This window comes from Streptomyces sp. NPDC102279, assembly GCF_044766365.1.
In the GTDB taxonomy this organism is placed as follows: Bacteria; Actinomycetota; Actinomycetes; order Streptomycetales; family Streptomycetaceae; genus Streptomyces.
Window position 1 is genome coordinate 57,672 of sequence record NZ_JBIWLU010000020.1, and the last position, 84,900, is coordinate 142,571.

The following is an 84,900-nucleotide window of genomic DNA, read 5'->3' on the forward strand; positions in this document are numbered from 1 at the left end:
GTCGGTCAGGCCCATCTCGCGGAGCAAGCCGCGGGTGTCGGCCCCGGGGACGGGCGCGGGTCCGGGGAGGGTCAGCGGAGTTCCTCCGAAACGGGGCGCGGGCGCCGGCTGCAGCAGCCCGCCGTCCTCGATGAAGGTTCCTCTGGCATCGACGTGCGCGTGGTCCTTCACCTCGTGCGGAGCGATCGCCGGACTCACGCAGGCATCCGTGCCGGCGAAGACACCCGCCCATTCGTCGCGGGTCCGCTCGGCGATGCGTTCGGCGAACCGGGCCCGGACGCGAGGCCAGGCGGACCGATCATTCTGGGCGACTTCCCTGAACTCGCCGGCGAGACCCAGGCCGTGGAGCAGTTGGGCATAGAACTGGGGCTCGATCGCGCCGACGGCGAGCCAGCCGCCGTCTGCGGCCCGGTAAACGCCGTAGTACGGCGCGCCTCCGTCGAGCCGGTTCTCTCCGCGTGGCGCCTGCCAGTCACCTCCCGCGCGCATCCCGTGCAGCATGGAGGTCAGCAGCGCGGTGCCGTCGACGACGGCGGCGTCGACCACCTGCCCGGCACCCGTCTCGCGGGCGTGCAGCAGCGCGGCCAGGAGACCGCAGGCGAGCAGCATCCCGCCCCCGCCGAAGTCGCCGAGCATGTTGAGGGGCGGCTTGGGCGCGAGGTCGGGGCCGGCGAGCGGCTCGAGTGCCCCGGCGACGGCGATGTAGTTGATGTCGTGGCCGGCCGTCATGGCGAGTGGTCCGTCCTGTCCCCAGCCGGTCATCCGCCCGTAGACGAGTGCCGGATTGCGGGCGATAAGGACCTCGGGCCCCAAGCCGAGCCGTTCCATGACGCCCGGCCGGAAGCCTTCGATCAGGGCGTCGGCGGTCGAGAGCAGATCGGCCAGGAGGCCGCGCCCGCGCTCCTGCTTGAGGTCGAGGGTGATCGATCGGCGGCCGCGGAAGAGGATCCGGTGCGACCCGAGGTCCTTCCCTCTCGTGGGCCTGTCGACGCGGATGACCTCGGCGCCCAGGTCGGCCAGGAGCATGCCCGCGAAGGGGCCGGGACCGATACCACCGACCTCGATGACACGGATGCCCGTGAGCGGCCCGGTCATCGGGAAACCTGGTTCAGGCGTGTGCCGAGGACCGGCTCCCGCTCGACGCAGGGGCGAAGTTCCTTCCGCAACCGGCCACTTGGAGTCGCACCTGCATCGCGCGCGGTACGCGGCGCGCTGATGACGGGCAGGCGCACCGTCCGCACCGGTGCGGAGACCCTATGTGTCGCCGCAGGGCCGAGCTCCACCGGTTTCCGGTACTCCTCGCCGACGAGCGGCCGCCGAATCGTTTTCTCACACACGAGCATGGCTCCTCCACACGAGGGGTGCGCGCGACGCGTTGCCGCATAAAGGCCGCGTCAGTTCCCATGGGCCTCTTCGTCGAGGAGTTCCTGGCGCAGAGCGGCCCGGCTGAGCTTGCCGGTGGGGGTGCGTAGAAGGGCGCGAAACTCCAGGGAGCGGGGCCGCTTGAACCTGGCCAGCCGGTCCTCGGTGAACCCCATCAGTGCCTGTGCAAGGGAATCCGAGGCGACGGTTCCGTCAACCAGTTGCACCACAGCATGGACCCGGCTGCCGAAGTCGTCGTCCGGCAGGCCGACCACTCCCACGTCGGCGACGGCGGGGTGGGCCAGCAGCGCGGCCTCGATCTCAGCGGGATAGATGTTCACGCCACCGGAAATGATCAGATCGGAGCGCCTGTCAGCGAGGTACACCCAGCCGTCCTCGTCGACATGGCCCATGTCACCGGGTGTGAAGAAGTCGCCTCTGCGCGCGGCCTCGGTCTTCTCCGGGTCCTTGAAGTACTCGAAGCCGCCACCACTGCGCAGGTAGATCGACCCGATGACCCCGGGCGGCACCTCGTTCCCGGAATCGTCCAGGACCTTCACCTCCGCGCCCTCCCAGGCCCGTCCGACGGTTCCGGGGTGCTCCAGCCAGTCGGCCGGCGAAACCGAAGTGCCGCCACCCTCGGTCGAGGAGTAGTACTCCCAGATGATCGGACCCCACCAGCGCAGCATGGCTTGCTTCTCGTGGATGGGACACGGCGCGGCCGCGTGCACCACGTAGTCCAGCGAGGACACGTCGTAGGCGGCGCGGACGTCCTCGGGCAGCGCGAGCAGTCGGTGAAACATGGTCGGCACCATGTGGGTTGAGGTGATGCGGTACCGCTGGATCAGTCGCAGCGTCAGCTCGGGCTGCCACTTGTCCATCAGCACGACAGTGTTCCCGATGTGCAGCGCGTGCAGTGCGTGGCTGTCGGGGGCGGCATGGTAGAGGGGGGCGACGACGAGGTGGGTGCCGTCCCCGGGCGGCCAGCCGCTCTGCCGGGTCACCGTCGGGAGCTGATGGGCCAATACCTTTTCGGGGTTGGCGTCCGGGAGGGGTCTGCGGACCCCTTTGGGCTGCCCGGTGGTGCCCGAGGTGTAGAGCATGCGTCCCCCCGACCGGCGGTGCGCGAGAGCGGCCGGCGAGGCGCCGTCCAGGATGTCGGACAACTCCGTCAGATTCCGGAACCCGGATACGGCGCCCACCGCAAAGCGCCGGTCGGCCGGCAATCCGGCGACGTCGGCCGCCTCACCGGCGACCTCCGTGAACTCGGCACCCGCGATCAGCACCTTCGCATCGCTGTCGCCGAGGATGTAACCGATCTCGGGACTGGTGAGGTGCCGGTTGACCGGCGTGATGTACAGCCCCAGTTGGCTGGTGGCGAGCTGAATGGCGAGGAACTCCGATGTGTTGCCCATCACCAGGGCGACAGTGTCCCCCGTCGTGAGGCCGAGCGACCGCAGGCCGTGGGAGAGGGCATCGCTCCACCTGCGCAGCTCGCCGAAAGTCGTCTCGCGGCCTTCCTGGTCCACCAGGGCGACCCGATCCGGCCGGACCGAGGCGATCTGCCAGAATCCCAGCGCACCGTCGATCCGGAACGGCGCCGTCTCATCGGTCGGCGTCTTGGTCGCTTCCGTCATGGTCATGCCCCCATCGTCGGTAGTCCAGCAGGTCGGTCGGTTCCGTGCCGGCGCGGTTGGGACCACCGACCGGACGTGGGAGGCGGCTGTCCCGCCGGATCGCCTCCCGCGCTCTGTGTTTACGGGGCGGCTACCAGGACCCGGGCCACATCAGAGGTGACCGATCAGATGTCGGTGCGGCACCGACGGCACCCGGTGACCGCCCAGAACGGGCGAGCACCGGTCTCCGGCTGGGCACGGGCTGGACTCGACTCACCTCATGACACAGCAGGGGTGACCGGCACGAGAGCCGCTCCGGCGCCGAGTCACGTTTCCCGCCCGCCCATACCTGCCCTGTCCCCCGGACAGCAGGTCCGGTGTGAGCGTCAGGGCGGGAGAGCCGCGCCGTCAGGCATGGGAGGGGTGTCGATGTACGGACGAGGTGGATACGAGGAGGCTCGTGGGACAGCCGATCTGCCGTTCTCGGCACTCGAGTCGATAACGCGAGGTCCGGGTGACCGGCTGGGCCCACTCGCCGATGGAACCGCTGCCCGCAGCGGGTGTCATGACAGATCGCCTGTCGGGGCGGGCCACTTGGGCATCACGTCGTCGTAGTCGCCGATGCGGGCCACGAACTTCGGTGCCCTCTTCTCGAGGAACGCCGACACGCCCTCCGCGGCGTCTGGTCCTTGTCGCAACCGGAAAATCGCCTTGGAGTCGGCCCGGTGAGCCTCGTAGGGCGTCGACGCGCCCAGCATCGACCACATCATGTGCCTCGCTACGGCAACAGCCGCACCGGAGGCGTTGTCCACGATCTCCCTGGCGATCTTGCGTGCGGTCGGCAGCAGGTCCGCATCCGGCACCACGCGGGAAACGAGCCGTCCGGCCAGCGCCTCGTCCGCCTTGAACACCCGTCCCGTGGCGACCCACTCCATCGCCTGGGACATACCGACGAGACGAGGCAGGAACCAGCTCGACGCGGCCTCCGGCACCAGGCCGCGGCGCGCGAACACGAACCCTAACTTCGCCGACTCCGAGGCCAGCCTGATGTCAGCCGGCAGGGTCATCGTGACCCCGATGCCCACTGCCGGTCCGTTGATCGCGGCGATCACCGGCTTGAGCGACGCGGCGATTCTCAGCGAGGTGTAACCCCCGCTGTCCCGCGGCGCACCGTCGATCATCCCCAAGTCGTGCTGGCGCGTCAGTTCGGCGTTCTGCTCCGCGAAGGTGTCGGCGCTGCCGAGATCCGCGCCGGCGCAGAAGCCTCGTCCGGCCCCCGTCAGGATCACAACCCGCACGTTGTCGTCGGCATCCGCGGTGTCGAAGGCCGCATTGATCTCGCGCCCCATCGCCCGCGTGAACGCATTGAGCCGGTCCGGCCGGTCCAACGTGATCGTCGCGATGCCTTCGCTGACCTCGTATCGAATGTTCTCGTACTCAGACATTTCATTCCTATCGTGCATGGGCTCCGTCCGGGGGCGGACGTTCAGATTGCTACTTCGCGGTGAAGCCGGCGTCGACCACGAACTCCGAGCCTGTGGAGTAGCTGGACTCGTCCGAGGCCAGGTAGAGAACCATATTGGCGATCTCGGACGGCTCAGCGAGCCGACCCAGAGGGAGGTCCTTCACATGCTTCTGTATCGCCGATGCGCTCTGCTCGGTGACGTTGATCAGCGGGGTGTTGGTCGGTCCGGGATGAACGGAGTTGACCCGGATGCCATCACTGGCCAGGGCCAGCGCGGCCGCTTTCGCGAGACCGCGGTTACCGAACTTGGAAGAGGTGTACGCGACCGAGTTCGGACCACCGACGAGGCCCGCCGAGGAGGAGATGTTCACGATGGAACCGCGGCCGGCCCTGCGCATCGACGGGAGAACCGCCTTGATGCCCAGAAAGTTGCCGATGAGGTTGATCTCGATGACCTTACGGAAATCGTCCTCGGTCGTGTCGTCGAGCAAGCGGGAGGGGGCGATCCCCGCGTTGTTGACGAGTACCGCGATCGGGCCGAAGTCCTCCTCGGCCCGGGCGATGACAGCATCCCAGCCATCGGCCTGCGTCACGTCCTGCTGCACGAACCGCGCCGCGTCGCCCAGTTCGGCTGCAAACTTCTCCCCCTCCTCACGACGGATGTCGGTGATGACCACGCGAGCGCCCTCGGCTACGAACCGCCGAGCGCAGGCCGCTCCGATTCCGCTCGCTCCGCCCGTGATGACGGCAACCTTCCCGGAAAGCCTTGACATCAGCTCTAACCTGCCTTTCTAGGTGGGAATGACAAACAGTCGTGCCAACCGCCTCGACCTGATTCGAAACTCGTCCCTGGACACACCGCGCCTTGACGACGAATCCGTGAAACGACTCGGGTCCGGGTGGCGTTGGTGGGCTTGGCGACCTCGATCACAATCCGGCCTGCGTTCACACGTGGCAGCCACGAGGCGGGCTGGTCCGACCGGAAACACCAGCAGGGGCGTTTCGCCCGAACCAGCAACCAGGGATGACCGTTCCCAGACCCTCTGCGGCCGACCGGGACAACGTCACGCCGCACCCGCGGGAGATGGCGAACCGATGGTCGGAGGCCGGGACGTTCACACCAGCTCCGCGCGAAGTCGGACCCAGACACAGGGCTTGCTCGGCCCACCGTGAACAACCTTCGTCGGCGAAGTTCACGGACATGTGAGTCGCAGGTTCGCGAGTGTGTGCCGTTGCCTGTCACCGTACGCTCCAGATGATTCGACTCCGACGTCGGGATTAGCTACATGGGCGAAGAGTTACTTCGTGTGCGCGCTCGCGCGAACTCCCCAAGCCGCTTCACCGCTTGCTAACCCTCGGGCAGGAATCGAACGAACATGTGCCAGGTGTGGTTCATGTCCTCCCAAATCTCCAGGGTGGCGTCACCCTTGGCCTCCTATGCGCGTTCGGCCGGCATGACCGACTCGTCGCGGAGCGTCTCGCGGACGCCTGTCATCAGCAGAAGCGGCGGCAGCCCCGTCAAACCGCCGAAGACCGTGCTCCCGCTGGTCCGCCAGGATTCACTCCTCGCGGGCCAGTCGGCATAGGCCGAGATGGTGGCCGCCGCGGCGGGAAGACTGTTCACCTGCATCTCGCAGGGTGAGCGACAGCGCGGCCGTCAGAACACCGCCCGCCGAGGCACCCACGACGACGGTTCGGCGCGGGGCGACTCCCTGCTCGATCAGCCCGGAATGCCGCGACCACGTCCTTGAGCTGAGCGGGTAGGGGTTCTCAGCGGCCAGCCGGTGCTGACGCCGAACAGGTGCGCCTTCGCCGTCCTGCTGAGGTGGTGATAGAGGTCGCGGTGGGTGTCCGCCGAACGGACGCAGGCCCCCCACCATGGATGTAGTAGATGACCCAGCCGTCGTCGGCGCCCTGGAGGTGATCCATTCGCCGGTGAAATCGCCGAGATCGACGCACTCCCCCACCTCGATATCCGCGGCTCCGGATATGCCGATGAGAAGCCGGTCGATCGCGGCACGCCCCTTGTCGACGTCCGTGATCTCAGGAATAGATGCCCAGAACTGCCCGGCTCCGAGTACAGCATCGCTTGCCATGTCCACCTCCACCGAAGTCTCGATCTCGACAGGCCTCGAGGCCTGTCACGCCTCCGACTCCGACCTTCGATGCCCGTATCGAAACTGTGGTGAACGTAACTGCCGCCCGGTCCGAGGTCAAGGGGTCTGCAGCACTCACAGGAAACCCCACGGAAACGATTTCGCTGCCTGAACGACCTCCCCGCGGGCGCGACCTTCGAGAGGTCGGCATCACTCCGGCGTCACCAACCCGGGCGTGACGCGAGGCGTCGCGGCCGGCACCCCGGGCCATCGATGCCCGTCGCCCGGGTGCTGCTTAGGTCCCAGCGCCGGACCCGGCCGCCGTTCCGTGGCGCCCCGATGCCTCTTGCGATCCACCCGACATGGAGGCGGCGACGCCACAACCCGGGAGGATGGTCACCGACCTCAAGGTGACCGTGCCGAGTCGTCGCACCCATCTACGATCGGGCGCCGGCCGCGCGGAGGCCGGTCGAAGAACGCGCCCGGCGCAGACGATCCCACGGATGCGCGGACCGATCCGGCGAACCTGAGAATGGGGCGCGACGGCCGGGGCCACCCCTTCGCGTGACCCGCCCCCAGCCCCGCACGGTATGGGCCCGGCCGCCCCCTGACCTGGAGCACCCGCCTGAGGGATGCCCTTCAGGCAGCGCTTCCACCACGAGGCCGGACTCCCGGAACTCCCCCTTCCCACCCTGATCCTTCCCTCTTGCGGGAGGTACGGCCAGGGGATAATCTCAATCTCGGCTATTTCGATGTCGGTGTCGAATTACGCGGACCATCGCGGCCTCCGCAGGCGCATCGACACGTCCCCTTGCAGAGCGCCGACGTCATCACGCACCCCAGAATCAGCCCGAGGAAGAAGCGCTCATGGCAGACGCATACATCGTCGGAACAGCCCGTACGCCGGTGGGAACACGGAAGGGAGGACTGGCGGCTGTTCACCCGTCCGACCTCGCTGCACACGTTCTGCGCCAGCTGATCGACAGGACCGGTGTGGACCCGGCCGCCGTCGACGACGTGATCATGGGGTGTGTGGATCAGCTCGGCGGACAGTCCGGCAACATCGGCCGTAGCGGATGGCTGTCCGCCGGACTCCCCGAGAGTGTCCCGGCCGTGACGATCGACCGCCAGTGCGGATCCTCCCAACAATCGCTGCACTTCGCCGCCCAGGCCGTGATGTCGGGGACCCAAGACCTCGTGGTGGCCGCCGGCGTGGAGAACATGGCGATGGTGCCCATGAGCGCCAATGTGAAGGTCCTCGAAGACCTCGCCCACGGCCGCCATGGATCCGGCTGGGACGAACGCTACGGTCAGCACGAGGTCTCGCAACTCCGTGGTGCACAGCTGATCGCCGAGAAGTGGGGGCTGAGCCGACTCGACCTGGAGCGGTACTCCCTCGAGAGCCACCGTCGCGCGGCCCACGCGATCGACAGCGGCTACTTCACGGAGCAGATCGCTCCGCTCGCCGGCGTCGAACACGACGAGGGCGTCCGACGCGCGAGCACACTCGAATCCATGGCCGATCTCAAGCCGGTGCGCGAGGGCTGGGACATCACCGCCGCGGTCTCCAGCCAGATCTCGGTCGGTGCGGCGGCGCTCCTGGTGGCGTCCGAGCAGGCTGTGCGCACCCACGGGCTCACTCCCCTGGCCCGCGTGCACGCCCTGGCCGTCGTGGGCGACGATCCCGTCTACATGCTCACCGGCCCCATCCCCGCGACGCAGGCGGTCCTCAAGCGCAGCGGCCTGTCGATCGACGACATCGACACCTTCGAGGTCAACGAGGCCTTCGCCTCGGTCGTCCTGGCCTGGGCGAAGGAGTCGGGCGCTTCCCTGGACAAGACCAACGTGAACGGCGGCGCGATCGCGCACGGCCATCCGCTCGGTGCCACCGGCGCGATCCTCGCGATGAAGCTCGTCCACGAACTGCATCGCACCGGAGGCCGATACGGCCTCCAGACGATGTGCGAGGGCGGCGGTCAGGCCAACGCAACGATCATCGAGCGCGTCTGACGTTCTCGCACCCATGGGGCCACGTGCAACAGCCCGCACGTGGCCCCGCTTTGGCACGTCCAGTAACAGCCATCCTCAATGAGGAGGAATACTGTGCACACGGCCAAGATCTCTGACATCCAGGCGGACGTCTGAAGATCGCCCTTGCACCGGTTCTCACCTTCCTTGCCGTCGAATACGGCTGGCGTGCGGCGTTCATCGCCTTGTTCGTGCTGGGAATGATCTGGGTGGTGTGCTGGCTGCTGGCGTGGCAGGAAGGGCCTTTCACCAGTGTCGCGGTCAAGAACGATCCCCCGGCGGCAGCGCCGGAGGAGTTGTACACGGAACCAGCTGTTCCGTGGAGTCGCATTCTCTGTTCTCGCACCTACGTCACCAGCGCGATCCTGATCGCCGTCCTCAGTGCCCTGACCACCGTCGTACTGACCTGGCTGCCGTCCTACTTCGAGCAGGGCCTGGGCTACAGCAGGCTCGAAGCCGGATCCCTCCTTGCGGCCCCCGCCCTTTCTGCCCTGATCGTGATCATCACGCCGCGCTCTCCGCGGTCCTTGTCCTGGTCCTCGCCGATCCGGACCGCGATCGCAGGCTCATCCGCAGGCTGAGTGAGTCAGTGCCCGCGTGAGGTGGTGAACGGGCTCTTGCCGCCGCGCCCATCAGCGCACCCGGGGCGCCCGGATGGCCGCGGCGTCGAAGCCCGGCAGGTCCATGATGCTGACGGCCTTCACCACGACGCTGCCCGCCGGGGCGGCTGCCGACAGCTGCCCATCCCTGCCGCCGCCGGCCTGCCCCGTCGCGGGCGCTCGGGCCGTTGGCTCGAGCGCCCCCAACGGGGCGGCTCAGTCCTGAGGACGCGCCGTCGCCGGAAGATCTGCCTCCCCGTACATCTCGCGCAGCCGGAACTTCTGGATTTTGCCGCTCGCGTTACGCGGCATCGCCTCCGTGAAGACGACCGAGGTCGGCTTCTTGTAGGAAGCGATCCGGTCCCGGCAGTAGTCCACGATCTCCTGTTCGCTCGGCGGGCTCGCCGGGTCGACCGGGACGATCACTGCGCGCGGTGTCTGCACCCACTTCGGGTGTTCGACGCCGATTACCGCGACCATGGCCACGCCCGGGTGCGCGTCGATCGCGGCCTCGACCTCGGCACAGTAGATGTTCTCCCCACCCGAGACGATCATGTCCTTCTTGCGGTCAACTACATAGATGAAGCCTTCATCGTCCATCCGGCAGAGATCCCCGGAGTGGAACCAACCGCCGGAGAAGGCGTCCTCGGTCTCGGCCGGCTTGTTCCAGTAGCCCACCATGGTCGTGGGTCCGCGGTAGACGATCTCGCCGACCTCACCCACAGACACGTCCCGCATCTCGTCGTCGACGATCCGCACCTCGATGCCCGGGAGCGGCCTGCCGACGGACCCAAGCTTCCGTACGGCGTCCTTGCCGTGCAGGAGAGTGGTGGTCGCGCACATCTCGGTCTGCCCGAAGGCGGTGAACGCGGGCGTGTCCGGGAACGTCTCAAGCAGGGTGTTCAGCAGCGACGGTGTCGCCGGGGAGGCGCCCCAGGCGAGCCGCTTCAGCGCGAGCTTGCGCTCCTTGACATCGGGTACGGCGCAGACTTCCTGCCACTGGCTGGGCACAAGGTGACAGGTGGTGATCTGCTCCCGCTCCAGCAGGTCAAGGATCGCGACCGGGTCGAAGCCCTTGGAGTCGTCGATCACAACCCGTCCGCCGTCGGCCAGCGCGCGCAGTGTCGCCCCGAGGCCGGCGATGTGGAACATCGGCCCCCCGAGCAGTTGGACGTCCGCCTCTTCCGAGAGCCCGCCGAGCGAAAGGAACAGGAGGAAGGCGTTCATCATCAGGTTGAAATGGGTGAGGATGACACCCTTCGGCCGGCCGGTGGTGCCGGAGGTGTACATGAGGAACGCCGCGTCGTGCTCGGACACGTCGATCCCAGGGTCGTCCGGTGAGGCCGCCGTCACCGTCTCCTCGTACGGTTCCGCGTTCTGCATCGCAGTGGATGTTCCGTCTCCGGCGACCAGGACACAGCGCACGCCGTCGAGGTCCCGCACGGCGTCCGCGGCGGCACCGGCCAGCGCGGCGTCGACGATCAGCGCACAGGCCCCGCTGTCGGCGAGGATGTAGGCGATCTCGCCGGCCACCAGCCGGAAGTTGATCGGTACAGCGATCGCTCCGAGCCGCGCCACGGCGAGGTAGCTCTCGGCGACCTCGATCTTGTTGTGCATCAGCATCGCGACCCGGTCGCCATGCCCCACCCCACGCGCCGTCAGCGCGTTGGCCAGCCGCGAGACACGGAGGTCCAACTCCTGGAAGGTCGCTTTGTGGGAACCGTGCTGGTAGGCGACCCGCTCGGGGTACTTACGGGCGCTTCGGGCAAGTTGCGACCCGAATGACATCCGCCGGCCGGCGGCTACGACGTCGCCATCGGACAGGGGCATAATCCACTTCCTTCTTGTCGCTGATTGAGCAGCACCTTCGACGAGGAGACATCTCCTGTGGTGTTTCACCCGGGGCCGTGTCGGCCCCGGGGTCAGGAGAAGGAAAGGCCTTCGAACCGTCCCGTCGTACGCCATTCCCTGAGGAGCTCGAAGTAGGTCCGCGGCCCCGCCGGGTACCCCTCCATCATCAGGTCCTTCAGCGAGGGGCGCTGACCCTCGTTGTTGTAGTACCCGGGCGTGCACTCCAACCGCGCGCTCGTATCGATCCGGGCCGCCGCCTCGAGGAAGATGTCGACCCAGGCGGTCTGGGCTTCCTCGGTCACCTCGACGGCGTGGTGTCCCTGGGTCAGCGCGTGACCGACCACGGAAGCGATCGTCTGTGCGGCCTCCAGCCACCCGGTGGGGACGTTGAGACCGAACCGTCCGCCCTGGGCGAGCTGCACGATGAACATGTTCGGGAAGCCGTGCACGTGTATGCCGTGCATCGTGCGCATGCCCTCCTCCCACGTCTTCACCAGCGTCAGACCGTCCCTGCCTGTCACCTCGAAGTCGAGGAGCGCCACGGGATCCAGGGAGTAGTCGAAGCCGGAGGCATAGACGATGCAGTCCACCTCGTACTCGGTGCCGCCCACCACCACACCGCGCTCGGTGACCCGCTCCACGCCCTTGCCGTCGGTATCGACCAGGTGCACGTTGGGCCGGTTGTACGTCGGCAGGTACTCGTCGTGCCAGCTGGGACGCTTGCACATCTGGCGGTACCACGCCTTCAGCTTGTCGGCGGTCTCCCTGTCCTCGACCACGGCGTCGACCCGTGCCCGGATATCGTCCATCTTCGCGAAGTCGCTCTCTTCGAGAGCGGCGCGGATACGGTCGGCGGCGCCTCCCTGCGCCGCCGCCGACTTGATCACCGCAGCGGTGCGGTCGGCGATCTGGATGAATCCGTCGTTCAGCAGGTCCTCGACCTTGGCGTCGCTCGGCCTGCCCTGCAGGGAGTCCATCTTGGTGAGGAAGCTGTCGTGATAGCGCTGCTGCCAGTCCGGAGTGTCCGAGATCGACTGGAACCACTCCGGATCGATCGGGCCGTTGTTGCGCTGATCGACCGACGTCGGGGTGCGCTGGATCACGAACAGCTCTCCGGCGTCACGGCCCAGTTCCGGCACGCACTGGATACCGGTGGCCCCGGTGCCGATGACCGCCACCCGCTTGTCCTTGAGCTTGTCCATCGGCGCCCCCTCGGGGGAACCGCCGGTGTAGCCATAGTCCCAGCGGCTGGTGTGGAACGACCGGCCCGCGAACAACTCGACGCCCGGGATGTCGGGCAGCTTCGGCACGCTGAAGGTGCCCGCTCCGAATCCGAGGAAGGTCGTGGTGAAACGGTCACCGCGGTTGGTGCTCACCAGCCAGCGGGAGTTCTCCTCCTGCCAGGCGACCTCGCTCACCTTCGTGTGGAAGAGGGCGTTGTCGTAAAGGCTGAAGTGCCGGCCGATGCGCTGGAAGTGCTCGCGGATCTCCGGCCCGTGCACGTACCGCTCCGACGGCATGTGACCGGTCTCCTCCAGCAACGGCAGGTAGACCAGGGAGAGGCTGTCACACATGACACCCGGGTACCGGTTCCAATGCCAGACACCCCCGAAGTCACCGGCGTGGTCGACGATGCGCACATCGCCGACACCCTGTTCCTTGAGCCGCGCCCCCGCCAGCACGCCGGCCCATCCGCCACCGATGAAGGTGTAGGTCACGTGGTCGTGGACCGGCTCCCGCGGCGTCATCTCCACCCACGGGTCGTGGTCCACGTCATCCGCGAGCCGGACGTACTGGTCGGTCCCGTCAGAACGCAGACGCTTGGCGCGTTCCTCCGCGTACTTCTGGCGCAGGGCCTCTTTGTCGACGCTCGGTCGGGACGGGGAGCTCTCTTGGGTGGGCATGCGTCCTCCGGACGAAAGTCGTGGATTGCGGCTCGAGCGAGCGAGGTGCACCGGTGACGCCGCGGCGTGCACCGAACCGATCCCGCTGTGTCTGAAAGTCGTGGGTTGCCGATCGATGAGGCGGCATCGTCTACCGAACCGGCTGCGTCGTGCCGTGAGAGGACCGCGTTCCGGTAGCCGGCTGATCGATCAGTGCACGAAGCCGGGCGATGTGGCCGACTCTCGCTTCTGCGGTGGCGCCCTGAGGAATGACCGTCAGGTGAGTGACGCCGGCCGCACGGTAGGCGGCAAGCCGCAGCAGGATCTCTTCGCTTGTACCGATCAGGGAAGTGCTGCGCAGCAGTTCCTCCGGAACCGCCATGGCCGCCTCCTGACGACGGCCGTCGAGGTAGAGGTCCTGCAGGAGAGCAGCTTCCTCCGGGTATCCGTACGCACACAGCAGGTTGTTGTAGAAGTTGTGACCGCGCGCCCCCATACCTCCGAAGTAACGTGCGGCGTTGTGGCGTTGCTGGTCGAGCGCTTCCTCCGTGCCCTCTCCGATGGCCAGGGGGCCGGTGGCGACTGTCTGCAGGGGGCCGAGCTCGGGATCACGGCGTTTCAGGCCCCGGGCCAACGCGGGCCCGAACACCTCGGTGGCGCGTTCGGGCCAGTAGAAGATCGGCAGCCAACCCTCGGCGATCTCAGCCGTCAGGGCGACGTTCTTCTCGCCGAGCGCGGCAAGGAACACCGGGATCCGGTCGCGCACCGGTTGGTGGATCAGCTTCAGCGGCTTCCCCAAGCCCGTCCCCCGCTCGACGGGCAGCGGAAGCTGGTAATGGCGCCCCGCGTACTCGACTCGGTCCCGGCGCCAGACGGCCCGGCAGATCTCGACGACTTCACGGGTGCGGCCGATCGGCGCCGTGTACGGCACCCCATGCCACCCTTCGACGACCTGGGGGCCCGAGGCTCCAAGGCCGAGGATGGCCCGCCCGTCGGACAGCGCGTCCACACCCGCCATCGACATCGCGGTCGTGGTCGGGGTCCGGTTGTACAGGCCGAGGATGCCCGACCCTATGTGCACGCGTTCCGTGGCGTGGGCCAGGGCTCCCATGGTCGAGACGGCGTCGAAGCCGTAACCCTCGCCGACCCACACCGTGTCGGCCCCGGCAGCCTCGTAGGCGACGACCTCGTCGATGTAACTCGCGGCGTTCAACGCAATACTGAGACCTACTCCAAGGTTCATGCCTGCGCTCCTCTTTCACAGCCCACCTGCGTCACCGAACGCTTCTGGTGGCTGGTTCGCTCGGATGAGTCGGCCCACCGGTGAGCGCGGCGTGCAGCGGAAGCGGAACCGCACCGAACGCGGGACGCGCGGCGCCGAGACAGGAGTTGGCATGGCATGGGTGCCTCCGGGCGAGCCCAGGGGGGCATGACGACAGCCGGGAGGCCGGAGGCAATTCCGTGCTGTCCGATCGGAGCCTGGTACGGCTCGTGGACTGCGGGGCCGGCGTGAGGGAGAGGGGCCACCACCCGAGGTGCGTCTCCTCCCGGCCGGGCAGCACGGAATGTCCCGGAAATGGTCCCGCCCGCTCCCCCAGGCTGTCCCGGCGCCCCGAGGGTGGGGGGCGACGGGACAGCGGGGCGTCGGTGTGCCGCGTCGGGGCGCGACGTGCCATTCGTCGGCCCGGTCAAGCCGGGCAGTGGGTTGGTGGCGAACCACCAGAAACCCAGTGCTCCGTCACTCCGGGAGGGTGCAGTTTCGTCGCCCGACGCCATCGTCGCGCTCCTTACGGTCGTGCTCTTCGATCAGATGCCGAGCAGGTCCGCCAGGACGGCCTCGTGGTGCTCGGGGTCGCCGAGCAGGACGCGGGAAGCGTTCGCGCGCTTGAAGTACAGGTGCGCGTCGTGTTCCCACGTGTAACCGATACCGCCGTGCAGTTGGATCGTGTCCCGCGCCACCTGTGTGTAGGCGGTGCCGCAGTAGGCGAGTGCCGCTCGTGCGGCGACCGGGAACGCGTCCGGTTCGTTGTCGGCGGCCCTGCACGCGTCCAGAACGAGCGAGGTCGCCAGCTCACCGGTCGTGTACAGATCGGCGAGCTGGTGCTTGACGGCCTGGAACGACCCGATCTGGCGACCGAACTGCACGCGCAGCTTGGCGTACTCGATCGTCATCTCGATGCACCGCAGCAGTCCGCCGAGTGACTCGGCCGCCAGAACAAAGGCGGCGTGGTCGTTGACCCGGCTGTGCACCGTCGTCGGGTCGCTCGCGACCAGGCGACGGGACGGCACCGCCGTGAACTCCAGCCGGGCAACTGCGCGGGTGGGATCCGCGCTGATCAGCTCGGTACGTACGAGTCCGGGCGCGGTCCCGTCGACGACGTGGTACTCGGGCCGCCCGGCGGCTCCGGCCACTTCGACGACGATGTGGTCGGCGAGGGCACCGTCGATGACGAAAGGCGCGGTACCGGAGAGCCCGTCGGCCCCGGCGACCGGCGCCGCCGGCTCCGCGGAGCCCATGCTCGCCGGGGCGAACGCGGCCAGGATCCCACCGGACGCGATGCCCGGCAGCAGCTCGGCACAGGCGGTCTCGTCGTCGATGACGACCAGCGCGCCACCGGCCAAGGCCGTCGATGCGAGATATGGGGAAGGCGTGAGCGCGCGTCCCGTCTCCATGAGCACCACGGCGAGTTCCGTCAGCCCGGAACCGGTGCCGCCGTACTTGTCCGGCAGTCCGATGCCGGTCAGGTCGACGCGTTTGGACAGCCAGGTCCACAGTTCGTCACGGCCACCGACGTCGGCAGCGCCGTCGACGAACGCCCGGACGCGCTCGGCCGGGGAATAGTCGGCCAGCAGCTTCCTGATGGACGCCCGCAGGTCCAACTGCTCGTCGGTCAGGGTCAGCCCCATGTCATTCTCCTCGGGTGGATCACGTGGTCAGGCGCGCTGCGGGCCGGTCTTCAGCTCCCGGAACGGCACATTGGTGTCCGCTCGCGGTTCCTTGGGCAGTCCGAGGACTCGTTCGCTGATGATGTTGCGCTGGATCTCGTTGGTGCCGCCGGCGATGCCGGCCGAGGGAACCGTGTTCAGCGCCTCCGCGAGGCTCCGTGCCCGCTCGTCGGCGGGATCCCAGCCAAGGGCGGTGCCGACGGCGAGGCGGGAAGCGAGGTCGGCGGCGGCTCGGCTGAGCAGGGTCCCCGCCAGCTTGGCCACGGATCCGCGCGCGCCCACGTCCTTGCCGCGTGCGCCCTCTTCACTCAGCCTGGCCTGTAGCTTCTCGAAGGCACGCTCGGCGATGTACAGCCTGGACAGTTCACCGCGCACCACCGGGTCCTGGGCACGGCCGGAGCGTGCGGCGAGTTCCGCGACGCTCTTGGCCGACAGGGGGTTCACCCGGGGGCGGGGCCGCGTGCCGATCGAGACCCGCTCGTGCTTGAGCATGTTGATGGCGGCCGACCAGCCGTCGTTGACCGTGCCCACGACCGCGTCGGCGGGCAGCCGGACGTCGGTGAGGTAAACCTCGTTGAAGTGGGAGGCTCCGGTCATGTCGCGCAGCGGCCGGACCTCGACACCGGGAGCGTGCATGTCCACCACGAACATGGTGAGGCCACGGTGCTTGGGGAGGTCGGCATCGGTGCGAGCGATGAGTATGCCGCGGTCGGCGAAGTGGGCCCGGGAGGTCCACACCTTCTGACCGTTGACGACCCAGCCGTCGACGTCCCGCACCGCCCGGCTCTGCAATCCGGCGACGTCCGACCCTGCCTCAGGCTCGGAGTACAGCTGGCACCAGATCTCTTCACCACGGAGCAGCGGCCGGATGTACTGCCGGCACTGCTCGTCGGTGCCCAGGTCCATCAGGACCGGTCCCGCCATGCCCCAGCCGATGCCGAACGGTTCGTCGGGCAGCTGGTAGGCGCCCGCCTCGGCGTTGTAGGCACGCTGGTGCTCCGCGCTCAGTCCCTGCCCGCCCCACTTCGAAGGCCAGGTGATCCCCGCGAATCCGGCGTCGTAGAGCGCCGCTTGGAAGGCCCGGCTGGCGGGGATGTCGTCCCGGATGTTCGTGCTCGGAGCGTGTTCGGCCAGCCAGGACTTGGCCCGGTCCCGGTAGTGTTCGACGGATTCCATGTCAGGGCCTCCTGTTGGAGAGGATGAGCGTCGCCGCGGCCGTGAACATCCCGCCGACACCCTGAACCAGGCTGATCTCGGGAGTGCCGGCCTGGCGGAACGCCTCGCCTCGGAGCTGGCGTACTGCTTCCTGGATGGCGAACATGCCGTACATGCCGGTGTGGGTGTACCGCAGTCCGCCGCCGTTGGTGTTCATGGGCAGCCGGCCGCCGGGCGAGGTGTTGCCCTCGGCGATGAACGCCCCGACGTCCGCCCGGTCGACGAAGCCGAGGTCGGCGAGCATGTAGAGCGGGAGATGCGCGAACGCGTCGTACGCCATGAGGTGGTCGACGTCCTCGGTCGTGATCCCGGCTTCCGCGAACGCGGCGGCGCTGGACTGCCGGAAACCCTTGGACGACGTCAGGTCGTCCATGACCGAGATGAGCGACGTGTCCATCGACTCGCCGGACCCGAGCAGGTACACGGGAGCCTTCGGACCGTCCAGCGCCCGCTCCGCGGAGGTCACCACCAGCGCGCCGCCACCGTCGGTGAGCGGGCAGCACTGCTGCTTGCGGAAGGGATAGGCGATCATGTCGGAAGACATCACCTCGTCGACGGTCACCAGGTCCGGCCGGCTCGCCCGCGGGTTGCCCTCGCCCCACTTGCTCTGGGCCACCACGACCTCGGCGAGATGCTCCTGCGTGTTGCCGGTGTCCTTGAGGAAGCGCAGTACCGGCAGGGTGAACGAGTTGGGCGGCGCGTACAGCCCGTACGGCACCTCGAACTGCATGAACAGCGAGTCGGGCGGCTGGACCCGCGGCGGGCGACCCACCTGGGAGCGACCGGACTCACCATGCAGCACCAGTACTGTCTCGCAGTGGCCTGCCGCGATCGCGGCGGCCGCGTGACGCACGTGGATGAGGAAAGAGCAGCCGCCCACGGTGGTGCCGTCGTACCACGACGGGTTGATGCCCATGTAGTGCGCGACGTCGAGGGGCGACTGGGTCGCACTGGTGATGCCGTCCACGTCGGACACGTCAAGTCCCGCGTCGGCGAGCGCCAGAACGGCGGCCTCTGCCCGGAGTTCGACCTCCGACACCCCCGGAACCTTGCCGATGCGGCTCTCCGCGGCTCCCCGGATCGCGATTTCCCCGGGCTTCACAGCGCCTCTCCCTCTTCCGCCGGACGGAACACCGGCAGCGACATTTCGCCACGAGGTTCGAAGTCCACCCGCAACGGCATGTCCAGCACCAGCTGTTCGGGGACGGGGTCGACGCCGACGACGGTGCTGAGCATCCGCGGACCCTCCTCCAGCTTGACGATGGCGATCACGTGCGGGGCTTCGAATCCTGGCGCCGGACGGTGGTTGATCACGTACGAGTCGAGCGTGGCGAGACCGCTCACGCGGACCCACTCCAGCTCGTCGTGGATGCCGAACGGCGACACGGTCCGCGGGTAGAACACGTACGCGCCGGTGGTGACCGAACGCTGGATCCACAGCTCCCCGCGCGCAGCCGCGTCCCAGTAGGGGCGCGTCGAATCAGTGGGCCGCGGGACCGGCTTGGGGCGAGGGGCACCCGTGGTCGGCGTCATACGGCGTCACCCTCACGCAGAGTGGCCATGCCTCGGTCCAGCAGGACATTGCCTTCGGAGTCCGTGGTACGGAAGTAGTGCGTGTCGCCTTCGGACCAGATCGAGACGGTCAGCGTCTCCCCCGGCATGACCGGCCGGGTGAACCGTCCGGTGATCGACGCCAGCCTGTCCGGGGCGGCGCCCAGCGCGCGCAGGAGTACCCGGGCCGTGCTGCCGTACGTGCACAAGCCGTGCAGGATAGGACGATCGAATCCGCCACGGGCGGCGAACGCGGGATCCGAGTGCAGCGGGTTACGGTCCCCGGAAAGTCGGTAGAGCAGGGTCTGGTCCGGCCGGGTGGCCGTCTTGACGACGTGGTCGGGTTTCCGCGCGGGCGCGTTCCAGGACGAGGACGGACCCCGGTCACCGCCGAAGCCGCCTTCACCGCGGATGAACGCACTGCCACTCGCGGTGAACAGAAGGTCGCCCGACTTCTCGTCCACGCCTTCCGTGTCCGTCGTGACCAGGGCACCGGATCCCTTGTCGTGGATCCCGGTGATCCTCTGGGTCAGCAGGACCGAGCCCTCCACGGGCAGCGGCTGGTGCAGCGTCAGCGACTGCTGCGCGTGGACGATCTTCGATGTGTCGACGTCGCCGTAGCCCGCACGCAATCCGGCCTTCTGGCTGAGCACGATCGCGTAGGTCGGCAGGATCTGCTGCGCGAGGCTTTCGGTGTTCTCGGTCGTGAGTTCCAGCTCGGCAGCCGGGTCGTCCTGTCCCGCGCCCACTCCGAGGGCGTAAAGGATCGCGTCGGTGGCGTTCCAGGAGATCTGGGCCGGACCGGCGGTACGCCCGACCGCATCGACGTCTATGGTCATCGCGCGCCCTTCTCCGGGATGCTGCCGTCGGTGCCGGCGTTCTCCGCGGCCTCCGCCAGCAAATGGGGCAGGACATCGTCGAGCTCTTCGACCGTCCACCGCTTGTCGCTCTCGGCCGACGGACCCGCGTGCCAGCCCTCGGCGACAGTGACTCGACCGCCGTACACGCCGAACACACGGCCGGTGACGTCCTTGGCGTCCGGACCGGCGAGCCATGCAACCACCGGGGCAACGTTCTCAGGGTCGGTGGGGTCAAAGACATCGGCGGTCCCGGGCGCGAGGTTCGCGGCGGCGGCAAGGTCCTCGGTCATCCGGCTGAGAGCGCTCGGGTAAATGGCGTTCACCGTGATGCCATAGCGGGCGACCTCACGTGCAGTGATCACGCTGAAGGAGGCGATGCCCGCCTTGGCCGCACCGTAGTTCGCCTGGCCGGGGTTGCAGTAAAGGCCGGAGGAGGAGCTGGTGTTGATGACGCGGGCATCGACGGTCTCGCCCGCCTTGGCCAGGTTCCGCCAGTGCGCCACGGCGAAGTGCGTGGGACCGAAGGTGCCCCGCATGTGCACCCGGATCACCGCGTCCCACTCGGCGTACGTCATGTTGGCCACCGTGCGATCGCGCAGGATGCCTGCATTGTTGACCAGCACGTCCAGGCGGCCGAAGTGCTCGATGGCGGAGTCGATGAGATTCTTCGCCCCTTGCTCATCGGCGACGTCGTCCGTGTTCGCGATGGCTTCGCCACCGGCCGCAAGAATCTCCTCGACCACGGCGGCCGCCGGGCCGGCGTCGCTGCCCGTGCCGTCACGCGAGCCACCGAGATCGTTCACCACGACCTTGGCCCCTCGGCGAGCGAACTCAAGGGCGTGACCGCGGCCAATTCCTCGGCCCGCTCCAGTAATAACGGCCACCCGGCCGTCCAGAGTCCTGTTCATCGTTCCTCTTCCTTATCAGGGTGAGCGGCGGTGCGCGGCCCGGGTCGCGCACCGCCCGGCCAACGGCCGCTCACTCGCATCACGGCCGTGCCGCTTCGTCGTAAAAGGGGGGTGCGACGGAGCCCGGTACACCGTCGACGGTCAGAGAAGGGCTCCGTACAGGGTGGGAGAAGTACCGGTGCGGAGTGCCACACCTCGACAACGTCTCACATTCGATGTCAACATCGAAAATGACCCTAATCCACTGTCGCTCTACAGGCAAGAGCGAATCCGTTCCGGCCTTCCTGGACAGCGATGCGCCATCGCGATCATGGCGCTGACGTGCACAGACAGTGGTCGGCCGGGTGGTGGAGGACGACTGGTCGAGGACACCACGATCGGTTCCCCGACATGGTTGAGCCCTTCGACATGACGCCCAGCCACGTGCCGTTCACCTCGCGCCCGGATCTCCCCCAGGCGTCCATCACACCCGCTGTTCACCGGCCCTCGTGAGTCGCGTCATAGGCGGCCGCCGAAATTTCCGATGTCAACGTCGACCTGTCGTCCTGTCCACGGCTCCGTTGTGTCGCCTGGAGTGGAGACCTCGGGGGCCTCAGGGCGCTGTCGGCGGGCGCAGGGTAGGCAGACCGGCAGGTTCGGCGCAACCGTCGGCATTCGTCAAGAGAACACCAGGTCAAACCATGCGAGACGAGGATCGGACGCCTACGTCGAATACACCGGCCACCGACGCGGTGACCCGTTCTGATCCGCAGTCAACTGACGCCCGCCGGTTTGCCGTGCGGCTCCGTCGCAATACTTGACGGGACGCGAGAAACCGGCCGCCACACCGCACCGACCCAAGATCACCGCGCGTCCTGGCGCCGTTGACACCGTCCGGACAGCGGGAATATCGTCCCTCCACGGCCGGGTAGCTGAAGGCCCGTCGGACGGCTGCCGCAGGACTCACCCGACGCATCGCGTCGCTGCGACAGGTCCGTTGGACACACGCCCCGCAGGCCCGCGCCCGAAGCGGCCCATTGCAGATCACCCAGATCACTTGGCACCTCTTCACCGACGACGCCACCGGGCGCATCGTCCATCCGGCTCCCCCGCCCGATCAGCCATCCATTCGACCAAGAGCACACAACGCAGAGGTCATACCGGGGCCACACCCTCCACACATCATCGGGCGACCACTCCATCGAGACGTCACCCGTACCTCCGGAGGAACACCGCAAGGAAGTCAAGGCGTTCGGGCCAAGGAGCCCGTCAGGTCCACGACGCACCAGACGGTAGGGAGCCCTGGGGCCATGGGCCGTGTTCGCCGAACCGTGGACCGGATCGGCTCACGGCATCGCCTCAGACAGGAGACAAGCCCGATGTCCCACCAGGACCAGCATCCGGCCCCGAACAAACTCGACGTGGTCGTCGTCGGTGCGGGCTTCGCCGGCCTCTACCAGCTCCACCGCCTGCGTGGACAAGGATTCGACGTCCGTATCATCGAGGCGGGCGACGGGGTGGGGGGAACCTGGTACTGGAACCGCTACCCCGGCGCCCGGTGTGACGTCCGTAGCGTCGACTACTCCTACTCGTTCTCCCCCGAGCTCGAGGCGGAGTGGGAGTGGAGCGAGAAGTACGCCGCTCAGCCCGAGATCCTCCGATACCTCGAACACGTCGCGGACAGGTTCGATCTGCGCCGTGACATCGATCTCGGTATCCGCCTCACCGCGGCCACGTTCGACGAGACTTCGGGCCGTTGGATGATCGAGACCGACCAGGGCGGCCGTTACGACGCCCAGTTCTTGATCATGGCCACCGGCAACCTGTCGTCTTCCCGGATTCCCGACATCCCCGGGCTGGACGACTTTCACGGTGCGCGACTGCACACCGCGCAGTGGCCGAAGGAGGGCATCGATCTCACCGGGCGTCGTGTCGGCGTGATCGGCACCGGTTCCTCCGGAGTCCAGGTCATTCCGGAGCTGGCCGCGCAGGCGGACCATGTCACGGTGTTCCAGCGCACCCCCGCGTTCGCGCTCCCGGCGAACAACCGCCCGCTGACGGGGGAGGAGAAGCGGCAGGCACACGAACGTGCGGAGTGGCGGCGCAACGCGGCACGCAATTCCAGCTTCGGGATCGACCTCCCCGCTCCCCAGTACAAGGCCCTTGAGGTCGACGATGCCGAGCGACGGGCCACCTACGAGAGCTACTGGGACGACGGCGCCGCGACGGCCCTCATGCTGAGCTACCGCGACCTGTTGTACGACCGTGAGGCCAACGAGACGGTTGCGGAGTTCCTGCGCGACAAGATCAAGACGATCGTGGACGACCCGGAGACCGCCCGCGCGCTGACCCCTCACGGTTTCCCTTTCGGGGCCAAGCGCGCGTGCGTGGGCACCAATTACCCGGCAATCTACAACGAGCCCCACGTCGACCTGGTCGACGTGGGCGCGGATCCCATCGACCGGTTCACCGCAACCGGACTGCGTACCGAGAGCGGCACGGAACACCCCCTCGACGCGATCGTGTTCGCCACCGGCTTCGACGCGATGACCGGCGCATTGACGTCCGTGGACATCCGGGGACGGGAGGGCGTCCTGCTCCGCGACAAGTGGTCGGTCGGGCCCCACAACTTCCTGGGTGTGTCGACGAGCGGATTCCCGAACATGTTCATCGTCACCGGTCCGGGCAGCCCGTCGGTGCTGTCCAACGTGGTGGTCTCGATCGAGCAGCACGTGGACTGGATCACCCGGTGCCTGACGTTCCTCCGCGATCACCGGATCGCCACGATCGACGCTTCCGCGGGCTCCGAGGCGGACTGGGTCCGCCAGGTCAACGAGGCCGCGGCGAGGACTCTGTACCCGGAGGGCAACTCCTGGTACCTCGGCGCGAACGTCCCAGGCAAGCCACGGGTCTTCATGCCCTACGTCCGGGGGCTGAACCACTACAGCCGGATCTGTGACGAGATCGCCGAGCGCGGGTACGACGGCTTCGTCCTCGCCCCGCGCCCCGAAGGGGCGGCATCCACGAAGGCCTCGTCGAAGAAGCCCGCCTGAGCAGCGTCCACCTACGGACGTTCGGACACACGGTCGGGCCCGGTCCCTGACGTCCCTCGTCACAGACTGGCCGGCACCGCCGAGCTGTACGAACCACAAAGGAGTCAACCAGTGTCGTTGGATCACGAGCTTCTCTACATCGGCGGCAAATGGGTGAAGCCCTCGTCGTCTCAACGCCTGAAGGCTGTCAACGCGGCGACCGAGGAGTATCTGGGCAGCGTTCCCGAGGCCGTCGAGCGGGACGCGGACGTGGCCGTGGCCGCGGCGCGCGGCGCCCTGGACGCGGGATGGGCCACCTCGGATCCTCAGGAGCGGGCGGCTGCGCTCAACCGCCTCGCCGACTCCCTCGAGAAGCGGCTCGACGCGTTCACCCGAGTGGTGAGCCAGCAGGTCGGGATGCCGTACCCCATGAGCAAGCAGTTCGAGGGCCGCTTCTCGGTCTCCGTACTGCGCTATTACGCACAGCTCGCCGGGACCCTCGAGCCGGAGGAGCGGCGTCCGTCGCCCATGGGCTTCGACACGCTGGTCCGCCGCGAGGCGGTGGGGGTCGTGGCGGCCATCGTGCCGTGGAACTACCCGACCGTACTGGCGGTCTCGAAGATCGGGCCGGCGCTCGCGGCCGGCTGCACGATCGTGCTCAAGCCGTCCCCCGGTGCGGTGCTCGACTCCCACATCTTCGCCGAGGCTGTGGAGGAGGCCCAGCTTCCGCCGGGTGTCATCAACTACACGCCGGGTGGGCGTGACCTGGGCGCGTACCTGGTGTCGCACCCGGGCGTGGACAAGGTCGCCTTCACCGGGTCGACCGCCGCGGGCCGGCAGATCGCCGAGGTCTGCGGCCGTCTGTTGCGACCGGTCAGCCTGGAGCTCGGCGGCAAGTCGGCGGCGATCATTCTGGACGACGCCGACCTGGACACCGTCCTCAAGGGCCTGACCGGCGTCTCACTGGCCAACAACAGCCAGACCTGCGTCGCCTGCACGCGCATCCTGGCGCCGAGCAGCCGCTACGACGAGATCGTCGAGGCCATGGCCACATGGGCGTCCGAGCTCAAGGTGGGCGACCCGCTCGAACGGGGCACTCAGATCGGGCCGGTCTTCTCGGAGGCTCAGCGCGACCGCATCGAGGGCTACATCGCCAAGGGACGTCAGGAGGGCGCGCGGCTGGTGGCCGGCGGTGGCCGTCCGGCCGGCCTGGACCGCGGCTGGTTCGTGGAGCCGACCGTCTTCGCCGACGTCGACAACACCTCGGTCATCGCCCGGGAGGAGATCTTCGGCCCGGTGCTCGCGGTGACCCGCTACGACGACGACCAGGACGCTCTGCGGATTGCGAATGAATCCGAGTACGGCCTCGGCGGCACGGTGTGGTCGGCCGACCGGCAGCGGGCCACCGACGTCGCGCGCCGGGTCGTGGCGGGCACGGTCGGTGTCAACGGCTACGCCATCGACATCAACGCGCCCTTCGGCGGGGTGAAGGCGAGCGGAATGGGCCGCGAGTTCGGTCCCGAGGCCCTGGCCGGCTATCAGCAGCTGAAGTCCATCTTCCTGATCGGCTGACACGGGCGGCTCGTCACACTTGGACAAGGCTCGGAGCGGAAGCCCGGCGGGCTTCCGCTCCGAGCCTTGTCCAAATGTCGCGACGGTCGTCGTGCCGAGCCGATGACGAAGACAGACGTCCACAGCGTTCACATCAAGGGGGCAATTCCATGCACGAGATCGAGATCGTGACCACCTTCCTGCGGAAGATGGCCGAACACGACGTCGACGCCACCGTCGCCTTCCTGAGCGAAGACGTGTTCGTGCACAACATGCCCGTCGCTCCCACCTACTCGCGGGAGGAGTGGAAGCAGCGCATGCTCACCTACGACAACACCGCGGGCGGGATGAAGGTACAGGTCCTCAACATCGCCGGCGACGGCAGGGGAAATGTGCTGACGGAGCGTGCCGACAGCTTCCTGCGCAACGGCAGGTGGATCGAGATCCCGATCATGGGGGCCTTCACTGTCAAGAACGGGTTGATCGTCAGCTGGCGCGAGTACTTCGACATGGGTGCCACCAAGGGCCTCTCGGAAGTCGAACCGCACGGGTCCTGACCCTCGGTCGGCAGCGTCTCCGAGCCTTGCCGGCCAGTCACGTCCGATGCGCCGCGAGGCGACCGGCTCCCGGATGGCTTCTTGCTGTGTCCTGGTTCGCAGCGGGCGGCATACCGCAGCACCACGAGAACCTCACACCTCCACAAAATAGTTGCCCCAGGCATGCATGTGTAGGACTATTACCTTCAGGCAGTGCGACGGACCGACCATCCAGCGGGACTCGGTCCGGGACGACCGCCCACCTTCTGGCTCACCCCCACCGAGCACGGATGCCGTCGTCTCCACGCCGTACGGCGGACGGGCAGCCAGTTCGAGACGTGGGAGACGGAACGGGCCAAGGACCTGGCCGTCCTGCTCACACGCTTCAACACCAAACGTGAAACCTGATCGCATCGGCGGCCGCGTCGGGCGACCGGCCGTTCGTTCGCTGCCACAAAGCACTCGCAGCCCATCAACAGCACCTTTCGAAAGAAGTGACGCACCATGCAGGACCGGCTCACCAACAAGGTCGTACTCGTCACCGGCGGCGTCGGCGGGCTGGGCACGACCCACACCCGCCGCTTCATCGCCGAGGGCGCCTCGGTGATGATCACCGACGTGCTGGAGGAGGAGGGCCTGAAGCTCGCCGCCGAGTTGGGCGGGCGTGCCCGCTTCAGCACCCTCGACGTCACCGACGCCGCCCGGTGGAAGGAAGTCGTCGCCGAGACAGAACAGGCCTTCGGCCCCGTGGATGTCCTGCTGAACAACGCCGGCATCGCCGCACCAAGCCCTCTCGAGGACTTGCCGGAGGCCAGCTTTCGCAAGGTGGTCGACATCAACCAGGTCGGCGTCTTCCTCGGCATGCAGGCGGTGGTCCCGTCCATGCGCCGGGCCGGCGGCGGCTCCATCATCAACATCTCGTCCATGGGCGGCCTGATCGCCTCGCCCGGAGCAATCGCCTATGCCGCGACCAAGTGGGCCGTGCGCGGCATGACCAAGGCCGCGGCGCTGGACCTCGCTCAATACGGCATCCGCGTCAACTCGGTGCACCCGGGTGTGATCCGGACCCCCATGCTGGAGGCAAACCTGAGTGCAGCCGGTATCGACGCGCTCCGGCAGGTCACGCCAGTGGGCCGGCTCGGCGAGCCCGAAGAGGTCAGCCACCTGGTGATGTATCTCGCCTCGGACGACTCGAGCTACTCCACCGGTTCCGAGTTCGTCGTCGACGGTGGTTTCACCGCTCAGTGACTCTTTGGCGGCCCGCCTGCTGCGGGTACTGGGCCGCCAAGTCGGCAAGCACCCGTGGCAGACGGTCCCCACGGGTATGCCCGGCCCGGGATGACGTGGCGCGCCCCATCTCGGCCAACCCCTCGGAACAGCGCGGCGGCGTGCTCTTGCCCACCTCCGAAACACGCGGTGACGATGCGAGTTCGAGGTCCCGGAGTACCAGCGCCAGGTCCTTGCCGCCCCGCAGGCGCCGACCGGGTGGCCGAGTGCGGCGAGCACCTCATTCAGCTCGAAGAACCTGGTAGACAAAGAAGCCAGTGCCGACAGAGGCGACTCGTCACTCCCCTGCGCGGACCCCGGCGTCTCACCACGCCACCTCGGCCCAGGGGTCCACAGGCACGACACCCCTTGCGCACCCCTGTTCATCGAGCAAGCGACCCACGTGCTTGATAGTGCGCAGCGTCACGGCGCGATCCTCGATGCAGGCCGCCGGTGAGCGCTGGGTCATCTCGATCTCGAACTGCGGGATGTCGCTCGTGTCCCGCAGCCAGGCGATGACAATCAAGTTCTGTGGCCCGGTCACGCCCACGGAAACCCGCACCTGGGGAAGCTCCGAGATCGCCCTTGCCGCCCCGTCCAGCTCCCGCGGCGGCACACTCAGCCAGAACGTGGCGGCAGTCGTGCTCCCTGAGACTCCCTTCGCCAGATCACATCGCACCTTCAACAGCCCTGCCCCCTCCATGTGCGCCAGCCGACGGCGCACCGTGTTGAGGCTTGCCGACGTGCGCTCGGCCAACTCACTCACTGGCAGCCGTCCGTCCGCACTCAGTTCCACGGCCAGCCGACGGGCGAGCGGGTCGAGGTCCACCGAGGAGGAGTACCCAGGCGCGGTCCGGGTCCGCAAGGCCAACTGCTGCCCGGGCTCCAGCGCGTCCAGGCGCCAGGTGGACGCCTCGGTGACGACGGTTGTGACCACATGGCTACGCACGGAACGGACCCCGACGGCCTGTTGTACCCCGCGAAGACAGTCCGACAGCGCGGAGATTGACGACGTCGACACGTTCAGTAGCAGATCTCGTGCACCCGAAGTCTCCTCGACGGTCGCGATCCTCGGGTCTCGCGCGAGCGTCTCCGCGGCACTGTGCGCGGTATTCGCGTCACAGTCCACCTCCACCAGCGCCCCGCCCGAACCGGTCGGACTCAGATAGGCGGAGATCCAGGCATCCCCATGCGCCCCGAGCCGTTCCCACCGCCGCGCCAGGGTCGTCGGGTTCAACCCGAGCGTCTGACCGAGACTCGTCCAGGAAGCGCGCGGGGCGATCTGCAGCGCGTTCAGCAGCATCAGGTCCGTCTCATCGACGCGCTTCGAATCCGGCATCAGCGTCCCCACAGTGGAAAGATCCGGCAATTTCGAGCGCTCACTTCAACCGACCCTAGGCTCCGACGCATCGTATTCGACCACATCAGACCCGTGTATGGACCGGGTCCCGCGTTCGCCTTTCCACTCTCTCTCGAAGGGAACGCCCCACATGAGTTCTGTCCAATCTCCGCCCGGCTCTTCCGCCGCGGCCGTCGTGGGTTTGCTGGTCGGCGTCGAGTTCGTGAGCGGCTACATCCAGGGCGTCGTGCCCACCGTGACGCCAGCACTCGGCACCGCGCTCGGTGTGGACTCCGCCTCACTCAACTGGATCAACAGCGTGTTCTTGCTGTCGTCCGCGCTCTGGGTACCCGTGCTCAGCAAGCTCGGCGATCTCTACGGGCACCGCAGACTGCTGCGCCTGTCTGTCGTGTTGCTCATCGTGGGGTCGGTCCTGGTCGCCCTCGCTCCGACCCTCGCCCTGGCCCTGGCCGGCCGAGTGCTACAAGGCGCTCTGCTGTGCTTCCTGCCCCTCGAAATGGCTCTCGTACGCGATCGGTTGGACACCGAAAGGGCGCGCGCGGGCATCGCGATTCTCATCGGGGCGCTCACCCTGGGCGTCTCGGCGGGCAGCGTCGCCGGCGGTGCCCTGCTTGATCTTCTGGGCTCCGTACACATGGTGCTGTGGGTGTCCGCGGCCGCTGCGGGGGTCTGCGCCACCATTCCGTTCTTCTTCGTGCCCGAATCCCGCACGAGAGCTCAAGAAGGTGCCCACGTCGACTGGGCAGGCGCCGCACTATTGGCTCTGGGACTGGGTTTGTTCATGCTGGCGTTGGCCTTCGGGCCGCAGCGTGGTTGGGCCGACCCGGGAACGCTCACCTCGTTGCTTGTCGGAGCCACCGTGTTGGTCGCGTGGTGCCGCTTCGAACTCCATCAGGCCCACCCCTTGGTCGCGATACGGCATCTGGCTCAGCCCCGGCTGCTCGCTCTGTACTGCGCCGCGGCACTCGCCGGCATGGCACTGCTCGGCTCCCCGACCGTGGTGGCGACATTCGCGGCAACGCCGCACGCGGCCGGATACGGCTTCGGCCTGAGCGGCACAGGGCTCGGCTTCTTCCTCCAGACCACGGCAGTCAGTGCCTTCGTCGCTTCTCTGCTCGCCCCTCGCCTGGTTGCAGTAATCGGCCAAAGCGTCATCGTCACCGGAGGGTTCGTCCTGATCGCGGTCGCCTTCGCCGCGACGATGCCGCTGAGCGCGTCGTTGCCGGGCATGGTCGTCGCCCTGGGCATTCTCGGTCTCGGTGGCGGCACGGTGGCCGCCGTACTGCCCGCGATGATCCTGGAACAACTACCACGTACCGAGGGTGGTATCTCGGCCGGCGTCTACAACATGGTCCGCACCCTCGGCGGCAGCGTGATGGCCGGTGTCTTCGCCGCGGTGCTGGCGAGTGCCACGTCCGGAACGACTCAGCGCATCACCTCCGGCGGCTACACGGCGGTGTGGGCGGTGTGCGCGGCCGTGGCACTGCTGGGTGCAACTCTCGCGCTGGCGGCCCGGGGCCGCGCCACGGCGGAGAGCCCCGCCGCCGAGCGCGTGACAGCGACGAGCTCCGCCTCTGGTTAAGGGACCGCTGAAAGGTTCCGCCCTCCCCGATCCCCTCCCCAGCCCCTCCTCATCACCACAACAGCAGAAAGCGACACCATGATCCTTACCGACGACATCGCAGCCTATGTCGACCAGCACGCGAAGACGTTCACCGAACTGAGCGACGCCATCTGGGACAACCCTCAGCTGCGCTGGACCGAGACTGACGCGGTCGAACGGCAGATCGCGATGGCCGAGAAGCACGGATTCCGGATCACCCGTGACGTGGCCGGCCTCCCGACCGCCTTCAGTGCCGAGTACGGGGAGGGCGGCGCGGTGATCGCCTTCCTCGGCGAGTACGACTCGCTGGCCGGTCTCAGCCAGGCCGCCGGAGTACCCGTACAGACGCGCGACCCCGCCAACACGACTGGGAACGGCCAAGGATGCGGGCACCATCTGCTCGGTGCCGGGTCTCTGCTCGCGGCCGTGGCCGTGGCGGAATACCTCCGTGCCAAGGGCCTGCCGGGCCGGGTCCGCTACTACGGCTGCCCCGCCGAAGAAGCAGCGGCCGGCAAGACCTACATGGTCAAGGGCGGCGCCTACGACGACGTCGACGCCGCCGTCACCTGGCACCCGATGTCCGGCACTATGACCAGGCAGGCCCTGAGCCTTGCCTACTATCAGGCGTACTTCCACTACAGCGGCGTCGCCGCGCACGCGGGCGCCTCGCCGCACCTGGGCCGCAGTGCGCTGGACGCGGTCGAACTCTGCAACGTCGGTACGAACTTTCTGCGGGAGCACATGCCCGACAGTGCTCGCATCCACTACGCGATCACCGACTCCGGCGGCGTCTCACCGAATGTCGTGCAGGCACAGGCCAGCGTCTACTACATCGTGCGTGCCACGACGGCAGCCGAAGCGAAGGCGCTTTACCACCGTGTGCTGAAGGTCGCAGAAGGCGCGGCGCTGATGACCGAGACCGAGCTGACCGTCGAGTTCGACGGAGCCTGTGCGGAGATCTTGCCGAACGACGTCCTGGAGGGTGTGCTGCATCGGAACACCTTCCACCTCGGCGGAGTGCCGTTCGACGAGGCCGACCAGGAGACGGGGCGCGCGTTCCTGGCCGCACTCGAACCGGCGACCGTCGCGGCGGGCCGGGTGTTCTCCGGCCTGGACGCCGACGACGACAAGGCCCTGCACGACGCGGTGCTCCCGCTGAACACGTCGGTGCCCCGGTGGCAGGCTTCCGCCTCCAGTGACGTCGGAGACGTCAGCTGGGTCACCCCGACCGTGCAGATAAGCGCGGCCTGCGTACCGTTCGGCACGCCGTTCCACTCGTGGCAGCTGGTGGCGCAGGGCAAGCTGCCCGCCGCTCACAAGGGAATGATCCACGCCGCGAAGGCCATCGGTGCCACTGCCGCCGAACTCCTGACGGACACAGCGGTGTTGGAGGAGGCGAAGGCGGAGTTCCGCCGGGTCACGAAGCGCACTCCGTATCACTGCCCGATTCCGGACGACGTCGTCGCCCCACCGCTCCGTGCGGACGCTTCGTAGCCGGGGGCACACGAGCATCTCCGCGACGACCGACGAGAGCCCAGAGGCGCTTCGTACCCCTTGCATGAGACGCGGTCGCTGCCATGGCCGACGGGTTGTCGATTTCGGAGGCACCAGGGCGACGGGTTCAGGTGGGGTTGGACGTGGCCGCCTGGATCTCGAAGCCCATCAGGCCTCCTTCACCCCAGAAGTGTGCGAGGTCGTCACTGTCTCCGAGGATCTGTTCGCAGACCGACGCCCATCCTTCCGGGCTGTGTTCCGCGGGGCGCACGTTGGGCAGCGCCGCGCAAAAGCTCCTTGCGCCGGTGTCCGCCTACTTGCCGGCCCGCTGGCACCCCTCCCGCGCGGGCGGCCCGGGAGGGCTTCCGAGGCGGGAGGGTGTCGTCACGTCGAACGTCCCTCGCGGGGGGACTCGCCGCTCCCGGACCGCCGAGGCGCAGTGCTGCTGCAGAGCGTCTCCGTGACGCTCTGCCGGTCAGTACTGCTCGGACTGTCCGCCGTCGATCGAGATCACTGTCGCGTTGATGTAGGAAGCCTGGTCCGACAGCAGGAAGGCAACCAGGTGCGCGACCTCCTCAGGACGGCCGAGCCGCTTCATCGGGTTGCTGCTGCTGAACTGGCGCCCCACCTCTTCCCAGTTCACCGGGTCGACCTGCTTCAGCGAGGCCTCGACCATCGGCGTCATGATGCCTCCGGGGGCGATGGCCTTGATGGTGATGCCGAACTGACCGTATTCCACACCGGAGTTGCGGGTCAGCCCGACGACGCCGTGCTTGGCCGCCGCGTAGCCGGACTGGTTCCCGACGCCGCGGATGCCGCCCACTGATGCGCTGTTGACCACGGTGCCGCTGCCCTGCTCGCGCATGACCTTCAGGACATGCTTCAGTCCGAGGAAGACGCCTTGCAGGTTGATGGCGACGACGCGCTGGAACTCTTCACTGGTGAAGTCCTCGGTGAGGTTCTGCCGGCCCTCGATGCCGGCGTTGTTGAAGAAACCGTCGATGCGCCCGAACGCCTTCTTGGTCTCGGCGACGTAGCGCTCCACGTCCGTCTCGAGGCTCACATCGGCGGTGATCTGCCGGACCTCGGTGCCGGGTGCGGCCTTCTCGATCTCGGCCGCAGTGCGCGCGAGGCCGTCGGCGCTGACGTCGACCAGGGCGAGCTTGGCGCCCTCGGTGGCGAGCTGGACGGCTGTGGCCTGACCGAGACCCGAGCCGCCGCCGGTGATGAGCACGACCTTGCCGTCGAACCTGGTGTTCATGTCCTGACCTCCTGGAATTGATGCTGGTGGCAGGTGATCTCCGAGGATGTCCAGGTCGGTCGCCGCCGCGGGCCGCCGCCGATCGGCGACCCGGTCTATATATTAGACAGTACGTACTGTCTCGTTATTCCATCGGATGCCGGGAGGCCCCCGTGTCGCAGCCCACAGGCCCACGTCGCAAGCGTGGCCGCCAGCGCGATCCGGTTGCCCACGAAGCCGTCCTGCGCGCCGCGCGCGAGCTGGTCTCCGAGGTCGGCTACCAGAAGGTCACGATGGAGCAGATCGCCGAGCGGGCCGGCGTGGCGCGCATGACCCTGTACCGCTGGTGGTCCAACAAGGCCGCCGTGGTGACCGAGGCCGTCGCCGACCGGCTGGCTCCCGGCCCGCTGCCCGACACCGGCTCCACCCGTGACGACGCGGTCCGCTACCTCGGCGACCTGGTGAGCGCCCTGACCCTGCTGGGCGACCCGAGCGTCATCGCGGGCGCACTCGTCGAACGCGGCGAGGCGGGCCGCGCGGACCTGCGGGACATCCTGACCGCCCGACTGTCCCCCGGCACCCTGCTGCTGAGCCGCGGCGTGGAGCGGGGCGAACTGCCCCGCGGCCTGGACCTCCACACGGTCGTCGACAGCTGGGTCGGCTTCGTGCTGTACCGAATCGTCTTCCTCGAACAGACGCCCAGCCCGAGAGACCTCACGGCACTGGTGGACCTGCTGCCGCTCACCGGTCCCGGTCCGGGCACCGAAGCCGGTCCTCGGACCTCCGAAGGTCAGGGCTGAGCCGCCTCGCCGCCGTGCGCGTACGGCATCGCGCTCGTAATGTCCTACTCCAGCAGCCGAATCGCGGCCGCGGGACACACGGTCGCGGATTCCCGCACCGCGTCATGCTGCTCAGTCGGCGGGTTCTCCTCCAGCAGGATGACCATGCCGTCCTCGTCCTGCTGGTCGAAGACATCGGGAGCGAGCAGCGTGCACTGGCCCGAGGCCACGCATTTGGGGATGTCAACTTCTACGCGCATGATGATTTTTTCCGCCCTGTTTCATGGGTGTCAGCGGCGGCAGTTCCCGGCCGACGGCGGTGGTGGTTCGCCGACATGAGGGCACCGGAGCGCATCTCTCCGCGCACACAGCCACCCTCGGCGGCTCTTCCTCAGGTCCTTGCCTACCAGGTGACCGGCAGCTCGCGGAGTCCGTAGACCTGGCCTTCGTACCGGAACGGCAGCTCGTCCAACGGCACGGCGAGCCTGAGGTCCGGGATGCGCGCGAACAGGCTGGTGAGCACGGTGCGCAGTTCGATACGTGCAAGGGTCTGGCCGAGGCACTGGTGCGGGCCGTAGCCGAACGTGAGGTGGTGCCGCGCCTCGCGTTCGAGGTCGAACTTCTCGGGATTCTCGAACGCCGCCGGATCGTGATTGCCCGTGTTGGACAGGGCGACCACAGCTTCGCCGGCTCGGACACACACGCCGTCGATCTCGACGTCCTCCTTGGCCAGCCGAACGTTCCCGGCCTCCGCGACCGCGAAGTAGCGGAGCGCCTCCTCGACCGCCCCCGGAATCTTGCTCGGGTCCTTCTTGACCGCAGCCAGCTGCTCCGGGTGCTCCAGCAGCATGACGGTGGCGAGCCCGATCGCGTTCGCGGTGGTCTCATGCCCCGCGACCAGCAGCATCAGGGCCATGCTGACCATGGCCGCGTGGTCGTACGTGCCCAGCTCACGCTGCTTGGCAATCTGCCGACCGAGCAGATCGTCAGCGGGCTCGGCTTCCTTGCCCGCGACCAGCTCGTCCAGATATCCCCGCAGGTCGGCGCCGGCCTGCTGCCGCTCTTCGACCGGGATGGCCGGAGCGAGAATCTTGTTGGAGAGCTGCTGGAAGGAATCGTGGTCGCTGTACGGGACGCCGAGCAGCTCGCAGATGACGAGCGACGGGACCGGCAGCGCGAGGGCCTGGACCAGGTCGGCCGGGCGGGGACCGGCGAGCATCGCGTCGATGCGCTCGTCCACGAACCGCTGGATCTGCGGCTCGAGGGCCGACATCCGTTTGACCGTGAACTCCCCGGCCAGAAGCCGCCGGGCAGCAGTGTGCTCGGGCGGGTCCATCGCCACCAGCATCTTGGCGCCACCGGTCATCTGCTTTGTGGTGATCGTCCGTCCGGGGAACCGGGGATCGAGGCGATCGGAGCTGAACCGTGTATCACCCAGCGCCTTGCGGATCGTCTCGTGCCGCGTCAAAGCCCAGACCTGGTCTCCGGTGGGCAGGGTGACCTGTGCGATCGGCGCCTCTTCCTGCAGCCGCACCTGCTCATCGATGGGGGCGAACGGGCAGGTGCGCTGCATAGGCAGGACCGGCGGATTGCTCATGAACTCTCCAATTTTCGATACCAACATCGAATTTTTTCAGCGTAGTGCCCGATCCGGACGCTGACAACAATCGCGACCGGTCCGACATAGCCACTCGGCGACCATCGCAAGAATGGGATGGGCGCGAAATTCGCACGGAACAGCGCAAAGCAGAAATTTTCGACGCTCAGATCGATCGCCACTGCCTGCTCCAGCAAGCCCCTGAGCCGACATCGAAGGGCGTTCAGAGTGGCTGTAGGCATGGCATCCGCCTCTCGCTGCCCGGGTAGTCGTGCGTACCAGTGCACGTGCACGACGTTGACAACGTTGACAGCCACGTCGGAAAGGGAGCCACCAGATCGCGTTGTCCTGCCTATCCACGTAGGGGTGTGGTGGCCCGGCCTGGACAGGAACCCACCAGAGCGCGGCAGGGCACGGCAGCGTTCGCCGTGCCCTGCCACCCCTCGCGCAGCACTCGCCGCGCTCGAGCCCTGATTCCTGCGTCGTCTTCGGCGAGGCGCGGCAACCAGCCTCGGCCTCCTGTAACTCCCGGGAATCCGCACGTTGATCGGCGGTCAGACGCACATATGTGTGGACGTCGTGACGGTGGCGATCGTGCATGGCTTGCCGGCCTCGTTCACGGCCGTCACCCTCACTACGGCGAAGCTGCGCCCCGAGTGCACCACCGACGCGTCGAATCGTGCCCTGGTCCCCAGGGGCAGGGGGCGCACGTAGGCGATGTGGACGGATGCTGTGTCGGACAGCGTGCCGACGGCCTCCAGCGCGGCGTGCGCGGCGATGTCCGAGGCACACAGCCCGATGCCCCCGTGCAAGTTGTTCAGCGGGTTGACCAGCTCCTCCGTGACGTCGAGGTACAACTCCGCACCGTCGGAGGTGGCCTTGGCTCTCGCGCCGATCAGTTCCAGAAGGTTCTCCGCGTTCGGCCGTGCGTCCGGGGGCACCGCGCCAGTGCCCGACGGTGCCCCAGCGGGCGCTTCCCCCACCCAGCGGCCGTGCTGACTGCACACGGCAACGAGCCTGCCGGTGTCGTCGACCACGGAGCCGTTGGCGAACGCTCCCTGTGCATCGGATCGCAGCACACGCGCGTCGGCGGAGAGCAGGGATCCGTCGGACGGAATCGGCCCGCAGACATCGATGGATATCTCCGAGCTCACGGACACGTGACCGGCGGGGCTGCGGAGCATGATGGCCCGCCCCAGAACATGGTCGACGAACACCCCGATCCCACCGCAGGCCGCTCGGCCCGCCGGGCCGTTCAGCCATGGACCGGTGCGCATGGAGTTGGAGACCATCCCGGTCTCGGACGGCGCCGACTCGGCCTTGGAGAGGGAACCGGGTCCGCGGGCCAGCAGGGCCACTGTCTTGTATCGCCGGGTGTGCTCAATGGTCGTCACTGCTCTGATTCGTCCGTATCTCGTAGGCGCCGACGTCCGCTCGCCGCGTCGGTGGGTCGTCCGGGCACTGATGGGAGCCTCCTCCGGGCAGGGGGCCGTTCAGGTTGCGGCTGGAGCCCACAGAACAGGTCCGGCAATGATCGAGTGGCTGGTGAGCTTGCGGCCGAGCACGGTCTGCGCCTCACGAGCGGCCTCGATGACCTTCTCCAGATCGAGGCCGGTCTCGACGCCCATCTCATGGAACATGCTCACCAGGTCCTCGGTTGCGATGTTGCCGGTGGAGCCTGCCGGCACCGGGCAGCCCCCCAGCTCGCCGAAGCTCGACTCGAAACTCCTGCAGCCGGCCTCGAAGGCCGCGTAGGCGTTGGCAAGGCCCTGGCCGCGGGTGTTGTGGAAGTGCGCCGTCAACTCGACCTGCGGCAGTCGCTCCCGGGCCGCGGTGAAGAACCGCGACACATACGCCGGGTTCGCCATACCGGTGGTGTCACCGAATCCGATCTCGGTCGCACCCGCCTCCGCGAACTGCTCGGCCAGATCGAGCACACGCTCCATGGGCACCTTGCCCTCGTAGGGGCATCCGAACGATGTCGCGACCACCGCGCAGAGCTTCAGGCCCTCAGAGACGATCCGCTTGCCCATCACCTTGACGTCGGCCATGGTCTCTTCGACGGCCCGGTTGATGTTCTTCTTGTTGTGGGTCTGGGACGCGCTGACGAACAAGGTGGTGTCCTCGAAGAGGTGGCGCACCTTCAGGGCGTTGTCGAGTCCCTTGCTGTTGGGGATCAGCACCATCCGTTCGACGCCGGTGGGCAGGTCTATGCCCGTGAGCACCTCTCCTCCGTCGCTGAGCTGCGGAATGACGTCGGGCCGGACGAAACTGGCCACCTCGATGCGCGTGAACCCGGCTCGCCCCAGTGCGTTGATCAGCTGGATCTTGTCGGGGGTCGGGATCGTCTCCGGCTCGTTCTGGAACCCGTCGCGGGGACCGACCTCACGGATGCGTACACGACGGGTCTCACCCTGGGTGCGGTTGTCCTGTGTCATCGCGCCACCTTCTGTTCCATGAGGCCGTTCGCCAGCCCCTCTCTGTACCGGGGCGCGGCCACCTCGATCAGGCGGCGTGCCCGCTCGGCCACGGTGCAGCCGGTGAGCATGGCGACGCCGTGCTCGGTGACGACCGCGTCGACGTCGACGCGCCCGGTCGTGACGACGCCTTCCAGCGTCGGTTTGATCGTCGACTCCCCGCCCGACTCGGAACGAAGGGCGATGATCGACCGGGCTCCGGTCAGGGAGGCCGCCCGGCTGAAGTCGACCTGTCCGCCCACCGCGCCGATGTGCACGCCCCGGCGCAGCTCCGCACCGACCTGGCCGAGCAGGTCGACCTCGATGGCGGAGTTGACGGACACCAGCGACCTCAGGCGGGACAACACCCCCGGATCATGTGTGTAGCCGGCCGATCGGAACACGACGGGGAACTCGTGCAGCCGGTCGTACATCGAGGCGCTGCCCAGTGCCGCGCCCGTGACGACCAGGCCTGGGTCGATCTCTTTACGGGCGCCGGTCACCACCCCCTTTTCGATGAGGGCCAGCACACCGTCGCTGATCATTCCGGTGTGGACGCCGAGGTCGGCGTGACCGGAGAGTGCGTCGAGCACCGCGTTGGGCAGGGAGCCGACGCCCGTCTGCAGGGTGTCGCCGTCCTCCACCAGGCCCGCGACATGCCGGGCGACGGCGCGCTCCACCTCGTCCGGAGGGTGGGAGGGCGCCTCGCGCAGCGGCCGGTCTGTTTCCACCGTCGCGGCGAAGGCGCTCAGCGGCAGCCGGCGGGTGCCGGTGGTCCGCGGCATCCGGTGGTTGATCTCGGCGATGAGTGTCCGCGTGTGGGGCAGTGCGTCGGCGACGTACTCGACGCCTATGCCCAGCGAGACCATGCCTTCTGCGTCCGGCGGGGAGACCTGGAGCAGGCCTACGTCGCAGGGAAGCCTGCCCCGGGCGAACATGCGCGGCAGCGCCGAGTAGTGACAGGGCACCACCTGGAGCTGTCCATGCTTGCTGAGCCCGCGCAGGCGGCCGAGGCCGCCGTAGGACAGCACAGTGAGATTCTCCGGCAGGTTGCCGGAGAGCCGTTCGTTCCAGGTGAGACCGGAGAAGGCGCGTACCGGGCCGATCGTGTCGGCCTGGTCGAGCAGAGCGTTTACCAGGGGTTCCGGTTCCGCGCCGCCCTGCCCCCACCAGACGCCGTCACCGGCATGTATGTGCGGAGTCAGGTCCAGCATCAGACGCGCTGCACCAGAGTCGCGGTCCCGAGGCCGCCGCCGCAGCACATCGTGACCAGGCCGATCTCGACGTCCCGGCGTTCCATCTCGGCGAGGAGCGTGCCGAACAGCCGCGAGCCACTGGCTCCTACCGGGTGGCCCAGGGCGATCGCGCCGCCGTTGACGTTGACCCTGTCCATGTCCGGGCTCAGTTCCTTCTCCCAGGCGAGGACGACGGAGCTGAACGCTTCGTTGATCTCGATCAGGTCGATGTCACCGATCGACATGCCGTTGCGCTCAAGCAGCTTCCGGGTGGCAGGGATCGGTCCTGTGAGCATGATGACCGGGTCGACGCCGACGGTGGTCTGGTCGAGGATCCGGGCGCGGGGGCGGAGGCCGTGGCGGTCGGCACCCTCGGGAGAGGCCAGCAGGACACCGGCCGCGCCGTCGGAGATGGGTGAAGAGCTGCCGGCCGTGATCCGGCCGTTCTCCCGGAAGACGGTCTTCAGCTTCGCCAGTCCCTCCATCGAGGTGTCCGGTCGGATGGGCTGGTCGCTGACCCGCTTCTCGCCGGCCAGCTCCATCGGGATCATCTCCCGGTCGAAACGCCCGGCGGCGACCGCTTCGGCAGCCAGGCGGTGCGAGCGGACTGCGAACTGGTCCAGTTCCTCGCGGAAGAGCTTCCACCGGTCGGCGATCAGCTCGGCGCTCTCCCCCTGCGACACGAAGTCGTAGCGGGACCGGAGTTCGGCGGTGATGGGGTCACCGTAGATTTCGGAGATCTTGACAGGAGAGTTGATCGGCACATGCTGCATGTGCTCCACACCTCCGGCGATCACGACGTCATGGGTGCCGGACGACACCAGAGCGGCTGCCATCTCGACCGCGGTCTGGGCAGATCCGCAGCGACGGTCCAGCACCGTCGCCGGGACCTCGTGCGGGTAGCCGGCCTGGAGCCAGGCATTGCGGGCGATGTTGCGGGACTGCTCGCCGAACGGTGCCGTACAGCCGACGACCAGGTCCTCGACGGCATCGGGTGCCAGACCGGTGCTCTCCAGCAGGGCCGTGTAGACGGAGCCGAGCATCTCGTTGGGGTGGGTGTCCCGGAACCAGCCGCGCTCGGGGTGCGACTTGCCCATGGGTGTGCGCAGCGCCTCGACGATCAGTGCGTCGCGGCCGTTGCTGGTGAAAGGATTAGTGCGCATCAGATAACCATCCCGCCGTCGACCGGCAGTACTTGACCGGTGATGTAAGCCGCCGCATCGGACGCGAAGAACACGAACGTGCCGGCGATTTCCTCTGGTTCGGCCCAGCGACCCAGGGGGACGCGGGCCAGGGTCATGGCCGCGAGCTTGTCGTTCTCGCGGATGTTCTCGGTCATCGAGGTGGCCGCCAACGGGGCCACGGCGTTGACCTTGATCTGCTTCCTCGCCAGTTCCTTGGCCAGGGACTTCGTGAGCCCCACGATGCCTGCCTTGGCCGCGCTGTAGTTCACCTGGCCGATCGTGCCGACGAGGCCGGCGGCCGAAGTGACGTTGATGATGCGGCCGGTGCCGTCGGTGGCGAGGAGGGGCAGCGCCGCTTGGCTGACTGTGTACGTGCCACCGACGTGGACGCCGAGGACCAGGTTGAACTGGTCTGCGGTCATCTTGTGGAACATCGCGGGCGCGATGGCACCGGCGTTGTTGACCAGGATGTGGAGCACACCACCGGTCAGAGCGGCCGCTTGCTCGGCCGCCCGGGCTGCCTCCGCCGCGTCGCGGACGTCGACCCTGGCCGATTCCGCTCGGCCGCCCGCCGCCACGATCTTCTGGGCGACCGCTTCCGCCGCGTCCTCGTCGAGGTCTGAGACGACAACGGCCGCTCCCGCCTCGGCGAAGGCCTTGGCGATGGCGGCGCCGATGCCGTTGCCCGCTCCGGTGACCAGGGCGCTGCGCCCTTGCAGAGAAAACATCAGTAGCTCCGGGGGAGGCCGAGGACGTGCTCGCCGAGGAAGTTGAGGACCATCTCCTGGCTGAGCGGGGCGATCTTGGTCAGGCGGGCCTCGCGGAAGTACCGCGAGACGTGGTACTCCTCGGAGTAGCCCATGCCGCCGTGGGTCTGCAGCGCGCGGTCGGCGGCCTGGAAACCGGCGTCCGCGCAGAGGTACTTGGCGGTGTTCGCTTCCCGCGCGCACGACCTGCCCCGGTCGTACAGCCACGTCGCCTTGCGCAGCGCGAGTTCCGCGGCGTCGAGCCGGGCCAGTGAGTCGGCGAGCGGGAACTGGAGTCCCTGGTTCATGCCGATGGGCCGGCCGAAGACCTCGCGCTCGTTGCCGTACTGGACGGCCTTGCGCAGGGCGACGCGGCCGATTCCGAGGGCCTCGGAGGCCACCAGCATCCGTTCCGGGTTGAGCCCGTCGAGGATGTACTTGAAGCCCTTGCCCTCCTCGCCGACCCGGTGTTCGGCGGGGATACGCAAGTCGTCGATGAACAGTTCGTTGGAGGTGACGGCATTGCGGCCCATTTTGCGGATCGGCCGAATGTCGACGTGGGCACGGTCGAGGTCGGTGAGGAAGAGGGTCAGACCGTCGGTCTTCTTCGGCGAGTCCTCGAACTTCGCGGTGCGGGTCAGCAGCAGGATCTTCTCCGACTCCATCGCCTTGGAAATCCACACCTTGCGACCGTTGACCACGTAGTCGGAGCCGTCGCGCCTGGCGAAGGTAGTGATGCGCGTGGTGTCGAGGCCGGCGCCCGGTTCGGTGACGCCGAAGCACACATGGAGGTCGCCGTTGACGATGCGGGGCAGGTTCTCCTTCTTCATTTCCTCCGAGCCGTGCACGATCACCGGGTGCATGCCGAAGATCGACAGGTGCATCGAGGAGGCGCCGTTCATGCCGGCGCCGGAAGCCGCGACTTCTTCGAGCAGCAGCGACGCTTCGGTGATGCCGAAGCCGTGGCCGCCGTACTGCTCGGGAGTGGTGACGCCCAGCCAGCCGCCCTCGGCGAAAGCCCGGTAGAACTCCGTCGGGAACTCGTGCGCGGCGTCCTTCTCCATCCAGTACTGGTCATCGAACCTCGCCGCCAGTCCACGGACCGCCTTTCGGATGGTCTCCTGGTCTTCTGTGAGCTCGAAATCCATGGCGCTCACGTCCTTTCCGGACTTTGGTTTGTTGAGGACTGCGGGAAACGGCGGGTACTCAGACGAGGGCCAGGCCGTCCGCGATGCGCTCGTTCCAGACCGCTGCGGTGCCGCAGAGTTTCTCGTCGAGCTTGGCCCGCTTGTAGAAGAGGTGCAGGTCGTGCTCCCAGGTGTAGCCGATCGCGCCGTGCAGGGTGAGGGCGCTGTCGGCTGCGTGAGCGCCCTCGGCGGTGACCTGTGCCTTGACGGCGGCGGCGTGCAGTGCCGCCTGCGGGGCACCGGACTCCACCGAGGCGGCGGCGAAGTAGACCGCTGAGCGGGCCGCTTCGACACCGACCAGAATGGTCGCGGCGGCGTGCTTGACCGCCTGGAACGAACCGATGGGGACGCCGAACTGGTGGCGCTGCTTGCTGTACTCCACGGCAAGGCCGAGCATCCGCTCGGTGGCGCCCAGTGAGTCGGCGGCGAGCAGCACGGCCGCCTGCTGCGAGGCCCGGTCCAGCACGACAGTCGCGTCCACGTTCAACGGCACCGACGCCGCCTGCTCGATGATCACGTCGGCGACCGACCGGGAGCGATCCAGCAGCGGACGCGGCAGGATGCCGACGCCCTGGGCGTCCGCTTCCACCAAACGCAGTTCCCGGAGTCCATCTCGGGTGACGGGGACGACGAACCGGGTGGCACGGTCACCGGCCAGGACCCGGGACACCGTGCCGCTGATCGTGCCGTCGGCGGCCACGGTGAGCGGGGCGGCGGTGTCCGGCACCGTCTCGGCCGGGACCAGCAGGGCCACCGTCTCCCCGGCCAGTGACGCCTCGGCCAAGCCGGGGCGGCCCGCCAGTGCGGGCAGGGCGAGGACTGTCGCCAGCCACGCGCTCGACGGGACCGCGGCGCGGGCAAGTTCCTCCGCCGTCAACGCCAACTCGACCAGACCGCCCCCCTGGCCGCCGAGATCCTCCGGGATTCCGACCCCGGCCCAGCCGTCGGCGACAAAGCGCGCGGTGAAAGCCGAGTGGTCGGCGGCGTCCAGCCACTGCCGCACCTTCTCAGAAGGCGCCACGTCGGCCAGCCAGTCCCGGACCGTCTGCTGGTACGCGTCCTGCTCCTCCGAGAGCTTCCACTGCATGACTTGTCCTCTCACGGCCCCGGCGAACCAGCCGGGGCGCCAGCATGTGCACGATCAGATGTGAACCGGGTTCACCGAAGGCCCTTGACCAGCAGCCGGATGGCGTCGACCGCCTCCGGGCTCTCGGCACCGGACAGATCACCCGGGTCCGTGCCGAGTACGGCGGCCTTGATCGCGCGCCGAAGGATTTTCGCCGAACGGGTCTTCGGGAGCTGGTCGACCCGCACGACCTGGGCGGGTGCGAACGGCTTGCCCACCTCGTCGGCGACGAGCCGTCGCAGGCGCGGCGAGACCGTGGCGTCGTCATCGGTATCGGCACGCGGGACGTAGAAGGCCCATACGGCCTCGCCCTTCTTGGCATCCGGGACGCCGACGACGGCGCACTCCGCGACGGCCGGGTCGGCTGCGAGGACCGACTCGATCTCGGCGGGCGCCACGCGCTTGCCGGCCACGTTCATCACGTCGTCCGACCGACCCAGGATGAACCAGCCGCCGCTCGCGTCGACCAGGGCGTGATCGCCGTGGCGCCACAGTCCGGGGAAGGTGGACCAGTAGGCCTCCAGGTACCGCTCGTCGTCGTTCCAGACGCCCCGGGTCATCGCGGGCCAGGGCTGGCGGCACACCAGCTCACCGACGCTGCCGCGCAGGGGCCGGGCGTTGTCGTCCACGACGTCAACGTCCATGCCGAGCGCGGGCCCGCCGAGCGAGCAACTGGCGATGTCCTCCACCGGGTAGGGGCTCAGGAAGGAGCCGCCGACCTCGGTGCCACCGGAGAAGTTGATGACCGGGACCCGGCTGTGGAACACGTCGCGCGCGAGCCATTCGTACGACTCCGGGTCCCATGGCTCACCGGTCGATCCGAGCACACGCACCGAGGACAAGTCAGCCGCCGGTGCGTCCTCGGAGACCGCGCGCAGCATGCGGATCAGGCTCGGGGACACGCCCAGCATCGACACCTGGTGCCGTTCGACGAGCCCCCAGAGCCGGCCGGTGTCGGGGACGTCGGGCGAGCCCTCGTACATGGCGAGGGTGCCGCCGTTGGCGTGGGTGCCCAACACCGACAGCGGGCCCATGATCCAGCCCATGTCCGTGATCCAGCAGAAGGTGCGGCCGGGCGAGATGTCGAAGCCGTAGGCCACCTCACTGGCGGTCTTCAGCAGGAACCCGGCGTGGGTGTGCACCGCTCCCTTTGGCTTGCCGGTGGTGCCTGAGGTGTAGGCGAGCAGCAGTACGTCGGAGGCCGAGACGTCCGCCACCTCCGGGTCCGGCTCCGTGCCGAGCAGATCCTGCCAGGAGACCTCGCGGTCGCCGGTCAAGGCCAGTGGCTCGGACAGGTTGTGGACGACCGCGACGACTTCCACGCTCGGGCAGGTCTTCAGCGCCTCCCGCAACTGCGGGAGCATCAGGGCGGTCTTGTGGCGGCGGACAGTGCCGTCGGCGGTGATGACCGCCTTGGCATCGGCGTCCTGGATGCGCGAGGCGATCGCGGTGGGCGCGAACCCTGAGAACAGTGGCACCGCCATCGCACCGATGCTTGCGACGGCGTAGATCGCCACCACGGCTTCGGGCGTCATGGGCAGGTAGAGGGCGACCGCGTCACCCCTGCCGATGCCCCGGGCACGCAGGCCTGCCCGGACCCTGGCCACCTGGTCCTCAAGCTCGGCGAAGGTCAGACGGCGCACTTCGCCGTCCTCTGCCTCGTGCGCGACGGCGAGGGTGTCAGGCGTGGTTCGGGCCCAGCGGGTCAGTGCCGCGTCGACGATGTTGATGCGTCCGCCGGTGAACCAGTCGGCGTACTCGATGCCACGCTCGAGGTTGACCACGTCCGTGTAGGGCGTGCGGAACGTGATGCCGAGGTCCTTGACCACCGCGTCCCAGAAGGCGCTGATGTCGGCCACCGACCGGGCGCGCAGCTCGTCCGCGGTGGACACATCCAGGGTCCGCATGAGACGGGCTGCGTTGGAATGGTCCAGATACTCTTGCGACGGGTGCCATGTGTAGGCCACGTCAGCTCCTCGGCATGCCGAGGATCCGCTCGGCGACGATGTTGCGCTGAATGAAGGTCGAGCCACCGGCGATCGCGGTGCCTCGGGACTGGTTGGCGAGTCGCAGCCACCACTGCGCCTCGGCGTACTGGTCGTCCAGAGCGAACTGGCTGCCCAGGGGTTCGAGAGAGAGACGGAAGTCCGCCAAGTCCTCGACGAGAGGGCAGAAGTAGAGCTTGCCGATCGAGGTGACCGGGCCGGGCGGTCTGTCCGACACCGTGCCGGAGATCACCCGCTGGCTGATCGTGCGGTGCACCAGCGCGCGCGCCCACAGATCGGCGACCTTCTGCCGTACGTGAGGATCGGCGCCCAGGGGCTCACCGTCGGCCGTCTTCTTGGAACGGACGTCGGCGATGATGTCCTCGATCGCCTTGGTGGTGTTGACGCGGCCGGTGGCGATGGCGACCCGTTCGAAGGCGAGTGTCGCCATGGCGACCTTCCAGCCGCCGTCGACCTCGCCCACCATGTTCTCGTCGGGTATGAAGACGTCGTCGAGGAAGACCTCGTTGAACTCTTCCTCCCCCAGCATGTGCGCGAGCGGCCGCACGGTGACGCCCTCGCTGTCCATGGGCAGCAGGAAGTACGTGATCCCCTTGTGGCGCTCGCCTCCGCCGGTGCGCGCCAAGAGGATCGCGTGGGCGGCCAGTTGTGCGCGACTGGTCCAGATCTTCTGTCCCTGGATCCGCCAGCCGCCGTCCACCTTGGTCGCTTTGGTGCGCAGCGATGCCAGGTCCGAACCGGAGTCCGGCTCCGAGAACAACTGGCACCAGATGTCCTGACCGTTCAGGATCGATCGCAGATACCGCGTCTTCTGCGCGTCGGTCCCGAAGGCCGCGACGGTCGGGCCGGCGAAGTCCTCACCGATGATGTTGAGCCGCTCGGGCGCACCGGCGTAGTCGCACTCTTCGGTGAAGATCGCGCGCATCCGCTCGTCCAGCCCCTGGCCGCCGTACTCCGCCGGCCAGGTGAGGCCCGCATAGCCGGCGTCGAAGAGCATGCGCTGCCACTGGCGCCAGAAGGGCGCCTTGTCCACCATGTCGCTGGGCTCGGGCCAGGGAAGCTCGGGGAGGCTGCTCTGGAGCCAGGTCCGGACACCTTGCCGGAACTCGGCCTCGTCGAGAGCGTCGGACAGGTCCATAGTCACCACCTAGTAGGTCGATTCCAAAACAATATCTTAGGTCAGACCAAAAAACCGCACTGCTGAGTGTTCCACTCGTCACCGTCACGAGGGCCGGGCTCGCAGAACGGCGAAGTGCGGGGACGGCAGCGCTCATGGCATGACAAGTCGTCTCGCGGCACGGACTTCGCCGGGGCCTCTCACGGTCGGGCCCTGTCTCACGAGCCGGAAGAGAGCGTCCGGCGGTTGGTGTCGGCGGCTCAGCGGTCGACCACGGTCACAGCGTCCCGGACGTCCGCGCGCGTCGTACGGAACCGATTGACCGGATGGGTGGTGTCGGCATAGCCGAAGGAGACCACGCAGACGACGAGTCGGTCCGGCGGGATGCGGAGATACTCACGGACGTGGTCGGAGTACATCGCGACCGCCGCCTGGGCAAGCGACGCGACACCCAGTGACGAGGCGGCGTTGACGAGATTCGCCACGTACGCGCCGCAGTCGACCGCACCGTACACGCCCTGATCACGGTCGGTCGTGATCACGGCGACGTGCGGGGCACCGAAGAAGTCGAGGTTCTTCAACTGCTGCTTCTCACGAGCCTCCCGGTCCTCCCGGCCGATGCCCAGACTCGCGTAGAGTGCGAGCCCCGCCCCGCGTCGCCGCTCCTGGTAAACACCGCGGTACTCCCCCGGCACCGTCAGGTCGGGCACCGGCTGATGAGTCCTCGCGTGCTCGGCCAGACTCACGGCGAACCCCCTCGTCGCCTCACCCTTCGTCAGGTAGACCTGCCACGGTTGGGTGTTGCACCAGGACGCGGTTCGCTGGGCGGTCGCGAACATCTCTGCGATCACGTCATCGGGAACCTGGTCAGGGAGGTACGCACGACAACTCCACCGCTCGAGGAGCAGCCGCCTGAACCCGACAGACGGCCCTGCCTCCTGAGGACGGCCGAGAGGGAGTGCGTCCGCGAGACGCTCCTGACTCCTGGAGGTGTCCGGCATGCTCACAGATTTCCCTTCGACAGCCGCGCAGAAGGACGACGGACACGGCCGGCCTTGCCGGCTCGGAGAAGCGAACTCGACGGCGGGCCTGGCGGGCGCGGTCATCAGCACTGCGCCGGCGGTCAGTGCCCAACTCGCCCCGTCGATGCCGTACTCGGAGGCGAGCCTGGCGCGCCCACCAGGCTCGCCACGCCCCGTGCGTCCTGGGCTCAGCTCGACGGCAGACGCCGCGCGAGGAACGTCCCGATACGCTCGACCGAGGCCCGGGCAGTCCCGGAGACCGGGAAGAAGAACTGGTACACGTGCACCATCTCCGGTGCTATCTCCAGGGTGACATCGACGTTGTCGTGGCCCGCCTTCCGGGCAAGGCGGACGGAGTCGTCCAGGAGTGTTTCCGACGCTCCGACCTGGATGAGCAGAGGCGGCAGACCACTGAGGTCAGCGCCCAGGATGTCGACTTCCGGGTCATCGGGCGACCGGTCGGCCAGATACCGCAGACCCGAACCGGCGGTCGCCCGCTGAGTGATGATCGGATCTGCCTCGGCCTTGGTGCGCATCGACTCTCCTTCGGCGCGGAAGTCCACAAGCGGCGAGATGAGCGCCGCGGCGGACGGCTTTGGCAGGCCCTGACGCTTGATGGCCAACAGCAGTGCCATCACGAGGTTTCCGCCGGCGCTGTCACCCACGAGGGCGATTTCCGCCGCCGAGCCGTGTGTGCCGAGGAGGTACTGGTAGGCCGCGAGCGCGTCCTCCAACTGCGTGGGGAACACGTGGTCGGGCATGAGCCGGTAGTCGAGGACGAGGGCGTCCGCGCCCGCCAGGACCGCGATCTCGGCGGCCAGGTGCCCATGGCTCCTGGCCGAACCGGCCGCGTAGCCACCGCCATGCAGGTAGAGGACCACTCCCGGGCCGGAGCCTTCGTTCGTGAGCAGGTCGGCCGAGACGTTTCCTACGGTCACCTGCTTGCGGGACACCTTGGGGTTGAGGCCGTACTTCAGGCCCGCCTGTTCATACTTCTCGCGCATTCCGATCAGATCCTTGGCCGTCCTGATCTCCGCGTATGCCGCCCGCGCGGCGTCGGACTCACTGGTCACAGCACTCTCCTGTCCTCGAACCACTCCGGGTGCCGAGAAGTCGCCACTTGCGTGGATCTCGGGGATGTCATCGCTGCCTCCGGCGTCACTGATGCCGAAGATGAACCGCGCTGCTCCCGCCATGACCCGGGCCGATGCCGCCCGAGTGCGGGACGAAGGACTCAGTTCGACCGTGCCGCGTAGTACGCGGAGAAGTAGGCCGCACTGTTCTCGGAACCGATGACCCCGCTCTGCAGGCGGTTCATCATGTACGCCATCGTGACGCCGCGATCAAGATCGTTGACCACGAGCGATCCGCCCAGACCGCCCCAGAAGCAGAGCCGGCCTTCGGGCACGTACGGCAGGAGACTGGGCAGGGGAAGCGCGTACCCCACTCCGAAACGGACGGGCACGCCGAGGACGTGGTCCCGGCCGTTCGTCTGCTCATCGAAGATCAGGTCGATCGTCGATTGCGACAACAGCTTGGCGCCGTGTGCCTCACCGCCGTGCGAGATGACGGACTGAATCGTGGCGACCGACCGGGCGTTGCCGTGACCGTTCGCGGCCCCGATGTCCGCCCGCCGCCACTCCTCGGTGTTGGAGACCTGCGCGCCAACGGCCGGGCCGCGCATGTTGCGTTCCTGGACGCTCCCGGGGAGGGGCACGAAGCTGGAAGGGCGCGGAGGAGGAGGGATGATCTCCGCCACCCGGTGGTGATGCTCGGTAGGCAGGCCGATGAAGAAGTCCGCTTCCAGCGGCCCGGCGACCTCCTCCGCGAAGAAGGCCTTCAGGCGCCGGCCGGTGACACGGCGCACGACTTCCCCGACGAGGTGCCCCAAGTTGAGGGCGTGGTAACCCGACGCGGTGCCCGGTTCCCACCACGGGGCCTGGGCGGCCAACATCGCCGTCGACTTCTCCCAGTCGTACACGTCCTCGACCGTCACCGGCTGTTCCCAGGCCGATACACCGGACGAGTGGGAGAGTAGGTGTCTGACCTTGATGTCCTGCTTGCCGTTGGCCCCGAACTCCGGCCAGTAATGGGCGACCGGCCGATCGAGATCCAGTTCACCCCGGTCGACCAGCATCAGGGCGACCAGTGCGGTCATGGTCTTCGTGGTCGACCACACGGGGGTCAGGGTGTCGCGCTCCCAGGGGCGCGTTCGGGCGGCGTCGGCATGGCCGCCCCACAAGTCCACGACCAGTTCGCCCCTTTCGATCACAGCGATCGACGCCCCGCACTCGGCGCCGCTGTCCAGGCGCCTCTGCAGTTCGTCACGCAAAGCGCTGTAACGATCAGCGGCCGTTCCCTCGACGGATGTCACAGCCGGCCCTCGGTCGTCGGGTGGACAGCGGAAGCGGTGCTCCCCGGATGGTCGAACAGGCCGAGTGGCATTGGGTAGGCCTTCCTTGAGAGGACGTACGGGGCAACCAGCTGACGCGGGCCCCTCCATGAGATGTGGAACTGGTGGAGCGGTGGCGGCAGAGAAGCACCGCGGCTCGGCCTCGACGGCTACGGCATCTGAACCGACGCGCCCTGTTTTTCTCGCAAAGCCCGTCGGTCGCTCACGCCGCCGAAACCCCTCCGTCGATCACGAGCGTCTGGCCGGTCATGTAGTCGGAGGCGGACGACGACAGCATCAGCAGCGCCCCGGCGATGTCCTCCGGCATGGCGACCCTGCCCATGGGGATGTTCCTGGAGAGCCGGGCCACGACCTTGGGGTGCTTGAGGAGCCCGCCTTGGGCTTCAGTCTGGACGAATCCCGGGCACAGGGCGTTGACCTGGATGTTCGACGCCGCGTACTCCAGCCCTACCTCGCGGGTCATGTTCACGACGGCGCCCTTGGTGGTGGCGTAGGCCGGGACGGCAGACATCAGCGAGCCGTGCAGTCCGTACATGGAGGCGATGTTCACGATCTTTCCCGAACCCTGGGCGGTCATCACCCGCAGGGCGGCCCGACTGCACAGGAAGACACTGTCCAGATTCACCGCGAGCACCCGACGCCAGTCGGAGGTCGGGACCTTGTGCAGAGGGAGCGACTGCGGGTCCCCGATACCCGCGTTGTTCACGAGGATGTCGAGGGCGCCCTGTTCGGCGGCGACCTGCTGAACGACCGTGTCCACGCGGGACTCGTCGGTGACGTCGAGCTCGACCGCCGTGGCCGACAGACCGGCTGCCACCAGCTCGTCCCCGACCGCCTTGGCGGCGGCGCCGTTGATGTCGGCGCACACCACGGTGGCACCGGCCGTGGCGAGCATCCGTGCGAAGGCTGCACCGAGACCAGCTCCTGCGCCGGTCACCAGCGCTACCTTGGCCGTCAGGTCGAACGGGGCGGGAAAAGCCATCGGTTACCTCCGTCTAGGGGTCCGCGACTGCGTACGCCGACGCACCGTGCGGCCATCGCCCACGCAGGGACGCGACCCCTGATCCACCTGTCGGGTCCGGAACCGGACTCGGCTTGTTCCGTATGAACGTGATACTCAGTCGCCGGCCTGGCTCCGGGGATATCCGATGGCTCCCAGCCACAGATCCGTGAGCGTGGTACGGGCGAGATCCTCGTCGAACGGCTCTCCGAGGGCGTACCAGTAGTAGGCGAAGTTGCTCACCATGCCTGCGAGCGCCGCGGCGACGGTGCGGCAGTCCAGGTCTCGCCGGGCGACTCCCATGCGCTGCATTCTCTGCAGGCTCTCGGTGATGCGGTTCACGTGCGCACGACGCGCCTCGATCCGGTACTTCATCACTTCGGGATCGATGCTGGCCTGCTGCTCATTCAGCATCATGAGGGCCGCGTTCTTGCGATATACGTCGAGGTAAGCCCCGTTGGCCGCACGAAGGCGAGCCGCGATGTCGTGGTGGGTTCCCTCGTCGCCCGCGATGGGTGCCTCCATGACCGCCACCAACTCGGCGCTGACTTCGGCGATCAGCGCTCTGAAGACATCCACCTTCGCCTCGAAGTAGGTGTAGAAGGTGCCGTGTGAGACGCCGGCCGCAGAGACGATGTCGGCCACCCGGGCGTCGACGTAGCCGGCGCGCTCGAAGACCGAGCGAGCTGCGGCCAGGAGCAGGGCGCGAGTGCGCTTGCCCTTCTCGGACGCACCGGAGCTGTACTGTGCCCTCCGCTTGGCCCCGGTACCTGTGTCCGGGGAAACATCCTGCGTGCTCCGAGCAGCCATTGCGTTTCCGTCTCCTCATCGTCAGTTTCGATAAAACCTCAACGCTATCGGAATCGACATCGTTGTCGAATTGGGAGGCAATACGCTTGGCGGAACATCGTGCGCCGATACCGACCGAATCCGGCCCCACCGCAGGTCAACGTCCTTGGAACTTCGGCTTCCGCTTCTCCCGGAAGGCCGTCATCGCCTCTGCCGAATCATGGGTCGAGCGCGCGACAGACATATGAGAAGAAATCAAGTCAAGAGCGGTTCGAAGATCCGACCGGGCGGACTGCTGCGTAGCACGCTTGATCATCCGAACGTGGATCTGCGACTGCTGCGCGATCCGCCGCGCGAAGTCGAACGCCTCCTTCTCGAAGGTGTCGTCGTCGTACACATGATTGGCGATGCCGAGCCGTAGCGCCTCGTCGGCGTCGATGAAATCACCGGTCCACATCAGCTCGAGAGCCTTCGCCATACCGACGAGACGCGGCAGGTAGTAGCAACCACCGTCACCCGGGACGAGGCCGACCTTGATGTAGCCCTCACTGAAACGGGCGGAACGGGCGACCAGGCGAATGTCGCACATCAGCGCCATATCCATGCCGGCTCCGACCGCGACCCCGTTGACCGCGGCGATGACGGGCTTGTCCAGGTCCTCAAGCGCGAGCGGGATCCGGTGGATGTTGTCCATGAGGCCGTTCTTCCGGCCCAGCGGTGAGTCATCGACACCGAGCGCGTCCAGGTCTCCGCCGGCGCAGAACGCGCCAGGGGCGCCGGTGAGGACCACGACGCGTACATCGTCGTCCGTACGGGCCTCGACCAGCAGCCGGACCCAGTCGTCGATCATCGCCATGGTGAACGCGTTCTTCTGCTTGGGCCGATTCAGGCGGATGGTCGCCACACCCTGATCAACCGTGTACTCCAGGTCTGCCATGCGGGCTCCTCATCAGGTCAGTCGGCGCGAGCAAGACTGGCAGGAAAGTTTTTCGACGTCAACGTCACCATCGATCCCTCCCATCGGGCAACGTCCCTGGACACGCCGCCAGGGCCAGCCCTTACGGAGAACTTCTGCGGCAGGAAGACCCTCAAGAGGCGCGCACGATCCCGCCCTTGTCCGCATTCGACCTCGATGCTACGTTGCGAAAGTATTCGACGTTGATATCAATTTTGCGAGGCACTTCGCAGTGTGGACGAGCTGCTACTCATGGAGGCCGAGAGGTGACCTCCGCATCTCGACGCACGCGTGCGGCCGCGCGCCGTCGCAGCCCTCAGGAGCCTCCGAGTTCGGGGACGTGACCTGCTGTCCGCCATGCGACGACGCCCCTGGACCGTATCCAGGCCGGAGCGGGCGTCGTCGGCGGGACCGTGCCCGGCTTGGCACGAGCTCGCCGCGGCGGCCGTCCACCCGGACGGCGCCCTCGTACTCGATCTGCTGATCCGCTCCCACGGTAAGGAAGAACAGATCTGATGCGCTTTCGACCAACTACTCTCACCCCGCCCGAACAGCGGTTGCGCGATGACGTACGCGCGTTCCTGACCGCAGAATTCGGGGAGGGGGTCGAACGTCCCGTAGGCGGGGCCTTCGACCAGGACTTCAGCCGCAGGCTCGCGGCCAGGGGATGGGTCGGAATGACCATCCCGACCGAGTACGGCGGCGCGGGCGGCACCGCTGTGCAGCGCTTCGTGGTGGCTGCCGAACTGCTGGCGAGCGGCGCTCCGATCACGGCCCACTGGGTCGCGGACCGGCAGAGCGCGCCCAGCATTCTCGCTCACGGCACCGAGGAACAGAAGCGCCGGTTCCTACCGGCGATCGCCCAGGGCGAGTGCACGTTCTCCATCGGCATGAGCGAGCCGGACTCCGGGTCCGATCTCGCGTCGATCCGTACGAGCGCGGCACGCGCGCCGGGCGGATGGCGCGTGACCGGCACCAAGGTGTGGACCTCCGGTGCCCATCACACCGACTACGTGCTCACTCTGCTCCGTACCTCTCCGCTGGAAAAGGACCGGCACGAGGGGATGAGCCAGTTCATCATCGACCTGCGCGGGCCCGGGGTGACCGTCAACCCGATTCTCCAGCTCGACGGTACTCATGACTTCAATGAGGTCGTGTTCAATGACGCCTTCGTCCCCGACGACTTGGTCCTGGGCCAGATCGGGGACGGGTGGCACCAGGTCACCTCCGAGCTGGCCTACGAGCGCTCCGGCCCAGACCGGTGGCTGTCGACCTACCGGGTGTTCCGGTCGTTCCTCAGCCGGTACGGACTCGTCGACTCCGACTCGGTGCGCGACGCCATCGGCCGCATCGTCGCCCGGTACCGTACGCTGCACAATTTGTCGTTGTCGATCGCGCGGATGATCGACGAGCACGGTGCGCCCGCGGCGGAGGCCGCGCTGGTCAAGGACCTGGGCACCGTTTTCGAGAAGGATGTCGTCGAGACCGTCCGGGATCTCGCCGGGCTCGTACCGGACCCCCGAGCCGAGGACGCCTTCACTCGCCAGCTCGCTGCCGCGACTCTCACTTCTCCGATCCTGACCATCCGAGGCGGAACCACAGAGATCCTCCGCGGTGTCGCCACACGGGAGCTGATCCGATGACTGCCGCTGACTTCGGACCGGCCACTGCCGTCGACCCTCTCCTGACAGACACCGCGCGGCGGCTTCTGAGCTCGCACGGCGGCGCCCAAGGGCCGGCCGATGCCGAGCGCGACTCCTGGTCGGAGCTCATGTGGCACGGCCTCACCGACTCGGGCCTCGTCGGCGTGGGCATCGCGGAGTCGGACGGTGGTTCCGGCGGCAGCGTGCTGGACGCCGCCGAACTGGTCCGCCTCTCCGGGTACTGCGCGGCACCCGTGCCCCTGGCCGAGACCACCTTCATCGCTGCGCCGGCAGTGGTGGCAGCGGGGCTTACGTTGCCCGACGGCGCGCTCGCGGTCGCCCCCACCGCCGACGAACTCTCCGCGGAGTCGAGTGGGTCTCGGTGGAAGGTGTCCGGCACGGCCCACGCCGTCGCCTGGGCACGCGCGGCCGGCCACATCGTCGCGATCGCCGACGGTGGCCCACACGGACCGGTGCTGGTACTCGTTCCGTTGGATGCCGTGCAGGTGAAGCGTGGCCACAACCTGGCCGGAGAGCCGCGGGACACGGTCCTGGTGGACGGTATCGAGGCAACCGGTACGCCGGTCACCGCCGAGTTCGTCGAACAGAGGTGGCGGCGGCGGGGCGCCGTCGCGCGGTCGTTGCAGATCGCGGGAGCCCTCGAACGCGTGCTGGAGCTGACCGTCGGCTATGCCAAGGAGCGGGTGCAGTTCGGACGTCCGATCGTCAAGTTCCAGGCGGTCAGCCACCTCATCGCACAGCTCGGGGAAGCCGTGGCCCAGGCACGTATGGCCGCGGAATCAGGGGCGTTGTCCCTCGGTGTCCACGATGCGGCGATCAGTAAGATCATCGCAGGGGAGGCCGCGTCCCAAGGGGCGACGATCGCACACCAGGTCTACGGCGCGCTGGGAACCACCCGGGAGTGCGACCTGCACCTCTACACCACCCGTCTCTGGTCCTGGCGCGACGAGTTCGGCGGTGAGCGCAGCTGGGCGGCCGCACTGGGCCAGGAGACGGGCCGGGCCGGAACCGCGGCCCTGTGGGATCTGATCTCCGCCACCGGCACTGAGAACACCCACGCCGGTTGAGGCTGCGCACCAACATGTCAGAGACCGAAGTGTGCCGGAGCAGCCGCAGGCGCGCAGACCCACGGCTCCCGGCACCTCGCTCGGTCGTTTGTGAAGAACACCCCGGAGCCGTCCCACGAACGCTGGAAGCGCCCGTCGGGGCCTTCCGCTCACCGGGTCGTCGACCGGACAGGAACAAGGAGAGAGTGAAATGACGGTTTCGGTTGCAGACACAAAACCGCGGGTGACGCTCACGGTGGCCGCCGGGGTCGCCGACGTCCGGCTGAACCGACCCGAGAAGCGCAACGCGCTCGACCTGGCCATGGTTTCCGCTCTGGTCACGATCGGCGAGCAGCTCAAGGCCCGCTCCGACGTACGGGCGGTGGTGTTGTCCGGTGAAGGCCCGTGCTTCTGCGCAGGTCTGGACACGAGCGCGTTCCAGGCTGCCCGCGAGGGCCGTCCGCACGCCGAGGCGACGGATCTCCCACCGTCGGACGGGCCGGCACAGGCCGCCGGGCAGCGCGCGGCCTACGTATGGACCGAACTTCCCGTACCGGTGATCGCGGCAGTACGGGGCAATGCCCTCGGCGGCGGTCTGCAGATCGCGCTCGGAGCCGACATCCGGATCGTCGCCCCGAATGCCCGGCTCGCCATGCTGGAAGTCGTGTGGGGTCTTGTCCCTGACCTGGCCGGCACACAGTTGCTGCCCCAGCTGGTCCGCTTGGACGTCGCCAAGGAACTGACCTTCACGGGACGGGTCGTCAGCGGTGAGGAGGCCGTCCGTATCGGCCTGGCGACCCGCGTCGCCGCGGACCCGCTGACTGCGGCGTTCGATCTGGCGAAGGAGATCGCCGGACGGAGCCCGGCCGCGGTCCGGGCGGCCAAGGGCCTGATCGGACTGGCGGGAAAGACCACCATGAGGACCGCCCTGGAACAGGAACGGGCGCAGAACCTCGAACTGGCGGGCACCCCGAACCAGCTTGAGGCCGTCAGGGCGCGGCTGGACGGCCGAGAGCCGCGCTTCACGGATCAGTGACACCTCGGACGACGATGGACGCGACGGTCTGAAGTGAACAGCCTTGAGTGGCCCGGAAGGGGACGGCTCGCATGACCAAAAAATTTGTGCGTTACACAGTGGATCAGGAGGGCGTCGCCCTCATCACCCTGGACCACCCACAGACGCGTAACGCCCTCAGCGACGAACTGCTCGACGAGCTCTTGAGCGTTCTGTCGAGAGCTCGGCACGACCAGGGCGCGCGTGTCGTCGTGCTCACTTCCTCGCACGACCGGATCTTTTCCTCCGGGGGCAATCTGAACGCATTCGCCGACGACCGGCCCCCCATCACGAAGTACGGCGAGCTCAATCGCTTCCCGCGTCTCTTCGAGCTGATCGGCGCCCTGGGCAAGCCCGTGATCTGCGCGGCCAACGGAGATGTCCTCGCCGGTGCCTTCGGGCTCGCTCTGGCCTGTGACCTCGTGATCGCCAAGGAGTCGGTGCGGTTCGGTTGCCCAGAGATCAATGTCGGCGCGTTTCCGTTCATGATCTCGGCACTCATCTACCGGAACGTCAACCGGATGAAGGCCAATGAGTTGATGATGCTTGGCGAGCTGATTACAGCCGAGGAGGCGTGCGACCTGGGATTCGTCAACAAGGTAGTGCCTGATGACAAGTTCGACGAGGCGGTCACGTCCTGGGCGCACAAGATCGCCTCGAAGTCACCCTTGCTGATGAGGCTGGGCAAGGACGCGATCAACGCGACACGGGACCTCGCCCTTCACGAGGCGCTCGACGCTCTCCAGGCTCAGCTCGCCCTGGCCTTCACGACCGAGGACCTGGTGGAGGGCGTACGAGCGTTCCGCGAGAAGCGCCCACCCGAGTGGAGAATGCGCTGACGCTCGCCGCCTTCCCACCGGTGGAGGTCACTGCTCTCCACTGCTGACCGCCTCGGACGTCTGCCTTGTCGTCGAGACGTGCCGCGGACACCGACCCGGACGGTGCCCCGATCAGGCCGCGGAGCGAGGCCCGGCCGACCACCAAGTCGCGGACGCCGACTGGGTGGTCCCCACCGCCGATTGACCTTGGACGCGGCTACCGCGATGCGATCGCTCGGACCCCGCAGCTGTCCCCTTGCTGGCCGGGACAGGATCCGCCCCCGCGCCGATGTTGCGCTCAATCACCAGCACAGTACCCAACATAAGGATCAGCCCATGGAACAACGCATTCTCGGCCAAGGCCTGACTGTTTCGGCGATCGGTCTCGGCTGCATGGGAATGAGCAGCGGGTTCGGTGCGGCCTCCGACCAACGCGAGATGATCAGTGTTATCCGCGCCGGAGTCGATCTCGGTGTCACCTTTTTCGACACCGCCGAGGTCTACGGCCCCTTCGCCAACGAGGAACTCGTGGGCAAGGCGCTCGCTCCTGTGCGCGACGACGTCGTGATCGCCACCAAGTTCGGCTTCGTCTTCGAAGACGGGAAGGCCGTCGGCCGATCCAGCCGCCCCGAGCACATCCGGGCCGCGGTCGAGGGTTCGCTGCGACGCCTGGACGTCGATCACATCGACCTCTGCTACCAGCATCGCGTTGACCCGGATGTCCCTGTCGAAGAGGTCGCCGGCGCCGTAAAGGAACTGATCGACGCCGGAAAAGTTGGTCACTTCGGTCTCTCCGAGGCCGGAGCCGCCACGATTCGCCGAGCTCACGCTGTCCAGCCGGTCACCGCCCTGCAGAGTGAGTACTCGCTCTGGTGGCGCGACCTGGAGAGCGAGATCATCCCGACGCTGGAAGAGCTCGGCATCGGCCTGGTGCCGTTCAGTCCCCTCGGGAGCGGCTTCCTCACCGGAGCCATCGATGCCAGTACGTCTTTCGACAGCACGGACATGCGGACCACCATGCCTCGGTTCAGTGCAGACGCCCGCGCTGCCAACCAGGCAGTCGTCGACCTTCTGGTCACGGTCGCCGCCGGCAAGGGAGCAACTCCTGCCCAGATCTCCCTGGCCTGGTTGCTTGCCCAGAAACCGTGGATCGCACCGATACCCGGGACGCGTCGGGCAATGCGCATCGCGGAAAATGTCGGCGGCGCGGACATTGAGCTCTCGGTCAGCGATCTCCACCAGATCGACAAGGCATTCGCAGCCGTAGACGTGCGGGGACACCGTTACGACAAGCGGGCCGAGAGCATGGTTGATCGCTGAGAGCACCGCATAGCGGAGATGCCTCAGACACAGCGACCGCGTCGGCCGCTCCCCCAAGCGACGCAACTGCCCGACAGGCACGCGACGTGGGCTGTCCTCGTGCATCGCCAAGAGCCCCTGTGAAACGTGGAGGCCACGGTGAGCGTTGAACGCGACGGGGCATTGAGCACATGATTCCGAGCCATCAGTTGCACTGACGGCCACTGCCCATCCCACCGGTCGGTGGGATGGGCAGTGGCCTGTCGCCCGCACCGCCCCGCCTGCGGCACCACACATCAAGTTGTTGAGGTCAGGATGTGAGGGACTGGCGGGTGATCTCCTGCCAGTTGGTTTTGGTGTTGATGGCTGCTCGCCATCGATGGAGTGCCTTAGGTGGCATGCCGACGGAGAGTGCGCCGGACAAGGTTTCGCCGGTGCGGTAGGCGACGAGAAAACGACCGTCGGCGGGGTCTCCGTCCATCACCTGAGCTTCGTCGTGGCCACGCAGGTAGCCGTACGCCTGGATCTTTGTGTCGTACTGGTCTGACCAGAAGTAGGGAATCGGGGCGAAGGGTTGGGGCTGTTCGCGGCGCAGCAGGTTGCGGGCCGCAGCTCTGCCCTGCTCTGCGGCATTGGTCCGGTGCTCGATGCGCATCGCGGTCCCGAACAGGGGGTTGTGCCATCGGGCCACATCGCCTGCCGCGTATATGCCGGGAGCGGCCGCGCAATATTGATCGCACAACACCCCGTCGGCCACCATGAGTCCGCTGCCACTCAGCCATTCGGTGTTGGGCTGGGAGCCGATCGCGACGAGTACGTCGTCGGCGGGGAGCAGTGTCCCGTCGGTGAGGCGCACCCCGCTCACCCGGCCGGTATGGGTGACGATTTCTGCGACCTCGGTGCCGAGGTGCAGTTGTACGCCGTTGTCCTTGTGGAGTTGCGCCAGGTGTGCGCCGATCCGGTCTCCGATGGCATGCGCAAGAGGAATGGGGGCGGGTTCGACGAGGGCCACGTCCACATCGAGGGTGCGCGCGGCCGCGGCGACCTCCGTGCCGAGGAACCCAGCGCCCACCACGACCAGTCGACCCCCGGCAGTCAGTCGCTCCCGCAGGTCGAGGGCGTCCTGGAGGTCGCGTAGTACGTGCACCCCCGGTGTGCCGCACTGGGGCAGTCGTCGTGGTCGCACTCCGGTGGCAATGATCAGAGCGTCGTAGTCGATTGCGGTGCCGTCGGCCAGAGTCACGGTGCGGTTGGCCGGGGACAGCCCGGCTGCGGCTGCGCCAAGCCGGAGGTCGAGATCCAGCGCGTCCAAGTCCTCGGGCCGGCGCAGTGCCGTGCGTTCAGCAGTCCAGGTGCCGTTGAGGATCTGTTTGGACAACGGGGGCCGGTCGTAGGGCAGGTGCTGTTCCTGCCCGATGAGAGTCACGGACCCCTCGAAGCCGTCCCTGCGCAGAGTCTCGGCAGCCGTCAGGCCGGCTGCCGAGGCTCCCACTATCGCGATGCGTTGCATCGGCGCCTCGTTCCTCACCGAGTCACCAGCCGGATAGCAGCGGCCGGGCAAATCTCCGCCGCTGCCCGCACGTCGTCGTACTGGTGGGGGCCCGGGGTTTCGTCCAGTATCACGACGATCCCGTCGTCGTCCTGGTCGAAGACGTCGGGAGCCGCCAGGACGCACTGCCCGGACGCGACACACTTGGGCTGGTCGACTTCCATGCGCATGAGGTTCTCGTTTTCTTCAGAAGAGCGGGTGTTACCAGCTGACGGGCAGTTCGTAGACCCCGTGGAGGAGGCCGTCATGCTTGAACTCGAGCTGAAGGAGCAATACTTGGCGCCGGCGTCGGACATACGGGGAACCAGCGTGGAGAAGGCGCCTCCGAGGTGGCAGGGCTCGCCGTGCCGATGACGGACAGCGCGTTTCAGGGACGGGCGGGCGGCAGGTTCGGACCGGCCCGGGCGGGAGGGAACCCGTCGCGTGCCAGACGGATGTCACCTACCCAACCGTAGAGTCATGGGCAGGCACCGAATTTTTACGGTAGCTTAGGTCAGACCTTTTACACCAGCCCGGAGGACACCATGCCTGAGGCAGGAACCGCTCACCCAGCCGGCAGGAGGCAGTCCCCCATCCGGTTGACGCCCGTAGACGTCCCCAAGGCTTCGGAAGTACTCGCCGGCGAGCTGCGCGAACGCATCTTGAGCGGCGAATTCCCCGAAGGCGCCGGCCTTCCCACAGAGCGTGAACTCGTGGTTCAGACGCAGATGAGCCGGGCCACAGTCCGTGAAGGATTGCGCATTCTCGAGGCGCAGGGCCTGGTCCGTATCCGAACAGGGCGGGCCGGCGGCGCTTTCGTCCAGCGACCGGGCAAGCAGGCCGTGGCCAACTCGGTGAGCCTCGTGATCCGAGGCCGCCAGATCCGGCTCAGTGCGCTCCTGGAGACGCGAGAAGCCATCGAGCCTTACTGTGCACAGCTCGCCGCGCTGAACCGGACGGAGGATGACCTCGCCGCACTCGAGTCGGCGAACGAGGCGATCGCCGATGAGAAGACGACTCTGGCGGAATTCCTCGAGGCCAACGTCGACTGGCACGTGGCTGTGGCAACGGCGAGCCACAACGAGCTGCTCACCGGCTTCATGGCCGCCCTTTCCCAGGCGATCTACGACTCAACGGAGAACGAGCGCTTCATCGATGCCGAGGTGCGAAACGTGGCCGCACGGGCCCATCGCTCGGTCACCAAAGCAATCCGAGAGCAGAACCCCGACGCCGCAGTCCGCAGGATGAAGCGGCACGTCCACGGCTACGCGGACGCGGTTCTCCAGGTGGACGAGCGAACCGAGATCGCGGTTACGGACAAGGAGTGACACCTCGTCCGGCCCCGAAGCCCTGGAAGCCGAGCGCGGTGCATGCGTCCGTTGACGCATCGTGGAGACGACCGGCAGGATCCGGCGCTCGCGCAGCAGCTCTCCGCGGTGGCGGCTGGAGTCATAGCCCGTCGCGGAGCAGCACCTCGGGGCAGCGGCGCTGGTCGACCACCCGGCCCACGACGGGCGGGACCCCGTCAAGCAGGGCCGGGTGACGACCTTGGTGTTGGCGGCGGTGACGACCTTGACCGGAGTACCACGGACTTCGCGGATGAAGTGGTGATTGCTGTATGTCCTCCGCCGATCGGCCAGTGACGGCCCCGGTCTCGAGACCTCCTGCGCGCGGATGTGAGGACACTCCTCACGCACTCGCGACCAGTCGACGCCGCCGTGGCAGCTCGATGCCGGTGCGGCCTTCCTACCGGACGGCTGCGGCCAGAAGCTCTTTCATCCGGTCCGCGGGAACCGCGACACCAGGCTCCTCTACGAACCAGCGTCGCGCCTCTTCCGGAGTCAGCCCCGCGGGCTGAGCACCGGCGTAGCAGAAGACGTACGCAGGCGTGTCCGGCTGACTGCGCCAGCTCTCGGAAAGGGGTCCGAGGTCCACCGTGTCGTAGCCAAGCAGGTCCAGCAGCTCGGCCGCTTCCCGCTTGGCCGCCGTATCGTCCCCGGCGATCGGCAACGCACTGCGATCGGACGCGCCGGAGGGGCGAGCGCTTGTCGTGAGGCGACGCCAATCGATGTTGTTGACCGCCTTCACCACATGTGCGCCGGACAGGTGTCGCTGCACCATTTCCGAAGAGGTGGTCTCACCCCTGTCCAGAGCCCCGACCCGGCCGTCACGGTCGGGGTAGTAGTTCATGGTGTCCAGCACCGTTTTGCCCGCGAGAGCGGCTGCGGGCAACTGCTCGAAGTTCTTCAGAGGGATGCTCGCCACCACCAGGTCGCCCTCTCGGGCCGCCACTTCCGGCGTCGCGGCGCGCGCCCTCGGCCCCAGCTCGGACAGCAGGCCTGAAAGGGATTCAGGACCGCGGGAGTTACTCACCACGACCTCCAGACCGGCACGGACAGCGAGGTGCGCCAACCCGCCGCCGATCATGCCGCTACCGATGAGCGCGAGGGTCTTGGACATTGCTGAATCCTCATTTCATAAGTGACACTAAGTGTCGGGTTAGGCATCAGAGGCCTAAAGGGACTCATCCTGCGCGAGGGCTTCGAGAACGTCACGGTGGACGATCTCGCTGCGGTCGCCGGTGTCTCCCGGAGCACATTCCTTCGGTACTTCGGCACCAAGGAAGAGGTCGTCCTCAACGCATTCGATACCCACGGCCGACAGGTCGCGGACGCCCTACGCGCACGGCCGACGGACGAGGGCGACTGGGCCGCGTTGCGCCACGCTCTCGACATTGTCGTCGAGTATTACTGCTGGGACCCTCTCGGCACCCTGCGCATGACACGCCTCATCATGGACAACCGCGCCCTGTCGGCACGTCATCTGGAAAAGCAACGTGGCTGGCAAGGTGAGGTGGGCCTTGGATCGGTGGACGGTGTCGGACGGCCGGCTAGACCTCGGCCAGCTCCTGACGCAGGCTTTCCGCGTGTTGGACGGGGAGCCACAGAGGCCTGTTCGGGCGGCGCGGACGGCGAGCGAAAACACCGATGGCACCAGGTAAGTGAAGGTCGACTCACCAGCGACTGCGCGCCGTCGCCAGACGGCCATCCGCCGTGCCCGTCGGCACGACCCAACCCGTAACCCGCTCCGCTAGCTACACAGCCGACCGAGTTCCTGTTCGCGTTCTCCTCCCCTCCACGCGTGCGTGGCGGTCCGGTCTCGGCACCCCGGCCTTTTTCAGTGGTCACCCACCTTGGACCGCGATGCAGAATGCTGCGCATAGCACCGATTGGAGATTCGATGTCGGTGTCGAAACTGAGATTAGCCCATTGCCGTGTTGCAGACAAGGTTGCATCGCAGCAGATGCAGGGACGACGTTCGACTCCTTCAGCCACCTACGGCACAGAGGTCAGGCAGCACTGCGGGGCGCCGCGACCGCCGAGCTTCACCACGCAATCTGTTCCGGCGCTTACGGATCGACACCCGGACGGCAGGGGCCCCCGGCGGGACGCGTCAAAGACTCACGGGGCGCGCCGGCCACTACGGCATCACGTCGGCGCAATCGTCCACGCAGCCAAGGAACTTGGGGCCCCGTCTCGATGAATGAGACGACACCCTTCATGGCATCGGGGCCCTACCCCAACCGGAAGAGCGCCTTCGAGCCCAGACGCTGGCACCCCTGGAACCGACGCGCCGAGCATCGACCACAGCGCCTCCTGCGCCGGCCTGATGTCGGCCGGGAGGTTCATCGTGACTCCCGTGCCCACCGCCGAACAATTGATCCCCGCGATCACGGGTTCCAGCAGACGCGGCGATCCGCCACTCGAGACATCCCCACCGTCCCGCCGAGCGCCGTCGACCGTGGCTCGGGCGGTTCTCCGGGTGGGCCGCGGCAGGCCCCTACCAAGCTGCGTCAGTTGCGCGAGTCCCCCAGATTCGATACCTGTATCATAATCAAGAAATACTAGGACGTCCTACTATTGAGCTCCGCGAATGATCCGTCACACCGAGGGAAGCCCGGGATGCCATCACCGCACGACGACATGGGAACCGTTCTGAACCTGGCCGAAGCGCCGCGCCGAGTGGTGTCTCTCGTGCCGTCACTGACGGAGGCGATCACCGACGGTTGCCCGGAGGTCCTCGTCGGGGCAACCCAGTGGTGCACCCATCCCGCCGATCTGGACGTGTCCCGGGTGCGGGGCACCAAGAACCCGGACCGTGAGGCGATCGTAAGACTGCGGCCTGATCTCGTGATCGCGAACAAGGAGGAGAACCGCGAGCTCGACGTCGCCCGGCTGCGCGCCGCCGGGGTGCCCGTGTGGGTGACGGTCATCGAGAACGTTCCAGAAGCCTTGGAATCACTGGAGCGCATGTTCACCAAGGCCCTGCAGGTACCGGCCCCCGACTGGCTCACGACGGCGCAAGGTATCTGGTCCGGTCCACTCCCCCCTGTGACCGCCACGGCCGCGGTGCCGGTCTGGCGAGACCCGTGGATGGTCGTCGGAAGCTCCACCTTCACCGGCGACCTGCTACGCCGGGTCGGCATCGCCAACGCCTTCGCCGAGCACCCCGATCGCTACCCGCACGTAGCAATCGAGGAGATCGATCGGCCCGACGTCGACCTCGTAGTGCTGCCCGACGAGCCGTACGCGTTCAGCGAGGAGGACGGCCCCGAGGCGTTCCAATACGCCCCAACCCGGCTGGTGGACGGCCGGCTGCTCACCTGGTACGGACCGTCACTACTGCCGGCGTACGACAAGTTGCGGCAGCTCGCGGCGAGAGAGTGAGAACCACACAAGCCCCAGGCAACTGGCCTGTCTCCGGCCCCGTTTGATGCCTGTGCTCCTCCTTGCGTCATCCGTCCGCACGCCAGCCGGGCATCCTGGCATCCAGGGCGTCCCTATACCTCTTCAACGGGTTCGTTTCCAAAGTGAATTGAGAAGGCCCCTCATGACCGACCTGTACCGCCCCGTGCATCCCGTCCGCCTGGTAACCGCTTCCGCCCTGTTCGACGGACACGATGCGTCGATCAACATCATGCGCCGAATCTTTCAGTCCCAAGGCGCCGAGGTCATACATCTCGGACACAACCGATCAGTGCAAGAGGTCGTGGACGCCGCGCTCGAGGAGGATGCACACGGCGTAGCGGTTTCGTCCTACCAAGGCGGGCACGTCGAGTACTTCGAGTACCTGGTCCAGTCGATGCGCGATCAGGGTGCCGAGCACGTCCGTGTGGTGGGCGGCGGCGGCGGGGTGATCGTGCCCGAGGAGATCACTCGGCTGCGCAAGAGTGGCGTGACGATCTTCTCTCCCGAGGACGGTCAGCGGATGGGCCTCGCCGGAATGATCAACTCAGTGGTGCGGGAGTGTGATTTCGACCTCTGGAACAGCAGGTCGGCCGACGCGTCCGCCGTATGCGCCGGAGACCGGTTCGCGGTCGCTCGCGCCATCACCGGCGCTGAGCTCGGCAAGCTCCCCACAGGGCTGCTGGAGGAGCTGCGTGCCGCCGCGGCGGCACGTCCCACGCCGGTCCTCGGAATCACCGGAACGGGCGGTTCGGGGAAGTCGTCTCTGACGGACGAGCTCGTACGCAGGTTCCGCGTCGACCAGCAGGACAGGCTGCGTATCGCCATCATCGCGGTGGACCCGACCCGCCGCCGAGGCGGCGGCGCGTTGCTCGGCGACCGGATACGCATGAACTCTCTCGACGGCGACCGGGTTTTCTTCCGCAGCCTGGCCACCCGTGGCAGCCACGAGCTGCCCGAGCACCTGGCGGATGTGATCGACGTGGTCAAGGCGGCTGGGTTCGACCTCGTGATCGTGGAGACACCGGGCATCGGCCAGGGCGACGCGGCGATCGTGCCATTCGTCGACACCGCGATGTACGTCATGACGCCGGAGTTCGGGGCCGCCTCCCAGCTCGAGAAGATCGACATGCTGGACTTCGCGGACGTCGTGGCGATCAACAAATTTGAGCGGCGAGGAGCCAAGGACGCGATGCGCGATGTCGGCCGTCAAATGGTCCGCAACCGTGAAGCGTTCCACAGCAGGCCAGAAGACATGCCTGTGTTCGGCACCTCTGCGGCAACCTTCAACGACGACGGGGTCACGGCGCTCTATCAGCATCTGGCGCCTGCCCTCGCCGGTAAGGGACTGCGGCTGTCCGAGGGCGCGCTGCCGCGCGTCGATGTGCGCCACTCCTCTGGCATCCGGCAGGTGGTCCCCGCAGACCGGGTGCGCTACCTCGCAGAGATCACCGAGACGGTGCGTAAGTACCATACGGAGACCGAGCGGCTCGCCGACGCGGCAGAGCGGGTCCAGCGCCTGAACACCGTCGAGGGCGAGCTCGCCGCGGTCGGCGCGGAATCCGGGGGCGTCGCGTCACTGCTCGAGGAGGCTCGCAAGCAGCTTCCGCGGGAGGTCGCGGAACAGATAGGAAACTGGCCGGCAGTTGTGGAGTCGTACTCCGGCGACGAGCAGGTCGTCAAGGTACGGGACAAGGAGATCCGTACAAAGCTCACCCGCGAATCGCTGTCGGGCAACAAGGTCCCCCGCGTGGCGCTTCCCTCCTTCACCGGCCACGGGGAACTGGTGCGCTTCTGGCGCCGCGAGAACCTGCCCGGCTACTTCCCCTTCACAGCGGGGGTGTTCCCGTTCAAGCGCGACGGCGAGGACCCCGCGCGCATGTTCGCCGGCGAGGGTGATCCGTTCCGCACCAACAGGCGCTTCAAGCTCCTGTCGGAGGGCCAGCCGGCCACCCGGCTCTCCACCGCGTTCGACTCGGTGACGCTCTACGGCCGTGACCCCGACGAACGGCCCGACGTGTACGGCAAGGTCGGCACCTCCGGCGTCTCCGTGGCCACCCTGGAGGACATGAAGGCCCTCTACGGAGGCTTCGACCTGGTCGCGCCGACCACCTCGGTGTCCATGACCATCAACGGCCCGGCCCCCACCGTGCTGGCGTTCTTCCTCAATACCGTCATCGACCAGCAGACCGACAAGTTCCGCGCCGCAGAGCGTCGCGATCCCTCTCCGGAGGAGGCGGCCGATCTTCGCGCACACGCGCTGGCGAACGTGCGCGGAACGGTGCAGGCGGACATCCTCAAGGAGGACCAAGGGCAGAACACCTGCCTGTTCTCAACCGAGTTCTCGCTGCGGATGATGGCCGACATCCAGGAGTGGTTCATCGCGCACCAGGTGCGCAACTTCTACTCGGTCTCCATCTCGGGCTACCACATCGCCGAGGCCGGCGCGAACCCGATCAGTCAGCTCGCCTTCACCCTCGCCAACGGCTTCACCTATGTCGAGGCCTATCTGGCACGCGGGATGCACATCGACGACTTCGCCCCCAACCTGTCGTTCTTCTTCTCCAACGGGATGGACCCGGAGTACTCCGCCCTGGGCCGGGTGGCCCGCCGGATATGGGCCGTCGCGATGAAGGAGAAGTACGGCGCCAACGAGCGGTCGCAGAAGCTGAAGTACCACGTCCAGACCTCTGGCCGGTCCCTCCACGCCCAGGAGATGGACTTCAACGACATCCGCACCACCCTGCAGGCGCTGATCGCCATCTACGACAACGCCAACTCGCTCCACACCAACGCCTACGACGAGGCTGTCACCACTCCGTCGGAGGATTCGGTGAGGCGTGCGCTGGCCATCCAGCTCATCATCAACCGCGAGTGGGGCCTGGCGATGAACGAGAACCCACTGCAGGGTTCGTTCATCATCGACCAGCTGACCGCTCTGGTCGAGGAGGCGGTACTCGCCGAGTTCGACCGGATCAATGAGCGCGGAGGTGTGCTGGGCGCGATGGAAACGGGCTACCAGCGTGGCCGCATCCAGGACGAGTCGATGCTCTACGAGCAGCGTAAGCACGACGGCACACTGCCGATCATCGGTGTGAACACCTTCCGTCGGCCCGGGGGCGACACCGAGCCCCAGCAGGTGGAACTGGCCCGTGCCACGGAGGTGGAAAAGGAATCGCAACTGGGGCGTGTCCGCGACTGGCAGGGGGCGCACGGCGAGCAGGCGGAGCAAGCGATAGCTCAGCTCAAGGAAGCCGCCATCAATGGAGACAACGTCTTCGACATCCTCATGGATGCCGCCCGTGTCTGCTCACTGCAGCAGATCACCGAGGCGTTCTTCGAAGTGGGCGGTCAGTACCGACGGAACGTGTGACGTACGGAGAGGTGCAGCACTTCATCGCGATGGCCGGCCCCCATGTTCATCGACGTGTTGTGTTCCTTGGTTTCGACGGTGCCTCTGTGTGGGGGCCCGGGAGGCGGTCGGAACGTCGGGGGATTCTTCGGCGGTGGTCCGGCAGCAGCCGGACCACTTCAGGCCGGTGTCAGGCTCCATGGCAGCTCTCGTGTCCCCGCCAAGGCGCGACAATCTGTGGCGATTCCGCTGCCACCGCCCAGGCTGGTGCAGTGGCGGCGGCGGAAGCCGGTGCCCTTGGCCTCAAGCACGACGACTTGAGGCCGCGGGGCACCGGCGAGCGGCGAGACGGCACGGTTCACGAAGGGGGCATACCCCGCGGAAGCGGCGACGGGGCACCCTGTCTCAACCCAGGTCCTTCAGGAGGGCTTTCAGTTCGTTCTGCTGCTGTGCCGCCGACATCGGCGGGTTGGAGTGATCGATACCGAAGGTCTTGAGCACCTTGTCCATCTTGGCGTCGATGGAGGTCCAGCCAGTGTTGTCCAGCGGCTGCAGCGAGGCTTGGTCGGCATCCCACAGGTCACGCAGTGACTGGGCTGCCTTGTGGGCCCCTGCCTCATCTCCTGAGCGTGCATCCCTGAGAGAGGTAGTTGCGAGGGTCCTCAGCGTGCTGACCTTCGCGGGCGGGAAGTGCTTCACCGCCTCGCCGGGCGGCAGCTGTACGGCGGAGGTGGCGTCGGTCTCCGGCGCCGGACCGACGTGAGGCTGGCCGTGGGCCCAGACCAACAGGGCCGCGGTGGCGACGGCGAGCAGTCCGAAGCCGCCGAGTGCCACGCGCTCCCTGCCCGGGTTGCCGGCGACCTGTGCGGGGTGGGTGGCCTCGTGCGTCTCGGTTACATCCGAACGTGTCACCGTCAGGTAGGCCACCGTCGCCAGGATCAGGCCCAGGAAGATCAGGCTGGTGGTGAACGTACCCAGCGCGAGACCGGTCGGCTCGCCCGGACCCTGGGCGACCTTGGGAGCAGCGAGCCAGTCACCGATGTTCGCGCCCAGCGGTCGGGTCAGGATGTAGGCGAGCCAGAAGGACAGCACCGGATTCGCGCCGAACCGCCACAGGACGGTGACCCCCGCGATGAGGCCGAGCGGCAGCAGAACGGAGGCGCCGGGGCTCCAGCCGGTCAGTTCCAGGGTCCAGTCGCCGGTCGCGGTGCCGAGCGCGAAGGTGACCAGGACGGTCAGCCAGTAGAACGACTCCCGCGAGGGCGTGGTCACCGAGTGGATCGACAGTGTGCCCTCCCGCAGCCACCACACGCCGAAGACCACCGCGAGCAGCACGGAGAAGACCGACGAACTGATCCATAGCGGCACGTTCATCTGGTCGGTGAGAATGTCGGTGTACAGGGTGCCCGTGACGCTGACAACGACCACGGTCAGCCAGTAGGGGAACGGGACATACCGCTTCAGCCTCATCTGGATGGCCAGCACCACCACCAGGACCGCGGTGAAGATCCAGGCCGTATTGACCAGGCCGACGCCCAGCTGGGTGTTGATCCAGTCGGCGAAGCTCTCACCGACCGTCGTGCACAGGATCTTGATCGCCCAGAACCAGATGGTGATCTCAGGGACCTTGTTGAGCATGAGCCGCCCGCTACGCGCGCGTCCTTCTGTGGTCGTTGTCATGGAGGAAGGGTCACGCAAAGAACCTGTACACAACCTGACTGCGTGACCGTACGCGGGGCCAACAGCATCCTGGCGACATGGCCGCGGCCGTCCGCGATCAAGCGAAACTCCTCGTCGACCGCGACAGCGATGCACCGAAACGCCGGCGGCTCTCGTCCTCGCGTCCCGGTGCGGTGAGCCGGTCACACACGGCCGCGGTGAGTGAGCCGACTTCGTCGGAGCCATTCCGAAACCTTCCTCGCCGTACCGGCGGGGATCATCGCTCGCTGCCCGGCCCTGCCGGAGTGGGCTGGCCGCACTGCTAGGGGTGCGCATTTCCCGGGCTCTCCCAACGGTCGTCCTGGTCGTCGTCCTTCTCGCTGTCGCCTGCACAACGCTGCCCACCCGGCTGGAGCCGACCACCGAGCGCCATGGCCAGAGCGAGGTCGGCGTGCTGAGGCGGCGTTGGGGCATCGCCTTCACCGCCCTGGCCGCCGATGGGAACGAACCTCACATTCAGGATGCATTCAGGTGGAGTGCCGGAAGGTGGGCCTCGCGGCGATCACTGGTGGTTGTCCGGGCCGGGCCCGTCCTCTCCGGGGACGACCGTTCGTCGCACGGCGCTCGGGAGAAGGAGAAGAGGAATGAGCACACCCGCACCGACCGTCTCAGTCGTGGTGATTGTGTACAACGACGCAGCACGCCTGACGACCGCGGTGACCTCCGTGCTCGCTCAGTCACACCGCGACGTCGAGGTGGTGATCGTCGACGACTGCAGCACCGACAGCTCCTACGACACCGCGCAGCGGCTCGCCGCCGAGAACCCCCAACGCGTACGTACGTTCCAGCTGGCCGCGAACAGCGGCGGCTGCGGCGCCCCGCGTAACCGGGGCATCCAGGAGGCGCGCGGCCGCTACCTCATGTTCCTCGACAGTGACGACAACCTGGAACGGGACGCCTGCCGCAACCTGGTGGAAGCCGCGGACGCCACCGACGCCGACCTCGTCTCGGGCAAGTGCGTGCGGGTGCACGTGGACAGCCGTAACCGCAAAGAGGTCGAGTGGTACCCGTGGCTCTACGCCACAACCCGGACCCTGGACTCGATCCGCGAACTACCCGACCTCCTCGCCTTCGACACGCTCTCCACGAACAAGCTGTACCGGCGCACCTTCCTCGCCGAGGCGGAGCTGTCCTTCCCGGTCGGTATCCACTACGAGGACCTGCTGTTTTCCGCCCAGGCGTATACGGCGGCCCGGCGCATCACTCTCGTCCCCAACCGCGTGTATTTCTGGAACGTCTTCGAGCGCACGGAACGCAAATCCATCAGCAACCGCCGCCATGAGATCACCAACTTCGCGCACCGCATGGAGATCCACCGCCGCGTTGACGCACTACTGGCCGAGCAGGGCCTGGAGGACGTCCGGTTCCACAAAGACGTCAAGTTCCTCAAGCACGACCTGGCGCTGCACCTGCGGGACCTGCCGCTGCTGGATGCCAACTACCGTGAGCGCCTGGCCGAACTGTGCCGCCCCTACCTTGCGGGCCTGCACCCGGACGCCTACCGGGAAGCGCAGCCGATCCAGGCGATCTGTGCCTACCTGCTGGCCCACCGGGACTGGACGAACCTGCTACCCGCTGCCGACACCCTGACCAACCGGTCCAAGCTGTCCGCACCGCTGGCGGAGCGGGACGGCCGCGTCTACTGGTGCGACGAGCACCTGGACGACCCGGATGGCCGGCGAATATTGGACGTGACAGACGGCGGCTGGCACACCCGACCGCTGCACACTCTCTTCCTGCGCAACCAGGTCACCGCCTACGCCGACGACGGCCGCGGCACCGTCCACCTCGCCGGACGCATCGTCAACCCATTGGGCCGCATCACCTCCGAGTCGCGACTCGAAGGGCATCTGGAGTTCCGGGCCCGACGCCGCAGTCTGCAGACCTTCCGCTTCCCCCTGACCTCGCTGCTGCGCAGCCCCGACGGCCTGGAGTGGACCGCCGAGGCCGACCTCACGGGCCGGTTGCGGCCGCTCGGCATCATCGACACCGGCTGGGACGTGCGCGTGCTGGTGCAGGTCGAGGAATCCGTGCTGCGCACCCGCCTGTCGGCCACCGGCTCAGAGCTGAACGGAGCGGCGAGGCTACGGATCAGGCCGCGACTGTCGCGACTTACGGGCGACCGCATCGAACCCGTGGTGTCCAGCCGGGGCCACCTCAGCTTCGTGCTGGTCTCCCAGGGGCCGGCCGCCCGGCGCACGGCGGGGCTGATCCGCTCAGTGATCGCCGGCCCGGCCGGGACACTCGCCAAGTCGGGTGTGCGGCGTGTCCGCGCGGCCAGGAAACGTGCGAACTCCGTGGACACGAAGGTCCGCGTGTACCACGAAGTACTCAGCAGGCTCCCGATACGCAAGGGCCTGGTGGTGTTCGAGAGCCATCTGGGCCAACAGTACAGCGACAGTCCCAGGGCGATCTACGAGGAGATGCGCCGCCGCGGCCTGCCTTTCGAGGCGGTGTGGTCGCATGCCACCGCGCAGCCCACCGATTTTCCCGAGGACGTGACGCTGGTGCGCCGCTGGGGCTGGGAGCACCTACGGGCCCTGGCACAGGCGGAGTTCTGGATCGACAACCAGGGCATGCCCCTGAAACTCGCTAAGCGCCCGGAGACCACGTACGTCCAGACCTGGCACGGCTCCGCCCTCAAACGGATGGGATTCGACGAGCCGACCCACCGCTCCAAGTCCAGCGCTGAACGCGCCGCCTACCAGAAGGCGCTGGACCGCTTCGACCACTTCCTGGTCCGCTCCGAGCACGACGTGCACACCCTCGCCCGCGCCTTCCGGCTCCGTGAGGAGGTGCTGCTGCCCGTCGGCTACCCCCGCAACGATGCACTGGTGGCCGCCCGCCAGCGCGAGGAACGCACCGGATTTCGCGACCGCGGCTCCCTGCTCGCCACGTTGGGCATACCGCAAGACCGCACGGTCGTGCTGTACGCGCCGACGTTCCGCGCCGATCCCGGTGGCGGGGTCCGCTCCTTCCACCTTCCTTTCGACGTAGCTGAGTTCGCCCGCCGGTTCGGCCACCGCTGCACGTTGCTGGTGCGTGCGCACTACCTCAACCAGGTGGTTCTGCCGCCGGCGGTGGACGGCCAGGTGCTGAACGTCACCGGGCAGTACGACATGACCGAGCTGCTCCTCGCAGCGGACGCGCTGGTCACGGACTACTCGTCGGTGATGTTCGACTACGCGCTGCTGGACAGGCCGATGCTGTTCTTCGCCTACGACGGGGACGCCTATGCCAGGGACCGCGGCACCTACTTCGACCTGCGCCGCAAGGCCCCCGGCCCCGTCGTCCAGGACGAGGACACGCTGTTCGCCGCCATCGAGGACCTGAAGTCCGCCGACGGCCCGTACGCGGACGCCCGTGCCCGCTTCGTCACCAACTACGGCGAGTGGGACCACGGCGAGGCCACACGACGCGTCGTCGACACGCTGTTCCCCTCCGGAGATGCCTCGTGACCGGACTGCCCTCGGCCACCGGCCAGACCCGAGGCGGCTCCGCTGTCGCCGAACCCGAACGGGACATCTTCTTCGTCTCCAACAGCATCGACGAACTCGGCGGGGTGACGACCTGGTCGCACCAAATGGCCAGGCTGTTCACTCAACGTGGCCACCGCGTGCACATCATCGGCATCACCGACTCCGACGTCCCGCAAGACCTCGGCGGCAGGCTCCCCTACGCCACCACAACGCTTTACGACACACCGCCACCAAAGCCCCCCAGGCACGGCGGACTTCGCCGGCTCGACCCGGTCACCTGGCTCCGCACGCGGGCCCGGGATGCGGGGATTCTGGAGCAGGCGGGGAAGCTGTCGGCGCTGTTCGCACAGGCCAGGCCCGGAGCCGTCGTCATTGTCACGCAGGTGTGGGCGATGGAGTGGGTCAAGCGAGCCGACACCCGACGGCTCACGGTCATCGGCATGAGCCACGAATCGCACACCTACTCGCGCGCCACCTCCCGCTTCGCGCGGGTCAAGAGGTACTACGCGGAAGTCGACCGGCTGCTCGTGCTCACCCGCGAGGACGCCGACCTGTGGATCCGCGAGGGACTGAACAACGTGGGATTCATGCCCAACCCGCTGCCCCACCTCCCGGCCGTCCCATCGCCCCGCGCCGAGCCAACCGTCGTGTCCATCGGCCGTCTGACGGACCAAAAGGGCATCGACATGCTTCTGGACGCCTGGGCCGAGGTCGCCCCCCGGCACCCGCAGTGGCGGCTGGACATCTACGGCGAGGGCGAGGACGAGAGGACGTTGCGTGAGCAGTGCACCGCTTTGGGCCTGGACGGCAGAGTCCGGTGGCTGGGCCGCACCGGGGACGTGACCGGAGCACTGCGCGGCGGCTCGGTCTTCGTGCAGTCCTCACGCGGCGAGGGCTTCCCTCTGGCGCTGATGGAAGCAATGGCCGCCGGCGTGCCGTGCGCCGCCTTCGCCTGTGCGCCCGGGGTGCGAGAGATCGTCCGAGACGGCGAGGACGGCCTTCTGGCCCCTCCCGGCAACACGGCCGAACTGGCACAGCGGTTGGACACCCTCATGTCGAACTCCGCCCTGCGCGATCGGATGGGCGACCTGGCACGTGAGAACGTCCAGCGCTTCACCACGGACCGCATCGTACGCATGTGGGAGAAGTTGTTCCTTTTTCTGGAACTTTAGACCGTTTGTAAACTCTCTGTCCGCTACGGCACCGAAGCGAGCCCCCTCATGGACGCAGACGCCACCGACCCCCCACCGCCGGTCTCCAACCCCTCGGGTGACCAGGTCAGCGTCGTCATCATCGCCTTCAACGACGCCGCTCACGTGCGGGACGCCATCACCTCAGCACTTGATCAGGGAACGGCCGTACACGAGGTGATAGCCGTCGACGACGCCTCCACCGACGCCACCGGAGCCCTCCTTGACGCGGCAGCCGCCCGCGACCCGAGAGTGCGGGTCCACCACCGCACCGTCAACAGCGGCGGCTGCGGCACACCGCGCAACGACGGGCTGCGCCTCGCCACCGGCCGGTGGGTGATGTTCCTGGACAGCGACGACGTCCTCCCCGCAAAGGCCGTCACGACCTTGCTGGACGCGGCCCGCGCGTCGGACGCTCAGGTGGCGGCCGGTGCCTGCGTACGCCGCGAGCTGCCACTGGGCCGCGAGGTTCGGTGGCAGCCGACCCTCTACCGCGAGGCACGTACCTACGCGACCCCTACGGCGGAGCCCCGCCTGGTACGCGACACGCTGTGCGTGGGCAAGCTCTACGACCGGGCCTTCCTGCACGGCCACGGGGTCGAGTTCCCCGAAGGCCGCTTCCTGTACGAGGACTTCGTCTTCGCCGCCCGCCTTCTGGCGGCCAGTCCCCGCCTCACCCTCGTCCCCGACACCGTGTACGTGTGGCACGTGCGCCGGAACAGCGCGTCGCCCTCCCTTTCCCTGAACCGGCGGGAGATCGCCAACTGGCAGGCCCGGCTGGAAGCACACCACTGCGGCACTGACATCCTGCGGGCGGCTGGGCGGAAAGATCTGGTGAGCGCTGCCCACACGAAGTTCGTCGACCACGATGTGCGCATGTACTTGCGAGAGCTGCACACCCACGACGAGCAGTACCAACGCCGCTGGTGGCAGCTGACGCGGGACTACCTGGCCGACTTCCCGGTACGCGACGTGGACGCGGCCCGGGCGCCGGCCCGATGGTGCACACGGGTGATATTGGCGAGTGACGTGCCCGTCGACCTGGCGCGACTCATCGAGCTCGCCGCCCGCCCGGGCCGCCTGCTGCCGCCCTATGCCGTCACGGACGGACGCGCCGTCTGGTCGACGGCCCTGCCCCGGGTCACACTGGACGACATCCTGACCAAGCCCGTGGGCCGGCTACCCCTCACCGTCACAGCAGAGGTGAGCCTGGGGCGCCGCACCCGGCTGCGGTTGCGCGTCGACGACCTGTACGGACGACTGGCCGAGGCCCGACCCGTGACCATAGACCTGGAGGTGTCGCCCCGCACCGCTCCCGATCGCCCACTCCCCTACGCCACCGCACCGCTCAGCGCGGCGCCCGGCGGGGACGCGTGGACCGCGGAGCTGGAGATCGACCTCCGTCAACTGGCCGTCCACAGCAGCGGGCACGGGCACCCGGAGGCTTGGGATCTGGCAGTGGTGGTGCACTGTGCCGATGGCACCCAGGCCCGGGCGGTGCCTCGGCCCGGCGGCGGCCCGTTGCGCCGCGCGGCGGTGCCTACTTTCGGCGGACTGCTGCTCTTGCAGCCCTACCGCACCACCGGGGGCGCGCTCGCGTTCCGCATGGCCCGAGGCCTGGACGGCGCGACCCGCCTGCTTGCCCGTCGAGCGAGACGCCTGCTGGCCGGGCGTTGAGCAGGCAGCTGTGATACCGGGCGGCCTGGGGCGCTAGCCTCCTGATACTCCACGTCCGCAACGGACTGATCATGCGAGTTCGTGACTACATGGATGGCTCAGGAGTCGCCAGCGCCTGGGCATGACGGCCCACTCAGCCTGTTCGGTTCCGGCCCCGAGATTTGTCTCAACGAACCAAGTCCCCGCGTCTCACCCCATCCAGTCCACGCAGGCCAACGCAGGGGTGGACGACTGACTTCATTGAGACAGGACAACGGGTCACTGAGATGAAGACGCTGGGGATGGTGTTGTCCCCTCTCCAAGGATCTGGTCCCCGTCTCAAGTGATCTGGTCCGAGTCGCTTACGGTCTCAGGCGGCCTGGTTCGCCGGGTGATTCATTGCGTAAAGCCAGCCTCACGGTCGGCGGCAATAACGTCGTGGTTGAACCGCTTGTGGACCCAGTGGCGCTCGCCGAGGAGGTTCATCTGGCCCCATCGACCGGAGACGGGACCGAGCTGAGTGCGGCGCGGCAATGTGGCCACCAGAGACTGCGGCTTGGCGCCACCCGAGAGTTTGCTGCTCTCCAGTACATAGATGGCGTCCTTGGTGACTGCCACGCAGCGGTACTTGATCCAGAACATCGTCAGGCCCGTGAGATACGTGATGAGGAAGAAGATGAAGCTCGGCGCGGCCTGGCAGATGAACACCTGCCGGATCTCGCTTCCCTCAGGTAGGAAGGGCGCCGAACGCTTCACCAGGTCGTTTCGCGGGCTTACGTGAACGTCAGGTCTATGAGTCACCAGCAACTCGTACCACGTCGCCGTCAGGCGCGACGGCCCTCTCAAGATCTACGCTGCCTACCAGGCGTGGTTGAACACCCAAAGCTGGTATCACCCAGATCCGTCTCCACCGGACCAGATCGCCCGAGACGACGACCAACATTCACGCCTGCGGGAGCAGATCAACTGAGAAGTCCGACATCCTGGCGTCTCAACTCATGTGGTCGCCGCAGGTCAGCCTCCTGACCGCGAACCAGATCATTTGCGACAGGACAGGTGTAGTCGGCGTGAGACGCCGCCTGGGCCGACGGACTCGCCGTCGCCCAGGACTACGCAGCCGTCCACGGGCACCCCAGAACGCCGGACGGAACTCGATGAGCTCGGCATGCGCTGGTAGTTGGGGCTCAGATCATCCTCAGATTAAAGGCGCGGGCTCGCGTCTCGTGAGATGTTCCGCTCACGTCAGGTTCGGCCCGATTCGAGGCCGTCGGTCAAAGGGGATAGCCGTGTTCGCACTGATGGATCTCACCAGCAAGATCGCCGCAGGCGTCACCCTCGTTGTGCTGGTGGTACCGGCTGCCGTCGCGGTCCACTGGCTCAAGACGCGGTGACGAGTTCTGGAGTCCGGGGCCACCTGCCTACCAGCTCCAACACGTGAGCGGACGCGCGGGTCGAGGCGGTGTGTTCGCAGTCCCGCGCCTTGGGCTCCCAGCTCAGCTGCCAGGGCTGTGCGGCCGGCGGGATACCCCCCTGCGCGGTGTAGTTGGCGAAGCTGGCCCGTTGCGTACGCGCGCAGTCGAGGGGACGTTCGCTGCCTGAGCCAGGCGAGTGTCATTCCGTGTGTGGGAGGAGCAGGGTGAATGTCGTCGGTGCTGTGTGAGTCAGGCTGAGCCGGGCTCCGGCGGCGTCGGCCAGGTCTTTGGCCAGAGCAAGTCCGATTCCCTCGCCGGGCCCGGTGGTGGTGCCCCGCTCGAAGAGGGAGTTCGGAGGGAGGTCGAGGGTTCCTTCGTCGGCGATGTCGAGGGCGAGGGCGGCTCCCATGTCGCGCAGGGTGACCGTGACTGTTCCGCGGCCGTGCCTATGGGCATTGTCGAGGAGGACGTCGAGGATCTGCTCGGTGGTGCGGCCCGGCACAGGCAGGGTGGTGGCGGCGGGGTCGAGGGTGAATCGGATACGGCGGCCATCCTGGGCGAGGGGGCCGTGCCATCGGCGTTCGGCTCGTTCCAGGGCTTCACCGGCAGGCTGGAACGCGGCACCTGCGGCGGGTTCGGCTTTGGCGAGTTGGAGGACCTCGTCGATGCTGTCGTTGAGGTGCCGTGTGTGCTCCAGTGCCTCTTCGATGGCGGTGCGCAGATTGGTGTTGGGGGTGGTCAGGGCCTGTTCCAGGCCGAGTTGGAGGCCGGTGAGGGGGGTGCGGAGCTGGTGAGAGGCGTTGGCGGTGAAGTTCTTCTCGTGATGCAGCAGCTGTGCCAGGCGCTGGACCATCGCGTTGTGGGTGTCGGCGACTTGGTCGATTTCGCTGATGCCGCAGGTGGCGGCCCGGGCGCTGAGGTCGCCGTCGGCGATGGCTTGGGAGATGCGGGAGAGGGATTTCAGTGGGGCGGTGAGGGCGCGGGCCTGCCGTCGGGCGACGAAGATGGCGGCGCCGAGTGCGATCAGGGCCGCGGCCAGCAGGGCAGCCCAGGCCGTCAGGATCCGGTTCCACACGCTGCGGGTGCTGGTGGCGGCGCGGACCACGCCGATGACGCGTTCGCCTTGGGAGACGGGGACGGTGGCGACGAGTTCGCTGCCGGTGTTCTGTTGCACCATGGTGCCGGCAAGCGTGCGGCGGGTGGCGGGATCGGCCGTGCTCGGGCCGGTTCCGGCACGCAGTCGCAGCGCCGTGTCGTAGACGCCGAGCTGACCCTCGGATTGTCCGGCGGGTAGTTCGACGGGGTCGCCGGCGGTGAAGTCGGGGCTCACACGGATGACGGCGGCCATCGCGTCACGCTGCAGTTCGCCGCGTTCGTCGGCGAAGAGCGTGGCCCGGATCACCACAGCGAGCGGCACGGCCAGCAGGACAAGGGCCACCGAGGCGGCCACCAGGGCCACGCGGACCACACGCTCTCTCATGCCCCCATCATGAGGGCGCACGGCCTCCTGGAGCGGTGCGGCAGATCTCGGAAGTGCGGTTTTGCCGTCGTCTAACCGTGCACTGGCCGGGCGTTAACCGGCCGCTGCCTAGCGTCGCAGATATGGCCGTCCGCCTCACTCGTGAAGGGCCCCACGATCATGCGACGCACACTCGTCCTTTCCCTTGCCACCCTCGTCCTGACCGGCGGGGTCGTGGCGGGATGCGGTAGCAGCAGCAGTTCCGCACCGCCCAGCGGCAGCACGACCAGCAGCACGAAGCCGGCGCCGACGGAGTCCAATCCTGCCGGTGACATCCCCGACAACCAGGCGTATGTCGCCTACCGGCCCGCCGGGGGCAGCTTCACGGTCAAGGTGCCCGAGGGCTGGGCCCGCACCGCAACTGGCAGCACAGTCATCTTCACGGACAAGCTGAACCGGATCGAGATCGCCTCCGGCAAGGCCAAGGCCGCGCCCACGCCGCAGTCCGTGAAGTCCGCGGTGGTCCCTGTTCTGCAACGGCAGGTGCCCAAGTTCCAGCTGGGGAAGGTCACGGTCGTTTCCCGCCCGGCCGGGCAGGGTGTCCTGCTCACCTACCAGGGCGACAGTGCCCCGGATGCGGTGACCGGCAAGGTCGTGCACGACGCATTCGAGCGGTACTCGTTCTTCCGGGGCGGCAGGCAGGTTGACCTGACGCTGTCCGGGCCGGTCGGCGCCGACAATGTGGACCCGTGGCGTATCGTCACCGACTCCTTCCGGTGGCAGTGATGAACGCCTCCGGCACGCTCACCCAGCAGTCCACGGATACGGACGCGCTGACGGCGCGGGACCTGTACCGGTTCTACCGGGCGGGCGAGGAGGAAACCCTGGCGCTGCGCGGAGTCGCCCTTGAGGTGCGGCGCGGGGAGAGTGTCGCGGTCATTGGACCGTCCGGGTCGGGCAAGTCCACCCTGCTGGCCTGTCTGGCCGGGCTGGACGAGCCCGACGGCGGCACCGTCCACGTCGGCGGGGAGCGGATCAGTCACCGGCCGGAGGCCGAGCGGGCCCGGGTGCGCGCCCGCCGGATCGGTGTCCTGCTGCAGACCGGGAATCTCATCGCTCACCTTGACGTCGGCGCCAACATCCGCCTCGCGCGTACCGCCGCCCCCGGCGCGGGCAGGCAGTCCATCGCGGAGTTGCTGGAGCAGGTCGGGCTCGGGCACCGGGCCCGCGCCCTGCCGCAGGAACTGGCCGGCGGTGAACTGGCCCGCGCCGGGCTGGCCGTCGCGCTGGCCAACGACCCGGACATCCTCCTCGCGGATGAGCCGACCGGGGAACTGGACGGCGGCACCGAGCAACGGATCCTCTCCCTGCTGCGCGCCCGCGCGCAGGCGGGCGGCGGGGTGCTGCTCGTCACCCACAGCCCCGAGGCCGTCAAGATCGCCGACCGGGTCATCACCTTGCGTGACGGAAGGATCGTGTCATGAGCACCCGACCAGAGGTGCTCGTCCGCTGCCAGGATGCCGCTCGCACCTACGGTCAGGGGCCTGCCGCGGTCGTCGCGGTGCACGGCGCGACCTGCCAGCTCCGGGCCGGGGACCGGATCGCGATCACTGGACCTTCGGGTTCCGGCAAGTCGACCCTGCTGCATCTGATGGCCGCCCTCGAACAGCCCACCGCGGGCGAGGTGACCTGGCCCGGTCTGACCGAAGGGCCGGTGGCGGGGCAGGTGGGCGTCGTCTTCCAGGGGCCCAGCCTGATCCCAGCGCTGGATGTGGCGGAGAACGCCGCATTGCCCCTGGTCCTGGCCGGTATCCCGGAGGAGCGGGCCCGGCAGCGGGCCTTGGACTCCCTCGCCCTGGTCGCGGCCGACGACCTGGCCGACAAGCTGCCCGAGGAACTGTCCGGGGGCCAGGCCCAGCGGGTGGCCATCGCCCGCGTGCTGGCCCTGCGACCGCGCCTGGTCCTGGCGGACGAACCCACCGGGCAGTTGGACCGCGCCACCGGCCAGCACATCATCGACGTACTCCTGGCGACCGCCGACGAGATCGGCGCCGCCCTGGTGGTCACCACCCACGACCCCACCATCGCCCAGCGCCTCGGTGAACGGTGGGCGATGCACGAGGGCCGCCTGCACCCCGCGCCCGAGCCCCACCGGGAATCCGCAGCAGCGGCACCCCAGGGAGACCCGTCATGATCATCACCTGGATCGGCGGACTCCTCCGCCGGCGCACCGGACGGCTGATCGCCACCGCGTTCGGCATCGCCCTCGCCGTCGCCCTGGTGGCGTCCCTGGGCTCGTTCCTGACCGCATCGAAGTCCACCATGACCGGCCGCGCGGTGAGCTCGGTCGCGGTGGACTGGCAGGTCCAGGTCCAGCCCGGCGCCGACCCCGGTACCGTCCTGAATACCGTAAAGGCCGCGTCCGGCATCCAGCGTGCCCAGAGTGTCGGGTTCGCCCGCAGTACTGGCTTCCAGGCCACCAGCGCGGGCAGCACCCAGAGCACCGGCCCCGGTGTCGTCCTGGGCCTGCCCGGCACCTACCGGGCCACGTTCCCCAAAGAGATCCGGCAGCTGACCGGCGCGACCTCCGGGGTCCTGATCGCCCAGCAGACCGCGGCGAACCTGCACGTCGCCGCCGGTGACACGGTCACCGTCACCCTGCCCGGCACAAGGCCGGTGAAGGTGAAGGTGGCCGGAGTGGTCGACCTGCCTCAGGCCGACTCGCTGTTCCAGAAGGTCGGCGCCCCGCCCCAGTCCCAGCCCGCAGCCCCGCCCGACAACGTCATCCTGCTGCCTGCCGCCATGTTCGACACGCTGACCGCGCCGGTCAGGGCCATCGACCCGGCCGCCGTCACCACCCAGATCCACATCGCTCGCAATGCCCCCCTGCCGGCCGACCCCGCCGCCGCCTACAGTTCCGTCACCGCCGCCGCACGCAACCTGGAAGCCCGCACCTCCGGCGGCGCAGTCGTCGGCGACAACCTCGGCTCCGCCCTCGACGCAGCCCGCAAGGACGCCCTGTACGCGCAGATCCTGTTCCTGTTCCTCGGCGTACCAGGCGCGGTCCTCGCCGCCCTGCTGACCGCCGCCGTGGCCGGCGCAGGCGCCGACCGCAGGCGCCGCGAGCAGGCCCTGCTGCGCACCCGCGGGCTGCGGCCCCGCCAGGTCGCCGCCGCGGCCAGCGCGGAGGCGGTCGTGGTCGGGACAGCCGGCGGCCTGCTCGGAGTGGGCATCGCCGCCCTGGCCGGGCGAGCCGCGTTCGGCACCGTCTCGTTCGGCGCGAGTACCGCCTCGGCGGCGGGCTGGTTCGCCCTCGCCCTCATCCTGGGGCTGGCCGTCGCCGCCGCAGCGGTCCTCGTGCCCGCCCTGCGCGACCTGCGCACCGGCACCGTCGCCGCCGCCCGCAAGGCCGTCGGCCGCCCCCGCTCCCCGTGGTGGATGCGCTTCGGCGTGGACTTCATCCTGCTGGCCGCGTCCCTCTTGGTCTTCCGGGCCTCCAGCGGCAACCAGTACGCCCTGGTCCTGGCCCCCGAGGGCGTGGCAAGCATCTCGGTGTCGTACTGGGCCTTCCTCGGCCCGGCGCTGCTCTGGCTCGGCGCCGCTCTGCTCCTGTGGCGCCTCGCAACCTTGGTCCTGGCACACGGACGCGCGCTTCTGGCGTGCCTTGCCCGCCCGCTGACCGGGACACTCGCCGGCACCATGGCGGCGAGCATGTCCCGTCAGCGCCGCCCGCTGGCCCGTGCCATCGTGCTCCTCGCGCTCGCCGTCTCCTTCGCGGCCTCCACCGCCACCTTCAATGCCACCTACAAGCAGCAGGCCGCGGTCGACGCGCAGCTCACCAACGGCGCAGACGTCACGCTCACCCAGCCACCCGGCGTCAGCGTCGGCCCCGGCGCCGGCGCCGCCCTGAAGGTGGCCGGAGTACGTCACGTCGAACCCCTCCAGCACCGCTTCGCCTACGTCGGCGCCGACCTGCAGGACCTGTACGGGGTTCAGCCCTCCACCATCACCTCGGCCACCTCGCTGCAGGACGCCTATTTCGCCGGCGGCACCGCCAAGAGCCTCATGGCCAAGCTGGCTGCCCGACCTGACTCCCTCCTGGTCAGCGAGGAGACCGTCAAGGACTTCCAGCTCACCCCGGGCGATACGCTGAACCTGCGCCTGCAGGACAGCCGCACCAAGGCCCTGCGCACCGTGCCCTTCCACTACGCGGGCATTGTCAAGGAGTTCCCCACCGCACCCAAGGACAGCTTCTTCGTCGCCAACGCCGGCTACGTTGCCAAGGCCACAGGCAGCAACGCGGTGGGCGCGTTCCTCATCGACACCGGCGGCACCCACCAAAAGAGCGTCGCCTCCCAGCTGCGCCGACACGTGGGCACCTCCGCGACCGTCACCGACGTCACCCAGACCCGCTCCGCGGTCGGCTCCAGCCTCACCTCGGTCGATCTGGCCGGACTCACCCGCATCGAGCTGGGCTTCGCGGTCCTGCTGGCCGCAGCCTCCGGCGGCATCGTCCTGGCCCTGGGCCTGGCCGAACGGCGCCGTACCTTCGCCATCGCCACTGTCCTGGGGGCAACCCGGCGCCAGCTGCGCGGACTGGTCCTCAGCGAAGCGGCGGTCATGACAGCGGGGGGCCTGGCCGGCGGCGCGCTCATCGGCTGGTCCCTGTCCCAGATGCTCGTCAAAGTCCTCACCGGCGTCTTCGACCCGCCCCCGTCCGCGATCGCCGTCCCCTGGACGTACCTCGCCCTCGCGGTCGGGGCCGCCGTCACGGCGATCGCCGCGGCAGCCGTGAATGCCGCCCGCGGCTCCTCCCGCCCGGCCGTCGAGGAACTGCGCGAACTGTGAGGGCCACCCCCGCGGCCGGGTCGGGCACCTCTGTCCCCTCAGCAGCGCCCGTCCCGGCCTCACTCGTTCACGACCAGTGGCGCCGCCCGCGCCCTTCGCCCGCCGGGCCTACGCTTCGGGGCATGCGCACGCCCGCACCCCCACAGGGGACACATGTCCTGGTCGTCGAGGACGACGAGACCATCGGACGGCACCTGGATGCCGGACTGCGCGGCCACGGCTACCACACGACCTGGTGCCGTACCGGCATGAACGCACTGGCCGAAGCCCGCGCCACCCCACAAGACGTTGTGCTGCTCGACCTTGGCCTGCCCGACACCGACGGCATCCACATCGCCCGCACGCTGCGCGCCGAAATGCCCGACCTGCTCATCGTCATCCTCACCGCCCGCAGCGACGAGATCGACGTCATCGCCGGCCTCGACGCCGGAGCCGACGACTACCTCGTCAAGCCGTTCACCCTGACCGTGCTGCTTGCCCGGCTCCGCGCCCACCTGCGCCGCCGCCCACCCGGCTCAACCCACGAAGGGCCGCTTCGAGTCGGTGACCTGACCGTCGACACCTCAGCGCGGCGCTGCCTGCTCGCCGCTGCCGAGGTCGCGCTGCGGCCCAAGGAATTCGAATTGCTCGCCGTCCTCGCCCGGCATACGGGCGTGGCCGTCTCCCGCGAAGCCCTGATGGCGCAGGTCTGGGACGAGAACTGGTTCGGCCCCACCAAAACCCTGGACGTCACCCTGGCCTCGCTGCGCCGCCGCCTCAACAAGGCGGCTGCCGACGCCTCGCCCCACTCTCCCGCCCTGCCGCAGATCACCACACTGCGCGGTCACGGCTACCGGCTGGAGGTCCTCCCACCCGGCCCGGCACCTCAGGCAGAACCGGACAAGTAACGCACTGAGCAGGACATCGAGTGGGACCGGACAGCCTCGCAGGCTCCGGGCGACCACTGAGGAGTATGTCGTCCCCGATGGGGCCGCCCCCCATGGCGAGCCGGTACGGCGCGACCAGCTCGACGTGCCCGCGTTCATCACGGAAGGTGACGGCTGATGGCCAGCGTGATGGCCGGCCCCACCGGCCGCGGCGGATCCCTGGGCGCCGCCCTCAACGACCCCCTGCGGGCCCAGGTCACTCCACGCCACCGCCTGCCACCTACAGCGCCAAGCGATGACGGCTTGGTGCCGGGCGAAGAGGAGGACGAGCCGGTCGGAGCGGTGGACCCCGTGTCCAGCCAGCCGTTGTGGACCGCTCCCAACGGTGAACGGCGGCCGGACCGAGCTCGAGGCCGGCGCCTTTCAAGGTCCTCGTAGCCGCGCCGGTTGCCGGAAAGCTAGGTGAGCGCCTGATCGCTGGACCTGCTGCCAGCGGCTGGAGGGCGATCAGCGACCGCGGCATCCGCATCGCTCACCGGCTGCGCCGCGCCATGGTGGCGTGGACAATGCCGAGGATCGCGGTGCTGATCTCGGTGATCGCGGCGGGGGGCCCCCCCGGGGGGGGGGGGGGGGGGGGGGGGGGGGGGGGGGGGGGGGGGGGGGGGGGGGGGGGGGGGGGGGGGGGGGGGGGGGGGGGGGGGGGGGGGGGGGG

Annotated in this window: 67 protein-coding genes (1 of these 67 cut by a window edge); 27 read left to right on the plus strand and 40 right to left on the minus strand. The window is 68.0% G+C overall.

Features of this window, described 5'->3' with window-relative positions; all coding sequences use genetic code 11:
- The 5 genes from ACIRQH_RS37970 to ACIRQH_RS37990 all read right to left on the minus strand — a co-directional run.
- Nucleotides 1-1,095, minus strand: partial view of a CaiB/BaiF CoA transferase family protein gene (locus ACIRQH_RS37970; RefSeq protein WP_404229805.1) — the 5' portion only. 129 nt of this gene lie to the left of the window's left edge; only the first 1,095 of its 1,224 coding nucleotides appear in the window; the start codon lies at nt 1,093-1,095; its stop codon lies off the left edge, out of view.
- A gap of 299 nt (nt 1,096-1,394) precedes the next feature.
- The gene (locus ACIRQH_RS37975; protein WP_404229807.1) at nt 1,395-3,005 is read right to left on the minus strand and encodes an AMP-binding protein; all 1,611 of its coding nucleotides are present in this window, start codon (nt 3,003-3,005) and stop codon (nt 1,395-1,397) included.
- A gap of 536 nt (nt 3,006-3,541) precedes the next feature.
- Nucleotides 3,542-4,423 (minus strand): enoyl-CoA hydratase-related protein, encoded by an 882-nt coding sequence (locus ACIRQH_RS37980; RefSeq protein ID WP_404229810.1) that lies wholly within the window; start codon nt 4,421-4,423, stop codon nt 3,542-3,544.
- 49 nt (nt 4,424-4,472) lie between these two features.
- Entirely contained in the window at nt 4,473-5,216 is a 744-nt protein-coding gene (locus tag ACIRQH_RS37985; protein WP_404229812.1) for an SDR family NAD(P)-dependent oxidoreductase, read from the minus strand.
- A gap of 786 nt (nt 5,217-6,002) precedes the next feature.
- Nucleotides 6,003-6,539 (minus strand): alpha/beta hydrolase fold domain-containing protein, encoded by a 537-nt coding sequence (locus tag ACIRQH_RS37990; protein WP_404229816.1) that lies wholly within the window; start codon nt 6,537-6,539, stop codon nt 6,003-6,005.
- Nucleotides 6,540-7,406: 867 nt separating this feature from the next.
- Between ACIRQH_RS37990 and ACIRQH_RS37995 the strand changes: the two genes are divergently transcribed.
- Nucleotides 7,407-8,549, plus strand: coding sequence for an acetyl-CoA C-acetyltransferase (locus ACIRQH_RS37995; protein ID WP_404229819.1), 1,143 nt, complete (start codon nt 7,407-7,409; stop codon nt 8,547-8,549).
- A gap of 137 nt (nt 8,550-8,686) precedes the next feature.
- Nucleotides 8,687-9,148, plus strand: coding sequence for an MFS transporter (locus ACIRQH_RS38000; RefSeq protein ID WP_404229972.1), 462 nt, complete (start codon nt 8,687-8,689; stop codon nt 9,146-9,148).
- Nucleotides 9,149-9,382: 234 nt separating this feature from the next.
- On the opposite strand, the gene ACIRQH_RS38005 is transcribed toward ACIRQH_RS38000, so the two are convergent.
- From ACIRQH_RS38005 to ACIRQH_RS38045, 9 genes are all read right to left on the minus strand, one after another.
- Complete coding sequence (locus ACIRQH_RS38005) at nt 9,383-10,996, minus strand: long-chain-fatty-acid--CoA ligase (protein WP_404229822.1); 1,614 nt, start codon at nt 10,994-10,996, stop codon at nt 9,383-9,385.
- 92 nt (nt 10,997-11,088) lie between these two features.
- Entirely contained in the window at nt 11,089-12,921 is a 1,833-nt protein-coding gene (locus tag ACIRQH_RS38010) for a flavin-containing monooxygenase (protein WP_404229825.1), read from the minus strand.
- 130 nt (nt 12,922-13,051) lie between these two features.
- Nucleotides 13,052-14,143: an LLM class F420-dependent oxidoreductase gene (locus tag ACIRQH_RS38015; protein WP_404229828.1), complete on the minus strand. Its 1,092-nt coding sequence runs from the start codon at nt 14,141-14,143 to the stop codon at nt 13,052-13,054.
- A gap of 563 nt (nt 14,144-14,706) precedes the next feature.
- Nucleotides 14,707-15,807, minus strand: coding sequence for an acyl-CoA dehydrogenase family protein (locus ACIRQH_RS38020; RefSeq protein ID WP_404229831.1), 1,101 nt, complete (start codon nt 15,805-15,807; stop codon nt 14,707-14,709).
- Nucleotides 15,808-15,834: 27 nt separating this feature from the next.
- Entirely contained in the window at nt 15,835-17,022 is a 1,188-nt protein-coding gene (locus ACIRQH_RS38025; RefSeq protein WP_404229833.1) for an acyl-CoA dehydrogenase family protein, read from the minus strand.
- Between the two features lies 1 nt (nt 17,023).
- Nucleotides 17,024-18,163 carry a thiolase C-terminal domain-containing protein gene (locus ACIRQH_RS38030; protein ID WP_404229836.1) on the minus strand — a complete coding sequence of 380 codons (1,140 nt, stop codon included), beginning with the start codon at nt 18,161-18,163 and terminating at the stop codon, nt 17,024-17,026.
- Nucleotides 18,160-18,594, minus strand: coding sequence for a Zn-ribbon domain-containing OB-fold protein (locus ACIRQH_RS38035; RefSeq protein ID WP_404229838.1), 435 nt, complete (start codon nt 18,592-18,594; stop codon nt 18,160-18,162). Before ACIRQH_RS38035 ends, ACIRQH_RS38030 begins: the two co-directional genes overlap by 4 nt.
- Nucleotides 18,591-19,451, minus strand: coding sequence for a MaoC/PaaZ C-terminal domain-containing protein (locus ACIRQH_RS38040; protein WP_404229841.1), 861 nt, complete (start codon nt 19,449-19,451; stop codon nt 18,591-18,593). Before ACIRQH_RS38040 ends, ACIRQH_RS38035 begins: the two co-directional genes overlap by 4 nt.
- Nucleotides 19,448-20,380 carry an SDR family oxidoreductase gene (locus ACIRQH_RS38045; protein WP_404229844.1) on the minus strand — a complete coding sequence of 311 codons (933 nt, stop codon included), beginning with the start codon at nt 20,378-20,380 and terminating at the stop codon, nt 19,448-19,450. Before ACIRQH_RS38045 ends, ACIRQH_RS38040 begins: the two co-directional genes overlap by 4 nt.
- A gap of 1,358 nt (nt 20,381-21,738) precedes the next feature.
- On the opposite strand from ACIRQH_RS38045, the gene ACIRQH_RS38050 reads away from it, so the two are divergent.
- The 5 genes from ACIRQH_RS38050 (at nt 21,739) to ACIRQH_RS38070 (ending at nt 26,726) form a co-directional block, all read left to right on the plus strand.
- On the plus strand, nt 21,739-23,412 hold the full coding sequence (locus ACIRQH_RS38050) for a flavin-containing monooxygenase (RefSeq protein WP_404229847.1): 1,674 nt from the start codon (nt 21,739-21,741) through the stop codon (nt 23,410-23,412).
- A gap of 111 nt (nt 23,413-23,523) precedes the next feature.
- Complete coding sequence (locus tag ACIRQH_RS38055; RefSeq protein WP_404229849.1) at nt 23,524-24,963, plus strand: aldehyde dehydrogenase; 1,440 nt, start codon at nt 23,524-23,526, stop codon at nt 24,961-24,963.
- A 149-nt stretch (nt 24,964-25,112) separates the two neighbouring features.
- Entirely contained in the window at nt 25,113-25,499 is a 387-nt protein-coding gene (locus tag ACIRQH_RS38060) for a limonene-1,2-epoxide hydrolase family protein (protein ID WP_404229852.1), read from the plus strand.
- A 192-nt stretch (nt 25,500-25,691) separates the two neighbouring features.
- The gene (locus ACIRQH_RS38065) at nt 25,692-25,886 is read left to right on the plus strand and encodes a hypothetical protein (protein WP_404229855.1); all 195 of its coding nucleotides are present in this window, start codon (nt 25,692-25,694) and stop codon (nt 25,884-25,886) included.
- Nucleotides 25,887-25,982: 96 nt separating this feature from the next.
- Nucleotides 25,983-26,726, plus strand: a complete 744-nt coding sequence (locus tag ACIRQH_RS38070; protein ID WP_404229858.1) for a glucose 1-dehydrogenase — start codon at nt 25,983-25,985, stop codon at nt 26,724-26,726.
- A 343-nt stretch (nt 26,727-27,069) separates the two neighbouring features.
- Here the strand turns inward: ACIRQH_RS38070 and ACIRQH_RS38075 are convergent, their stop codons facing one another.
- The gene (locus tag ACIRQH_RS38075) at nt 27,070-28,095 is read right to left on the minus strand and encodes an Lrp/AsnC family transcriptional regulator (RefSeq protein ID WP_404229861.1); all 1,026 of its coding nucleotides are present in this window, start codon (nt 28,093-28,095) and stop codon (nt 27,070-27,072) included.
- Between the two features lie 139 nt (nt 28,096-28,234).
- On the opposite strand from ACIRQH_RS38075, the gene ACIRQH_RS38080 reads away from it, so the two are divergent.
- Both ACIRQH_RS38080 and ACIRQH_RS38085 read left to right on the plus strand, forming a co-directional pair.
- Nucleotides 28,235-29,686, plus strand: a complete 1,452-nt coding sequence (locus ACIRQH_RS38080) for an MFS transporter (protein WP_404229864.1) — start codon at nt 28,235-28,237, stop codon at nt 29,684-29,686.
- A 78-nt stretch (nt 29,687-29,764) separates the two neighbouring features.
- Nucleotides 29,765-31,201, plus strand: a complete 1,437-nt coding sequence (locus ACIRQH_RS38085; protein WP_404229867.1) for an amidohydrolase — start codon at nt 29,765-29,767, stop codon at nt 31,199-31,201.
- Nucleotides 31,202-31,328: 127 nt separating this feature from the next.
- On the opposite strand, the gene ACIRQH_RS38090 is transcribed toward ACIRQH_RS38085, so the two are convergent.
- Both ACIRQH_RS38090 and ACIRQH_RS38095 read right to left on the minus strand, forming a co-directional pair.
- Nucleotides 31,329-31,472 carry a hypothetical protein gene (locus tag ACIRQH_RS38090; protein ID WP_404229870.1) on the minus strand — a complete coding sequence of 48 codons (144 nt, stop codon included), beginning with the start codon at nt 31,470-31,472 and terminating at the stop codon, nt 31,329-31,331.
- A gap of 204 nt (nt 31,473-31,676) precedes the next feature.
- Entirely contained in the window at nt 31,677-32,462 is a 786-nt protein-coding gene (locus ACIRQH_RS38095; RefSeq protein ID WP_404229872.1) for an SDR family oxidoreductase, read from the minus strand.
- 152 nt (nt 32,463-32,614) lie between these two features.
- On the opposite strand from ACIRQH_RS38095, the gene ACIRQH_RS38100 reads away from it, so the two are divergent.
- On the plus strand, nt 32,615-33,241 hold the full coding sequence (locus ACIRQH_RS38100; RefSeq protein WP_404229875.1) for a TetR/AcrR family transcriptional regulator: 627 nt from the start codon (nt 32,615-32,617) through the stop codon (nt 33,239-33,241).
- 44 nt (nt 33,242-33,285) lie between these two features.
- Here ACIRQH_RS38100 and ACIRQH_RS38105 read toward each other — a convergent pair whose 3' ends face one another.
- The 17 genes from ACIRQH_RS38105 to ACIRQH_RS38185 form a co-directional block, all read right to left on the minus strand.
- Nucleotides 33,286-33,480, minus strand: coding sequence for a ferredoxin (locus tag ACIRQH_RS38105; RefSeq protein ID WP_404229878.1), 195 nt, complete (start codon nt 33,478-33,480; stop codon nt 33,286-33,288).
- Between the two features lie 143 nt (nt 33,481-33,623).
- Complete coding sequence (locus tag ACIRQH_RS38110; RefSeq protein WP_404229879.1) at nt 33,624-34,817, minus strand: cytochrome P450; 1,194 nt, start codon at nt 34,815-34,817, stop codon at nt 33,624-33,626.
- Nucleotides 34,818-35,371: 554 nt separating this feature from the next.
- Entirely contained in the window at nt 35,372-36,211 is an 840-nt protein-coding gene (locus tag ACIRQH_RS38115) for a PaaI family thioesterase (RefSeq protein ID WP_404229881.1), read from the minus strand.
- Nucleotides 36,212-36,310: 99 nt separating this feature from the next.
- Complete coding sequence (locus ACIRQH_RS38120) at nt 36,311-37,255, minus strand: hydroxymethylglutaryl-CoA lyase (protein WP_404229884.1); 945 nt, start codon at nt 37,253-37,255, stop codon at nt 36,311-36,313.
- Nucleotides 37,252-38,487, minus strand: coding sequence for an acetyl-CoA hydrolase/transferase family protein (locus ACIRQH_RS38125; RefSeq protein ID WP_404229886.1), 1,236 nt, complete (start codon nt 38,485-38,487; stop codon nt 37,252-37,254). The genes ACIRQH_RS38120 and ACIRQH_RS38125 overlap by 4 nt, the downstream gene beginning before the upstream one ends.
- The gene (locus tag ACIRQH_RS38130; RefSeq protein WP_404229889.1) at nt 38,487-39,671 is read right to left on the minus strand and encodes a thiolase family protein; all 1,185 of its coding nucleotides are present in this window, start codon (nt 39,669-39,671) and stop codon (nt 38,487-38,489) included. The genes ACIRQH_RS38125 and ACIRQH_RS38130 overlap by 1 nt, the downstream gene beginning before the upstream one ends.
- On the minus strand, nt 39,671-40,420 hold the full coding sequence (locus ACIRQH_RS38135) for an SDR family NAD(P)-dependent oxidoreductase (protein ID WP_404229892.1): 750 nt from the start codon (nt 40,418-40,420) through the stop codon (nt 39,671-39,673). Before ACIRQH_RS38135 ends, ACIRQH_RS38130 begins: the two co-directional genes overlap by 1 nt.
- The gene (locus ACIRQH_RS38140) at nt 40,420-41,586 is read right to left on the minus strand and encodes an acyl-CoA dehydrogenase family protein (protein WP_404229895.1); all 1,167 of its coding nucleotides are present in this window, start codon (nt 41,584-41,586) and stop codon (nt 40,420-40,422) included. The genes ACIRQH_RS38135 and ACIRQH_RS38140 overlap by 1 nt, the downstream gene beginning before the upstream one ends.
- A 58-nt stretch (nt 41,587-41,644) precedes the next feature.
- Complete coding sequence (locus ACIRQH_RS38145) at nt 41,645-42,712, minus strand: acyl-CoA dehydrogenase family protein (protein WP_404229898.1); 1,068 nt, start codon at nt 42,710-42,712, stop codon at nt 41,645-41,647.
- Nucleotides 42,713-42,783: 71 nt separating this feature from the next.
- Nucleotides 42,784-44,658 (minus strand): AMP-binding protein, encoded by a 1,875-nt coding sequence (locus tag ACIRQH_RS38150; protein WP_404229901.1) that lies wholly within the window; start codon nt 44,656-44,658, stop codon nt 42,784-42,786.
- A 61-nt stretch (nt 44,659-44,719) separates the two neighbouring features.
- A complete protein-coding gene (locus tag ACIRQH_RS38155; RefSeq protein ID WP_404229904.1) occupies nt 44,720-45,895 on the minus strand; it encodes an acyl-CoA dehydrogenase family protein in 1,176 nt (391 codons plus the stop codon).
- Between the two features lie 239 nt (nt 45,896-46,134).
- Nucleotides 46,135-46,875, minus strand: coding sequence for a nitroreductase (locus tag ACIRQH_RS38160; protein WP_404229907.1), 741 nt, complete (start codon nt 46,873-46,875; stop codon nt 46,135-46,137).
- A gap of 209 nt (nt 46,876-47,084) precedes the next feature.
- Nucleotides 47,085-47,969: an alpha/beta hydrolase gene (locus tag ACIRQH_RS38165; RefSeq protein ID WP_404229910.1), complete on the minus strand. Its 885-nt coding sequence runs from the start codon at nt 47,967-47,969 to the stop codon at nt 47,085-47,087.
- Nucleotides 47,970-48,130: 161 nt separating this feature from the next.
- Entirely contained in the window at nt 48,131-49,228 is a 1,098-nt protein-coding gene (locus ACIRQH_RS38170; protein WP_404229912.1) for a serine hydrolase domain-containing protein, read from the minus strand.
- Between the two features lie 283 nt (nt 49,229-49,511).
- Nucleotides 49,512-50,291: an SDR family NAD(P)-dependent oxidoreductase gene (locus tag ACIRQH_RS38175; protein ID WP_404229915.1), complete on the minus strand. Its 780-nt coding sequence runs from the start codon at nt 50,289-50,291 to the stop codon at nt 49,512-49,514.
- 135 nt (nt 50,292-50,426) lie between these two features.
- Entirely contained in the window at nt 50,427-51,119 is a 693-nt protein-coding gene (locus ACIRQH_RS38180) for a TetR/AcrR family transcriptional regulator (RefSeq protein WP_404229917.1), read from the minus strand.
- A gap of 136 nt (nt 51,120-51,255) precedes the next feature.
- Entirely contained in the window at nt 51,256-52,035 is a 780-nt protein-coding gene (locus tag ACIRQH_RS38185; RefSeq protein ID WP_404229920.1) for an enoyl-CoA hydratase/isomerase family protein, read from the minus strand.
- A 533-nt stretch (nt 52,036-52,568) separates the two neighbouring features.
- On the opposite strand from ACIRQH_RS38185, the gene ACIRQH_RS38190 reads away from it, so the two are divergent.
- From ACIRQH_RS38190 to ACIRQH_RS38210, 5 genes are all read left to right on the plus strand, one after another.
- A complete protein-coding gene (locus ACIRQH_RS38190; protein ID WP_404229923.1) occupies nt 52,569-53,696 on the plus strand; it encodes an acyl-CoA dehydrogenase family protein in 1,128 nt (375 codons plus the stop codon).
- Complete coding sequence (locus ACIRQH_RS38195; protein ID WP_404229925.1) at nt 53,693-54,784, plus strand: acyl-CoA dehydrogenase family protein; 1,092 nt, start codon at nt 53,693-53,695, stop codon at nt 54,782-54,784. The genes ACIRQH_RS38190 and ACIRQH_RS38195 overlap by 4 nt, the downstream gene beginning before the upstream one ends.
- A gap of 190 nt (nt 54,785-54,974) precedes the next feature.
- The gene (locus ACIRQH_RS38200; RefSeq protein WP_404229928.1) at nt 54,975-55,799 is read left to right on the plus strand and encodes a crotonase/enoyl-CoA hydratase family protein; all 825 of its coding nucleotides are present in this window, start codon (nt 54,975-54,977) and stop codon (nt 55,797-55,799) included.
- A 71-nt stretch (nt 55,800-55,870) separates the two neighbouring features.
- A complete protein-coding gene (locus ACIRQH_RS38205) occupies nt 55,871-56,656 on the plus strand; it encodes an enoyl-CoA hydratase/isomerase family protein (RefSeq protein WP_404229931.1) in 786 nt (261 codons plus the stop codon).
- 315 nt (nt 56,657-56,971) lie between these two features.
- A complete protein-coding gene (locus ACIRQH_RS38210) occupies nt 56,972-57,955 on the plus strand; it encodes an aldo/keto reductase (RefSeq protein ID WP_404229933.1) in 984 nt (327 codons plus the stop codon).
- Nucleotides 57,956-58,244: 289 nt separating this feature from the next.
- Here ACIRQH_RS38210 and ACIRQH_RS38215 read toward each other — a convergent pair whose 3' ends face one another.
- Nucleotides 58,245-59,444, minus strand: a complete 1,200-nt coding sequence (locus tag ACIRQH_RS38215; protein ID WP_404229935.1) for an NAD(P)/FAD-dependent oxidoreductase — start codon at nt 59,442-59,444, stop codon at nt 58,245-58,247.
- Between the two features lie 14 nt (nt 59,445-59,458).
- A complete protein-coding gene (locus ACIRQH_RS38220) occupies nt 59,459-59,653 on the minus strand; it encodes a ferredoxin (protein ID WP_404229937.1) in 195 nt (64 codons plus the stop codon).
- Nucleotides 59,654-60,007: 354 nt separating this feature from the next.
- On the opposite strand from ACIRQH_RS38220, the gene ACIRQH_RS38225 reads away from it, so the two are divergent.
- Nucleotides 60,008-60,790, plus strand: a complete 783-nt coding sequence (locus tag ACIRQH_RS38225; protein WP_404229940.1) for a FadR/GntR family transcriptional regulator — start codon at nt 60,008-60,010, stop codon at nt 60,788-60,790.
- A gap of 418 nt (nt 60,791-61,208) precedes the next feature.
- Here the strand turns inward: ACIRQH_RS38225 and ACIRQH_RS38230 are convergent, their stop codons facing one another.
- The gene (locus ACIRQH_RS38230; protein ID WP_404229943.1) at nt 61,209-61,922 is read right to left on the minus strand and encodes an NADPH-dependent F420 reductase; all 714 of its coding nucleotides are present in this window, start codon (nt 61,920-61,922) and stop codon (nt 61,209-61,211) included.
- 96 nt (nt 61,923-62,018) lie between these two features.
- On the opposite strand from ACIRQH_RS38230, the gene ACIRQH_RS38235 reads away from it, so the two are divergent.
- The 3 genes from ACIRQH_RS38235 to icmF all read left to right on the plus strand — a co-directional run bounded on the left by ACIRQH_RS38235 (nt 62,019) and on the right by icmF (nt 67,580).
- On the plus strand, nt 62,019-62,543 hold the full coding sequence (locus ACIRQH_RS38235; RefSeq protein ID WP_404229946.1) for a TetR/AcrR family transcriptional regulator: 525 nt from the start codon (nt 62,019-62,021) through the stop codon (nt 62,541-62,543).
- Nucleotides 62,544-63,424: 881 nt separating this feature from the next.
- Nucleotides 63,425-64,189, plus strand: a complete 765-nt coding sequence (locus tag ACIRQH_RS38240) for a helical backbone metal receptor (RefSeq protein WP_404229948.1) — start codon at nt 63,425-63,427, stop codon at nt 64,187-64,189.
- Between the two features lie 163 nt (nt 64,190-64,352).
- Entirely contained in the window at nt 64,353-67,580 is a 3,228-nt protein-coding gene (icmF, locus tag ACIRQH_RS38245; RefSeq protein WP_404229950.1) for a fused isobutyryl-CoA mutase/GTPase IcmF, read from the plus strand.
- A 384-nt stretch (nt 67,581-67,964) separates the two neighbouring features.
- On the opposite strand, the gene ACIRQH_RS38250 is transcribed toward icmF, so the two are convergent.
- Complete coding sequence (locus ACIRQH_RS38250; RefSeq protein WP_388881597.1) at nt 67,965-69,239, minus strand: hypothetical protein; 1,275 nt, start codon at nt 69,237-69,239, stop codon at nt 67,965-67,967.
- A gap of 623 nt (nt 69,240-69,862) precedes the next feature.
- On the opposite strand from ACIRQH_RS38250, the gene ACIRQH_RS38255 reads away from it, so the two are divergent.
- Genes ACIRQH_RS38255 through ACIRQH_RS38265 form a run of 3 tightly spaced genes read left to right on the plus strand, consistent with a single transcriptional unit; the run spans nt 69,863 to nt 75,624 of the window.
- Nucleotides 69,863-72,736 (plus strand): CDP-glycerol glycerophosphotransferase family protein, encoded by a 2,874-nt coding sequence (locus ACIRQH_RS38255; protein WP_404229953.1) that lies wholly within the window; start codon nt 69,863-69,865, stop codon nt 72,734-72,736.
- A 5-nt stretch (nt 72,737-72,741) separates the two neighbouring features.
- Nucleotides 72,742-73,929, plus strand: a complete 1,188-nt coding sequence (locus ACIRQH_RS38260; protein WP_404229974.1) for a glycosyltransferase — start codon at nt 72,742-72,744, stop codon at nt 73,927-73,929.
- Nucleotides 73,930-73,977: 48 nt separating this feature from the next.
- Nucleotides 73,978-75,624 carry a glycosyltransferase family 2 protein gene (locus ACIRQH_RS38265; RefSeq protein WP_404229955.1) on the plus strand — a complete coding sequence of 549 codons (1,647 nt, stop codon included), beginning with the start codon at nt 73,978-73,980 and terminating at the stop codon, nt 75,622-75,624.
- Between the two features lie 375 nt (nt 75,625-75,999).
- On the opposite strand, the gene ACIRQH_RS38270 is transcribed toward ACIRQH_RS38265, so the two are convergent.
- Entirely contained in the window at nt 76,000-76,359 is a 360-nt protein-coding gene (locus ACIRQH_RS38270; protein WP_388881588.1) for a hypothetical protein, read from the minus strand.
- Between the two features lie 855 nt (nt 76,360-77,214).
- Entirely contained in the window at nt 77,215-78,495 is a 1,281-nt protein-coding gene (locus ACIRQH_RS38275; RefSeq protein ID WP_388881585.1) for a sensor histidine kinase, read from the minus strand.
- Between the two features lie 159 nt (nt 78,496-78,654).
- Between ACIRQH_RS38275 and ACIRQH_RS38280 the strand changes: the two genes are divergently transcribed.
- The 5 genes from ACIRQH_RS38280 (at nt 78,655) to ACIRQH_RS38300 (ending at nt 84,209) form a co-directional block, all read left to right on the plus strand.
- Nucleotides 78,655-79,260, plus strand: a complete 606-nt coding sequence (locus tag ACIRQH_RS38280; RefSeq protein WP_388881582.1) for a hypothetical protein — start codon at nt 78,655-78,657, stop codon at nt 79,258-79,260.
- Nucleotides 79,260-79,958, plus strand: a complete 699-nt coding sequence (locus tag ACIRQH_RS38285) for an ABC transporter ATP-binding protein (protein WP_388881579.1) — start codon at nt 79,260-79,262, stop codon at nt 79,956-79,958. The genes ACIRQH_RS38280 and ACIRQH_RS38285 overlap by 1 nt, the downstream gene beginning before the upstream one ends.
- Nucleotides 79,955-80,668: an ABC transporter ATP-binding protein gene (locus tag ACIRQH_RS38290; RefSeq protein ID WP_388933027.1), complete on the plus strand. Its 714-nt coding sequence runs from the start codon at nt 79,955-79,957 to the stop codon at nt 80,666-80,668. Before ACIRQH_RS38285 ends, ACIRQH_RS38290 begins: the two co-directional genes overlap by 4 nt.
- On the plus strand, nt 80,665-83,322 hold the full coding sequence (locus ACIRQH_RS38295) for an FtsX-like permease family protein (RefSeq protein WP_404229960.1): 2,658 nt from the start codon (nt 80,665-80,667) through the stop codon (nt 83,320-83,322). The genes ACIRQH_RS38290 and ACIRQH_RS38295 overlap by 4 nt, the downstream gene beginning before the upstream one ends.
- 122 nt (nt 83,323-83,444) lie before the next feature.
- Nucleotides 83,445-84,209 (plus strand): response regulator transcription factor, encoded by a 765-nt coding sequence (locus ACIRQH_RS38300; protein ID WP_388881571.1) that lies wholly within the window; start codon nt 83,445-83,447, stop codon nt 84,207-84,209.
- The last annotated feature ends 691 nt before the right edge of the window (nt 84,210-84,900 follow it).

Coding starts and splice junctions, on each gene's coding strand:
- ACIRQH_RS38135 (WP_404229892.1), bottom strand. CDS start 40,420: ATGTTTTCTCTGCAAGGGCGCAGCGCCCTGGTCACCGGAGCGGGCAAC.
- ACIRQH_RS38275 (WP_388881585.1), bottom strand. CDS start 78,495: ATGAGAGAGCGTGTGGTCCGCGTGGCCCTGGTGGCCGCCTCGGTGGCC.
- ACIRQH_RS38175 (WP_404229915.1), bottom strand. CDS start 50,291: ATGGCTTTTCCCGCCCCGTTCGACCTGACGGCCAAGGTAGCGCTGGTG.
- ACIRQH_RS38160 (WP_404229907.1), bottom strand. CDS start 46,875: ATGCCGGACACCTCCAGGAGTCAGGAGCGTCTCGCGGACGCACTCCCT.
- ACIRQH_RS38180 (WP_404229917.1), bottom strand. CDS start 51,119: ATGGCTGCTCGGAGCACGCAGGATGTTTCCCCGGACACAGGTACCGGG.
- ACIRQH_RS38035 (WP_404229838.1), bottom strand. CDS start 18,594: ATGACGCCGACCACGGGTGCCCCTCGCCCCAAGCCGGTCCCGCGGCCC.
- ACIRQH_RS38265 (WP_404229955.1), top strand. CDS start 73,978: ATGGACGCAGACGCCACCGACCCCCCACCGCCGGTCTCCAACCCCTCG.
- ACIRQH_RS38025 (WP_404229833.1), bottom strand. CDS start 17,022: ATGGAATCCGTCGAACACTACCGGGACCGGGCCAAGTCCTGGCTGGCC.
- ACIRQH_RS38290 (WP_388933027.1), top strand. CDS start 79,955: ATGAGCACCCGACCAGAGGTGCTCGTCCGCTGCCAGGATGCCGCTCGC.
- ACIRQH_RS38190 (WP_404229923.1), top strand. CDS start 52,569: ATGCGCTTTCGACCAACTACTCTCACCCCGCCCGAACAGCGGTTGCGC.
- ACIRQH_RS38145 (WP_404229898.1), bottom strand. CDS start 42,712: ATGCAGTGGAAGCTCTCGGAGGAGCAGGACGCGTACCAGCAGACGGTC.
- ACIRQH_RS38120 (WP_404229884.1), bottom strand. CDS start 37,255: ATGACACAGGACAACCGCACCCAGGGTGAGACCCGTCGTGTACGCATC.
- ACIRQH_RS37990 (WP_404229816.1), bottom strand. CDS start 6,539: ATGGCAAGCGATGCTGTACTCGGAGCCGGGCAGTTCTGGGCATCTATT.
- ACIRQH_RS38070 (WP_404229858.1), top strand. CDS start 25,983: ATGCAGGACCGGCTCACCAACAAGGTCGTACTCGTCACCGGCGGCGTC.
- ACIRQH_RS38255 (WP_404229953.1), top strand. CDS start 69,863: ATGAGCACACCCGCACCGACCGTCTCAGTCGTGGTGATTGTGTACAAC.
- ACIRQH_RS38240 (WP_404229948.1), top strand. CDS start 63,425: ATGCCATCACCGCACGACGACATGGGAACCGTTCTGAACCTGGCCGAA.
- ACIRQH_RS38205 (WP_404229931.1), top strand. CDS start 55,871: ATGACCAAAAAATTTGTGCGTTACACAGTGGATCAGGAGGGCGTCGCC.
- ACIRQH_RS37980 (WP_404229810.1), bottom strand. CDS start 4,423: ATGTCTGAGTACGAGAACATTCGATACGAGGTCAGCGAAGGCATCGCG.
- ACIRQH_RS38140 (WP_404229895.1), bottom strand. CDS start 41,586: ATGGATTTCGAGCTCACAGAAGACCAGGAGACCATCCGAAAGGCGGTC.
- ACIRQH_RS38130 (WP_404229889.1), bottom strand. CDS start 39,671: ATGCGCACTAATCCTTTCACCAGCAACGGCCGCGACGCACTGATCGTC.
- ACIRQH_RS38280 (WP_388881582.1), top strand. CDS start 78,655: ATGCGACGCACACTCGTCCTTTCCCTTGCCACCCTCGTCCTGACCGGC.
- ACIRQH_RS38220 (WP_404229937.1), bottom strand. CDS start 59,653: ATGCGCATGGAAGTCGACCAGCCCAAGTGTGTCGCGTCCGGGCAGTGC.
- ACIRQH_RS38300 (WP_388881571.1), top strand. CDS start 83,445: ATGCGCACGCCCGCACCCCCACAGGGGACACATGTCCTGGTCGTCGAG.
- ACIRQH_RS37985 (WP_404229812.1), bottom strand. CDS start 5,216: ATGTCAAGGCTTTCCGGGAAGGTTGCCGTCATCACGGGCGGAGCGAGC.
- ACIRQH_RS38125 (WP_404229886.1), bottom strand. CDS start 38,487: ATGCTGGACCTGACTCCGCACATACATGCCGGTGACGGCGTCTGGTGG.
- ACIRQH_RS38195 (WP_404229925.1), top strand. CDS start 53,693: ATGACTGCCGCTGACTTCGGACCGGCCACTGCCGTCGACCCTCTCCTG.
- ACIRQH_RS37975 (WP_404229807.1), bottom strand. CDS start 3,005: ATGACCATGACGGAAGCGACCAAGACGCCGACCGATGAGACGGCGCCG.
- ACIRQH_RS38210 (WP_404229933.1), top strand. CDS start 56,972: ATGGAACAACGCATTCTCGGCCAAGGCCTGACTGTTTCGGCGATCGGT.
- ACIRQH_RS38020 (WP_404229831.1), bottom strand. CDS start 15,807: ATGGGGCTGACCCTGACCGACGAGCAGTTGGACCTGCGGGCGTCCATC.
- ACIRQH_RS38200 (WP_404229928.1), top strand. CDS start 54,975: ATGACGGTTTCGGTTGCAGACACAAAACCGCGGGTGACGCTCACGGTG.
- ACIRQH_RS38225 (WP_404229940.1), top strand. CDS start 60,008: ATGCCTGAGGCAGGAACCGCTCACCCAGCCGGCAGGAGGCAGTCCCCC.
- ACIRQH_RS38040 (WP_404229841.1), bottom strand. CDS start 19,451: ATGACCATAGACGTCGATGCGGTCGGGCGTACCGCCGGTCCGGCCCAG.
- ACIRQH_RS38110 (WP_404229879.1), bottom strand. CDS start 34,817: ATGAGCAATCCGCCGGTCCTGCCTATGCAGCGCACCTGCCCGTTCGCC.
- ACIRQH_RS38155 (WP_404229904.1), bottom strand. CDS start 45,895: ATGGACCTGTCCGACGCTCTCGACGAGGCCGAGTTCCGGCAAGGTGTC.
- ACIRQH_RS38045 (WP_404229844.1), bottom strand. CDS start 20,380: ATGAACAGGACTCTGGACGGCCGGGTGGCCGTTATTACTGGAGCGGGC.
- ACIRQH_RS38150 (WP_404229901.1), bottom strand. CDS start 44,658: ATGCGGACCCTGGATGTGTCCACCGCGGACGAGCTGCGCGCCCGGTCG.
- ACIRQH_RS38015 (WP_404229828.1), bottom strand. CDS start 14,143: ATGAACCTTGGAGTAGGTCTCAGTATTGCGTTGAACGCCGCGAGTTAC.
- ACIRQH_RS38250 (WP_388881597.1), bottom strand. CDS start 69,239: ATGACAACGACCACAGAAGGACGCGCGCGTAGCGGGCGGCTCATGCTC.
- ACIRQH_RS38085 (WP_404229867.1), top strand. CDS start 29,765: ATGATCCTTACCGACGACATCGCAGCCTATGTCGACCAGCACGCGAAG.
- ACIRQH_RS38010 (WP_404229825.1), bottom strand. CDS start 12,921: ATGCCCACCCAAGAGAGCTCCCCGTCCCGACCGAGCGTCGACAAAGAG.
- ACIRQH_RS38230 (WP_404229943.1), bottom strand. CDS start 61,922: ATGTCCAAGACCCTCGCGCTCATCGGTAGCGGCATGATCGGCGGCGGG.
- ACIRQH_RS38295 (WP_404229960.1), top strand. CDS start 80,665: ATGATCATCACCTGGATCGGCGGACTCCTCCGCCGGCGCACCGGACGG.
- ACIRQH_RS38050 (WP_404229847.1), top strand. CDS start 21,739: ATGTCCCACCAGGACCAGCATCCGGCCCCGAACAAACTCGACGTGGTC.
- ACIRQH_RS38285 (WP_388881579.1), top strand. CDS start 79,260: ATGAACGCCTCCGGCACGCTCACCCAGCAGTCCACGGATACGGACGCG.
- ACIRQH_RS38080 (WP_404229864.1), top strand. CDS start 28,235: ATGAGTTCTGTCCAATCTCCGCCCGGCTCTTCCGCCGCGGCCGTCGTG.
- ACIRQH_RS37995 (WP_404229819.1), top strand. CDS start 7,407: ATGGCAGACGCATACATCGTCGGAACAGCCCGTACGCCGGTGGGAACA.
- ACIRQH_RS38185 (WP_404229920.1), bottom strand. CDS start 52,035: ATGGCAGACCTGGAGTACACGGTTGATCAGGGTGTGGCGACCATCCGC.
- ACIRQH_RS38095 (WP_404229872.1), bottom strand. CDS start 32,462: ATGAACACCAGGTTCGACGGCAAGGTCGTGCTCATCACCGGCGGCGGC.
- ACIRQH_RS38060 (WP_404229852.1), top strand. CDS start 25,113: ATGCACGAGATCGAGATCGTGACCACCTTCCTGCGGAAGATGGCCGAA.
- ACIRQH_RS38105 (WP_404229878.1), bottom strand. CDS start 33,480: ATGCGCGTAGAAGTTGACATCCCCAAATGCGTGGCCTCGGGCCAGTGC.
- icmF (WP_404229950.1), top strand. CDS start 64,353: ATGACCGACCTGTACCGCCCCGTGCATCCCGTCCGCCTGGTAACCGCT.
- ACIRQH_RS38005 (WP_404229822.1), bottom strand. CDS start 10,996: ATGCCCCTGTCCGATGGCGACGTCGTAGCCGCCGGCCGGCGGATGTCA.
- ACIRQH_RS38215 (WP_404229935.1), bottom strand. CDS start 59,444: ATGCAACGCATCGCGATAGTGGGAGCCTCGGCAGCCGGCCTGACGGCT.